Origin of the sequence: Oceanobacter sp. 4_MG-2023, from assembly GCF_030689165.1 — a bacterium.
Classification (GTDB): Bacteria; Pseudomonadota; Gammaproteobacteria; order Pseudomonadales; family Oceanobacteraceae; genus Oceanobacter.
This window is the reverse complement of the sequence record NZ_JAUYVV010000014.1, coordinates 1-94,113: the sequence shown is the minus strand read 5'-3', so window position 1 is coordinate 94,113 and position 94,113 is coordinate 1. Positions and strand designations below refer to the sequence as shown.

Genomic DNA, 94,113 nt, shown 5'->3' with positions numbered 1-94,113 from the left:
TTCTGGTCATCAGACACCTCGTTTATGGTGGCGATATTACCACCTACGTTGGTGTCCGGAATCATTGAACCACTACAGTGTCACTCCCTGTAGAGGGTAAACTATAGGGGTGACACAGAATTTTGAACACTACCTTGAACCCCAATGCCCTTGCTGATCCGGGTTGCTGCTCACGGGATTCCTTCCTTCTTGCATAGAACCCGGAAGGTGTCTCCAATTTCAAAAAGGGAAGAACACATGAGCGGAATCATTGAACCACTACATAAGTAATGTCAGCGCCACGCATGGGGAGTCCGACAATTCATTAAAAAAGAGTATTTTACCAAAGCCAGTAGGCATCAGAGATAAAACCAACAGCCTGCTAGAGCACCCTCAATCTCATCTATTCCTTTATTTGTTAGTAGTTTTATACTCGGGAATATAACGCCGCATTCACCGGCTTGTCCGATGCAATGCTTTGTTAGCTGTGGTTTGCGGTACAAATACTACCTCATACTTATCGCATTCAATATCATTTGGCTCTTCCCACATGTCACTAGCTATTTCAAATATTGCATCCGGCACTTCCATTGAAAAAGTATCGCCCTTCTCAATATTTCTGAGTCGCACTCTTTCCCTCCTTTCTTCTCTAGGAGCGTCCAAAACATAAACGAGAATATTATGGCCAGACTCCTCTATGCGTTCATACATGGCATGTCTACTCTTGCACTGAACCAAGCCTAGCTCAAGTATGACATCACATTCTGCTTCCATAATTCGTAGGGCAACATCCCATATTTGTTCAATACAGCGTTCTTTTCGTTCAACATACCACTCGATGGTTCCAGTAGCAGGGCGATCCGGCCTGAATAGTCGAGCCATCCAAGAGTCTAAGTTAATATGTGGGGCTTTGATTTTCTGACTTAAATTTTCAGAAAATGTTGATTTTCCCGCACCAACCGGCCCTTCTATTAAATAAATTCTTGCCAAATACCCTCTCCAAAAATAGAACTCTTTCGATTTACTTTACAGCTAACGCCCGCATTTGCGGCTGGTTTGGAGCGCAGCGAAAACCAGTCCGACAACATGCGCTTGTTAGCTCCCTATCATTGTCTCCAAGCTCGTGATGAGAGCATCAATTGCTCCCCGCTTGTGAGGGCTCAATGCATTTTCAGGATTTCTTTTTACACAGTTTGCAACAGAATACTTCACTCTCGCTTCAATGCCACTGTTCCATTGTTTTCCTTGACTTAGAAAAGCTTGGCGAACCCTGTTACTCCACTTTCGATTACCCCTGAAATCGGGACAATCTAAATTCACCCCATATTCTTCATCAATTTTATCTTTATAAACGGAAAGCTCTAAACAGTCCTCGAACTCTGTATTTGGAGATCCATTGCAGTTAATAAATGTGTTAGATTTTATGTCAATAAGAGCATCGGCTTCCGCACTTTCGTAAGCTGTTCTACCAGCTTCGTCGTTATCAAGTAATGTGTGAAAAACACAAAGTGAGTTTTTTAATAACGTTAATTTGTAAGGAAGATTACCCGCGCCGCCAATAGGCTCAATTATGAGCATATGACCATTGATCATCTGCTTTAGCTTTGGACTTAATACTTTCAATAACGCTGTAAGAGAAATAACGTCATCCTCACCCTCCACAACAAGCACAAAATTTGCGTTAGTGAGGTTATCTGAGGCTTTTATACCCAACAAATCACGAATTTGCTTTATATTTTTTGCCGGAGATGCAGAGCCATTATTAATGATAATATTGGTTTTTATGTCATGTCTGTCAACAAAAAGTGGGTTATGCGTAGATAAAATGACTTGATTTTCCTCTCCTAACGACCTAATAACACTTAGGAGCTGATGAATAGCAGCTGGATGTAAATGCGACTCTGGCTCTTCAATCGCTATTATTGAAGCCCCATCAGTTCTTGCTCGGTCTTTTAGTAAACCTAGTGCAGCAAGGCTTTTTACCCCATCTCCTTTATATGCGAGACTCGTTGGCGTTCCGTCGTCAACTATAATTTCGAAATCACGGCGTAAGGAGCTGCGCCGCGTATCATCAGGAATTTCGATGCTAACTCCATTAATATTAGGTAAGAACTGTTCTAATGGTTCTTTAATCCGAGCACTTAAAGAGTCGAGAATTGGCTGTTGCAAATCCTTAATTGTCCTAAGTGCTTCAAGATAATTTTCATCCTCTTCGAGAACCCTTAGCCTTTGAGATAACATCCTCCCCACAACATCAATAGCTTCTTGATCAGTTCGAACTGCTGGAATGTAGTTAAAAATAATTTTTTTAGCTATAAAATTAGCTATCTGACCTGACTTAGAGTTCAGAGTCTTAGAGCCTTTACCTTTTTTAGAAACCTCTATACTTGGAACGCTGTCTTTTCCGATCTTTATTATAATTGGCAGAGTACCATTTAGGTTTGATTTAATACTTTCCCTGAACTCTCCGATCTCGTCACTATTCAATAAAAATTCGAGTCTAATGATTGTTTGCGTTCCTGATTTTCGCTCTTGTAAGTTAATAGGAAAATCGCGCTCCCAAAAAAATGTTTTTTCATCTCTACGAGAGAAATTCCTAGCCCCAATTCTTCCGTGCCTGTGTTCCAACGCATGACGATGCAATGAGGTCATAGCAACGTCAAGCGCCCTTAGTAAATTTGATTTACCTTCATTGTTACGCCCGATCAAAACGGTCGTATCTGAAACTGATACTTTATGAGCCTTGGTAATACTCCTAAAGTTTGTTACTGAAAAATTGACCAGTTCCATAAAGTAATTTCCCCATTCGATTTCAAGAGCTAACGCCTCTCTAAGAGGCAAAAAATAGTTGGTTAAAATAAGCGACGCAGGAGCAAAAACCAACTGTTTTTTGTCCTTTTGAGCGACTTGTTATAGCGCAGGTTAAATATAAGGCTGGTTGTGACTAAAATAGAGTTTATCAATATTAAACTCTTTTATAAAAAAGTCTGTGCATCCTTGAATTTTATACAGGTGAACAATTTTACAAATTACTCTGGCTGTTAATTTTATAAGATCATCATTATGAATACTATTTGCAGACCTTTCATAAATATAACGACTTTCAATAAATAGCTTTCTATTCTTTTTTAGTATATCTAGCTCAAAGCTTTCAAATAAATATTTTTTAATGTCTGATGGAATACTTTCATAAAGTACGCCTAAATCATGAACATTAGCCTTATCAGGAAGTATTTCTTGCTTAATTAGAGCTGATTTATCAAATTTATATGTCTCATCCAATCGTCCGTTATTTCCAGAGATTGAAGCGTTAAAACTTTTTAATAGAATTTCAAGTGATAAAGCGCACATGACGTTTTGCAACCCCATTCTAGGGTGATTAGAATTGACAGCCATAGAGTAATAATCAAAAGCGCATTCTATCATATATGGTTTAAAATCAATTTTAGAGATATTTGCTGTATTTGGCTCAAAACTCATTAATTGTACCTTACGATGAATGCGCTATAACAGTTTATTAGTGCGCATGCGCGGTTTCTGGGCAAGCCGGTTCCTGGGAAATCACCGTAACTACTTGAATGATAGGAAGTAAAATCCATTTCCAGATCAGTCCATTCTATGAAAGCGAGCATGCGCATTAACTCCTGTGTGCCTTGTGCATTAATCTGTCAACCTGCGCAACAACTTTCCGTGTATCAATGCCTTGACGATAACAACGTCCGGGAAAGCGCGCAAGGCTTCTGAAAAAGCGCGCATTAATTTGGGTAATCTTTCAATTATACTGGATATGCATACATATCAGATCAAGGAGTGATGAATCTGCTCGACCAGCTGCCGTTCGCTGCGAATACTGAAGAGGATTTGCAGCAGCAGGGCTCTCAATAAAGGCTCCGGTGGAATGGATTCCTGCCCATGCTCGGAATAGATCAGGCTGAGTTTCCAGTCGATGTGGGTGAGTGCCTGATCGAACAGGGTTTTGATGGATCGTAAAGGGTGATCGTGTGGAACCCGTTCATCCAGTTTGATGGTGGTTTACCGAAGCCAGTAGGCATCAGGGATAAAATCAACAGCCTGCCAGAGCCCCTTTCCCCCCCTTTCCCCCTTTTTTTACTCCTTCACTCCCTCATCCACCACTTGCCAGCTTCCCTCTGTCTTTAACTGCTCTATTTCCCTGCGCCAGCCACCAGCCATTGGCTTAAATCATCTCTGTGCACAAAACGGATAAACCTTATCCGGCTCTGGATAGTTCGTTTTTCGTCAGGCTTTTAACCTGATCATAAATACGGAGGGTCCATTGATGAACGAGCAACTGATAACAAAAATCCAGGGCATGATGGAAGAAGACAAGGAGCAAGGTCTGTTCCGCTGTCGCCGTGACATGTTTACCGATCCGGAGCTGTTTGAGCTGGAGATGAAGCATATCTTCGAAGGCAACTGGATCTATCTGGCCCACGAGAGCCAGATTGCTGAAAATAACGATTTTTTCACCACTTATATGGGCCGCCAGCCGGTATTTATTGCCCGAAACAAGGAAGGTGAGCTGAACTGTTTTATCAATGCCTGCTCTCACCGGGGCGCGGTGTTGTGCCGTACCAAAAAGGGCAACAAGTCGGTATTGACCTGTCCTTTCCATGGCTGGAGCTTTAATAACTCCGGCAAGCTGCTGAAAGTAAAAGATCCGAAAGAAGCCGGTTACCCGGATTCTTTCAACTGCGATGGTTCCCACGATCTGGCCAAGGTCGCCCGCTTCGAATCCTATCGTGGCTTTCTGTTTGGCTCGCTGCGAGACGACGTCAAACCACTGACCGAACACCTGGGCGAAGCAGCCAAGATTATCGATATGATCGTCGATCAGTCACCGCAAGGTCTGGAAGTGGTCAAGGGTGCCTCCAGCTATATCTATGATGGCAACTGGAAGGTTCAGGCTGAAAACGGTGCCGATGGTTACCATGTCTCGTCCGTGCACTGGAACTATGTAGCCACCACCGCCCGCCGCAAAAACGGCATGTCGGATGATGACGTCAAAGCCATGGATGCGTCGACCTGGAACAAGCAGAAAGGCGGCTTCTACGCCTTTGAACAAGGCCATATCCTGCTGTGGATGCAATGGCCGAATCCGCAAGACCGCCCACTGTATGAACGCCGCGACGAGCTGGTTTCTCAATATGGTGAAGCCAAGGCCGACTGGATGATCGGCAACCTGCGTAACCTGTGTTTGTACCCGAACGTGTTCCTGATGGATCAGTTCAGTTCGCAGATTCGTCATTTCCGGCCGATCTCGGTCGACAAGACCGAAGTCACCATCTATTGCATCGCCCCCAAAGGCGAGAGCGCCGACGCCCGTACCCACCGCATTCGCCAGTATGAAGATTTCTTCAACGCATCAGGCATGGCAACGCCGGATGACCTGGAAGAATTCCGCGCCTGTCAGGAAGGCTTCAAGGCCGGTGGCCTGCCCTGGAACGATATGTGCCGGGGTGCCACTCACTGGATTGACGGCCCGGACGACGCCGCCAAGGCCATCGACCTCAAACCAGTGATGAGTGGTGCCAAATCGGAAGATGAAGGCCTGTATACCATTCAGCACCGTTACTGGGTGGATTACCTGTCTGCCTGTGTCGATAAAACCGGTTCTGATAAAGCCAACGGCTAAGGAGCAAGACCATGAGCTTTGATTACCAACAGATTCTGAATTTTCTCTACTCCGAAGCCCGGGCGCTGGATGACAAACAGTGGGACCAGTGGCTGGAACACTACGACCCGGAAGCCGAGTTCTGGATTCCCAGCTGGGATGACGATGGCGAGCTGGTGACCGATCCCCAGGCCCACGTCTCGCTGATGTATTACCGCCGTCGCGATGGCCTCGAAGACCGGGTGTTCCGTATCAAGACCGAACGCTCCAGCGCCTCCAGTTTGCCGGAGCCGCGCACCAGCCATAACACCAGCAATGTTGAAATTGTTGCCGACCATGGTGACCGCTGCGAGATCCGCTACAACTGGTGCACCCACAGCATGCGTTACCACACCGTGGATTCTTATTTCGGCAACGCCTTTGTCACGCTGATCAAGACCGAAGCTGGCCTGAAGATCCTGCAGAAAACCGTTGTGATCAAGAATGACTACATTCATCACGTCGTCGACATCTATCACGTGTAAGACGCTGGCCGGTGCGCTGCCACATAACAACAAAAGCCCTCAACAAAGGCTGGAGATACCGCTATGCCCAAAGTAGCCCTCAATTTTGAAGACGGAGTTACCCGTTTTATCGACGCCATGGCGGGCGAAACCGTGGCCGATGCCGCCTACCGCTCGCAAATCAATATTCCGATGGATTGCCGAGACGGTGCCTGCGGTACCTGCAAATGCCAATGGGAATCCGGCCAGTTCGAGATGGACGATTACATAGACGACGCCCTGTCCGAGCAGGAAGCAGAAGCAGGCAAGGTGCTTACCTGTTGCATGGTGGCAGAAACGGATTGCGTGATTAACGTCCCGGCGCTGTCATCCCTGTGTGTACAGACCCAGATGGCGGATATTCATGCCGAGGTGGTCGAACTTGACCGGCTGTCACCTTCTACCCTCAGCTTTACCCTGGCCAGTGATCAGGTTCGTGCCCTGCATTTTTTGCCGGGGCAATACGTCAATCTGCAAGTACCTGGCACCGATCAGAGCCGGGCCTATTCGTTCAGCTCGCTGGTGCAGGCAGACAGCGGCGCAGTGTCGTTTCTGGTGCGGGTGGTACCGGACGGCTTGATGAGCCACTGGCTGACCCACGACGCCAAGCCGGGCGATAGCATGACCTTGCGCGGCCCGTTCGGCAGCTTCTACCTGCGGGATGTCAAACGTCCGCTGTTGATGCTGGCGGGCGGTACCGGTCTGGCGCCGTTTCTGGCGATGCTGGAAAAACTCGAACGCGATGGCTGCCCGCAACCCGTACATCTGATTTACGGCGTTACCAACGACAGCGATCTGGTTGAACTGGACACTCTGGAAGGCTTGGCAGCCCGCATCGACAACTTCAGTTTTACCGCCTGTGCCGCCAACCCGGAGGCAGAGTACCCGGTAAAAGGGTTTGTAACCCATCATATGAACGACGCCGTATTACACCACGGCGACCTCGATATTTACCTCTGCGGGCCACCACCCATGGTCGACGCCGTCAACGGTTTTATCACCGACAAAGGCATCCAGCCGGTGAATTTCTATTACGAGAAATTTGCTTCCAGTTGATCCGCGCCCGTTTGTGGCGGTGTGTCTGGCACATCGCCCCGCTTCAGGAGAACACCTTTTATGCGTCCCTCTCGTTTTGAAAATAAAGTTGTTATTGTCACCGGTGCCGCTCAGGGTATTGGCCGGACGGTGGCGGAATCCCTGGCGGCGGAAGGCGCAATACTGGCGCTGATCGATCTGTCGCCTATCGTCGAAGAAGTGGTTGCAGCCTGTCTTGCCGCAGGCTCACCCAACACCATTCACCGGCTCGCCAATCTGGAGCAGTTCAAAAGTGCCAACGACGCCATTCGTTCGGTCATTGCGGAGCTGGGCCGGGTCGATGTGCTGGTGAATAACGTTGGTGGCACCATCTGGGCCAAACCCTATGAAGCCTACAAGCCGACCCAGATTGAAAAAGAAATCCGCCGCTCGTTATTCCCGACCTTGTGGGGCTGTCATGCGGTGCTCGATACCATGCAGGCGCAACGCAGCGGCACTATTGTGAATGTGTCGTCCATTGCCACCCGAAGCCGTAATCGCGTGCCGTATGCGGCTGCCAAGGGCGGCGTCAATGCCATCACGGCCTGCCTGGCATTCGAGAACGCCGAATACGGCATCCGCGTCAACGCCACCGCACCGGGCGGTACTGATGCAGCCCCACGCCGAATTCCCCGCAACACCAACAAGCAAAGCAAACAGGAAGCCATCTGGTATCAGCAGATTGTCGACCAGACCGTCGACTCAACCCTGATGAAACGTTATTCCACCTTGCAGGAGCAAGCCGATGCGATTCTGTTTCTGGCGTCGGATGAGTCGTCTTACCTGACCGGTTCGGTGATTCCGGTTGGTGGTGGTGATTTGGGCTAGGCCGGTGGCCAGCTTGTGCCCGCCAGGGCCGTGACGGTGCGGTGGATACACGCGGAGAGGTTGTCCTGTTTTAATGCGTCTCGTACTGAACCTGATGCCAGTTATCTGTCTATACTGGAGCAGTACACCATCACGTATTCAACAGGGGGAGCACATGATCAATCGTCGCATAATGCTGCGCCTCTGTGTCTGTATTGCTCTGCTCGGTACGTTAGGGGCACTCAATCTGCTGGATACCCGGGGCGAGCACAACGTCCTCTGGAGTAACCAGCTCACCTTCAGCGATCTGCCAGCCCTGCTGGATCATGATAACGATCGCCACTATTTCAGCGTCGCTTCCCCTTTTCAACTGCTCACTCTGGTCCTGACCGCCGTCTTGTTCTTTGCCCCGCTCTCGGGTTATCGGACACGTCAGCGCGATAGCCTCCGGGCGCGTGGCCCTCCTTCATTCTGATTCCCAGGCTCCCGTACGGAGTGGCCTGGACAACGCCTGACGTTTTTGTACCCAACAATCAGAATTTGGCCTGACTGGGACGCCGCTGTGCGCCACAGGCCGTGGAGTATTTCTTATGAGCAAATTGACCCTGCATTCCGTCCAGAGTATTGATGATCTGGCCTTCCCGGAAAAACCGGTGTGTATCTCCATGAATAGCCCTGCCAAGACGGTTTTTACCGATTTTATCGACCATGAGCCCATGGTGGTTGATGCCTCGATGACTGCCCTTGAAGCCCGCAACATGATGATCAAAACCCATGTACGCCTGAAGCTGGTGGTGGATGAACACAATCAGTTTCTGGGCGTTATTGGAGCAGAGCATCTATCCGATCAGTACGTTCTGTTGCAAGCGGCCAATACCGGCTTGCGCAGCCTGAAAGAAGTGCTGGTGGCGGAGCTGATGGTACGCAAAAAAGATCTGGTGGCGCTGGATTATGCCGAGCTGGATAAGTCGACGATTGGGAATGTGGTGAATTTCCTGCAAGACAATCACCAGCAACATTGTTTGGTGATTGATCAAGACAATCACACTATTCGTGGGTTGTTTTCCGCCAGTGATATCTCTCGCAAGCTGCGGCTGCCGATTGATATTCATGAGCAGTCCAGCTTTGCCCGGGTATTTTCAGCGGTATCGTGATATTACGCCCCAGGGATGGGGCTGATCGGATCGCCAGCGTTCTCTCTGTTACTGAATCCCCTTCTCTTCTCCTATACTCCGGCTTCTATACTCCGGCTTCTATACTCCGGCTGCTTGCACTGGCTACTTGCACTGGCGCACCGGCTGATTACTATGCCAGCCATATCGAGACCCCATATCGAGACCACTAGCCACCAGCCACTAGCCACCAGCCATCAGGGCCATTAACGCCAATTCTCCCTGGCTAAACAGGCTTGTTGAACAGAATGGTTATTGTTGTCGATTACGGATCAATTCATACCGGGAACATCTATTGATAGCATTAAGCTTCATACTGTATGGTCGCGTCTCTGTTTCTCCAGCCGGTTGATAACAACCATCGGTGGGAACAGCGTGTTTTCGCCAGCTACTTGATCCGGCACCCTTCTTCCTGAATCCAGCCTGCGTTTTTTATGCTGCACGAGCGGTCGGTGACGAGGTCGCCCTATAACACCGGCCATCGTCCGGATGTCGAGCAGCTCTCGGCGTTCTATCTGAATTTATTGCCAACGCTCGTGGTTATCCAACCGGCGTGGTACGTTTTTTGTCTTTCCGGAGAATTATGTCTGCTATGACGGCTCGCCTGACCCCTGGCTTCTTGTTAATGCTTTCAGCGTTAACAGCGCTGGCGCCTTTGGGCACTGATATCTATTTATCCGCAGTACCGGTGATCGCCAGTGAGTTCAGTAAATCACTGCACGAGGTTGAACTGTCGGTCAGTGTTTTTCTGATGGGTTTCAGCCTTGGGCAACTGCTGGGTGGGCCGTTGTCGGATCGTTATGGTCGTCGCACCATGGTGATTACCGGGCTGGCCATTTTTGCTGTCGGTGCCGGCGGTATCCTGCTGTCGCAATCGCTGGATGAAATGTTGGTCTTCCGGGCCGTGCAGGCCCTCGGCGGTGGACTCGCCGTCGTCAACAGCACCGCGATTATTCGCGACCTTGCCAGTGGCCGTGAAGGTGCTTCGGCCATGATCCGGGTTATTCAGGTCATGATGGTTGCGCCGCTGATTGCGCCGCTGCTGGGGATGTTTATTCTGAAACTGCTGGGCTGGCATGCCATTTTCGGCTTTTTGCTGGTGTATGCCCTGTTGTTGATTGCGCTGTTTTATTACCGCTTGCCGGAAACCCGCAAAGTCCGTACCGGAGGTAATCCGCTGCGTAACTACTGGCAGGTGCTGGGTGATCCGCGGGTCTGGGGGTTTATCGCCTCAACCTGTGGCGCATACGCTGGCATGCTGTCGTTTGTCACCTCATCCCCGGGTATTTTTATGGGCTATTTTGGTTTGACTGAAACCGTTTATCCCCTCGTATTTGGCTGTGTGGTGTTCACCATGCTGTCGATGAGCAAGGTCAATCTGCACTTGTTGAAACGGCTTGATCCACCGGTGCTGATTGGTATCGGACAGAAAATCCAGATCACCATGGCGCTGCTGATGATCGGCTATGTGTTCCTGTTCGACCAACTGTCGGTCTGGCTGTTAACCTTGATGCTGATGCTGTATGTCGGCAGTCATGGCTTTGTGGTCGCCAATGCAACCTCGTCCATCACCGAATTTTTCCCTCACCTGGCCGGTACCGCCACAGCGCTGGTGGGTGCCATGGGTTTTGCCAGTGGAGGGATTGCCGGGTCGGTGGTCAGCAGCTTCTCGGACGGCTCACCCAAGGCGATGATTTGCATGATGCTGGCGGCGGCGTTGTTCGGCTTTACCGTGCGTACCCTGGCGTCACCCAAAACATCGGTTGCCGGATAATCACCGCATCTAGCCCCAGACGAGACCCTGAAGCGGACTACGCACCAGGGTCGCAGCCGTTATCTGTCTTGCCGGCTTATTCCGTTGGCTTATCGGCAAGAGGCGGAGTTACAAACGGGTATTGCCCATCCCAGTCGCGATAGTTGAACACCTGGCCCGCCTTGCGCACATGGGCCAGTTCAGCCAGATCCAGGTCGGCATAACACCAGCCCGGCTGGTTGGTGGGTAAGCGGGTGATGATGCCGTCATCCGGAAAACCATAATCCACCGGTGAGTAAATACCGGCAGCACCGTAGTTCACATCAATTGCCGGAGACCAGGCCGCCTCACCCACCGTGGGGGACTGCAACACAAAGCACTGGTTTTCCAACGCCCGTGCCCGACAGCTCAACTGTACCCGGTGGTACCCTGCCAGTGTATCGGTGCAGGAAGGCACCAGAATCAGATCGGCCCCCTGGGCCACTTGCTGATGGGCAAACAGCGGGAATTCACTGTCGTAACAGATATTGATCGCCAGTCGGCCAAAGGGTGTATCAAAAACACGCAACTCATCCCCTGCCGAGATGCCCCATTGCTCGCGTTCAAAACGGGTCATTTGCAGCTTGTCCTGCCAGTGCACTTCACCCGAGGGGTAACACAGATAACAGCGGTTAACGTATTGTTCCCAGCCCGCCACCGTTGCCAACCCGACCGGGAAGGTGCCAGCAGCGATCACCACTTGGTGTTGCTTTGCCAGCCGCACAAATTCGGCCACAAATGGTACTCGTAGCCCTTGCAGCTCGATCAGTTGCTGCTTCAGTGACTGGTACACCGCCGGAGGAAACAGCGAGGTCAGTTCCAGCGATACATATTCTGGCAGCAGCAGTACTTTCGCACCGTCCTCGGCGGCTTCTGCCACCAAAGCCGATATTTTTTTTTGCCAGTCGGCAAAACTGGCCAGAAAGCCAACCTCGTAGGCGGCGGTTGCAACGCGCAAGGTAGTCGCAGTGTTTGTAGTCACAGTGATTTCATCCAGAACATCATGGGGTGGGCACTGGCGGCATCCTGATCAATATCCTGCCAGTCGTAATGCGTTATCAGATCCGGGCATGGCCGGTAGCCAAAGTGCTGCCAGACCTTATCCAGCGGCCGATAGTCGGCCGGTTTCAGCGGGTGCTGCGGTGGTCGTACCACGGCGCAAAAACACAGGGCATCAAAGCAGCCCTGACTCCGTGCGTGCTTTTCCCGTCCGGCAAAAAATCCGCGATAGATTCCTTGTCCACGGTAAGCGGGTAACAACACCGATTCAGCACAATAAAACAGCCGGGAGGTATTCATTCCGGCCCGTTCAAACGGCTGTCGGAAGGCAGCGTCTTCATAACCCATGGGGATGCCGGTTGAAGCACCAATAACCTGTTGACCCGGCGGCAAACAATCATCAATGGCCAGGATCGCCATTGCCGCACCAGAACCGGTATAGGTCTGCAGATACTGCCGCTCGTATGCAGCAGAACCTTGGTACAGATAGGGATATTCCCGAAATACTTGTATGCGTAATCGTGCCAGATCGTCAATCCAGGCTTGCAGCTCAACGCCGCTGACGTACAACAGGGAAACGGACATGCCACCCTCTTCGTCTGTTTTGTGAGTCTGTTCAGTATCGATAACGAGAGCGCTACCCGGCTTTACAGCCATCGCCCTTCGCGGTGATGTCCAGACTGACAAAGCCGTTGGTGCATATCAATTAAAAGGTCTTTTTCATCCGCGTGCCATGACGCAAGTCCGTTCCTTTCCGCAACGATGGGATGAACATCAGGTATTGTCGTGAGAGTCCGGCTGACACAGACGGGCGAGCATATCGATCAGCAGGTCTTTTTCACCGGCTTCCAGTCGCGCTTCCAGCGCACGTTCCTGTTCTTTCACCCGGTTTTCAATGGTCTGATAAAAACGTTCGCCGTGTTCGGTCAGATAAAGTGCATAGGAACGGCGATCATTCAGGGATGGACGGCGCTCGACCAGATCCATTTTTTCCAGTTTGTCGACCGCTGCTACCATGGCCGAACGATCATTACCCAATGCCTGGGCAATGGCAGTCTGGGTGCGGCCAGGATTACGCGTTACCAGCACCAGTACCCCAAACAGGCCGGGGCTGATACCCAGATCGGTGCAGGCTTCCGCAAAGCGGTTAAAAAAAACCAGCTGGGTGCGACGCAGGCGATAGCCAATCAGATCGTGCAAAATACCAAAATCGAGAGAATCAGAAGATGAGCCAGAAGTTGCCATAAGATGCCTGGTGTCGGAACAGCCCAAAGGCTGCGGAGTAAAAAATAATCACAGCCGTCAGTATAGCAAACAACAATTGTTCTCCGGGCAATTGTTGTTTGTTAAACCGTTCTCAAACCACACATCATTTACCCGAAACTGACGGCTGCCCCTATCCCTACCCTAAAGAGTGTGGATAGCCGAGCCGCCGGTCACAGTACCGGCAAACACTCAGGAACCGGTTTGCTGCAGGTACTTGGTAATCAGCGCGTTGGCTTTGTTGTACAGGGCCTGGCCATTCAGGCCGTCGTCCGTCATATCGTTAATCCAGGCATCCGTCACCGGTTGCATCTGTTTTTTCCAGTGGGCGGCTTCCGATGCCGGCAAGGTATAGAAATGATTTCCCCCTGCAGCCGTAATGTCATACCCGGCCTGTTCGGACTGGTCAAACAAGCTGCCGATATGGCGAGACAGCTCTATTCCTGCGTTATTATCGATGACTTTTTTCAGCTCGGCAGGCAGTTTGGCATAGGTTTTTTTGTTCATACTGAACACAAAAAACTGGGTATACAGGCCACGATCACCACTGACCAGCGTATGGTTATTGGTCAATTGGTTGATTTTCATCGGGACAACCACTTCGAACGGCAAGGCGGCCACATCAAGAATACCTTTCGACAGGGCACTCGACATTTGTGTCACTGGCATAAAGACCGGTGCCGCGCCCATGATATCGAACGCTTCCGCCATGGCTTTGTTCGGCGCACGTAGTTTCAAGCCTTTGACGTCCGCCGAGGTTTTCAGCAGCTCGCCCCGGGAATGCAAGGAGCCGGGGGCATGGGTGTGCAGCGCCAGTACGTGTACATCACTCAGCTCGTCCTGCATTTCTTCTTCGCCATATTCTTGCAACGCCATACTGGTGGCTTCGGCACTGGCTGCCATAAAGGGCAATTCAAACACACTGGCTTTCGGGAAACGGCCCGGTGTATAGCCTCCCACCGTCCAGGAAATATCCACCACCCCTTTACGGACCTGATCGAGTAGCTGCGGCGGTTTACCACCCAGTTGCATCGCCGGGAAGACGTCGATCTTGATACGTCCTCCAGATTCTTTCATCACCTTGTCGGCCCATGGTTGCAGAATTTTTTTATGAGCCATCGCCATGGGTGGCAGAAAATGATGCAGCTTGAAGGTGTATTCCGGTTCTGCCGCCTGGGCATGGAAAGCTGTCGTCAGACTGCCCAGCGTCACACCCAGTGCAACCAGCAGGTTTTTGATTTTCATGATTCATACCTTTTTATTTTTATTGGTTCGTTCAAGGCTGGCCGACACAGGCCTGTCACCTTGCGTCAATGAGTTTGTCCCGACAAATTGTTTATGTCAACAACAGTTGATTTCATACCCATTAATGACCAAGCGTGTTTTTCGCCTCTCTGACATCACCTGTTGATATGACGAAGTTATGGGTTGCAAACTGTTGTACGTATAAACTATATTTAAAAACAACAAATATCCGAATGACTGGTTTCAGCGGATAACTAACAACAATAACGCCGGAGAGGCCCGCTCATGAGTAACTATCAACACCTGACGTTCCGTGTCGACAACCATATTGGCCATCTGACCCTGAACCGCCCAAACAAAAAGAACGCCATCAACGATGCCCTGTGCCTGGAGATCGAACAGGTCTTTATCAATATGCCCAAGGACGTCAGCGTCGTACTGTTCTCAGGCAACGGCCCGGAGTTCTGCTCCGGCCTCGACCTGTCGGAACATACCGCCCGAGAACCATTTGAAGTGGTTGTGCATTCGCGCATGTGGCACCGCGTCTTCAGCCATATCAGCAACAGCGGTATTCCGATTGTGGCGGCGCTGCATGGTGCCGTGATTGGTGGTGGTCTGGAGTTGGCGATTTGTGCCCACGTCCGGGTCTCCGACGAGACAACTTTCTACCGCTTGCCCGAAGGCCGCCACGGTATTTTTGTTGGTGGTGGCGCTTCTGTCCGGGTGGCTCAGACCATTGGCCATGGCCGCATGACCGAGATGATGCTGACGGGTCGCACACTCTCAGCCAGCGACGGGGAACGTCTGGGGCTGGCTCATTATGTTGTGCCGCAGGGCAGCGCCCTGGCAAAAGCCCAGGAATTGGCCGCCACCATCGCCAGTAATTCCCGTCTTTCCAACTGGGCAATGGCTTCCGGTCTGGCTCGTATCAACAATATGGCCAGCGACGACGGCCTGTTTACCGAATCGTTGCTGACCGGCATGACCCAGACCAGTGGCGAGGTCAAAGAACGGATCGACGCCTTTCTTAATCGCAAAAAATCATCCTGACACCCGTTCGATTGTTTATGAACCCGAGTCGTTGCATCCAATTTTGTGAAGAAGGAGTGATCCATGAATCTTGCCAATAAACATTGTCTGGTCACCGGTGCCGGTTCTGGCCTCGGAGAAGCCGTTGCCCGCCGTCTGCTGAGCCAGGGCGCTCGCGTGACATTGGTCGACATCAATGCCGAAACCGGTAATCGACTGGCCACCCGGCTGGCGGCGGACTTCCCGGGCAGCAGCCTGTTTTGTCACTGCGATATTACTGCAGAAGACGCCGTAGCCAGCGCCATTCATCAAGGTATTGAACGCTTCGGCAGCCTCTTCGGACTGGTTAACTGCGCTGGTATTCCGGGGGCTGAGCGTGTTATCGGCCGCGAAGGGCCTCACCGGCTGTCCTCTTTCCAGAGAGCATTGAATATTAACCTGCTCGGCACCTTCAATATGATTCGCCTGTGTGCCGACCAGATGCAACACAACGAACAGGAAGCCACCGGTGAACGTGGCGTCATTATCAATACCGCGTCTGTCGCCGCTTTTGATGGCCAGATTGGCCAGGCCGGTTATGCCGCATCCAAGGCCGGAGTGGTCGCCATGACGCTACCGATTGCCCGGGAACTGGCCCGCTTCGGTATTCGGGTAATGACCATTGCCCCGGGATTGTTCAAAACCCCCATGATGGCGGTACTACCCGACGAAGTGCAGCAATCCCTCGGCGCTGCAGTCCCTTTTCCAGCACGACTGGGGGAGCCGGACGAGTTTGCCCAACTGGTGCAGCAGATTTTTGAAAACTGCATGCTGAATGGCGAAACCATCCGTCTGGATGGCGCGATCCGCATGGCGGCAAAATAGGGAGAGTGGCAATGAGTGAATATCTGGCACCCTTAAAAGACATGCAGTTTACCCTCGAACTGGTACGCCAGCACACAGGTCTGGACCAGATCGAGGTACTGGCTGAGATGACCCCTGATTTCGCCAATACAATTCTGGCCGAAGCCGCCAAATTTGCCACTGGGGTACTGTCACCCCTCAATCAGGTGGGCGACCAGCAAGGCTGCCGCTTCGACAATGGCACCGTCATCACCCCACCGGGCTGGCAACAAGCTTACCAACAGTTCTGCGATAACGGCTGGATGGGGCTGGCCATGACAGAAGCCGCGGGAGGGCAGGCACTGCCCCGGTTTATCGCCCAGCCAGTAAACGAGATGTGGCTATCGGCCAATCTGGCTTTTGTGATGTTCCACGCCCTCAACCAGGGTGGCAGCGATATCCTGCGGCACTTTGGCAGCGCCACACAACAACAGCGTTATCTCGAACCCCTCGCCAGTGGCCAGTGGACCATCGCCATGGCGCTGACCGAACCGGGTGCTGGTTCCGACCTGGCTGCGACCACCACCAAAGCCACACCGCTGGCGAATGGCGACTATCGCATCAAGGGGCAGAAGATTTTTATCACCTATGGTGAGCACGACATGGCTGCCAATATCATCCATCTGGTGCTGGCCCGTACCCCGGATGCACCGGCAGGCAGTCGCGGTATTTCCCTGTTTGCGGTACCGAAATACCGCATCGAAGCTGATGGCTCACTGGGTGCACACAATGATGTGGTCTGTAGCGGCATTGAACACAAGATGGGTCTGCACGGCAGCCCCACCTGTTCGATAAGTTATGGCGACCACGACGACTGTATTGGCGAGCTGATCGGCGCTGAAAACCAAGGCCTGATGGCCATGTTTGTACTGATGAACGAAGCCCGTCTCAGCACCGGCATGCAAGGGGTCGGGTTTGGTGAACTCAGTTACCAGCACGCCCTGCGTTACGCCCAGGAGCGCAGTCAGGGCAGTCACTACCAGAACGGCACCCGGGTCACCATCAACCAGCACCCGGATGTGCAGCGTATGCTGCTGACAATGCGCAGCCAGACCATGGGTCTGCGAGCACTGGGGTATCTGCTGGCAGCCTGGATTGATCTGGCTGAACACAGCAGCGATGAGCAGCAACGCCAGCAACTGCGGGGGCAAATTGCCCTGCTGACGCCGGTCTTCAAAGCCTTTGGCACCGAACAGGGCAACCAGATGAGCTACACCTGTTTGCAGGTATTTGGTGGCATGGGTTTTGTTGAAGAAACCGGTATTGCCCAGTTTATGCGCGACGCCCGCATCATCACCATTTACGAAGGCACCACCGGCATTCAGGCACGCGACCTGCTATTCCGCAAAATACTGGCCGATAAGGGAACCGCCTTGCGGTGCCTGCTACGGCATATCCACCAGGATGCCGATCGACTGGCGACGCCATTGGCTGAATTACAGAGCAACCTGATTCATTCCGTCGCGGCGATGCAGAACCAGCTAGAAGCCCTGCTCGACAGCGCCAACAAGACAAGTGAGCAGACTCGCTTACATGCCGGGTCTGTGCCTTTGCTCGACGCACTGGGAATACTCTGCGTTGGCTGGCAGCTGGCTTTACTGGCCGATCAGGCCTGTATACGCGGCGACAGTGATGCCGACTATCATCGCAACCTGATCGCCCAGGCCCGCTTCTATTTTGCCCATGAGATGCCCCGTATCCAGGCGCTCTTAGCCACAGTAGCTGATGCCGATAACGGCCTGAAAGATTTCGACTTTAACGCCGCCGGATAAACCCGGCAGCCAGCATGACCAACCAATAACAACTCACACTCGATGCAAATAATCATAAAAAGTGCATCATGGAGCCTCAACATGCTTGCCGATTTTCATCCTGTCCATGTCGTGACCCATCGGGTCGATGTTGAACACCGCGAAGATGGCAGTCGCATTATCCGTTCGGTCGGAGAGCTGTGCGACTATCCGGAACGAATTACCGACCGCCTGGACTACTGGGCAACACAGACCCCGGAGCGGCCGTTTGTCAGCCAGCGCCCCCAGGCCGGTACCGACCACCAGCACTGGCAAACCCTTAACTATGCCGACACCCGCCGCCGCGTACGGGCCATCGCCCAATGGTTACTGGATCTGCGCATCGACGGCGAACCCCTGAGTCAGGAGCGGCCGATTGTGATTCTGTCGGGCAACAGCAGCGAACACCTGCTGCTGGCACTGGCTGCCATGTACGTCGGTATTCCCTATGCTCCTGTTTCTACGGCCTACTCCACCATTTCTACCGATTTTGGCAAGCTGCGCCATATCGTCGAAACCCTGACCCCGGGACTGGTATTTGCCGACAACCTCGGACCATACCGTGATGCCATTGATGCCGTATTACCCGGTTTGCCCGTAGTCGCGGTTGTATCTGCCCACGGCAACGACGGTCTGGAAGGAGTACTGACCCCATTTGATACCCTGATCAACACCACAGTGACCGATGCCGTCGATCAGGCCAACCGGGCCGTCAGTGCCAGCAGTATCGCCAAATTTCTTTTTACCTCCGGCTCCACTGGTATGCCCAAAGGGGTGATCAACACCCATAAAATGCTCTGCGCCAACCAGGCCATGCTCGCCAGTGTACTGGCCTTTGTACAACAGCAACCGCCGGTGGTGGTCGACTGGCTGCCCTGGAACCACACCTTTGGCGGCAACCACAACGTCGGCCTGGTGCTGTTCAACGGTGGTTCACTGTATATCGACCAGGGCAAACCTGTCCCCAAAGCCATGCCAGTCACGCTCGACAATCTGCGCGATATTTCGCCGACGGTGTATTTTAACGTGCCCAAAGGCTTTGAATTACTGGCCCAGGGGCTGAAAGACAACCCCGATGTCGCCGCCAACTTTTACCGCCACCTGAACGTCATGTACTTCGCCGGTGCCGGTCTGGCCCAGCATGTATGGGATGCACTGGATGAACTGGCGATTCAGCATACGGGTAGAAAAGTCCCGATGCTGACGGGCCTTGGCTCCACCGAGACAGGCCCAGCGGCGCTGTTCGCTTCAATAGAAGAGTGCGCTTCCGGTGTGGTTGGAGTACCCGCGCCGGGTACCGACATCAAACTGGTGCCCAATGGCGGCAAGCTTGAAGCACGTATTCGTGGCCTCAGTATTACTCCGGGCTACTGGCGCGATGCGGAGAAAACCGCCACCGCTTACGATGAAGAAGGCTTTTACTGTCTCGGTGATGCCCTCAAGTTTATTGATGAACAACAGCCCGATCGGGGATTTTACTTCGATGGTCGAGTGTCGGAAGACTTCAAACTGGATACCGGCACCTGGGTCAGCGTCGGCAGTCTGCGACCGTTTGTAATCCACCATTGCGCGCCCTACGTGCAAGACCTGGTGATTGCGGGCCGCGACCGGGGCTATATTTCGATACTGGTCTTCCCCGACCTGTCGCAACTGCATCAGCTAACGGAACTGCCCGCCGACGCCAGCGCCAGCGAGCTGGTATCACACCCCCGCACCCGCGAGGTCTTCGGACGCCTGCTCACTGAAATGGCTGCCTCGTCAACCGGCAGCTCCAACCGGGTTCAGCGCTTGGTCATTGAAGCCCGGCCACCACAGCTGGATGCCCATGAAATTACCGACAAAGGCTCCATCAATCAAAATGCGGTATTAACCAATCGTGCCGATACCGTTGCCGAGCTGTACGCGGCAGAGCCTGCCGCCCATATCATCTGTCTGTCCTGACTCGGTTAGCTCCCATAACCCGTGCCGCCAGCAAATTACACCTGCGGCACGGCCATTGCGGCTGCGCCCAAAATTTGCCTGGCTGCTGAGCCAGGAGCCAGGCTGATACAGAGATACAGAGATACAGAGATATATGGAGAATGGAGAATAAATAGAGAGGGAGAAGCAAGAGAAGCGGATGAGAAGCAAGAGAAGCAAGAGAAGCGGAAGAAAAAAGGTAGCCTGCTATCAGATATTCACCTGACAGCAAGGCTACCCGATCAGGGGTTACGGCCCGTAGATATAAGCAGGGAACCAGTTAACCAGTCCAGGGAAAGCAATCAGCAGCGCCAGGGCTGTCAGTTGCAGCAAGATAAACGGAATAACACCTTTATAGATGGTTGTCAGGCTGACTTCGGGCGGGCACACACCCTTTAAATAAAACAGCGAGAAACCCACCGGCGGTGTCAGGAATGATGTCTGCAAGGTCAATGCAACCAGCATGACAAACCACACCAGTGTCGGGTCATCCATCACGCCATAGCCATTAATCGCGATATCCAGCGCACTGATCACCGGCGCAACCAGCGGCAGAATAATCAGCGTGATTTCGATCCAGTCGAGAATAAAGCCCAGCAAGAAAACAATACCGAGAATAAACAGGATGATGCCGTATGGGCCAAATGGCAGAGAGGTCAGCAGCGACTCGATGTATTCATCACCGCCCAGCTCCCGCAGCACCAGCGCAAACATGGTGGCACCGATAAATATCGCAAAAATATAACCACTGACGTTCAGCGTATCGTGCAGACATTCCCGAATCACCTTAATGCTCAGGCGTTTGTTTTGCCAGGCCAGTCCCATGGCAGCAGCAGCACCCACGGCAGAAGCTTCGGTGGGCGTCGCGATGCCCGCAAAAATACTGCCGAGTACCGCCAGAATCATGGCCAGCGTTGGGGCCACGGCCTTGCATCGATCCAGACCTTGGCAGTCACTGGCTGGATATTGTCATCCAGCGGCATCGATTCCGGTTTGAACAGGCCCCAGCCCAGAATATAGACAATGTACAGCACGCCCAGCAGCAGACCGGGCATGACGGCCCCCATAAACAGGTCGCCAACCGATAACGCCAGCTGGTCGGCCATAATCACCAGCATGATGCTGGGCGGAATCAGGATACCCAGCGTTCCAGCACTGGCGATGGTGCCCACGGTGACGGTTTTCTCATAACCCTGACCCAGCATGGCCGGTAAGGACATAACTCCGAGCAGCACCACGGAAGCACCAACAATACCAGTGGAAGCGGCCAGAATAATCCCGATCAGCACCACGGTAATGGCCAGTCCGCCCCGCACCCGACCAAACAGCGCCTGGAAGGATTTCATCAGGTTTTCGGCCACGCCGGATTTGTCGAGCAGGTTGCCCATCAGAATAAACATCGGCAACGCGACCAGAATCCAGTTATCCATGATTTTGTAGGTGCGGTCGACCACCAGCCCGACCGAGGTAAAGTCGATGCCGATAATGGTATCGAGGTACATATCCGACAGATAAGCCAGCAACGCAAACACGGTGCCGACACCCGCCAGCACCCAGGCCACCGGAAAGCCGGTAAACAGCAGCAGGATAAAACTGGCGAACATGGCGATGATCAGGATTTCATTAATTTCCATGGCACTGACCTCCACTCCGCTGGCGCTGCAACAGCACCACTTCGCGACCGATACGATTGAGCGTCGCGATAATCATTAATCCCATGGTGACGGGAATCAGGGTTTTGATCAGCCAGCGCCAGGGCAATCCGGCAGGGGCAATCGAGCGTTCATTAATACGCCAGGACTGATAGACAAAATCCAGCCCGTGATAAAACACCAGCATCAGGAACGGTAATAACAGCAACGTCAGCCCGAGAATTTCGACCACATGTTTGGTGGTCGGGCTGAAATGACTGTGCAGTACGTCGACCCGGACGTGACTGTTGTTGGCCTGGGCATACAGCACACCGGCAAAGACACCAATGGCGTATAGATGCCATTGCAGCTCTTCCAGCGCAATCATGCCTGCGCTGAAGCCACGCCGTAACATCACCTGGGTGAGAATCACCACCATCAGGAGGGCGAAAATCCAGGCAATGGCCTGACTGAGCCGGATCAGTAGCCGGTCGATCCTATCGGCAAAAGGCACCGGAGGCGGAGTATCTGGGTGCTGGTTCATGGGAGTTCCTGAGGAGTGTTCGGATGGATAAAACCTTGCGGCCAAAAGCAAAACAGAGTGTCTGACAGACACCCTGCCGCTCGCAGCGGCAAGGTGCCTGTAACCAAATCAGACCAGATCAGTCACGCGGCAAAAAGGCGCGGCTGGACCACAGTTGATAGTTGGTACGGAAGGTTTGCAGGTCGTCGTAAACCGCTGCGAAGGTTGGGTCCTTGCGCTGCTCGGCGGCCACTTCATCCCAGGCACCCTTGAAAGCATCCAGCATTTCTTTGGGCCATTCGTGTACCGTGACGCCCCGTTCTTCCATATTGGCGCGAATCGCTTCGAACTGGATAAATTCAGACTCAGCAACCGAGTTGGTAACGGAAGCCTTACAAGTGGTAGAGACAACGGCGCGTTGCTGGTCGGACATGCTTTTCCAGGTGTCGCCATTGATCAGCAGCTCAAAGAAAGTGGCTTGCTGGTGCCAGCCAGGAAAATAGTTGTGCTTGGCAACCTTGTAGAAACCGAGTTTCTGATCAATCGCCGGTTGTGAAAATTCAGTCGCGTCGATAGCGCCTTTTTCCAGCGCACCAAAGATCTCACCGCCAGGAATCAACGAGGTCGACACGCCCAGCTTGGCCAGCACTTCACCACCCAGACCATAGAAACGCATGTTCAGACCCTTGAGGTCTTCGAGCGAGTTAACAGGCTTCTTGAACCAGCCGGACGTTTCCGGGCTGATCAGCGAGCAAGGCTCGACATGGACGTTATAACCGGCATCGTCGTACATTTTCTGATACAGCTTGAGGCCGTTGCCGTAATACATCCAGGCCGCAAATTCCGGCGCTTCCGGGCCAAAGGGAATGGTTGAGAAAATGGCCGCCGCAGGCATCTTGCCGGCCCAATAACCGGCAATGGAGTAACCGGAATTGACCTTGCCCGCAGACACAGCGTCGAGGATCTGCAGCGGTGCAACCAGTTTGCCCGGCTCATACAGTTTCATTTTGACTTCGCCACCGGAGACCAGTGGTAACTGGTCGGCAACCCAGGCAATCGGGGTGCCCAGTGCTGGCAGGTTCGAACCAAAGGCAATCGGGGTTTTCAGCAAGATGGGTTTGGCTTGTACGGCGGTGCAGCAGAGCGCCAGCGCGGAGGTAGCCACCAGAGTCGAAAGAGTGCGTTTCATAGCCTGATCCTGATTATTATTTTTCAGTGACTGGAGCTGCCATCGGTTGGAGTAATGGCTCGCCAGAGTGTCTGAAAAACTATAGGGAGGCGACCTGGGGCATCCTACCCTTCTTTGGTAGGGGAATTAGCCATCACCTACCAAAGTAGGTTGAGCGCGGCCAGCAACCTGTATACAAGGTGATAAGCGTCAGAAAGAGTGACTCGGATTCACGTTTTCAGGAAAACAATAACAATGACCTCTGTACCGGCAAAACGCCTGTGGCAACCAGCGTGTGGACGTGTGTTTGAATCTGTCTGTGGCCTGTGCCTGTGTGTGAGCGTGAGCGTTCGTTATGGATAGCCTGATCCACCAGGTCTGGTTTGTGGGTGGGCTGTCGCTGATGTACGTCGGCTTTTTGTTTGTGATCGCGATATGGGGATCACACTGGATGCGGCCTTCCTGGCAGCCGTATGTCTACAGCCTGACACTGGCGATTTTCTGCACCAGCTGGGCATTTTACGGCACCGTACAGCAAGCGCTGACCCATGGCTGGATTCTGGCTCCGACCTACACCGGCGCCATTATTCTGATTACCATCGGCTGGAAGGTCATGGACCGCATCATCCAGATTGCCCGCCAGGAAAACAGCACCACCATTTCGGATTTTATTTCCGCCCGCTTTGGCCACAGTCGCGGCGTTGGCATTCTGGTGGCCTTGTTATGTTTGCTTGGCGTAGTGCCCTATATCGCGCTGCAGCTCAAAGCGGTGTCGGCCAGCTTCCAGCTGGTTACCCTGACCAGCTCGGTGGAGCTGCGCTGGTTCAGCGACCCGACGCTGATTATTGCGGGGATCATGGCGGTTTTCAGTATCTTGTTTGGTACCCGAACGGTCGACTCCAGCGAAAGCCATCAAGGCATGATGCTGGCCATTGCCTTTGAATCCCTGGTCAAACTGGTGGCCTTGATGGCAGTGGGATTGTTTGCCGTCTATGGCCTGTACGACGGTTTTGCGGATCTGGTCAGTACTGCGATGGCTGACCCATTGATTGCGCAGACCCTGACCGATTATGCCGATCCCAGTGTTTATCTGACCCATGCCTTGCTGGGAGCCATTGCCATTATTGCCTTGCCACGTCATTTTCACGTGGCGGTTGTCGAGTACCGTTCACAACGGGATATCCGGGCGGCACGCTGGATGTTTCCGCTGTATTTGCTGGCAATCAACCTGTTTTTGTTACCGCTGGGGCTGGCGGCAACGCTGAACCAGGACATGCTGGAATCCTTCACCTATATCACGCTGGAATTACCGCTGGCTTTTCAGCAGGAATGGCTGGCGCTGCTGGCTTACATTGGCGGTTTGTCCGCCGGTACCTCGATGGTGATTATTTCTTCCATCACGCTGGCGACCATGGTGTGTAATGAAATTGTCTTGCCGATTCTGATCCGGCTGGGCTGGCAGGGTAACGGGACAGGCATCAAATCCCGGGTGTTGCTGATTCGTCGGGTGGCGATTGTGGGCGTGCTGGCGCTGGCGTTTGTGTATTACCGGCTGTTGTCGCAATTTCATAATCTGTCGGAAATCGGCTTGCTGGCGTTTGTGGCCATCGCCCAGTTTGCCCCCGCCATCCTGATCGGCATGATCTGGCACGGTGCCAACCGGATGGGAGCCTACTGGGGTATTGGTACCGGTTTTGCCGTCTGGTCGTACACCCTGTTTCTGCCGGTTGCATCGAGTATGGGCTGGGGCGATCCGTCCCTGCTGGATGGCCCGTGGGGACTGGCATTCTTACAACCCCATGGCCTGTTGGGGCTGGGGGAATTAAACCCGATTGTGCATGGCACCTTCTGGAGCCTGATGCTGAATACCCTGATGCTGGTGATTGCCTCGCTCTATCACAAGCCCAGCTTTGCCGATACCGAACAGGCTCAGCGCTTTGTCTACAGTACCGCCTCGTCCGCACCGATCAATACCCGGCGTTATGCCATCCATGCCCAGGATTTGCGCGCCTTGTTGCAGCGTTTTATTAACCCGGCCAAGGTCAGTGCGTTTTTTGAGGATTTCAGCAATCCGCTGACAGGACGGATTCTGCACCGCGGCGAAGTGGATGAAGCCATGCTCAAAGAAGCCGACCGCTTGCTCAGTTCGGTGGTTGGACGCAAAGGCTCGGCGCTGCTGCTACGTAATCTGGTCGAAGATGGCACCGGCCAGTACACCACATTGAACAACCTGGTTGAGGAAGTTTCCGAGGTGGTGCTGTTTAACCGGGATCTGCTCAACTCCATTCTGCACAGCCTCAATCAGGGCATCACCGTGGTCGACGAGCATTTAACGCTGGTGGCCTGGAACCAGAGTTTTGCCAGCCTGTACGGTTTCCCTCAAGGGCACTTGTACGTTGGCCAGTCGGCGGAGGCACTGCTGGGGCATATTGCCCGTTCCGGCGGCTATGGCGACCAGGACGTTGATGCCATCGTCGCGCAACGCTTCAAGGAATTACGCCAGCGCGAGAAGCTGCACTATGTGCGCAAAACCCGGGACGGCCGTTCGATTGAACTGAGTGGCACCCCGATTGGCGACAGCCTCTACATCACGGTGTACAGCGACATTACCGAGTATCGTCATATTGAAGAGCAGCTGCGCAGCGCCAACGAAGTACTGGAACAACGGGTCGATGAGCGCACCCACAAGCTCACCGAGCTGAACCATGACCTGCAAAAAGCCAGCCGCAACAAAACCCGCTTTCTGGCGGCAGCCGGGCATGATCTGGTGCAACCGCTCAACTCCGCATCGCTGTTTTCAGCATCGATCCTGAACAAACTGGAACGCCGGCAACTGAGCAGCCCGGGGCTGGTGGAAGAAATCATGCCGGTGGCGCAGCATCTCGACCAGTCGCTGCATTCGGCCGAATCGCTGCTGAATGAATTATTGGAAATTTCCAAGCTCGATGCCGATATCGTCCGCCCGCGCCGTCAGGAGTTTGAATTGGATCAGATGCTGGACTCACTGGTGGAAGAATTTCGCCCGCTGGCAGCCCAGAAAGGCATTGAACTGCACTATGTCCGCAGCCGCATCGGCGTGGACTCAGACCCGGTGTTACTGCGTCGCATCATCCAGAACCTGCTGAGTAACGCCCTGCGGTATACGCGGACAGGCCGGATTCTGGTCGGCAGTCGTCGCCGGCAACAGCAGGTATTAATACAGGTGTTAGATACCGGCATTGGTATCCCGGCCCATGAACTGGATATGATTTTTGAGGAATTTCACCGGTTGGCAGCCGAACGCACTGGTGCAGACACCGACATGCACACCCCCGCCAACACCAAAGGGCTAGGGCTGGGGCTATCGATTGTACGGCGTTTGTGTTTACTGCTGGATCATCCGATACAGGTTATCTCAGAACCGGGCCGAGGCAGCTGTTTCAGCGTATCCATTCCGACAACCATCGCCCCATTGGCATCCATCACACCAGAAGAAAACACCCAGAATACCCGTGGCTCCGGATTGATACTGTGTGTCGATAACGAGCAGCAAATCATCGACGGCATGGCGATGCTACTGGGAGACTGGGGCTATCAGGTGGTTACAGCCAGTAGCTTTAACAGAGCACGCAAAGCGTTAGCCGGGGAAATCCCGGATCTGGTGATTATCGATTACCACCTGGACCAGGGAGTGACCGGGCTGGACGTGATGGCCGGTTTCAGCCAGGTATGGCAGCAACCAGTACCCTGTCTGGTTATTACTGCCGACTATACCGATGAGGTAAAACAGGGCATTGAGGAACTGGGCTTTATGCTATTGCGAAAACCGGTAAAACCAATGGCATTACGGGCCTTGTTACATAAAATGTTGTAGCAGACCGTGACTTTATGGTTATGGCTTATTGCCAGAACCCGTTTGCTGTCGATCTCGATCAGTCTGGTATTTCCAGCTGCTGTACAATAAGTGCTGCCTGGGTGCGATTATTGATATTAAGCTTTCGAAATATATCGCTGATATGAGATTTGACAGTTGTTTCCTTGATATTAAGAGTGTAGCCAATTTGTTTGTTTAATGCCCCCTCAGCAATCAGTTGTAATACGCGCAGCTGCTGTGGTGTCATTTGGCTCAGGCGGGCCGTTGTATCATCTTGCGGTTGACCGGTAAATTCCGGAAAACTCAGTTTACCTTCCATAACCTGTGCCAGCGCCTGGCTGATACCGGCGATGGTTGACGACTTCTGGATATAACCCAGTGCCCCCAGCTGGCGTACCTGCTCGATCACCATCCGGTCCTCGCTGGCACTGACAATCACAATCGCCAGTTGTGGAAACTCCGCCCGCAGCCGCATCAAGCCCATCAGACCGGTATTTCCCGGCATTCGCAGATCCAGCAACAGAAGATCAATGGCTTGCTGCCCTGCGGTCTGCAGCACCTGGTAAAAGTCCTCGCATTCACTGCTGCTACAGGCAATGCCGGTTTCATCCAGAGCATCGCTCAGCGCTCGACGGAAGAGCGGGTGATCATCGGCAATCAGAACCTGATACATGGGTTTATCCCTGTTTTTATCGTTATGCGCTCGAATCTACTCCCGGCTTTCCAGATCAAGCAAGTGTTTACCGCCTCAAAGTGCCCCATCACCTACTAAAGTAGGGCGACTATAGCAGGACGACCATTGCAGGATAAACTCAGAAACTATTCATATTAACAAATCAACCACCGGGCTATTAATAAACAAAACCAAACAATATACCAGCAATCAGTACTTTGGCAGGAGATTTGATTATCCAGCAACTGCCATCGCAGCCACTATCGCAACCACCAATACAAACAGATCATATTCCTGGTTTTATTCCTACTATTTTACGGGATACCCATTGCAAGCCCTTGGATATAGTTTTTTAACCCTTGTAGCGCTGGCATGGCCAGAACGACCAATATCTGCAACGGCAATAAAAAATATAAAATAACCAACAGCAGGACATATCATGCACAAACACAACAAGAGTGGATGGCTCCCGGTAACCGTCTTGGCCACAGCCTCCATGGCAGTATCACCCCTGACTCAGGCTGATATCGACAGTAGCAACAGTTTCAGCGGCTATGTCAAAACCGATATTTTGTTTGATGCCGAAAACGATGCGTCTGCCAGCCACACCCGTAACCAATCACTGATTACCCTGAACGAAAACGAGGCAGAAAACGAAGAAGGCGACCTGAATATGTCATCGCTGGAATCCCGCCTCAAATTTGCCCACACCAGCACAGGTACTCCCGTTGGGAATCTTAAAGCCGTCATCGAGGGCGATTTTTTCTCTGGGTCCTCCAGTGTTTTTAACCTGCGCCACGCTTATCTGCAGCAGGATAATCTGACCATTGGCCGCACCTGGAGCACCTTTATGGATCTTGGTGCCCTGGCCGAAACCGCCGACTTTGGTGGCCCGGCCGCGCGGATCTTCTCGCGTAAATCACTGGTTCGATACACCATCCCCATGGGCAACAACACGCTGGAACTGGCCGCTGAACAGCCAATAAACTCCGAAGACCCGGATGTTCCGGACCTGGTCGCAAAATACACCACCAAAACCGGGTTTGGGCACCTGAGTGCTGGCATTCTGATGCAAAAAATCAATGTTGGTGACGAAGTCAAGGACGACAGCGCCATGGCGTTTGCTGGCCGATTCTCTGGCCGCATCAATATCGCCGACGATAACCTCAAGTTTTCCCTGATTTCAGGTAGCGGCCTTGGTGGCTATATGAACTTTGGCGACGTGGCCGCCTACGATTTCAGTGGCGACAGCCTGGAGTTATCCAAACAGACCGGCGTCAAACTGGCCTATCAGCATGTATTCTCTCCTTCTCTGCGCTCAACACTGCGGCTAGCCAAAACCACAGCAAGCCTCGATGGCAACGACATGGGCGACTTCTCATCCATGCACCTGAATCTGGTTTACAACGCCTACCAGCCGCTGAAGTACGGTGTTGAACTCATCAAGGCGACCAAAAAACAGGCTGAAGGGAATACCTTTACTGAAGACCTGAAACTGAATCGCTTGCATATGTTTGCCAAACTGGCGTTCTGAAGCCTGCAGGAAATAACCGCGATATAGCCCCCACGCCCGTGGGGGTGTTGCCAATATACCAACCCTCTTGCCGTCACCACACGGCTTGTCGCAGAGTAGCCAAACCATCCATCACGACCGATGACTCAGCATGATGTGGCGGGCCACGGAAAACTCTTCCAGTGCGCTGGCGGAGAGGTCTTTGCCATAACCGGAGCTTTTCAGGCCGCCGTGGGGCATTTCGCTGGGGAGTATAAAGTGGTTATTGATCCAGGTGGTGCCGTATTCGAGCTGACTGGCGGTGGCCATGGCGCGGCCGATATGCCCGGACCAGACCGATGAGGCCAGGGCGTATTCGGAATCGTTGGCCCAGTCGATGGCTTGTTGTGTGGTTGGGCAAGAGGTGACGGAGACCACTGGGCCGAAGACTTCCCGGCGGACTATTTCATCGTCGTGGCGAGCACCGGCCAGCAAGGTCGGCTGGTAATAAAAGCCGGGGCCTTCCGGTATCTGTCCACCTGCCAGCAGCTGGATATGGGGTTGTTCGAGCGCCCGTTCGACAAAGCTGGCGACGCTGTTGCGCTGGCGCTGGCTGATCAGCGGGCCAAGATCATTGCAACGGTCGTCGGCCTGGTTAAAGGTCAGCGAGGCGACTTTCTCTGCCAGTGCTTCAATCAGCGGCTGATAAATACGGGCGTCAGCGTAAATATGGCAAGCGGCGGTGCAGTCTTGCCCGGCGTTGTAGTAGCCATAGCGCCCCACCCCTTCAACCACCGCATCGAGGTTGGCGTCTGCCAGCACAATCACCGGGGCTTTGCCGCCCAGTTCCAGATGCGTGCGTTTGATTGAGCGCCGCGCCGCCTGCAAGACTTTTTGTCCGGTAGAGATATCACCGGTCAGAGATACCATGCGGACATGTCGGTGGTTGATCAGCTGGCTGCCGACGCTGTCGCCGCGCCCCAACACTATATTGACGACACCGGGCGGCAGTACCGCATCCAGAATATCGGCCAGGACCAGCGCCGTCAGTGGCGTTTGTTCCGACGGTTTGAATACCATGGTGTTGCCTGCGGCGATCACCGGGGCAATTTTCCAGGCGGCCATCATCAGCGGGTAGTTCCAGGGGGCGATGGCCGCCACCACACCAATCGGGTCACGGCGAATCATGCTGGTGTGGCCGGGCAGGTATTCACCGGCAGCCGGGGCGGACTGGCAACGTACTGCCGCGGCAAAAAAGCGGAACACATCGGCAGTGGCCAGTACGTCGTCTTCGGCCACCTGATGCAAGGGTTTGCCACAATTCAGTGCTTCCAGTTGCACCAGTTCCATGGCGCGGGCATCGATACCGGCGGCGATGGCCAGCAACATGGCCGCCCGTTCGCCGGGGCTGGTCTGGCGCCATATCCTGGCAGCCTGACGGGCAGCGGCTACAGCAGCATCAACCTGCTCGGCAGATGCCTGTGGCAAGTTGATCAATAACTCACCGCTACGCGGGTTGATGACGGCTTCAGCCTCTCCATCTCCGGCCATACGCTGACCCTGTATCAGGATATTGGTCGGCAGCTTGTTGGCATTCATGGCTTCTCTCCCGGCTGGTCGTCAGCTGTTGGCGTGGTTATGGCGTACCGGCAGGGATTCCCGGGCCACTGGCAGGAACAGGTCAATCAGTGGATTACGGGCACCTCCACGCCGCCAGGCCAGTCCGATATCGAGGGTTTCTGATACTTCGGTGATACGACGGGCCTCGACGGTATCACCTTCGACTGACCACGGCCGGTAGGTCATATCAGGCATCAGCGCCACTCCCATACCCGCAGATACCAGACTGCGCACCGCTTCTACCGAGGCGCTGCGCAGGCTGACGGTGGGCTTGCTGTCGGCCTGCGCCCAGAGGTTACGAATACGTTGTTCCATCTCATCGACGTTAAGCAGAATCAGCGGCTCATGCAGTAAATCCTTGAAGCCAATACTGTCGAGCTGCAGCAGTTCGTGATCGGGCGGTAACCAGAGACGGTAATGGGAAAAGGTCAGTACTTCGGTATTCAGGGCGCTGAGGTATTTGAGATTCGACAGGATCAACACCCCGACATCGATCTCACCACTGACTAACAGATGCTCGATATAGTCCCGGTCATCTTCAACCACCCGTAATTTGACGCGGTGATAAATGCGCTGGAAGCGCGCCAGCAGATCAGCCAGATAATATCCGGCGACCAGACTGGTCACGCCGATGGTCAATTCACCGGTTACGGTTTCGGTACTTTGTTGCAGGCTGCGCCGGGCGTTGTCTACCGATGCCAGCACCAGATGTGCCTGACGCAAAAACTGGTGGCCCTGGTGCGTCAGCTCCATGCCCTTGGCGTGCCGACTGAACAGGGTGACGCCGAGGTCATCTTCCAGCTGTTTGATGGCGGTGGTGAGGGTCGACTGGGAAATCGGCACCGCCTGGGCCGCCGCCGATACCGACCCGGTTTCGGCAATGGCTATAAAGTATCGGATCTGGCGCAGGCTCATCATGGTAAAACAGGTGCTCCGCGAGGTGTTGTCCAAGGGCGGTCATGGTTGCGTTGGGCATATTTTCTGTACATGTCTTCCGGGCATATATTCATTGTTAGCAATGTCACTCACACCCGCGGTAGCTGCCGGGTCCTGATGGCGGTGACTAACGTCCGTCCGTCATCTGCGCCAGACAAGGGTTTTCCTGTAAATACCGGGGCTTACGCCAGTATTAACAATCTGTTTTGGATATACCACTGCTAAGTTTTTCGTAGCTATCGTTTTTTCAGAAGGCTTCTTTCTTAATTAACAATTGGAGCCAGATAAACCCCTCGCTTTAGCCTGAGGCTCTCGTTGCATCCCGTTCCACAGCTTCCGCCATCCGTAGCGGCGCTCGGGACACGACGCTAAACCGGCGCAAGCCTTCCATACGTTCAGGCAGAGGAAAACCCCATGGCAACACGTCATCTGATACTCAGCACCTTGTTGGCTGGCAGCGCACTGACTGCGCTGGCTGGCTCCCAGGGAGAAGGCCGCGTCGATATTATCGCCTGGCCCGGCTACATTGAACGCGGCGATACCGACCCCGCCTATGACTGGGTCAGCGGCTTTGAGCAGTCCACCGGTTGTTCCGTCAATGTCAAAACCGCAGCGACCTCGGACGAAATGGTCAGCCTGATGGCCAAGGGCGGTTACGATCTGGTAACGGCATCCGGTGATGCTTCGTTACGACTGATTTACGGCAAGCGGGTACAACCAATCGACACCAGCAAGATCAAGGCCTGGAGCAGTATCGACCCACGGCTGCAAAACGCGCCCTGGTTTACCCTTGATGGCAAACACTACGGCGTGCCCTTCCAGTGGGGTCCCAACCTGATGATGTACAACACCGATGTATTCAAACAGGCACCGGACAGCTGGAGTGTGGTGTTTGAAGCCACGACCCTGCCCGATGGCCAGTCCAACAAGGGTCGGGTGCAGGCCTATGACGGTGCCATCTATCTGGCCGATGCCGCGCTGTACCTGAAGTCTGCCCGCCCGGAACTGGGTATCAAGGACCCGTACGAACTGAACAAAACCCAGTACAGCGCGGTACTGGCGCTATTACGCACGCAACACAGCCTGATCCATCGTTACTGGCACGACTACAACGTGCAGATGAGCGATTTCAAGAACGAAGGCGTTGTGGCCTCCAGCAGCTGGCCTTTTATGGCCAATATCCTGATCGCAGAAGGTGCCCCGGTAGCCACGGCGTTTCCGCAGGAAGGGGTAACTGGCTGGGCTGACACCACCATGTTGGCTACGGATGCGGCCCATCCGAACTGTGCTTACGAGTGGCTCAACTGGTCGATCACCCCCAAATTGCAAGGTGACCTGGCGTCCTGGTTTGGTTCCGTTCCGGCAGTGCCCGCCGCCTGTGATAACAATGCACTGCTGGGTGCCGAAGGTTGCACAACCAATGGGATGGATAACTTCGACCAGGTGTTTTTCTGGAAAACGCCAACCTCCAACTGTAGCAGTCAGGGCAGCTGTGTTTCCTACAGCCGCTGGACCCGGGATTACATCGCCATTATGGGCGGCCGCTGAGCCTGCGCAGTACAAGCGCCGTATGAATACAGGTTGACTGCCGGGCCTGCTGGCCCGGCAATGCGTTCACAGGACACGATATATTTTATGAATACCGCTGTTGAGTTTTGCCAAACCAGCCGCTGCTTCGGCGATGTCCGGGCAGTTGATCAGGTCTCGCTGAAAATTGCAGAAGGCGAGTTTTTTTCCATGCTGGGGCCTTCGGGTTCCGGCAAAACCACCTGCCTGCGGCTGATTGCCGGATTCGAGCAACCGGACGATGGCCATGTCATCATTCATGGCCGCGACGCTACCGGGCTTCCGCCGTACCAGCGTAACGTCAATACGGTGTTTCAGGACTACGCCCTGTTTCCCCATATGAACGTGCTCGACAACATTGCCTATGGGCTGATGGTCAAGGGCGTCAATAAAAAAGAGCGCCAGCATCGCGCCGCCGAAGCGCTGGATATGGTGGCGCTGGGGCAGTATGGCCAACGCAAGCCGGCGCAACTGTCTGGTGGTCAGCGTCAGCGGATTGCATTGGCCCGGGCATTGGTCAATCGCCCCAGGGTGCTGCTGCTGGACGAGCCGCTGGGGGCACTGGATCTGAAATTACGCGAGCAAATGCAAGGGGAACTGAAACGGCTGCAGCGCCAGCTCGGTATCACTTTTGTGTTTGTTACCCACGACCAGACCGAGGCGCTGTCGATGTCGGATCGCGTGGCGGTGTTTAACCAGGGCCGGATTGAGCAACTGGATTCACCCCGTAATCTGTACAACCAGCCGCAAACGGCGTTTGTGGCCGGTTTTGTCGGTTCTTCCAACGTCTTGCACGGTGCACTGGCGCAGCAATTGTCGGGAAAATCCGCCGCTCTGGCGATTCGACCGGAATATATTTCGATCAGACACTCCGGCTCCGCTGCTCCATCAGACACGGCATCCACCGAGCTCATCAACCTGCCCGGGGTGATTAAAGACGTGCAATATCAGGGCTCAAACACCCGTATTGAAGTGGAGCTGGAACCCGGTGTCAGCATCGCCGCCTCCGAGGCCAACAGCCTGTTGTCGAACCACACCGCACGGTTGCCGGGGCAATCGGTTCAGGTCAGCTGGAGCCGTCAGGCCATGGTGTCTTTGCGGGATAACGCGAGTGTCTGATATGACTTCAAAATCGTCACTGCCAGCGGCTGACAACAGCCCTGTTTTCACGCCGCCATCCGGGCTGCTGTATCGGGCGGCGGATCGGCTTTATCGTCGCCCCAATCTGCTGCTGGCCTTGCTGCTGCTACCGCCGCTGCTGTGGTTTGGCTCGGTGTATATTGCCTCGCTGCTGGCGCTGTTATGGCAAGGGCTGTACACCTTCGACGACTTCACCATGCTGGTGAACCATACCCTGACGCTGGAAAACTATGCCCGGCTGTTTGATCCCGCCAACTTCGACATCATCCTGCGTACCCTGCTGATGGCGCTGGCGGTCTCGGCGTTCAGTGCGATATTGGCTTTCCCGGTGGCGTATTATATGGCGCGTTACGCCAGTGGTCGTATCAAGGCCTTTTTCTATCTTGCCGTGATGCTGCCGATGTGGACCAGTTACATCGTCAAGGCTTATGCCTGGACGCTGCTGCTGGCGCAGGAAGGGGTGTCGCAGTGGTTTGTTCATCTGCTCGGTCTGACACCGTTGCTGGATGCGCTACTGGCGCTTCCCGCTGTGGGAGGCAATACGCTATCGACTTCCAGTCTCGGGCGTTTTCTGGTGTTCACCTACATCTGGTTGCCTTTTATGATTCTGCCGATTCAGGCATCGCTGGAACGCCTGCCACCGTCGCTGTTGCAGGCCTCTTCCGACCTCGGCGCTACTCCGTTCAAAACCTTCCGCCACGTTATTCTGCCGTTGTCGGTCCCGGGGATTGCCGCCGGTTCCATCTTTACCTTTTCTCTGACTCTGGGGGATTACATTGTACCGCAGCTGGTGGGACCGCCGGGCCTGTTCCTTGGCAGTATGGTGTACGTACAACAAGGGTCGATTGGCAACATGCCAATGGCCGCCGCATTTACGCTGGTGCCGATTGTGCTGATTGCGATTTATCTGTCGATTGTGAAACGTATGGGAGCTTTTGATGCACTCTGATCAACACGCCAGTGTGTGGCTGAAATGCGCCGCCTGGGGCGGTCTGGTGTTCCTGCACTTCCCCATTGTGATTATTGCGATGTATGCCTTTAACACCGAGGAGTCGGCTTTCAGCTTTCCGCCCAAGGGATTTACCCTGCACTGGTTCAGCGTCGCCTTCGGACGGGCTGATGTGCTGGAGTCGATTGGCCTGTCGCTGAAAATTGCCAGCCTTGCCACTGCGATTGCCATGGTGCTGGGCACGCTGGCAGCGGCGGCCATGTATCGCCGTTCGTTTTTCGGTAAAGACAGCATCACCCTGATGTTGATTCTGCCAATTGCCCTGCCCGGTATTATCACCGGCCTGGCACTGTTGCAGGCATTCCAGGCCATGGATATCCAGCCCGGTATCCTTACCATTGTTGTCGGCCATGCCACCTTTTGTGTGGTGATTGTTTACAACAATGTGGTGGCGCGTTTTCGGCGCACTTCCGGCAGCCTGATCGAAGCCTCGATGGATCTTGGCGCGGATGGCTGGCAGACCTTTCGCTATATCCTGTTGCCAAATCTGGGCACCGCCATGCTGGCCGGTGGCATGCTGGCATTTGCGCTGTCGTTTGATGAACTGATTGTTACCACCTTTACTGCCGGTCACGAAAAACCTCTGCCGATCTGGCTGCTGAACCAGCTGACCCGACCACGGGATGTGCCAGTCACCAACGTGGTTGCCCTGATGGTAATGCTCGCCACCATGGTGCCGGTTTTTCTGGCGTACCTCCTTACCAAGGGTGGCGATGACGTTGCCGGTAGCGGCAAATAACGAGGCAATCTTTCATGAGCACTGACCTATCCACTTTATCTGACACCTGTCCGACCTATCGTCTGAACCAAGAGGCCCAATACCATGCCCACTACCATGCTTAATAAAATGCTGATCAACGGCGAACTGATTGCTGGCGAAGGCAAGCAACTGGAAGTATTTAATCCGGCCACTGGCGAGGTACTGTGCCTGATTGCCGAAGCCACCGACGCCCAGGTCAACACCGCCGTCAGTGCCGCTGATGACGCTTTCGACAGCTGGAGCCAGCAAGCGCCCAAAGACCGCGCTTACCTGCTGCTGCAATTGGCCGATCGTATTGAAGCCATGGGCGAAGAGCTTGCCCGCCTCGAATGTAACGACACCGGCAAACCCTTTGCCGCCATGCAGGACGACGAAATCCCGGCTGTTGCGGATGTCTTCCGCTTTTTTGCCGGTGCCTCCCGTTGTCTCAGTGGTTCCGCAGCGGCCGAATACCTGCCCGGTTTTACTTCCATGATTCGCCGTGATCCGCTCGGTGTTGTGGCTTCCATCGCGCCCTGGAATTACCCCTTGATGATGGCTTCCTGGAAGCTGGCACCCGCGCTCGCCGCCGGTAACTGTGTGGTACTCAAGCCATCGGAGCTAACCCCGCTGACCACTCTCAAGCTGGGTGAAATCATGCAGGAGATTTTCCCGGCGGGCGTCGTCAACACGGTGTTTGGCGGCGGTGCCAGCGTCGGAGCCACGCTGACCACTCACCCGGGAGTGCGTATGGTGTCGCTGACCGGCTCGATCGCCACCGGCCAGAAAATCGTGCAATCCAGCACGGAAGATATGAAACGCACCCATATGGAACTGGGTGGCAAGGCACCGGTACTGATTTTTGATGATGCGGATATCGACGACGCCGTCGAAGGTTTGCGGGCCTTTGGCTACTACAACGCCGGGCAGGACTGCACCGCCGCCTGCCGCATCTACGCCCAGAAAGGTGTGTACCAGCAGCTGGTCGATAAACTGACCGCGGCCGTCTCCACCATCAAAATCGGCAGCCAGTACGAAGACGGCACGGAAATGGGGCCGCTGGTTTCCCAGGCTCACCTCGAACGGGTGGCCGGATTTGTGGATCGCGCCCGCGAACAACCGCATATCACCATCGCCACCGGTGGCAAGATTGCCGATCGCGCAGGCTATTTCTACGAGCCGACCCTGATTGTCGGTGCCCGGCAGGAAGATGAAATCGTCCGCCGTGAAGTCTTTGGCCCGGTGGTCTCGATCACCGAATTCGACACCGAAGCCCAGGCTCTGGCCTGGGCCAACGACTCCGATTACGGCCTCGCCTCATCCCTCTGGACCGCTGACACCGGTCGTGCAGCCCGCCTCAGCGCCCGCTTGCAATACGGCTGCACCTGGGTCAATACCCATTTTATGCTGACCAGCGAAATGCCCCATGGCGGCATGAAAATGTCGGGTTATGGCAAGGATATGTCGATGTACGGCCTGGAAGATTACACCACCGTCCGTCATGTAATGATCAAGCACTGAGTTGACCAACATCCGCAGGGTTGTCTGGTGTGATGCCCTGCGAGCATTCCGATACGATCACTCCTGCCTGGCAGCGGAGGATTGATGCGAGGTTCGGCCGCGGTCACGGCATCACCTTCCCTGCCGCCATTATGCCACCACCAGAACCCGCAGGCGGTCTGCCAACACGCCTGCCACACCCTGCCTTGCCACACCCCGCCTTGCCGCATCACCAGCGCGGATCAGCCCCCAGAGATGGCCGGTTAGTACGCCCTTGCTGTCAAAGCGGATGCCAACCCTGATCCGTTTCATGTCATGGTAGCCATCGCCGCCGTGGTAAACATGGCTGCAATGCCGAATACCAGTAATCAGTGACATAGAAAGAGGTCAGCGAACCATGTTGAAAAAAGTTGAATGGGCCATTAACCCCCGGCGCACAGCGCTGATTATTGTTGATATGCAAAAGATTTTTTGCGAGCAGGACGGTGCCTTGTTTGTGCCGTCAAGCCGGGCCATTATTGCGCCCATCAAACGCCTGTCCGAATACATGCGTGCCGCGGCCATGCCAGTAATTTATTTACGCCATGTAGTGCGGGGAGATGGCTCTGACACCGGGCGTTTCCGCGACTTGTATCCAGATGCCGATGCCCAGTTTGCGCGTTCCAACCCGGCCATTGAAGTGATCGATGAGCTGCAGCCACAAGACGGTGACATTGTCGTCGACAAGTTGTTTTACAGTGGTTTTCATAACACCGATCTCGACATGATCCTGCGGATGAAAGACATCGATACCCTGATTGTCTGCGGCACGGTGACCAATGTCTGCTGTGAAACGACCATGCGGGATGGTGTACACCGCGAATACCGGATGATTGCGCTAAGCGATGCCAATGCAGCCATGCCCTATCCGGATATGGGGTTTGGTGAGGTGTCGGCAGACGAGGTACAACGCATTGCCCTGACGGCGATGGCCTACGAATTTGGTGAAGTCACCAATACTGCCGATCTGATGCAGCGTATCCATAACGCGCTGCAAAACGAATGATTAACGTCTGATACGCCCTCTGCCGACAGCGGGCATGGGAGTTTTATGTTGTTTACAGGCGTTCTGCTGTCCATTGCGGCCTCCGTGTTGTTTGGCCTGCTGTCGTATTACAGTGTGTTGTTATCGCCTCTGGATGGGCCGTCGGTCTTCGGCTGGCGGATCATTTTTTCACTGCTGATCTTTGCTTTGCTAGTGCTGTTTAGCCGCAGCAGCCAGCGTGTTTGGACCGATATCCGACGTTTGTTTGGCCGCCCCGGCAATGGCTTCTCGACCTTGCTCTGTAGCGGCCTGATTGCAATGCAACTCGCGCTGTTTGGCTGGGCACCGATGAACGGTGAAGGTCAGGCGCTGGCGATGGGGTATTTTCTGCTGCCTCTGCTTATGGTGGTGATCGGGCGCTTTCTGTATCACGAAACCATCCGTCCGTTACAAGCACTGGCGGTGACTCTGGCGCTGGCCGGGGTGCTGGCCGGATTGATATTGCATGGCCACTTTTCACCGGTATCCCTGATTGTAATGCTGGGTTTTCCACCCTATTTCATGCTCAGGAAACGGCTGGCCCTGAAAGGGTTGAGTGGTATCTTTATTGAGCATCTGGTGATGCTGCCCCCGGCCCTGATCATATTGTTTATGTGGGACTTTAATGCCGATTTTTTTGTGGCGCGGGAGGCGTCATCCTGGCCGGTACTGATCGGGCTTGGTCTACTCAGCAGTACGGCGCTGTTTTGTTATCTGGGAGCCGGGCAACGCCTGCCTTTTGCTCTGTTTGGTATGTTGGGTTATGTCGAACCGCTGTTGCTGTTTGTGGTGGCCTTGCTGTTGGGTGAGCCCTTTGTTGCAGCGGATCTGTGGATGTATGTCCCTATCTGGCTGGCGGTGCTGTTGCTGGTGCTTCATGGCGTCCGGCAGCTGGGCCGACAGCCACGGCCTGCACTACCTCGTTTCTGAAAAGCTGGATCTTTACAAAGCCGCGCGGACTGAGGGCGTGAACTGCCAAGACGAAGTTATGCACAACATTCTGTACATGTATTTATCTTCAAGCTAGACTTGTGCTATATCCTGTACAAGTGAGATACAAAATGAGAATTGTCTCTTTTACTGAAGCCCGAAATGGTCTAAAAGCCGTCTTGGACAATGTTATTAACGATGCGGATACGACTGTAATCACTCGTCGTGACTCCGAAGATGCTGTTGTAATGTCATTGGATTACTACAACAGCCTTATGGAAACTGTACATTTACTTCGCTCACCAGCGAACGCCGAACACTTAAATCGTTCAATTACGCAGTTTAAAACGGGTAAAACGACTCAGCGAGATCTTATTGATGAGTGACAGGTTATTATCATGGACTGATGAAGCCTGGAATAGTTACGTTTATTGGCAGACTCAAGACAAGAAAACCTTGAAACGCATCAATACCTTGATTACCGATGTTCAGCGTTCTCCGTTTGATGGAATTGGAAAACCGGAAGCCCTTAAAGAAAACCTTTCAGGCTTCTGGTCTCGCAGAGTAGATGATACCAATCGTTTGGTATACGCCGTGGATGATACGGCAATTATTGTTATCTCGTGTCGCTACCATTACTAATAGGTGGCAGCTAACAATCAAATGTTGGGGACACAAACACGTGGGCTGCTTCGCAGGATACCCCACGCAGCCACAAAAAAGCCCCCGCAAGCGGAGGCAAATGCTTCTGCCAGATGCCGGAGCATTGGCAATCAGGCAAGGGAATCGATGAACGATTCAGCCCTGTTTTTGTACAAACGCCAGCGTGTCGTCCAGAGCCCGGCCCATTTTATCGATGATTTCGTCGATCTGGGCTTCGGTCGTGATCAGTGGCGGACACAGCGCCAGTGATGACCCTGCCACCGGGCGACTGATCAACCCATGCTCCTGACAGGCGTTAGCTCCAAAGTAACCAACCTTGCCATCCGGGAAAGCAGCCTTGGTTTCCTTGTCCGCCACCATTTCAATGGCAGCGATCATGCCGGTACCACGCACTTCGCCCACTAACGGGTGGTCGTTGAATTCACGCAGCCGGGTTTGCAGGTAGTCACCGGTGGCTGCGGCTTTGGCAAAGAGGTTGTCGCGCTGATAGATTTCCAGGGTTTTTAATGCCACGGCACAGGCTAGCGGGTGGGCGGAATAGGTGTAGCCATGGCCAAATACGCCCAGCTTGTTGCAAGGGTCGATCATGGCTTCGTACATATCACCCCGGATCACGGAAGCTGAAATCGGCACATAAGCGGATGACAGCTGTTTGGCAAAACTCATCATATCGGGCTTGATGCCCATGGTGGTGGAGCCAAAGTCGTTGCCGGTACGGCCAAAGCCGGTGATCACTTCGTCGGCCCAGAACAGGATGTCGTATTTGTTCAGGGTGGCCTGTACTTTTTCATAATAACCGGCAGGCGGTACGATCACGCCGGAGGCGCCGGTAATCGGTTCAGCAATAAAGGCAGCGATGGTTTCCGGGCCTTCACGCACAATCATGGCTTCCAGATTGGCGACAATACGGTCAACAAACTGGCTTTCGCTTTCGCCGTCCAGCTTGCCGCGCAGGTAATGCGGTGCATCGGTGCGCAGAATCCCCATGGCCTCGACCGGCAGGTCAAAGTTGGCCTGGTTGATGGGCAACCCGGTCAGACAGGCGGCCGCAACGGTGACACCATGGTAAGAACGTTCACGGGCGATGATCTTGCGTTTTTCCGGCTTGCCGATGGCAGCAAAGTAGTAACGCAGCAGCTTGATCTGGGTGTCGTTGGCATCAGAACCGGAGCTGCCAAAAAAGACGCGGGCATTGTCGACCGGCACCATGGCGGTCAGTGTGTCTGCCAGCTGCATGCCGACATCGTGGGTTTTGCCGCTGAACATATGGGCAAACGACAGGGTTTCCATCTGTTTGGCAGCGGCTTCGATCAGTTCGGCATTATTGTAACCCAGTGAAGCGCACCACAATCCCGACATACCTTCGAGGTATTGCTTGCCCTGGTCGTCGTACACGTAGATACCGTCACCCCGAGCGATGTTCATCGTTTCGGTAGCGGCGAAGTTGGTGGTGGGGTAAATCATGTGAGACATAGCAACCTCGATATTCGTCACCCGGCTTGGCGGGATGGATGGGTAATAAGGGCGAGTTCTGCGGCAGGGCTCGTCCGCTGGTATATTGTTGTGCCTGGTTTATTGCGCCTGGTTGGATAACCGGGTCAGTGTTGGTGCTGATCCAGCGCCGGTGTGGCGACGGCTGGATAACCGTCGCCAATCGGGTCTTCAGTCCGCTGTTACAGCCCGCCGAGGCAGATCAGTTTGGTTTCGAGATAATCATCCAGCCCATACTTCGAGCCTTCGCGGCCCTGGCCGGATTCTTTCACGCCGCCAAAAGGAATGGCTTCTGAGCTGATGGCGGTTTCGTTGACACCGACCATGCCAAAATCAATGGCTTCTGAAACCCGCCAGATACGGCTCAGGTTCTGGGTAAACACATACGCTGCCAGGCCATATTCGGTGCTGTTGGCCAATGCAATCGCTTCGTCATCGGTTTCAAAGCGGAAGACGGGGGCAACCGGGCCAAAGATTTCTTCGCGGAAAACACGCATATCCGGCGTGGCATCGGCCAGAATGGTCGGTTGATAGAAGCGGCTTCCCTGCTCCGCAGGCGCACCACCAATCACTACCCGTGCCCCTTGGGCAACGGCATCTTTGACTTTTTCATCCACCCCCTGGGCGGCCTTGTCGGTAATCAACGGGCCATGGGTGGTATTGCTATCCTGACCGGCACCCAGACGGAATTCACTTACGGCCTCTGACAGACGTTCGATAAAACGGTCGTAAATACCGGACTGTACCAACAGGCGATTGGAACAGATGCAGGTCTGACCGGAATTGCGGAATTTGGAAATCAACGCGCCGTTAATGGCCTGATCCAGATCGGCATCATCAAAGATGATAATAGGGGCATTACCCCCCAGCTCCATGGAAGTGCGCTTGACGGTATCGGCGCATTGTTTCATCAGCAGCTTGCCCACCGGGGTTGAGCCGGTAAAGGTTACCTTGCGCACCAGAGGGCTACTGGTCAGTTCGTTCCCAATGGCGGGGGCATCGGAGCCGACAACCATATTGATCACCCCGGCCGGGACGCCGGCCTGTTGCGCCAGCACGCCCAGCGCCAATGCCGACAACGGGGTTTCCGCTGCCGGTTTGCAGACGATGGTACAACCCGCGGCCAAGGCCGGAGCCATTTTGCGGGCCAGCATGGCGCTGGGGAAATTCCACGGTGTAATGGCAGCCACAACACCCACCGGTTGCTTGATCACGATATTGCGGCGATCGGCTTGTGCCGCCGGAATCACATCACCATAAATACGTCGTGCTTCTTCTGCGAACCACTTGATATAGGAAGCACCATAAAGCACCTCGCCCTTGGCTTCTGCCAGCGGTTTGCCTTGTTCTGCAGTCAGGATCGACGCCAGTTCATCCACATGCTGAACCACCAGGTCGTACCAGGCTTCCAGAATCCGGCTGCGTTTGGTGGCACTGGTGGCCGACCAGCCGGGTAAAGCGGTATGAGCTGCATCAATGGCGCGGCGGGTTTCTGCCGCGCCCATATCCGCTACCGAGACCAGCGCGTCACCGGTTGCCGGATTATCGACCACCAGCGTGGTGTGCTGGTCGGCATCGACCCATGCGCCATTAATCAGTCCCTGTGTTTTTACCAGCAGGCTGTTTTGGAGTAACACATTCATAGTTTCTCGACCTGTTATTCGACTTTACGTTGTTATAGCGTGCAGAAATCTGCCAATAAATACAGCCAGATCATCGCTTATGTTGATAAAACCTTACGTATTATCGTCGCTGGGGAGTCCGGCCAGAAGCTGAGCCGCAAACCAGACCGCTCTGAAAGCTCCGGCCCATGCCTGTGGTGCTATCAAATCACTCTGGCTAACAGCAGGATATATCCCCCGGTGGGTATGGCGACCAGACAGCCGTCGCCCTATCTTGGGAGCATCGGGCCAGCCCCTCAATCCGCCCCAGAGAGACCTACGATGACAGCCACCTATCCTTCTTCATATTATGCTGCCTCGGCCAATCCACAGCCGCAACGTCCAGCCCTGCATGACCATATCACCGCCGATGTCTGCGTCATTGGTGCGGGTTACACCGGCCTGTCGACAGCGTTACATCTGGCTGAGCGCGGCTTTTCTGTTGTGGTTCTGGAAGCCAGCCGTATCGGCTTTGGGGCCTCCGGTCGTAACGGCGGCCAGATTGTTCACAGCTATAGCCGCGACATGGATTTTATTGCCCAGCATTACGGCCAGAAAACGGCCAATGCCATGGGCAAGATGGCGTTTGAGGGTGGGCAGATTATTCGCCGTCTGGTCAAGCAGTACGATATTCAGTGTGATCTCAAGGACGGCGGTATTTTTGCGGCCTGCAACCCGAAACAACTGCGCGAACTGGAAGCCAAAAAAGCCCTCTGGGAGCAGCACGGTCATCAACAGATGGAGATGCTCGATGCCCACCAGGTGCAGGAATATGTTGGTACCGAGCGCTACACCGGGGCCTTGCTGGATCATAGTGGTGGCCATATTCATCCGCTGAATCTGGCGCTGGGTGAGGCGGCGGCGATTGAATCAATGGGGGGCCGGCTCTTTGAAGACTCGCCAGTGATTGATGTCCAGCAAGGCAACCCGGCGGTGGTCAAAACCGCACAAGGGCAGGTAACGGCCAATTTTGTGATGGTGGCAGGCAATGCCTATCTCAATGGCCTGCTGCCGAAGCTGCAACAAAAAGCCATGCCCTGTGGCACCCAGGTGATTACCACAGCACCACTCAGTCCGGCGTTGCAGCGTCAGCTGTTGCCGGGGGATCACTGTGTTGAAGACTGCAATTATCTGCTGGATTATTTCCGCCTCAGTGGTGATGGCCGACTGATTTATGGCGGTGGTGTCACCTATGGCGCGCGGGAGCCTGACAAGGTGGAAGCGTTGATTCGCCCCAAAATGCTGAAAACCTTTCCGATGCTGAAAGACGTCAAGATTGACTATGCCTGGACCGGTAACTTCCTGTTGACGCTGATGCGGCTGCCGCAATTTGGTCGAATTGGCGACAATGTCTACTACGCTCAAGGCTACAGCGGCCATGGCGTTACCTCGACACACCTTGCCGGAGAATTGATCGCCAGTGCGATTCAGGGCCAGGCAGAACGTTTTGATGTGATGGCCAGCTTGCCGCAATACCCGTTCCCGGGCGGCCGTCTGATGCGTATTCCTTACACCGCCATGGGTGCCTTTTATTACGACATGCGAGACAAACTGGGGATCTAGCGACTCCAAACCACTGCCGCCCATTAAGCGGCAGTGGGCGGGTAATGCTTAATAACTTGAATTAGGCGCAGAGTCCGGATTGATTTCCCCATCCACTTCGTCTGGATCCACTCCGTTTTCCAGCAATATCTCCCTGACAGCCGCGATTTGATCCAGCACTATCTGGTAGCGATCGCCGTATTCATACTTTGTAACCTCTATGGCTTTTGGCATATAGGTAAAGGCTATCTTGAACGCATACAGTGCCGGTTCACTCATTTTATCGCTCATACAACATACCTCTTCAAATCCATTGTCATGTCTGCGGCTACCCGTATTGCCGCTGCAGACGTTACCTGGCACGGTCAGTCTGCTACCCTGAACGCCTGTTAATAACAATACGCTCAAAATACTAAGGCAATATCATCAGCAACTACAACAGCAAAACGGCGACTTTTGCCCGTCACTTACCCCAACCTAACCCTGACCTAACCCCTTTTGCGTACCCTCACGGGGGAATACCCCTGATGCATCAATCGTCATAAATTTTTCCCCACAATAATTTTTCTGTAGCAGGAGAAAAGACATGACTCAACGCGTTGCGATTATTGGCGCTGGCCCAAGCGGCCTGGCCCAACTCCGAGCCTTTCAGTCCGCCCAGTCCAAAGGTGCCGACATCCCTGAACTGGTTTGTTTCGAAAAACAATCCGACTGGGGCGGCCAGTGGAACTACACCTGGCGCACCGGTCTGGATGAGAACGGCGAACCCGTGCCCAGCTCCATGTACCGCTATCTGTGGTCCAATGGCCCGAAAGAAGCACTGGAATTTGCCGACTACAGCTTTGATGAACACTTTGGCAAACCCATTGCCTCCTACCCACCACGTGAAGTGCTGTGGGACTACATCAAGGGTCGAGTGGAAAAAGCCGATGTCCGCAAGTACATCCGTTTCAACTCCCCGGTTCGTCATATTGAATACAACAAAGCCGACGACAACTTCACCATCTCGGTTCACGACCACAATAACGACACCGTATACGAAGAAGTTTTTGACTTTGTGGTAGTGGCCAGCGGTCACTTCTCAACCCCATTTGTACCGGAATACCCAGGCTTCGAAAGTTTTGGCGGCCGTATTCTGCACGCTCATGACTTCCGCGATGCACTGGAATTCAAAGACAAGGACATCCTTGTTGTTGGCTCCAGCTACTCTGCTGAAGACATCGGTTCCCAGTGTTACAAATACGGCGCTCGCTCTATTACTTCCTGCTACCGCAGTGCGCCGATGGGTTACAAATGGCCAGCCAACTGGGAAGAAAAACCGGCCATGACCCACGTTGAAGGCAACACCGTGTTCTTTTCTGATGGCAGCAGCAAACAGGTCGATGCCATTATTCTGTGTACCGGTTACCTGCACTCGTTCCCGTTCCTGCCAGAAGAGCTGCGCCTGAAAACCAACAACCGCCTGTGGCCTCTGGGTCTCTACAAAGGCGTCGTCTGGGAAGAAAACACCAAGTTGTTCTACCTCGGCATGCAAGACCAGTGGTACAGCTTCAATATGTTTGATGCCCAGGCCTGGTACACCCGTGACGTCATCATGGGCCGTATTCCTTTACCATCGAAAGCAGAGATGGAAGCACACAGTGCCCAGTGGCGTGAAAACGAGCTCAAGCTGGAAACCGACAAGGAAAACTACGAGTTCCAGGGTGCCTATATTCAGGATCTGATCGACGATACCGATTACCCGAGCTTTGATATTCCGGCGGTGAACGAGACGTTCCTGATCTGGAAGAAACACAAGAAGCAAGACATCATGACCTTCCGTGATTATTCCTTCCCGTCAGTAATGACCGGCACGCCGTCTCCGGCTCACCACACGCCGTGGTTGTATGCCCTGGACGACTCCCTTGAGGCTTACCTCAACGACGAACCCAAGCCCGAAGAAATCAAGCGCGCTGCTGGGGAATAATTCCTCAGCTTGCCCTCTCTGGCACCACGGTGGCAGAGAGGATTTGCCCAAGCCGTTTGTTCTATCCCTGCGCGCCATGCGCATCTTTGTCAGATTCCATCGAGGCCCATACCATGACTGTTACCAAGATTCCTGCACCTTCCGTTGAGGTAATCACCGACGACCTGGCCGGTTGGTCCAAGGTCGAAGGCAATCCCACCATGAAAACCTGGATTGAATACACCTCCCCGGATGAATCCATGATCGCCGGTTGGTGGGAAGCCACCCCGGGCACCTATTACGCTGAATACGCTGGCTGGGAATTTATCCACGTCATTGAAGGCAAGGCCATCATCACCCCGGATGGCGGTGAAGCGGTTGAAATCGGCGCTGGTGATGCCGTGACTCTGGAGGCCAACTTCAAAGGCCATTGGAAAATCATTGAGCCAATCAAGAAGCACTTCACCATCAAACTGAAGTAACGCCACACCGTACGTATCCCCGCCAATCCGGCCCTCTGGCCCGATATGGATTAGCGGGGATCGCCAGCCCATCCCGCTTTCCTGTCTCTTGCCTGCCTCTTGCCTGATTATTCCCTGCCTCTTCCCACCCTCGGATCGTCTCTGCTACATTTGAGTGCCTGATCAATAACCCCATGCACCACTGCCAAGCATGCTCGACCGAACCCGGTTCCACCCTGGCGCTTTTGCATCCCGAACGACCTGATATTCCACACTCAAACGCCCATAATACCGGGGAATAAAATAAAACCGGGTTATCTCTCTCAGTTGGTCAGAATTTTGCTTATCTAAAATACTGTCCAAACGGTCAATTTTTTTAAACCGGCAATGTCACTTGCCACTACAGGAGAAGGACGGATGAAACGACGTCAATTTCACAAGCTGATCAGCGGTCTGGCCGCCGGAACCCTGATGGCTGCTCTTTCTATTCCCGCCGCGATGGCAGCTGATCCGTTTAAGGTTGGTTTTGTGTATGTCGGCCCAATCGGCGACCACGGCTGGTCTTATCAGCACGATCAGGGCCGCCTGTCGGTTGAAGAGTATTATGGTGACAAGGTTGAAACCACTTACGTTGAAAACGTAGCCGAAGGTGCGGACGCCGAGCGTGTGATTCGCAACCTCGCCAAAACCGGCCATGACCTGATCTTCACCACCTCGTTCGGCTTTATGAACCCGACCCTCAAAGTCGCCAAACAATTTCCCAAAGTAAAGTTTGAACACGCTACCGGTTACAAAACGTCCAAAAACATGGGCACTTACGTTTCCACCACTTACGAAGGCCGTTACATTGCTGGCTACGTGGCATCCCAGGTCACCAAGTCCAACAAGGTCGGCTACATTGCCTCGTTCCCGATTCCGGAAGTCATCCGTGATATCAACACCGTGCAACTCGCACTGAGCAAATACAACCCGGAAGCCGAGTTGAAAATCATCTGGGTCAACAGCTGGTTCGATCCGGGTAAAGAAGCGGATGCTGCCAACGCCATGATGGACCAGGGTGTGGATGTCATTCTGCAGCACACCGATTCACCTGCCGCCATGCAGGCTGCTGAACGTCGCGGCAAATACGCCGTTGGCCAGGCATCCGATATGTCCTCGTTTGGACCTAAGGCTCACCTGATGTCGGTCGTTGACGAATGGGGCCCGCACTACATCAATACCGTTAAAGCCGTTATGGATGGCACCTGGACAGCTTCTGCCCACGTCGAAGGCATGAAAGAAGGCGCGATTGTGGTACCTGGCTTCAACAAAAGCATTCCTGCCGATGTCGTCACTCATGCTGAAGAACTGATCGCAGGCATCAAGGATGGCAGTGTTTATCCTTTCACTGGCCCTCTGAAAGACAACAAGGGCGAATTGAAAGTACCGGCTGGTACCAAAATGACCTTCGCCGATCTGGAAAAAATGAACTGGTATGTTGAAGGCATCAAAGCCGACATTCCGAAGTAATACACCGGGTAACGGCCATCATGACACCTTCACCATGATGGCCGGTCAGGCCCAACCGCAAAGAATACCGCTCGGTTAGCTGGTATTACCTGTCCTCTCTTATCACCAGACAAGAGGCGGACAGGTTTTTTTATTGGATCTCCGCTTATGAATATTCCCCTGATTGATATCTCCCCTCTGTACCAGCAAGACCATGACGGCAAGGTACAGGTTGCCAACGCCATCGACCATACCTGCCAGCACAGCGGTTTTTTCTATATCACCGGCCACCCCATCAGCCGTGAACGTATGGCTGACATGCGCCAACTGGCGGAAGAATTCTTCGCTCTCCCCGCCGCAGAAAAACTCAAGATCAATATTCGCTTGTCCGCCAACCACCGTGGTTATGGCGAAACCGCCGCCGAACAGCTTGATCCAAGCCATCCCGGCGACTGGAAAGAATCCTTTGATATGGGCCTCAACCTGCCCGCCGATCACCCCCTGATAGGCCCGGAACGCCCCTTGTATGGCCCCAACCAATACCCGGATGCCATTGAAGGTTTTCAGGCCAAAATGGAAGCTCATTACTGGGATATGCTGGCGCTGGGCAAAAATATTCTCAGTGCCCTCGCCATCGCACTGGAGCTGGATGAAACGTTTTTCGACGACAAGTTCGACCACCCGCTCAGCGTGCTGCGTTTTTTACACTACCCTGAACGGCCAGACACAACAGCACAAGCAGCCATGGGCGCAGGTGCCCACAGCGACTACGGCTGTATTACCATTCTTTGGCAAGATGAGATTGGTGGCTTACAGGTACAGGATGTCAACGGCCACTGGGTTGATGCCCCACCGATTGCAGATACCTTTGTGATCAACATCGGCAATATGATGGCGCGCTGGAGTAACGACCGTTACAAATCGACGCCACACCGGGTATACAGTCCATCCGGAGCCGAGCGTTATTCCATGCCGTTTTTTGTTGAACCGGATTTTGATACCGACGTCAGCTGCCTGCCAAACTGCTGCAGCGAAGGCGAAACGCCCAAATACGAGCCGATTTCTGCCGGAGACTGGATGATTTATTGCTTCAACAGCACCTACGCCTATCGAGCGGAAGAAAGCTGAGTCCATCCGCCCGTATCCGCCCGGAGCAGTTATCCGGGTGGATACGTCTTGCGGGCGGGATTGACGACGTTATTACTGACTGATTTTACCGAATGCCCGCACGCGGCTGATGCCACCATCCGGGAAGATATTGATCCGGATATGTGTCACGGCTCCCAGCCCCTGCAACTGTTCCTTGAACGTATGTTCCTGGTTCATCTGCAATTTCTGCGATGGCAACAGCTCCTGCCAGTACAGACTTTGTGCTTCGATCTGGTCATCAGAACCACCGGTGACACAGGCAGCCTGAATCGAGCAGCTATCCGGGTAGTTACCCTTGAAGTGCAGGGTATCGATGATCAATTCCTCGATTGTGCCCTTGTGGCCCAGGGCCAGAATCACCCAGTCAAAACCCGGAGTACGGCGACGAGCCGTTTCCCAGCCATCCCCCATATTGATACCACGGCCCGGTGCAATCAGATTGCTCATATGGCCAAAGTGCTGGTCATTACACGCCAGCGCCCGCCCTCCGTTAAGAGCCGCAGCAAGATCGATCAATTCATCCGCAGACTGGGTCGACCAGTCCCGGTACGGCACACCGTAAACCTTCAAACGCGCCACACCACCATCAGGAAAGATATTCAGGCGCAAATGCGTCCAGGGTTGGTCGGACGCAATCGGGTGCACATGCTGGCTGTTGCCCTGCAATGACACCGACGGCAACACCTCTTGCCAGGCCGTATCGTTATTCGGGTCCCCTTCGGGACAAAAACAACCCTCCAAAGACGCCGACGGCGGATAGTTGCCGGTAAAGTAACGGGTATCGATATCCACCGCCTTGATCACGCCCGCCACCCCCAGGCGCACAACCGCATGGTCATAACCCGGCCCGCGTTTCCGGCGTGACTCCCAGCCGTCCATCCATTTGCCGTTGTCGTCATAGACACCTTCCTGCCAGACCGGCTCTTCCGGGTTCAGCATCCGATCGGCGGCGGCAAACCAATCGTCGGTCACGGCGATTACTTTGGCACCCAGACGGGCGCTGGCGAGGTTAACGTATTGACGCAGTTGTTCTGTATTCATGCTGTTGGGGCCTACTTGGAATGGGGAGGGAAGTGTTCATGCCAATGCCGGGCAATATCGACCCGACGGCAGAACCAGACGTCTTCGTGGCTGCTGGCGTATTCAATAAAACGCTGCAGCGATGCCAATCGGCCAGGTCGGCCAATCAGGCGGCAGTGCAATCCGATCGACAGCATTTTGGGGGCACTTTCGCCTTCGGCGTACAGCACATCAAAGCTGTCTTTCAGGTACTGATAAAACTGCTCTCCGCAGTTAAATCCTTGTGGAGTGGCAAACCGCATATCGTTACTGTCGAGGGTGTAAGGAATCACCAGATGCGGTTTTTCCGGGCCATCGACCCAATACGGCAGGTCGTCGTCGTACGCGTCGGAGTCGTACAGAAAGCCACCTTCTTCCATCACGACGTCGCGGCTGTTGGGGCCGGTACGCCCGGTGTACCAGCCTAACGGCCGTTCGCCGGTAATATTGGTCAGAATCTCGATGGCTTTTTGCAGGTGCTCGGCCTCTTCGGTCTTGTCCATATACTGATAATCGATCCAGCGGTAACCATGGCTACAAATCTCATGACCGGCTGCCACCATCGCCTTGATGACTTCAGGGTGACGCTCAGCGGCCATCGCCACGGCAAAAATCGTCAGCGGAATATTATTCCGTTCAAACAGTTTCAATACCCGCCAGACACCGGCCCGGCTGCCGTATTCATAGATCGATTCCATGCTCATGTGTCGTACCCCGGCTAACGCCTGGGCACCGGGCATTTCCGACAGAAAGGCTTCGGACTCTTTATCGCCATGCAAGACACAGCGCTCGCCACCTTCTTCGTAGTTGAGCACAAACGACAACGCCAGGCGGGCCTTGTTGGGCCACTGTGGATGGGGTGGCTGGTCGCCATAACCGATCAGGTCGCGGGGATAATCCGAATTCATGATGCCTCCTGAGTGCCGCCGCCGGTGGCTGCGACAGGTGTAAACTGAACACATTAATCAAAAATATTGTATACAATATTTTCATCAAGACTAGCTTAATTAGCCGTAAATAAACACTATAGAATCAAAAAACTGCTCTAAAAAAGCCAAAAACTGGTTTATAACCCATCATCTTTGTATACAATTTATTGAAATGTTAGTATCCAGTCTCAGCGATTTGCCAGCAGTGGAATTCAAAACACCTCATGATCACCGAACAACAGCCTCAGACCAGTCACCGCGGGGTACAGGATGCCCGGATTTACCAATCCATCTTTGAAGCCATCCTCGAACAACGTTTGCTGCCTGGCACCAAGCTGAACGAAGCAGCACTGGCCGAGGTATTCAGCGTCAGCCGCACGATTATCCGCCGCGCCCTGGCCCGACTGGCACAAGACGGCGTGATTGAGCTGATTCCGAACAAAGGGGCGACCGTTGCCAGCCCGACCCCCGAACAGGCTAACGACACCCTGGTGGCCCGCCAACTGGTCGAAGAAGCGGTCTTGAAACTGGTGTTGGCTATCCCGCCATCCCCGGCCAAAAGCAAAGGGATTAAACAGCTGCGCAAGCTGATAGCACGGGAACAACGTGCCTTTGAAACCGGCGACAAAGGCAACGGCCTGCGGTTGTCTGGGGAGTTTCACCTGTTGTTGGCCGAGATGGCCAACAATCAGGCACTGGCCGGATTCCTGTCACGCCTGGTATCACAAACCTCTCTGATCATTGCCACCTACGAATCACCACACCAGCACCGCCATTGCTCATACGAAGAACATATGTCATTAGTAGATGCCATTGAGTCCGGTCAGACTGCCGAGGCTATCCAGCTGATGAATCATCATATGGAACATATTCAGCTCAAGTTGCAGTTAAGCCGCGATCTGAGCACCCCAGACCTGCACCGGATATTTGCCAGCCAGACCAGCTGACGTATTCACCTGCCCCTAGCCAGAGGAATTGCCATGCCCGTCACACTTGAGCCGATCCCCCTCACCCGAGCAGCCTTCCAGGCCTTTGGTGATGTGATTGAAACCACCGATCGCGACCATTTTGCTATTAACGATGGGTATGCCGACCGTTTTCATAACCTCGCAGATCTCGATCTGACCGAGCAACAGGGCAAACCGTTGGTGAGTATCTTCCGGGCGCGGCCCCGACCACGACCGATTGCAGTGGATATGATGGAACGCCACCCACTCTCCAGCCAGGCTTTTATTCCGCTGTGTCAAACGCCGTTTCTGGTCCTGGTGGCACCTGCGGGAGAGCCACCCCATCCCGACAACCTGACGCTGTTTAGAACCAATGGGGCTCAGGGGGTGAATTTTCATCGCGGGGTCTGGCACTTTCCATTACTGGTGGAAAAAGAAAATCAGCAATTTCTGATTATTGACCGTGGCGGCGAGGAGAAAAACTGCGACCTGCATTATTTTGCCGACGATATCCGCGGTGAAATTGCATAACCGCTGTGTGTTTCCGGGTAAAACAAACAGCTGGAGCAGCACCAGATGTCTTCCAACACTGGAACACGGTGCTGATCCAACCTGCCCAATCACCCTTGTTTATCCACACGGGGCTTGCCCTGATGCACCACTTGCCGTAATCCTTCGCCCTCCAGTCGATAGGCCTTGGCAAAGCCAGTGATATAACTTCCATGCTGCGGCATCAGCCGGAACAGATGAAAGTCTCCCAGTCCGCGTAACACCTGCAAGGTCGGGCCGAGATGTTGCGCCATGGCATCCAGAATGATGTTCCGCTCACTGGAGGCAAGGTCGGCATCCCCACGATCAGCCTGTTCCACCACCTCGGCACAGGCATATACCGTGGCCCTGGTACGGGCAAAGATATTACGGGCGCGCTCTTCCGGCTCGATCCAGAACAGACTGACGTTCGGGTTGGCTTGCAGATTCCGGGTGTGGCTGGCCAACTCGGACAGAAAGACGTAAAAACAGCCGTCCTGCTGGATAAACGGCGCATAACTGCTTTCCGGCTCGCCGCTGGCGTTAACCGTCGCCATGGTCAGGCTGTTAAAACCGGCGATAAAGGCGTGGAAATCATCGCTGATTGACACCAGCGTTTCTTCCCCAGAGTCTTCCGGGTTAGCCGCGGTGGGATTATTGTTGTTCATTGTGCTTTTCCTGACGTCAAAGTGGTCATCTTCAGGTTTATCCTGTATCCATTGTCAGCTGGCTCCCAGGCATGCAACGCACCGTCATCGCAGGCCCGCCCGTATTCTGCTATTCGGCAAACCGGTCCGTGGCCTGAATCAGCTGATCCAGAATACCGGGTTCCGTCATGGCATGTCCGGCAGCTTCCACAATGTGTAATTCCGCCTCCGGCCAGGCCTTCGCCAGCTGCCAGGCATATTTCAATGGGCATGGCATATCAAAGCGGCCATGGACAATAACGCCGGGAATGCCGTGGAGTTTGTCGGCATCACGCAGCAGCTGGCCGTCGTCCAGCCAGCCTTTGTTGCTAAAGAAGTGATTTTCAATGCGGGCAAAAGCCAGTGCAAACTGGTCACCGCCGAAGTCATCGACCAAATCTGCGTCGGGCCGCAGGGTAACGGTGCCGCCTTCCCATTGGCTCCAGGCTTTGGCGCAGGCAATTTTTTCGGCGGCGTTGTCGCCGGTCAGGCGCTGGTGATACGCCAGCATCATATTGCTGCGTTCCGCTTCCGGAATGGGGGCCTGGAATTTCTCGAATTTTTCCGGGTGCATTTCCGACACGCCATACTGGTAGTACCAATCCAGCTCGGCTTGAGTCAGCGTATAAATGCCGCGTAATACCAGTTCAGACACCCGCTCAGGATGGGTTTCAGCATAGGCCAGTGCCAGGGTCGATCCCCAGCTGCCACCAAACACCTGCCACGTTTTAATGCCGAATGTTGCTCGCAGCCGCTCGATATCAGCAACCAGATGCCAGGTAGTATTGGCTTCCAGACACGCATGAGGGGTGGAGCGTCCGCAACCACGCTGGTCGAACAGCAGCACGTCGTATTTGGCCGGATCAAACACCCGACGATGGTGATCACTGCAGCCTCCACCCGGCCCACCATGCAGAAACACCGCCGGTTTTGCCCCTGGTGTCCCCACCCGCTCCCAATAAATCTGATGGCCATCACCGACGTCGAGCATGCCGCTGTCATAGGGTGCAATGGCGGGATAATAGCCGCGCAAGCTGTTGTTTGCCGCAGAGGTTGTCATAGTCGTCCTTCCGTTGGGGTCAGCAGGCTAAACCTGACATGGCCGGAGGTTACAAAAAAAGGCCCGGCAAGATGTCTGGCATCGATGCTGCAAGCCCTGGTACTTACAAGATTACCGCAGCCAGCGGCCCCAGCCAAAGCGGCGAGGTCATATGAAACCACGGCCCAAAGCCCATTTCTGTGCGCTTTTGGGGACAGTGTCTTCTCTCAGGGCATAGTGCGGAAGATCAGCCTGTATGTCTGCGGATACGCGGTTCTTGTCGGGTTCGGCAATATTTTGCTAACTGATTGTTTTTAATGAAATAAATGATTTTTACCCACAATTCTGACCGATTGGCCAGTTTTTTGCTTTTTTATTCATCAACTTGACCGTTTGGTCAGCAAAATATTCCGACAGTATGCATCTTTACCAACATCTGCTCCTTCAGCCCGGTTCTGCCAATGGCTGACGGCAATCATCCTCAGGGAGATAACCATGTCCGACCATCAATCCAATGATCTACTGTATCCACTGGATGCCAGGCCTGGCGCTCTGGAATCCAGCTTCGCCGCCATCCAGCATGTACTGGCCAGTTTTGTCGGTATTATCACGCCAACGCTGATTGTCGGTGGTGTTTTGGGGCTGGGTGAACATATTCCGTACCTGATCAGTATGGCGCTGATGGTGTCCGGCGTTGCCACGGTGATCCAGGCACGTCGCCCATTCGGTATTGGTGCGGGCATGATCTGTGTACAGGGAACCAGTTTTGCATTTTTAAGCTCGGTACTGGCGGCCGGTTTTATTGCCAAGGGCAAGGGCGGCGGCCCGGAAGAGATTCTGTCGCTGATTTTTGGCGTGTGTTTCCTTGGTGCCTTTGTTGAAATTTTCCTGAGCCAGTTCCTGCACAAGCTGAAGTCGGTAATTACGCCGCTGGTGACGGGGATTGTTATTACCATCATTGGTGTCAGCCTGATCAAGGTTGGCATGACGGATTTGGCCGGTGGCTTCAAATCACCGGATTTCGGTAGCCCGGCGAACCTGGCATTGGGTGGATTGGTACTGCTGAGTATTATTGTGCTGAACCGCTCTTCCAACAGCTGGATTCGCTTGTCGTCTATTGTAATCGGCCTGGTCATCGGGTTTGTCGCCGCCGCATTTATGGGCAAAATCAGCTTCGACAACCTGGCCAGTCTGCCGGCTTTCAGTATTCCGGTACCGTTCAAATATGGCTTCTCATTCGACTGGACGGCGTTTGCTCCTATCGCACTGATTTATCTGATCACCGCCATTGAATCCACCGGCGACCTGACCGCCAACTGCATTGTGTCGCATCAGCCTATCAAGGGTGAGAGCTACATCCAGCGAGTCAAGGGCGGCGTCCTGGCCGATGGTATTAACTCCTTGCTGGCAGCTCTGTTTAACAGCATGCCCAACACCACTTTCAGCCAGAACAATGGCGTGATCCAGCTGACCGGCGTTGCCAGTCGCTACATTGGTTATTACATCGGTGCGGTACTGTTTATTCTGGGTATGTTCCCGATTATTGGGGGCGTACTGCAGAATATTCCCAAGCCGGTACTGGGTGGCGCTACGCTGGTGATGTTTGGCACCGTGGCTGCAGCAGGGGTCAAGATTCTCGCCACCGAACACCTGGATCGCCGCAAAATGCTGATCATGGCAGTTTCGTTTGGCATGGGTCTGGGCGTGATCATGACACCTAACCTGCTGGCTGAAATGCCCAAACTGGTGCAGAGCATCTTTGGTTCTGCCATCACCACAGGTGGTCTGGCCGCAATTATCATGAGCGCCCTGCTGCCGGAAGAGAAAACCACCGCTGCAGCGCAAGCCACCATGACAACCGCAACAGAGAAAACCGCTGGCACTGTGTCCTGATTCGAAGATATCGACGACATGGACTGTTAAGATAAGGCCGCCTCTGGGCGGCTTTTTCAGCTCTGCCGCATTTCAGGCTACAATGCCGACACTTTCGATAGAATCAGATAATCTCATGTCTTTAAATATTACGTCCCACGGCCATGAAAAAACCGCCGGTGACATCCGCCAGCGTAACGAGAAAATGATCCTCGCCGCCGCCGAGCAAGAATTTGCTGCTTTCGGTTTCAAAGGCGCCAGCATGCGCGAAATAGCCAATCGTGCCGAGCTACCCAAGGCCAATATTCACTATTATTTCAAAAACAAACTGGGCCTGTATCTGGCGGTCCTGAGTGACATCATCGATCTTTGGGATGGCACCTTCAGCAAAACCATGAATGCCGACGATAACCCGGCCGAAGCGTTGCCAAACTATATCCGCAAGAAAATCGAGTTTTCCTACCAGTATCCACTGGCGTCCAGAATCTTCGCCACCGAGATCATCAGCGGCGGCCCCAATCTCGAAGATTATTTCAGCAACGGCTATGCCGAATGGTTTGAATCCAGGGTGGAAGTGTTTCGGGAATGGCAACGACGCGGCAAAATAAGCGCCAATATCGACCCGGCGCATCTGATCTTTTTACTCTGGTCCAGCACCCAACACTACGCTGATTTCCATATCCAGATCGCCTCGGCCCTGGGTAAAAGCGAACTCACCCCGGCCGACTTTGATGCCGCAACCGATACCCTGACGCATATTATTCTGACAGGTTGCGGGGTCAGCGAGCCGGGAACAGCCACACTGGGCAAGGTCAGTCTTCCTGCTGGGCCAGCCGTTCCTGATGCCGTGCCAACACTCGGGATGCCTTGATTCTCAGCCTTGGCGGCTTGATTGGCTTGTGCAGAAAATCCAGCTGTTGCCAGATAATCTCCTGGGCCACTTCCTCACTGGTATCGCCAGTGATGATCAGTGCGGCAACCCCGGGCAAGGTTTGCCAAACCCGCTGTACCAGCTCACAACCGCTGTATGACCCAGGCATCCGGTAATCAACCAGCATTAACGCAGGCTGATAACCCTGCTCGATGGCTGCCAGGGCATCCTCTGTCGTCACAAAACCGGAACAGTCACTGCCCCAGGATTGCAGCAAATCGGTCATGGCATTAACAATGGCGGCCTCGTTATCCACCACCATAACCGCCAGCCCCTTGAACACATCCTGATTCAGAGCACTGGATTCGCGGTTCTGATCCAGCACTGCGTCTTCCGGTAACGACTCCGCCAGCGGCAGCGTTACCACAAACTCCGTCCCGGCACCCAGTACCGAGTGCACCTTTACTGGCAGTTCCAGCAACAACAGAATCCGCCGGACAATCGCCAGCCCCAGCCCCAGGCCTTGATGCCGGTCGCGCTCCTGATTGTGTACCTGAAAAAACTCATCAAAAATACGGCGGCAATTCTCGGCGGTAATACCGATGCCGGTATCCCGGACATGTAACTGCAAGTGATCTTCTGGCCCAAGGGTACAATAGATATCGACCTTGCCCTGTTCGGTATAACGGAACGCATTCACCAGCAAGTTGGTTAATACTCGCTCCAGTAAAACCGGATCGGTCCTGACGGCACAATGGCGACAACCAATCTGGAACGCCAGGCCCCGGATCTGCGCTTCAAGCTGGAACTGGGGTTCCATCCTTGCCAATAATTCATCGAGATAAAATACCACCGGATTGACTGCCACCACCCCGGCATCAAAACGGGAAACGTCAAACAAGGCATCCAGCAACTCATGCAAGGAAGCCACCCCCTTCTGGATATTGGCCAGCCCTTGCTGCTGCTGCGGGGTAGTAACCAGAGCAGCCAGCGATTCACTGTACAGACTGACCGCCTGCAGGGGCTGGCGCAAATCGTGACTGGCAGCGGCAAAAAAATGGGACTTCTCGCGGTTGGCGGTATTGGCGCGCTCGGTTTCCTGCTGCAGGTCTTCGATCAGATCAAGGTTTTCGTATTTCAGCTGGATCGACTGATCAATCACCCGGTGAACAGTGCTGCTGAAGCTGAACGTTGCCAGCAGGTAAACGACCCCGCCAAATCCCATCCAGCCGTAAAACCATTCGTCCTCCAGAAACATGCGCCCCAATAACGGCAGCATCAGAGGGGAGGCGAACAAGCGGTAAGACACTGGCCGCGATGACAGCGACACCAGACTGCCTGCAATCATGCTGACAAACGTCAGAATCAGAAATGCGACATTCTTGATCTCCGTGCCATCAAAAAAATGCCAGCCCCCGGCACCCCAGATACAGCCTGTCAGAAAGATCAGCAGCATTTGCTGACGGTCGTAATTCCTCAGTCTCTGGCTATTGCTATTGACCTTGTCCGGCTTGTACAAGCCAAAATGCAGCAGCCGAATCGCCAGGATCGCAACCAGGGCGCTTTCCCACAGCAGTAGTGAATTACTCTGGCGGTCGGCCCAGAAAATAAGTAGCAAGGGCATGCTGCCGAACAGGTTGCCGATCAGAATCATCGGCGTGTTACGCCGGACGATCAGAATTTTTTCGGCTTCAACCTTGATGTTGGGCGCGTTGTCGTTGTTTTCGGCATCATCGACAAAGGGATGGGTGTGGAAAAACATGTCTAGTCCAGGCCCAGTTGTTGAGCCTTCTTGATGGATTCGGAACGGCTTTTGGCACCCAGCGCCATAAAAATAGCGCTGATATGGCTTTTGATGGTGGCCACACTCAGACTCAATTGAGCAGCGATTTCGATATTGGAAAGCCCCTTGCACACCAGTCGCAAGACCTCGAGTTGACGTGGTGTCAGGTTGTGCAGCGAGGCCCATTGTTGATCCGACAGCGAGGCCAGATCCTGTTCGGCATCGATCTCGGTGCAGTACACCAGCTTGCCATCGAGCACATCCTGGATGGTTTCGATGATTTTTTTGCCCGAAGAGGATTTTGAAATAAAGCTCATTGCTCCCAGCTGTTTGGCCCGCTGGATATCTGCCGGGTCTCGGGAAGCGGAAACAATAATAACGGGGGTCAGGTTGCTCTGGTCCCGCAGGGCTTGCAGCAGATCAAAGCCATCAATAATGGGTAAGCGCAGATCAATCAGGGCAATATCGTAATCCCCCTTGCGCAAGTATTTAAGGGCATCCTGACCATTGTGCACTGACTCAACATCGGCCTGCAGATCCGAACCCATCAAGACACTCTTGAGTCCATCCACAAACATTTGATGATCATCAACCAGAAGGATTTTTATACTCATATATTATAATTTTTACCCATGAGTACAACATTATGGGGTATTTGCTCGCTGAAGAACGGTATTAGCGGTCACTTTAAACATAACAAGCGGGAAAATGAACAGAGTGCCCAATGTTGCAAGCCATTGCAGAGACGACAAACAAAGGCACAACAAGGCAACAACGACACCCATGCCGAAGCACAGGTGCCGGTTTGTGCCAGTTTGTACCAGACGAATCAAGCCCGTTATTGCTGCTCCAGCCAGCGCCCCAGTACTTCCCGTTCGGCATCGGTCATCCCGCTTTTGTTCATAAACGGCATATCGTGGGTATGCACCGCCCGCGCCAGGATCCGGTCTTTCATGGCCTTGATCTGGTCGAGGTTATCGAACATCACTCCTCCCGGTGATACCTTGAAAATATCATCGCTCGGGTTGGCAGCATGACACGCGGTACAGTGCTGTCCGACAATGCCTAACGCCTGTACGTCGGTGACCGCTGGCCCTCCGGTTCCGGCACTGACACTCTGTTCAGAAGGCTTGCTTACCCAGGCAATGACCATACAGCCAGCCAGGGCCGACACCAGAATCATCGGTTTCACCACACCGTGATGGCGCAGGTTGAAAAAGTGTCTGGCCCAGGCACCCATCAGAGCCAGCCCTCCCAGGATCAACCAGCCGTATTCGTGGCCATAGGTCATCGGGAAGTGGTTGCTGAGCATGATAAACAGCACCGGAATAGTGGCGTAGTTGTTATGGGTAGAGCGCAATTTGGCCTTGTAGCCATATATCGGATCCGGCGACTGCCCTTTCTCTGCCGCCGCTACCATGGCCCGTTGTGAGGGCATGATAGTGGTAAAAACGTTGGCCGCCATACAGGTACCGATCAATGCCCCGACATGGATATAAGCCGCACGATCCCCCAGTACCTGGCTCAAGGCCCAGGCCATTGCCGTCAACAAGACCAGCATCACCAGACCAAAGATCAGCCCGTTTTTGATCAGCGGAGTACGGCAGGCGACTTCGTAAATGGCAAAACCGATCAGCAGTGAACTGACGCCAATACCAATGGCCTGCCAGCTGCTCAGGTCGGCTTTGTTGCTGTCGATCAGATAACTTTGTGCACCCACGTAGAACACCACAATCAGCAGCAGCATGCCGGTGATCCAGGTGGAATAAGCTTCCCATTTGAACCAGTGCAGGGTCTTGGGCAGGGTTTCCGGAGCGTTGCGATACTTGGCGACTTCGTAAAAACCACCGCCATGAATCGCCCACAGGTCACCCTTGATGCCTTTGTCGAGTTTCCACTGCGGCGGATTTTCCAGCGAGTTATCCAGCCAGACAAAATAGAACGATGCGCCAATCCAGGCGATGGCGGTCAGCACGTGCAGAAAACGTATCAGCAGATGTAACCAGTCGATGATGTAAGCATCCATATCAGTTTTCCCCTTGAGGCACGTGATCCGAATCTCGTTGATGAGCCAGTTGGCCCAGAATATAAGTAGCGGCAATCACCCGATCGTCGCCCAGGGTGTTAAGCACAAACAGCTGCTCTTTCAAGTTGCGACAGTGCTGGCTGCGAAAAGACAGAAAGTCGGTCGCGTGTGGGTCCATCACGATAAAATCGGCCTCCATACCAGGCTGGAAGCTGCCGATCCTGTCATCCAGCGACAGCGCTCTGGCACCGCCCAGCGTGGCCAGATACAAGGCCCGGAACGGGTCAAGGTTGTGCTGGTTCAGTTGCTGGATCTTGTAGGCATCGGCGAGGGAATCAAACGCAGAGAAACTGCTCCCACCCCCGACATCCGAGCCAATGCCGACCCGGATACCACAGGCGTCCATTTTTTTCAGATCAAACAGGCCGGAACCCAGGAACAGGTTGGACGATGGGCAATGGGCGATTACCGAATCGCTGTTGGCCATCCGCTGGCATTCGTCGTCACAGAGGTGAATACCGTGGGCAAAGACACTGCGTTTGCCCAACAACCCGGCTTGATCGTACACATCGAGATAATGCTCAGAATCCGGAAACAGGCTCTGGACCCAGGCCAGTTCATCGCGGTTTTCCGACAAATGCGTATGCAGATACACACCGGGAAACTCCTGCAGCAAACGTCCCGCCTGTTGTAGCTGCTCTGGGGTACTGGTGGGGGCAAAACGAGGCGTCACAGCGTAGCTGAGACGGTCAACGCCGTGCCATTTTTCAATCAGGGTTTTGGACTCCTGATAGCTACTGGATGCGGTATCGAGCACCGCATCCGGCGCGTTCCGGTCCATCATCACCTTACCGGCAATCATGCGTAGCTGGCGTTGCTGCGCCACGGTAAAAAAGGCATCTACCGATTGTGGGTGCACAGTGCCAAACACCAGAGCGGTGGTGGTGCCATTACGCAGCAATTCGGTGACAAAACGCTCGGCAATCCTGACGCCGTAGTCGTAATCCACAAACTGGCTTTCCACCGGAAAGGTATGGGTCTCCAGCCAGTCCAGCAGTTGTGTACCGTAGGCGGCGATCATCTCGGTTTGAGGGTAATGAATATGGCAATCAACAAAGCCCGGCATCAGAATCTTGCCACGGTAGTCGACGACGTTTGCGCCATCATCCCAAAGCCCGGGCAACTCGGAATACGCCCCGGCCTGAGTGATCAGCCCGGCATCGTCCACGGCCAGTAGCCCGTCGTCGATATATTGCCAGGCGTCCTCTCCGGCAAACTGCGGGTCGGCGGTAAAAAACAGCAGCGAGCCACGAAATACTGTGCTCATATCAGGAACCCCGGTACGTCGAGTAACTGAACGGACTCAGCAGCAGCGGAATATGAAAATGCTGCGCCGGGTCTTCAACGCGGAAAACAATTTCCGCAAAAGGGTAAAACGCGCTCTGCGACTGGCGGGCAAAGTAGTCGTCAAGCTCAAAACGTATACGGTAAACGCCCGCGACCAGAGCCGGTTTGTCGTCCAGCCAGCCGGGAATACGGCCGTCGTCGTTGGTCTGCCCTGCACTAACGGGTGTCCAGCTATCTTGCTCCTGACGACTCAGTGTGACCGGAATGGCGATACCCGGCTTGCCCAGCGCGGTATCCAGTACATGGGTGGTAATCATGATGTTGAATCCTGTTCGGTGTCTTGGTTAGTCGGTCAGGCCGAGTAATTTGTTAATTCGTAGCCGGGTAATCTTGGCTTGTTCATCCGCGGCATTCTGAATCTCGGTCCCGCGGTCGTTGTGCAAGCGGGCCTGTAACAAGGCCAGCATCTCGGCCGCACTTTTGCCGCTGGCACAGACGATAAAAATAAATCCATAACGGTCTTCATAAGCCTGGTTGCCACTGGCCAATGCGTTGATCACGCTGTCGTCGGCCTCGTCAACCCGGGATTGCTCCCCGGCGGCCAGGGTTTTGGTGCTGGCGTATTTCTGTTTCAGTGAGCTGACGTCACCGATTTTTGGGTGGCCTTCGAAGGCTTGCAGATAGTCGGCTTCTTCCAGCCCTTGCCAGTGATCGGCAGCAACCTGATGCAGCCGCTCGACAGAGGCAAAGGGACGGCTGGCGACCATGGCATCCATCCAGCGGGCGGCCACACAGCACTGGGCAAAGGCCAGCCGGGCGTCAGCGGCAGGTAACCTGTTCAGTTCGGTCAGGGTCAGTGTCTTACTCATTTGCTCGGTGCCTCATTGGGTGCCAGGGGCGTCAGAACGGTCACATCCTGCGTCTGTTTGTCCTTGCGCATCAGTTGCTTGAGGGTCGACAGTGGCACACCGGTGGTCCGTGTGTTCGGACGTTGCCCTGTCTGCAGGTCTGTCTGGTACTGCTGAATCAGCTGCCCCGCAATCGACACCGCCACTTCCATGGGTAACTTGCCAGCCACTTCCGCCAGCCCGACCGGGCATTGCATGATTTCCAGCTGTTGTTCCGTCATGCCGCTGTGTGTCAGGCGATAACGGAAGCGGTTGGCCTTGGTTGCCGAGCCAATCACCCCGATGGAAGCGCAATGGCCAAGCCGCAGGGCCGTCTCGGCCAGCCGGTAGTCCAGCGCGTGATCATGGGTCAGAATCAGTATCCGGCTGCCAGCGGGGGCATCGACCAGCAAGGCTTCCGGGGTGTCTGCGACCACGCATTCAATATGGGGGGCCAGACTGTCAGCCGCCGGAAACAGCTCCGGGCGGTTATCGATCCAGCGGGTTGGCAACGGCAGCTGCTGCACTATCTGCATCAGTGCCTTGGCCACATGGCCAGCACCAAACACCCAGAGTTCGGCTGCGCGGGCGGGATAACTTTCAAACAGCAAGGTGGCGTAACCACCACAGCACTGGCCGGCATCGGCTCCCAGCAAAACCTGCCGGATAACCTGCTGTTGCTCTGTTTCCTGCAACAGCGCCCGGGCCTGTTGCAGCGCCTGATACTCCAGCTGGCCACCACCAATGGTGTCGATACTGCTATCCGCCAGCACCAGCATTTTGCTGCCGGCGGCTCGGGGAGTAGAGCCGCCGGTGCTGATTACCGTGACCAGCACATGGGGCTGGCCGCTGCGCTGGCATTCCGCCAGCGATTCCGACCAGTGTTTCATGGCTGATCCCCTGTGCCGGCTTGTAATGCCATAACCGCATCCAGTACCCGTTCCGGTGTCGCCGGGGTGTCGAGGTCAGGGCTGAGCTGGTAATCACTGAGGCTGCTGATGGCGTCGCGCAGTGCTGACCAGACCGAGATTGCCAGCATAAACGGAGGCTCTCCCACCGCTTTGGAGTTGTACACCGTGGCTTCGTTGTTGGCCTGTTCAAACAGACGGACGTTAAACACCGGCGGGGTGTCACCAATAGCGGGAATCTTGTAGGTCGCAGGAGAGTTACTGAGCAAACGGCCGTCGTCGTGCCAGACCAGTTCTTCGGTGGTAAGCCAGCCCATACCCTGGATAAAACCGCCTTCAATCTGGCCGCGATCAATGGCCGGGTTAATGCTCTGGCCGACGTCATGCAGGATATCCACCTGACAAACCTTGTATTCCCCGGTCAGGGTATCGATCACCACTTCTGATACTGCCGCCCCGTTGGCGAAGTAAAAAAACGGCCGACCGGAGGCGGTATGGCGGTCGTAGTGAATTTTTGGGGTGCGGTAATAACCGGTGGTCGAGAGTGACACCCGGCTGACATAGGCAGCCTCAGCCAGCTCGGCAAAACTCATCGACATGCCCTCAGCCCAGAACACCTGGCCATTGGCAAACACAATCGCCTCAGCCGGTACGCCCTTGTCGGCGGCAAGAAAGTCCACCAGCCGCTGCTTGAGAATCAGAGCGGCATTTTGCGCCGCCTTGCCGTTCAGGTCGGTGCCACTGGAAGCCGCCGTCGGTGAGGTATTCGGTACCTTGTCGGTGCGCGTGGCGGTCACCTGAATGCTGTCGAGGCTGACACCCAGCGTCTGGGCAACAATCTGGCCGACCTTGGTGTGCAAGCCCTGGCCCATCTCGGTGCCACCGTGGTTTACCTGTATCGAACCGTCGGTGTAGATATGTATCAGTGCACCGGCCTGGTTGAGATGCTGCAAGGTAAAGGAAATACCGAACTTCACCGGCGTCAGCGCCAGACCACGTTTCAGCACCGGACTGGTCTTGTTCCATGCGGTTATGGCACTGCGGCGCTGCCAGTAATCGCTGCTCTGTTCCAGCTGCTCAATAATGTCTGGCAGGCTGTTGTGCTCAACCGTCTGGTGATATGGCGTCACGGTGCAGTCGGGCTTGTGCTCCGGGGTGCCATACAGGTTACGTTTACGAATGGTCAGCGGGTCCTGGCCAACCTTGCGGGCAATATCGTCCATCGCCCGTTCGATAATCATCATGCCTTGTGGGCCACCAAAACCGCGATACGCGGTGTGGGATACCTGATTGCTGAAGGCCCGGTGGCCGTCGATCTGGGCGGCGGGTAGATAATAGGCGTTATCGGCGTGGAACATGGCACGGTCGACAATGGCATCCGACAAATCGGCCGAGTTGCCGCAGTTACCGATCACTTCCAGCTCTGCCGCCAGCAGTTGGCCATCCGGGTCGATGCCGATGCGATAGCGGTTGGCAAACGGATGACGCTTGCCGGTCATGACCATATCGTCCTGGCGCGGCAAGCGCATTTTAACGGCACGACCGGTACGGGTTGCCAGCAATGCGGCCAGACACGCCCATTGACCGGCCTGGCTTTCCTTGCCACCAAAACCACCCCCCATCCGGCGCATATCGACCGTGATGCGGTTCAGCGGCACGTCCAGCACTTCAGCCACCAGCTTCTGGACTTCGCTAGGGTGTTGGCTGGAGGTGTACACCAGCATGCCGCCGTCTTCCGCTGGCATTGCCAGGGAAACCTGGCCTTCGAGGTAAAAGTGCTCCTGGCCGCCCACGGCTTGCTCGGCTTCCAGAATATGGCTTGCGGTAGCCATGGCGGCCGCCAGGTCTCCGCGTTTCATGCTGTGGCTCGGGCGTACCAGTCGTGACTGCGCCAGCGCCTCACGCGGATCAAGCAGCGGGGTTTGCTGCTGGTATTCCACCACCGCCAGCTGTGCCGCCCGGCGGGCGGCCAGTTCGGTGGTTGCCGCCACCACGGCGATACATTGACCCATAAACTTGACCTCGGTCGAGGTCATCAGTGGGTCGCCCGGGAACACCGGGCCAATGTCGGTGTGGCCGATCACATCTTCGACGGTCATCACCGCCACCACTCCCGGGCTGTTGCGCACGGCGGCAAGATCCAGCCGGGTAATCTGTCCGGCGGCAATGGTGCTGCGGATCACCGCGGCATGCAGGCAGTTGCCCGGTTCGATCATGTCATCCACATAACGGGCGCTGCCGCTGACGTGGGCCACGGCACTTTCATGGCGGGACGGTTTGCCAACACCACCGGTAACGATATCCAGCCCGGCCTGACCGTTCTGGGTCGGTGCTTGTGCTGTCGCGGTATTGTGTTCGGGAAGTGTCACATTACGCATAGTCGACGACCTCCAGCGTGGTTTCAGGTTGGTTGTATTCCAGCACTGCCCGCGCCAACAGGTTCTGGACCAGTTGCAGGCGGTAGCGGGCACTGGCACGGACATCGGTCAGCGGCGTCAGGCTTTGTTGCAATACCGCCTGCGCGGCCCGGATCCCCTCCAGAGTCGGCGGCTGGCCAATCAGGGCCTGCTCGGCAGCGGGTACGCGTAACGGCGTCGCGGCGACCCCGCCAAAGGCCAGCCGGGCCGCACAAATCTGGCCGTTCTCAACCTTGAACATCAGCGCTGCCAGTACCGCGGAAATATCGTCTTCCTGACGCTTCGAAACCTTGAATACCCGGCGGTGCCAGTCCTGTTTATCAAGTGGAATCTCGATCCCGCTGATCACGCCCCCGGTTGGCAAGCAGGTCTGGCGATAACCAGTGAAGAAGTCGTTAATGGCAATCTGTTCGGCTCCGGCGGGGCTGTCGATATGCAGAATGGCATCCAGCGCCAGCAAGACCGGCGGTGTATCTCCGATCGGTGAGGCGTTGGCAACATTGCCGGCCATCGTGCCCTGATTACGTACTTGCAACGCACCAAGGCGGGTCATCATGGTGGCGAATTCTGGCAAGTGCTGCGCGATGGTGCTCATGGCGTCGCTGTAATTCACCCCGCCACCGATTATCAGGGCGCTGTCTGAAACCTCGATATGCTTGAGTTCAGCGACCTGGCCGGTATAGATCAGCACGTCCAGCGGCTTGAGCTGCTGGGTGTATTCCAGTGCCAGGTCGGTGCCTCCGGCCACCAGGCGTGACTCGGGGTACTGGCGGCGTAAATCAACCAGTTGTTGCACGCCGGTAGGAACAAAGAAGTGACGATCGCCCTGTGTCAGTCCGTCGATGGTGGTGCTGGCCCGGGATTGTTCTGCCAGCGTTATCAGCCGCTGCCAGGTCTCGGCTTCAGCCGCGCTGAAGGCGTCCTGGCGCTCCCCTGCCAGCACCTGTCCGGCTGCCTCAATAATCGGCCGATACCCGGTACAGCGGCAGAGATTGCCGCCCAGAGCCAGATCGATCTCGTGGCGGGTATGGGCATCCGGGTTGGCCGGATCAAATTCGTTGACGGTCTGCACCGGGGCATTTTTGCCCAGCGCAAACAATGACATTACAAATCCAGGGGTGCAGAAACCGCATTGGGAACCATGGCAATCCACCATCGCTTGCTGGGCAATATGCAGCGCGGGTGCCGGGCTGCCCGCTGCGTCTGCAGGTGCCGTGTGCGACTCAGGGACGGGCGCTACGGGCTTCAGTGCTTCAACGGTGATCAGCTGTTTACCCTGCAAACTGCCCACAAAGGTAATGCAGCTATTCACGCTTTTATAGCGTAATCTGCCTTGAGTCGTGTCCGGTTCTGCCACCACCACCGTGCAGGCACCGCAGTCGCCGGAGGCGCAACCTTCCTTGGTTCCGCGTTGCACTTCGACGGTGCGTAAATACTCCAAGATGGTCAGGTCTGGAGCAAGATCATCTACTTCGCGCAGTTGATCATTGAATAAAAAGCGAATCAATGTTCCTTCCTCCGGTGAGCTATCCTTGTCGGCAGATAACTTTATAACTTTATGATTTTTAAAGGAATTTACGATTAAATCAGCACATTCCCCGAATTTGTTGGCAGAATTTCCCGAGTAGGCTTCAAGGCCCCGAAAAACCTGACCGATCGGTCATATTAAGCATTTACTATACCAGCCACTCTGACGACATAACAAAAAAATTCTGACCAGTTGGCCAGCTTTTTGCTGGCTCGTTAAAGATTCGTAACCATACCTGCAACCGGAAGGGAGTCCCTGGCCAATATTTGTCAATCGCTCAAGCCTGTGAATACTCTGCCAATATGTCCCCAAACAACCCCCTGGCGATGTCCGCCGTTCGTTGTTTGAAGCCATATTCAGACCAATACCGCAGCGCCTGACGTTTTCCAGTGTTTGCCAGGCTCCATAGAGGAACAGCCCGTGCCCAAGCAACCCGTACCCCCCAGGCTCAGCCTGCGCGGCATTACCAAGCAGTACCCAGGCTGCATTGCTAATGACGACGTACACCTGAGCATCGCGCCCGCCGAAATTCATGCCCTGTTGGGAGAAAATGGCGCCGGTAAAAGCACCCTGATGAAAGTGATCTACGGTCTGGTCAAGCCCGATCGTGGTGAACTGCTCTGGGATGGCTTGCCATTGGAAGTCAAGGACCCTGCCCACGCCCGTAAAATGGGGATTGGCATGGTGTTCCAGCATTTTTCCCTGTTCGATACCCTGACCGTCACGGAAAACATCGCCCTCGCACTGGGAGACGATGCCGGAGAATTGGGGCCACTGGCCGAAAAAATCCGCACCGTTTCGGAAAAATACGGCATGGCCATCAACCCCGAGCGTGAAATCCACACACTGTCGGTGGGTGAGCGTCAGCGGGTCGAGATTGTCCGCTGCCTGGTACAGGACATCCGATTGCTGATTCTCGATGAGCCAACCTCGGTGCTGACACCGCAAGAAGTTGAGGTACTGTTTGTCACCCTGCGCCAGCTCGCCAGTGAAGGCTGTTCGATCCTGTTTATCAGCCACAAGCTGAACGAGGTCAAAGCCCTCTGCCACAAGGCCACCGTATTACGTGGCGGACGTGTATCCGGTGCCTGTATTCCGTCGGAACAAGACACCACCAGCATGGCCAAGATGATGGTGGGGGACGATACTCCGGTCAGCACCACCTACCCGAAGGTACTGGGCGACAAGCCCGTGCTGGAAATCACCCAGCTGGATCAGCCCAGTCATGATCCCTTTGGTGTCCATCTGAAAAACCTTGACCTGACCGTCAATGCCGGGGAAATCGTTGGCATCGCCGGTGTCGCCGGTAATGGTCAGGAAGAACTGCTGGCCAGCCTCAGCGGCGAAGCGTTGAGCAAAACAGGGACGGTATTTTTTAACACCAGCAGCGCCGGTAAAACCGATGTGGCGCTGTTGCCGCCAGACCAGCGCCGCGCGCTGGGGTTGGGTTTTGTCCCGGAAGAACGCCTCGGCCGCGGCGCTGTGCCGGAAATGAGCCTGACCGAAAACGCCTTGCTCACCGGCTTTCTGACCGGACTGGTCAAACAGGGAATGGTCGGCTGGCAAAAAACCGAAGCCTTTGCAGATAAGATCATCAAGGACTACAAGGTCAAAACCGCAGGCCGTCACGCCCAGGCGGACAGCCTCTCTGGTGGTAATTTGCAAAAATTCATTATTGGCCGGGAAATCCTGCAAGATCCCAAAATCCTGATTGCTGCCCACCCCACCTGGGGCGTGGATATCGGTGCCGCCACGGCGATCCACAAAGCCCTGATTACGCTACGGGATCAGGGTGCTGCCATTCTGGTGGTGTCGGAAGACATTGATGAGCTGTTCCTGATTTCCGACCGCATCGGCGCGATTTGTGACGGCGAGCTGTCACCGATCAAGCCCACCCCCCAATCCTCCATTGAAGAACTGGGCCGCATGATGGCAGGCGACTTCAGTCCCCAAGTACAGCCCGCAACCGAGGGAACTCACGCATGATCAAACTGGAACCTCGGGGCGAGCGCTCCAAACGGATGGCCTATTTGTCGCCGGTACTGGCGGCGGTTCTGACCATGCTGACCGGCGTTATCCTGTTCACCTTGCTGGGGGTTGATCCCTGGGAAGCGCTGGTAACGATATTGTACGTGCCGATTTCGGATACGTATGGCATTGCCGAACTGTGCGTTAAAGCCACGCCGATCCTCTTGTGTGCCATTGGTCTGTCGGTGGTGTTCAAGGCCCAGATCTGGAACATCGGCGCAGAAGGCCAGCTGTTGATCGGCGGTCTGTTTGGCAGCTATATGGCGCTGCAACTGATTGACGTTGAGTCCGCCTGGGTATTGCCGACGGTACTGGTCTTTGGTGCTCTGGGTGGCCTGGTATGGGCCGGTATTGCCGCACTGCTGAAAGTGCAGTTCAACACCAATGAAATCCTGACCACCATCATGATGAACTACATTGCCCTCAATATTCTGCTGTGGGCGGTGCACGGGCCATTAAAAGACCCCGATGGCTACAACTTCCCGGAATCCGCCATGTTTTCCGATTCGTCGCTGTTGCCACTGCTGATTGAAGATACCCGGATTCACTTTGGTCTGGCGCTGGCGTTGCTGGCGGTCGTGGCCATCTGGGTACTGATGAGCCGCAGTTTTTACGGCTTCCAGATCAAGGTAATGGGGCTGGACGCCAGTGCCGCACGACTGTCCGGTTTCAAGGAAAAACGGCTGGCCTATTTTGCGCTGATGCTCAGTGGTGCTCTGGCAGGGCTGGCTGGCGTCAGTGAAGTGACTGGCCCGATCGGACAATTGATTCCCAATATCTCACCCGGTTATGGCTACGCTGCCATTATTGTGGCCTTTTTGGGCCGCCTGCATCCTGTCGGCATTCTGTTGGCCTCACTGTTGATGGCACTGTTGTATATGGGTGGTGAAATGGCGCAAATCAGCCTCGGCTTGCCACTGGCACTAACCGGCCTGTTCCAGGGCATGTTGCTGTTTTACCTGCTCGCCTGTGACGTATTGATCAGCTTCCGTGTGCGCTGGATCAGTCGCCAACCCACCACCGCTCCTATCCAACCCACCACCAATACACAGGGATAACACCATGGATATCGATCTGATCAGTAATATTCTTTATGCCATGGTCCGTACCGGCACCCCACTGTTGATTGTGGCGCTGGGCGAACTGATTTGTGAAAAAAGCGGTGTGCTGAACCTCGGCCAGGAAGGCATGATGTTGATGGGTGCGGTGGTCGGTTTTGTCGTCGCCTTGCTGTCCGGCAGCCTGTTGCTGGGCTTTATGCTGGCCATTGTCGCCGGTATGTTGATGTCGATAATCTTTGCCGTTATCACCATGGAGCTCAGCGCCAACCAGGTCGCTACCGGGCTGGCACTAACCATTTTTGGTACCGGACTATCTGCCTTTGTCGGTGCCGATTTTGTTGGTAAACCGATTGATGGCCTGGACCCGATTTTTATCCCGGTGTTGACCGACTTGCCCATTATTGGCCGTATGTTGTTTGGCCAGGACTTGATTGTTTACCTGTCGTTCGTGCTGTTTGGCGGCGTTTACTGGTTTATCAAATACTCCCGTCCCGGCCTGATTCTGAAGGCGGTTGGGGAAAACCCGCACTCCGCCAATGCCATTGGCCTGCCGGTTTTAAAAACCCGCTATCTGGCCATTATCTTTGGTGGTGCCATGGCCGGATTGGCAGGCAGTTATCTGTCTCTGGCCTATACGCCACTGTGGGCAGAAAACATGTCCGCCGGACGTGGCTGGATTGCACTGGCGCTGGTGGTTTTCGCCAGCTGGAAAGCAGAGCGGGTATTACTGGGTGCCTGGTTGTTTGGCCTGGCCAGCATTCTGCATCTGGTTTTCCAGGGGCTTGGCTTCTCGGTATCGCCGAACCTGCTGGCCATCCTGCCATACCTCGCCACGGTAGTTGTACTGGTGATATTGTCCAGCAACCAAAGCCGTAGCCGCCTTGTCGCGCCGATGTCTCTCGGCAAACCTTTCTACGCCAAAAGTTAATCTGACCATGAACAGCACCACGACACCTGCACGACTCTGGATCGCCAACCCGTTGGCGATCCAGACCAACAGCCCGGAAGACGCCCGTGGCGGACTGGTTATCCAGTCCGGCACGATCGTCGAAGTGGTCGCCGCCGGGCAACAGCCCGAGCGGTACGACCAGCTCTTCGACGCCAGCCGTCATGTGCTGATTCCGGGCCTGATCAATACCCATCACCACTTTTACCAGACCCTTACCCGTGCCTTGCCTGCGGCCCTGAACAAAGAGCTGTTCCCCTGGCTGCAGACTCTTTATCCCGTCTGGGCCGGTTTGCAGCCGGACATGCTGCATCAGGCCACCCGCCTGGCCCTGACCGAGCTGTTGTTGTCTGGCTGCACCACGGCGGCCGATCATCACTACCTGTTTCCACAAACCCTGACCGATGCCATTGATGTACAGGCCGACGCCGCCGCTGATGTCGGCTTGCGCGTCACCCTGACCCGAGGCTCCATGAGTCTGGGACAGGACGACGGCGGCTTGCCGCCACAATCGGTGGTGCAAAGCGAAGCAACGATTCTGGCCGACAGCGAACGGCTGATCCGTCGTTATCACGACGCTGCCCCAGGCTCGATGATGCAAGTCGCACTGGCCCCCTGCTCTCCCTTTTCGGTTACTCGCGACATCATGATCGCCAGTGCCGAGCTGGCTGCCCGGCATCAGGTGCGTTTGCACACGCATCTGGCCGAAACGCTCGACGAAGAAGCCTTCTGCCAGAAAATGTTCGGCTTGCGTACGGTCGACTATCTGGAAAGTGTCAACTGGCTACATAACCGCACCTGGCTGGCTCATGGCATTCATTTTGATGCCAATGAAATCCAGCGACTGGGAACGGCGGGGGTCGGTATCTGTCACTGCCCAACCTCCAACATGATGCTGGCGTCCGGCATCTGTCCGGTACAGGATCTCGAAGCGGCCGGTAGCCCGGTGGGCATTGGTGTGGATGGTTCAGCCTCGAACGACTGTTCGAACATGATTCAGGAAACGCGCCAGGCCATGTATCTGCAACGACTGAAATACGGCTCTTCCAAAGTAACGCATCAGGATGCGCTGCGTTGGGCCACCCAGGGTTCCGCCAACGTATTGGGCCGTGATGACATCGGCACCCTCGCGGTGGGCAAACAGGCCGACCTGGCTTTGTTTGGCCTCGACGAACTGCGTTTCTCCGGCAGTCATGATCCGTTAGCCGCACTGCTGCTGTGTGGCGCCCATCAGGCGGACTATGTGATGGTGGCGGGACAATGGAAGGTCGAAAAAGGAGAAGTGGCAGGGGTCGATATTGGCGAGCTGCGTCATAGCCACCAGCAGGCCGCCAACGCCCTGGCAGCACTGGCATAACCACAGCTCCGTTGATAACGATGGAGTGATCGCCTCAGGCGCATGTCCCCAGGCTGGCCAGACAAGCGCCAGATACAATCAGAGAGTCAATCAGTGCGTTTTGACTGTCGTTACCGATATCGGGCTTTATTCTGCCACTGACGCCATGCCGATGATCGGCGTGGTGGCCGGTTTTGCCATCCTGGCTGCTATCATGGCGACTATTCCAATCGCTATCACAGCAGCCATCCCTATCAATATTACAGCGATTATCACGACCACTATCTGAACGGTCGCCAGCAGGATGATGGTTATATCCATGGCGATGGTTCTTGATACGGCAATCCACCATTGCTCTCCTCTTTTTCAGCTCAAACAATGCGGACAACGTCAGGCGTAGCAACGCAGGGTGTCTGGTCGCTATTTCAAATATGTCTGGATGCGTCGGCCAGAACGACCAAGACATCGGGCTTCTAAATCAATACAACATCGCTGCTCTCTACGCTAAAGGATTCTGCCAGGCCGTCTTGCTACAGCAGCGCCATCTTATGACGTTATCGCGCCCTTTAGGGCAATTGTGACATCTATAAACCGGGCACTGAAAAGCATTGTCGGCATCGATGTATCAATAGCGGACAAACAAGCCAAATGGCATTGAACCCTTATCATGTAAGTTGGTATACCATAATACACAACATCGCCAAGCGTATATTCATGAGCCTGGAAGAAATAACCGACAGGGCCTCATGAATGATTCTGTCACTCTTCACATATCAAGGGAGCATGAAATAATGCAACCCAAGAAAATGTTAGTCAGCAAGGGCCTGTTCGCCGGGATACATCCAGGAATGGGTATTGCCTCAAAAGCGATGATTCTGGCCTTCGTTCTGTTCACGGTTCTGAATGTCGATCTGGCCAACGGTGTATACACCGATGTCAAAAGCTGGATTCAGACCACTCTGAACTGGTACTACGTTATGGTCGTCAGCGTGGTGCTGTTTTTCTGCGTATGGATGGCTTTCAGCCGCCATGGATCGATCCGGCTGGGTGCTGATGATGAACGCCCCGCGTTCAGTTTCTTTGTCTGGTTTTCCATGCTGTTCAGCTGCGCCATTGGTGTTGGCATTCTGTTCTGGAGTATTGCCGAGCCGATATTCCACCTGCAGGGCAACCCCTTTATCGAGATGGCCGGTATTGAACCCGGCAGTGCCGAGGCGGCCCAGGTTGCCTTGCGGATTACCCTGTTCCACTGGGGCTTGCATGGCTGGGCGGTGTATATCGCGACCGGAATGATGATTGCGTATTTCGCCTGTCGTCGAGGTTTGCCGATGACCATTCGCTCAACACTGTATCCGCTGCTGGGGGATCGTATTTATGGGCCTCTGGGTCATGCTGTCGACTTGCTGGCCATTTTCAGCACCCTGTTTGGTACTGCAACCGCCCTCGGCCTTGGGGTATCCCAGATCAATGCGGGACTGAACTATCTGTTTGGGGTCGAAATATCCACCACCGTCCAGGTCGTGTTGATTGCAGTGATTTCCATTATTGCCACCCTCTCGACCATGTCCGGTCTGGAACGGGGGATTCGCTGGTTAAGCGTCTGGAATATCCGTATCAGCCTGATACTGATCGGCTTCTTTGTGATCGCCGGGCCAACCGTGTATTTATTGGGTATGTTCACCACCAGCGTGGGGGATTACGTCTGGCATATGATTCCCATGGGCTTCTGGACCGATCCGAACCCTGAAGGTCAATGGCAGGGCTGGTGGACGCTGTTCTACTGGGGCTGGTGGTTATCCTGGGGTCCTTTGGTGGGGCTGTTTATTGCCCGTATTTCCCGTGGCCGTACCATCCGTGAATTCCTGCTCAGCGCTCTGATCATCCCTCCCCTGGGTGGCTTTATCTGGATTATTGCCATGGGTGGTACCGCCCTGCATATCGAACTGTACGGGGCTGGCGGTATTGTTGAAGCCGTCAATGCTGACATGACCATGGCGCTGTATCACACCATTGAAGCCATCGGGGTCGACTCCCTCACCTGGCCAATGTCCTTGTTGGCGACCATCATGATTATTACCTGGTTTGTCACTTCGGCAGACTCCGGCACCCTGGTGATTTCCACCATCCTGTCGATGGGCAGTGAGCCTTCGTTAGCCATTCGTGGCATCTGGGGCACCATTCTGGGTGCCGTCGCGGCGGTACTGCTGCTGGCCGGGGGACTGACGGCATTACAATCCGCCACCATCGCAGCAGCCCTGCCATTCTCCGTGGTGCTACTGCTGATGTGTGTGGCCCTGATAAAAGGGTTACGGGACGAACGGGACGGTATTTCTTACGGTCCGGGCGACCTGGCCCAGACCGGCAAGTCTGCCAGTTCCGACAAGCTGGCCCGCTCCACTTCCTGATAGCGCCCAAGCCTCCCGGCACTCGCCGGGGGTTTTCAAGCTGTTCTGTTCTGCCAAAGCCGCTCAGTGCCGAGCGGCTTTTGTATTTCAAGCGGTCATGCAGGCAAGGGCCTGTAAAGCCGTGCGACCGGTCAAGGCGGATAGATACACCACGCTTTGACCTTTATTGCCCCTTGAGTATCACGATATGGGCGCTGGCCACTTCCAGCCGATGCTGGCGAGCCTGCTGATAGGCATCAGAGTGATAACAGGCCAACGCCTGTTCATAACTGTCAAATTCAAACACCACCGCCCGGTCCGGGGTTTTATCAAAGCCTTCCAGTGCTGTCATTTCACTGCCCCGCGCCAGGATTCTGGCACCATATTGTTGCAGCGCTGTCGGTGACTGCTCCATATATCGGGCATATTGCCGGGGGTCATCAATATCAACAAAGGCAATCCAATAAGCTTTCATACAATTCTCCAAATTATTTGTGGTATACCATAATACAATATCGTATTTTAGAATGATTAAAAGATATTGAATAGCATGGGAGATGGGCGATGAACATCGATAGCACGGCGGATATTATCGAGGATATCCGTAACGGCAAAATGGTCATTCTGATGGATGATGAAGACCGTGAAAATGAAGGCGACCTGATCATCGCTGCGACAGCCGTAACACCGGAAGCGATTAATTTTATGGCGTCCAAAGCGCGTGGACTGATTTGCCTGACACTGGACGAACAGCGCTGTGAGCAACTGGGCTTACACGCCATGGTCGCCGATAATGGCTGCACTTACGGCACCGCATTTACCGTTTCGATTGATGCGGCCCAGGGCATCTCAACCGGTATTTCTGCCGCCGACCGTGCCCACACCATCCAGCTAGCGGTAGCCGCCGATGCCCAACCTGCCGATCTGGTACAACCGGGTCATATCTTCCCGTTACGGGCGCGCAAGGGAGGGGTGTTAACCCGGGCAGGACATACCGAAGCCGGTTGCGACCTGGCACGACTGGCGGGCTTTGAAGCCGCGGCGGTCATTGTCGAGATCATGAATGAAGACGGCACCATGGCACGTCGTGACGACCTGCTGGCATTTGCTGCCCAGCACGATTTGCGTATTGGCACCATCGCCGACCTGATCCAGCATCGTATGAATACCGAAACCACCGTTACCCGGATCGGCGAGCAACCCCTGCCCACCGTCCACGGCACCTTCCGGATGGTGACTTACGAAGACCGCCTGTCCAATGCCGTTCATATTGCTCTGGTGGCCGGTGATATCAATCCGGAACAGCCGGTTCTGGCGCGGGTTCATGGCATTGATCCTCTGCGCGACCTGATTGGTGCCAATTACCACGGCCCGACACACTGGAGCCTGTGGTCAGCACTGGAAGCCGTAGCCCGCGAGGGCACAGGGGTGGTGGTACTGGTGGATAACGAAACCTCTGCCAGCGCACTGCTGAATCGCGCACCACAGCTGATGGTGCCAAACACCAATAACCAGCGGGTGTTCAGCGACGTTGGCACCGGCGCGCAGATTTTGCGGGATCTGGGTGTGCGGAAATTCCGGCATCTGGGAGCGTCCTGGCGCTTTGTCGGGCTAGAAGGCTATAACTTGCAGCTGATCGACAGCATTCCGTTCAACCCTTGCCAGGACTAAAAAAAAACCGCCAGAGACACGGGCATGTCTTTGGCGGTTGATGCCACCAGCAGATGGCCAATAACCGGTTCAGTTCGGGGCAATATATATGGCTTGCAAGGTTGCCGGGTCGACATCGTTCTGCTTGGCCATCACCGCCAAGGCCACGGTAGCGGCCTTGTGGATATGATCGATACTGGCTTTGCGCGCCCGTACCGGATCACGGGACTGGATCGCTTCAAAGATGGCCGCCATTTCCTCACTACTGTCGAGGTAACGATCATTCTGGCTGACTGTCGTCGCACGCAAAAAGCTGATCCGCGCCTGCAACTGGCGCAACAGGCTACACGCGGTATGGTTACCACAACCCTGAAACAGCACGTTGTAAAAATCACTGACAGCTTCCAGTATCAGCACCACATCACCGCTTTTGAGCCGGGATTGCAGTTTCCGTAACGAGTATTCAAGGTCCAGCAACTGGTCTTCGCTGGCACGCACGGTAAACAGCTCCACCACCAGGCTTTCAAGCGAACAGCGCAGTTCGTAGATTTCCAGCGCCTGCTCCAGGGTGATGACCGAGACTCTCGGGCCTTTGCCATCGAGGTATTCAACCAGCCCTTCGGATTCCAGATGTCGCAGTGCTTCCCGGACAGAAGTCCGGCTTACCCCCAACAGGTCGCACAAGTCCCGTTCTACCAGGCGGTCTCCAGGCAGGAACTTGAAGCTGAGAATGGCACTGCGCAAGGCGTCCAGTACCTTTTCCCGCAATGTTACGGAGGTTCGTTCTATCTTCCCCAGATCTTCTCGGGAGTGTTTCTTCAGCATACCCTTTATCCAACTGGTCAATCATGAACCGAGGCAAGCCCCGGTGGGGCGCCGCACAGTGTAACGACGATGGTTGTCAGGCAACCGGCGTTTGATCTTGCTGGTCGGCGTCGAGCTCGGCCAGCACTTCACGCGCAATTCTAAAGCTATCGATCGCTGCAGGCACACCACAATAGATCGCGGATTGTAAAAAAACCTCACGAATCTCTGCAATGGATACCCCGTTATTCAGCGCACCACGGACATGCACCCGGATCTCGTGGGGACGATTCAGGGCCGTTAACATGCCCAGATTGATCAGTGAGCGCTCCCGGCGGCTGAGTTCTTCCCGCGTCCAGATTTCGCCCCAGCAATATTCTGTCACCAGCTCCTGCATTGGCCAGGCGAATTCGTCCCGGTTGTTGTTCAGGCTCTGGTCGACGTAGGCGTCACCCAACACTTCACGGCGGACTTTCAATCCGGCATCAAAGCGGTTTTTTTCAGCAGAATCAGTCATAACATTCTCTCTATGCGTGGCTTGTGCGTTGGCTTGTACTTTGACCTGTACTTTGACCGGTATCTTGACCGGGCCAGTGTCTTAACGGCCCAGTCCGCCCATCATCATGTATTTGATTTCCAGGTAATCATCCATGCCGAAGTGTGAGCCTTCACGCCCCAGCCCGGAGGTCTTGATCCCACCGAAGGGAGCTACCGCGGTAGAAATCAGCCCTTCGTTGATACCCACCATGCCATACTCCAGCGCTTCGCCTACGCGCCAGCAACGCGCCATATCCCGAGTATAGAGATACGCCGCCAGGCCAGAGTCGGTGTCATTGGCCAGGGCAACCGCCTCGTCTTCGTCATCAAAGGCAAACACCGCAGCCAAGGGGCCAAAGGTTTCTTCCTGGGCCACGGCCATGGTGCTGGTCATACCCGACAGCAGGGTGGGAGCAAAAAAGTTCTCACCGGCGGCGTGTGGTTCGCCACCACAATGCAAGGTCGCGCCCTTGTCCAGCGCGTCACGCACATGGCGCTGTACTGTGGTTAACGCTGCCTGGTTAATCAACGGCCCTTGATCGACACCGGCCAGCAAGCCATGACCAACCTGTAGTGCCTCAATCTGCTCTTGCAAGCGTCGCACAAAGACATCATGGATGCCACGCTGTACCAGAAAACGGTTGGTGCAGACACAGGTTTGCCCTGCGTTACGGAATTTGGAAATCATCGCCCCCTGAATCGCGGCGTCGATATCGGCATCATCAAACACGATAAAAGGTGCGTTGCCTCCCAGCTCCAGCGAGACTTTTTTGACGGTATCTGCACACTGGCTTAATAGCAGTTTGCCGATCCGGGTCGAGCCGGTAAAACTCAGCTTGGCGACTTTCTGGCTGCTGGTCAGAACATTGCCGATGGCAATGGCATCACCAGTCACAACGTTAAAGACACCATCGGGAATACCGGCCTGTTGCGCCAGTGCTGCCAGCGCCAGCGCCGAAAACGGTGTATCCGGTGCCGGTTTGACGATAAAGCTGCAACCCGCTGCCAATGCCGGGCCACACTTGCGCGTAATCATGGCGCAGGGGAAATTCCACGGGGTAATCGCTGCCACAACACCGATCGGCTGTTTCACCACAACGATACGGGCATCCGGGTTGGGACTTGGAATCACCTCGCCGTACACCCGCTTGCCTTCTTCGGCAAACCATTCGATAAAACTGGCGCCATAAAGAATTTCACCGTGAGCTTCGGCCAATGGCTTGCCCTGCTCCATGGTCAGAATACGGGCCAGTTCATCGGCATGAGCCACAATCAGCTCATACCAGCGATAGAGAATACGGCTGCGCTGTTGTGCCGTCATGGCAGCCCAGCCCTTGCGGGCCAACTCGGCGGCCAGAATAGCGGCATGGGTTTCGGCTTCCGCCATCAGCGGCACCGTACCAATCACATGGCCATTGGCCGGGTCATAAATGGTCTGGGTTTGCCCGTCATCGGCATCGCACCAGCGACCATTGATAAAAGCCTGTTGTCGGAACAATTGCGCCGTCATCAGCAAGCCTCCTCAATTACCGGCATTGGCCAGCTGCCCATATCCCCTCGGCAATACACCATTGGACTGCGACCGCTGTCATTGGCCATATGCTGCACTTCTCCCACCAGGATGGCGTGATCGCCGCCTTCGTATTGACGCCAGTGGCAGCATTCCATCACCGCCACGGTCGAGGCCAGTACCGGCACCCCGGTGACGCCTTGCTGGATATCCAGCTGCGCCAGCGCGGCCACCTTGTCGGCCCCTTTTTTGGCAAAAGCCCAGGCTTCCGCACCCTGATCCGCAGCCAGAATATTGACTGAAAAATGCGTGGCTTCACTGAGCACCTGATAGGATTCGGAGCGGTACTGCGGACACACCAGAATCAGCGGCGGATCCATCGACAGGGCACTGAATGCGCTGGCGGTCAGTCCGGTTACCCGGCCATCGCGATCGTAGGCCATCACCACGGTGACCCCGGACGGAAACGAACCCAGAGTGGCTTTATACAAATCTTGGTTAATCATGTTGCTGCTCCTCAACGCATCACAAAGGGGTCGCTCATTGGCTCGCTGGAGAGGTTGACCCAGACGGTTTTTTTCTCGGTATAGGAAAGCACGGCTTCGATACCGCCCTCGCGCCCATAACCGCTGTCACCAAAACCACCAATCGGTGCCATGGCGGACACCACCCGATAGGTATTCACCCAGATAATGCCGCTGCGGACGGCCTTGGAGAGTCGATGGGCGCGGGCGATATCCCGCGTCCAGATACCCGCCGCCAGGCCGTAACGGGTGTCGTTGGCCAGCGCCAGTGCTTCAGCTTCTGTATGAAAACGAATTGCTGCCGTGACCGGACCAAACACTTCTTCCTGCATCAGGCTGTTCGACGATGAGTCACATTCCAGCAAGGTCGGTTGGAAATACCAGCCGCCATTACATTCAACCCGCTGGCCGCCGTAGCGCAAGACGGCGCCTTCGCTGATCGCCTGCTGCACCATATTGTCGGCGATATCCAGCTGGGCCAGAGTCGTCATGGGCCCCATTTCGGTCTCTTCTGCCAGTGGATCACCAATACAGATACGGCTGGCGCGTTCGCAAACCCTGGCGACCACTTCGTCGTAAATACTGTCGTGAATCAACAGCCGGGAACCGGCCACACAACTTTGCCCTGACGCGGCAAACACACCGGCAACAATGCCGTTAACAGCGCTGTCGATGTCGGCATCCGGGAAAACGATTTGCGGCGACTTGCCCCCCAGTTCCAGCGACAGATGAGCGAAGTTTTCAGCACTGGAGCGCACGACATGGCGCGCGGTGGCGGCACCACCGGTAAAGGCAACATGGCGCACCAGCGGATGACGGGTCAGCGCCGCACCGGCGGAAGGGCCATAACCGGTAATAATATTCACAACACCGGCCGGGAACCCGGCTTGTTCAACCAGTTTACCCAGCGCCACAATGCTGGCCGAGGCGTGTTCTGACGGCTTGATCACCAAGGTATTACCCGCCGCCAGCGCCGGTGCCATCTTGATGGCTGTCAAATACAGCGGACTGTTCCAGGGCACAATCGCGGCGACGACGCCCATTGGCTCGTGCAGGGTGTACGCCATCATGTCGGATTTATCGACCGGCAGGGTTTGCCCTTCGATCTTGTCAGCCAGCCCCGCCATATAATAGAAAAACTCTGGCAAATACCCCATCTGGCCACGGGTTTCGCGGATCAGTTTGCCGTTTTCCCGGCTTTCCAGTTCCGCCAGCAGCTCACGATGATCAGCAATCAGGTCGCCCAGCGTCCGTAACAGCTTGCCTCGTGCTGTGGCGGTCAGCCCCGCCCAGGCCGGACTGACAAAAGCCTGATGTGCCGCCGTGACAGCGATATCGGCATCCACCTCGGTGGCATCCGGAAAACTGGCCCATGGCTGTGCCGTGGACGGCGTCAGGCTGTCAAAGCGATTGCCGCTCTGGGCTTCACAATAACGGCCATTAATGTACATCTGGTAAGGAGTCAAATTCACAGACAGGTCTCCGATGAGGTAGCAGGACAAGTACTGTTACAGCTGCCAAGAAACAGCTGCAAGGCGTGATTAATCAGTTGCGGGGATTCCATTGCCATCATGTGCCGTTGCCCGGCCATAATCTGGCAGCGGGCAGAAGGTATCTGGCAAGCCAGTTTCTGGGCCATTTCCGGGGTTGAGCCGGGGTCCAGCTCACCGGCCATCACCAGTGTCGGTACCCGGATATCAATCAGCCGGTCAGCCAGGTAATTGTCACTACCGGCGAACAGGCGATAGGCACGCAAATAACCTTCCGGGTTGTTGGCACAGACCAGATCCCGGATTCCCTGTATCCCGGCAGTGTTGGCAGCCCGGTATTCCGGGCTGAACCAGCGCTCCAGCGCAGCATCGATATTGGCTTCAGGCCCATGCCTGGCCACATCCAGTGTACGAGCCAGAATTGCCTGCCGGGCGTCTTCTGTACGGTCAAACACACTCCCCATGATCACCAGCGAGCGTAATAGCTGCGGCTGCTGAATCGCAAATACCCGCGCTACCAGCCCGCCCATGGAAAAGCCGATCAGATGCACCGGCCCGCAGTCCAGGTGTTGCAGCAACCGCTGCAATTGCCCGGCGTAGTCATCCAACGAGGCCACTTTGGGCGGCAACGGACTGTGCCCATGCCCCAACATATCGTAGGTAATGACCTGGTAGTGCTGCGCCAACCCTTGCACCTGAGCGTTCCAGATTGACTGGTCCAGCCCGACGCCATGAATCAGCACAACCGCGTCACCGTTACCGCAAACCTGATAGGCCGTGCCGTCCGGAGTTTTGCCTGTCAGCTTGGTTGTCATGAGTCGTGTCCTTGCTTACTGGTTAGCGAGAGTGGCTTCTTGCTCCAGATCTTTCAGATCCTGGTAGCGGTTACCAATACGAGGGTGCAGACGCCCAGCGGTAGAACCACCCAGACAGATCACCAGCTCGTTGGCTGCCGGCGCATCTTCAATCGACATTTCCATGGTGATGTAATGCGAGCGGAAGCCAGCATCATCCTTGTGCATCATTGGAATCTGGATAGAAGTACCCGGGCCACCGCGCTTGTTGGTGAAGGCCAGATAGCTCTGTGCATTCACGGCGTTACGGTAGTGATTGCCAAACCGCAACGTATGCACCACGGCCGAGGCGTGTTCGATTTCACCATCCATGCCGACAACGGCAGCCTTGCCATACGCTTCAATTTTATCCGCGCCACCGATGGCACGGCTGACGTATTCCACGATCAACGCACCCAGGTCAGAACAGTGCGCCTTGATTTCCGGGCTCAGGTCTTCAACAAAACCACGGCCAGCCCACGGGTTACGAATAATTGCCGCGACACCGACCATGGTGACCGGCTGCTCTGCCGCTTTGCCACCTTCAATAAACGTTTCTTCAATCGTAGTAATCATCTTGCGTATTTCAAAGCTCATCGAGTGACTCCTCGCTACAGAACGTATTTTCAAAAACTGTATATTTAATGGATTGTTTTCGTTTCACTGAAACATGGTATACCATAATACACATGCTTTTAAATGACACAAGAAAATAACAGCCGACACATGCTTCAGGTGATATCCATGCCAATAGAAACCACCAGACAACCGTGTTTGAACAACCTTACTGTTTTGTTACGCCCGGGATTCAGGCTAGCCGACCTGGGGCGTATTAATGAATGGCTTACTGCCTGCCAGGGAGTGACGCCCCATCATATAAGCTGGTCGATTTGTTCGTTATCCGGCGACCTGGTTCGCTCGGACGCCGGACTGATGATTACGGCATTACCCAGCCTGAATCATCAACAGCGTCAGCAAGGCAACCTGCTGGTACTCAGTGGCCACTCCAGCCCGGAGCATGATCAGGAAATCGCCCGTCTGCCCATGCCGTTAAATGACACACTGGTCTGGATTGGCGCCGACTACTACCACGCCAGTGCCTATCTGTTTCATCGCCACGCCAGCCGAGAGGCACTGGATGAATTGATGATCACCCTGTGTATGTCAGACCTGTCAGCCGATCAGGGAGATCAGGTGATACAACAGCTACAGCAAGGCAATATCCCGGCCCACAGCCAGGATAGCCGCTTGCAGCGGGCCTTGGCCGAGATGCGCAAGCATATCGACCAGCCATTAGACCGCCATCAACTATCCCGGGCGGCCTGTCTGTCGGTACGCCAGCTGGAGCGATTATTCCAGACGCATTTCAACCAGACGCCAGGCAAGTACTATACTTGCCTGCGCCTTGAAACCGCCCGCGAACACCTGCAACAGAATCACTCATCTGTCACCGACGTCGCCTATTCCTGCGGTTTCAACTCCGTCTCGCATTTCTGCAAATTGTACAAATCCCATTTCGGCGTCAGCCCTGCCCGCACGCCCATCGTGATTTGAGCGCCAGCAAATCGAGTGATGAGCAGGCAGAACAACCGCTGCAACATCACTCAGCTGATCGTCATAACGACAAAGCAACCAACTAAAAAACACATCAAAAAGAAAAGAAGCGGGAGACCGGCAAGAACTGGGGCAGGCGCACTGAACCGCTGGCAATATTTTATTTACCAGTGATCCAGCACCATCGAAAAACAGGATTACCCTATTTTTTCGATAACACAAAAATATCCAATAAAATCACAACATTTCAGACAAAAATAAAACCAAATAAATCATGGTATACCATGATTTATTTGGTTTCAGATAACCCTGACAATCAGAACGAAGGCATTACCTGATTAATAAACAGTTGCAGGGATTCCTTTTTCTGCTCATGACTCAGGCTGTTATCACTCCAGAAACTGTATTCCGTCAAACCACTGGCTTCGTAATATTTCAGCCGTTCAACCACCTCTGCTGGTGTACCAATCACCAGATTGTTGCGCAACTGCTCTGGCGCCAAAGCCTCGAACGCCTCCAGCTCGTCTGCCGAAATCGGATGACAGAAGCCACTCACCGGTTGCTGGTCATTACGTGCCCAGCCCTGGAAGTAGGAGTACCAGCGACGAATGCCTTCTACCCCAACACGCCAGTCTTCCGGATCTTCATGCACATAGGTATGACGCAGACACATAATCTTGGGCCGTGCTTTTTCCGGGTGTTTGGCACAAGCAGTTTCAAACTTGTCCATCAGGGAACCCACTTCAGCATCGGACTTGAACAGCGGCGTCACCATAACGTTGCAGTTGTTTGCAATGGCAAAATCATGTGACGCCTGCTCCCGTGCAGCCACCCACATCGGCGGCCCACCGGACTGCAGCGGTTTCGGTACTGATGTTGAGGTCGGGAACTGCCAGCACTCACCATCATGGGCATAATCTCCCTGCCACAGCTTGGGCAAGATCGGCAGCATTTCACGCAAATAACGCGCACCATCAGCGGCTGGTATACCACCAGCCATTCGATCAAATTCACACTGGTAGGCACCACGGGCAATACCGAACTCCAGCCGTCCGCAGGACATTTGATCCACCAGCGCCGCTTCGCCTGCCAGTTTTATCGGATGCCAGAAAGGCGCAATAACGGTTCCCAGACCCAGCCGGATCGTGGAAGTCTGAGGCGCCAGATACGCCAGAAAACTCAATGGGTTAGGGCCAATGGTAAATTCCATTGAGTGATGCTCACCGACCCAGACCGTTTCCATACCACCTTGTTCAGCGATCTGAACCAGCTCAACCAGCTCATTCAGCAGCTCCTGATGCGTTTTGTCAGGGCTATAACGCTCCATTTGCAGGAACAGGGAAAATTTCATACTACGTAACCTTTTTGGGAGTTCAGGTTTTGTTTTGTTCACGAAATCCACTCTTCTGTGGATTGATCTGTATTACGGTATACCATAATACATAAACATAAAAGATCATCGAATACCAAGCAGTGGCAGTACAACCAATTGACCGGTTTGGGTACATTTATCCGGCTTGCGCCAAACCGATCATAGTTTCAATACATATCCATCATGACTCCCCCAAATAAAGCCAAAGCGTCACAAGATGACGCTGAGACACCATCATCCACCTTCTGCCCTTTTGATAATGACCGCACCGAATGACGTCATCTGTCCATCCCTTGTCCGGGTCGGACACTGACCATTGTCGCTCTCTTTCTTTGGGTGCCCATCAAGATGAAACACTTTTCGACTGCTTTATTATTGCTACTGTTCCTGGCACATCCCGCCATGGCAGAACCAGCAAGCTGCAAAAACCCCACGCTGGGAGAAGTGGACTGGACCGATTTGCGGGTCGCCACTGCCACCGCCAGCATTCTGCTGAACAAGCTCGGATACGATGCCAGCATTACCCGAATGCCTTCCCTGCAGGATGTTTACAAAGGCATGGACAAGGATCAGGTTGATGTTTTTATGGGCTACTGGATACCGGCACAACGTCACGTGGCCGCACCGTATCTGCAGCGTGGATCGATAAAAACCCTGACAACCAACCTCGACGAAGGCCGTTATACCCTGGCGGTGCCGGACTATGTTTACGACCAGGGAATACGCAGTTTTGCCGACCTGGCCCAACACGGTGACAAGTTCGACTGGCGGATTTATGGCAGCGGCAAGGGCAGCAGTGGCAATATCTCGGTACAAAACATGATTGATTCCAACGCTTACCAGCTGCAATCGTTCAAACTGATTGAAACTTCAGAGCTGCTGATGCTGGCACAGGTCAAAGGCCGTATTCGCAAGGGTGAATGGATCGCCTTTCTGGCCTGGACACCCCACCCCATGAACCAGAATTTTTCCATTCGTTACCTGTCTGGCGGTGAAGAATACTTTGGCAAGGATTATGGTCACGCCACTATTAATACCAATGTTCGCGATGGCCTGACTGCCCGCTGCCCCAATCTCGGCCGCTTCTTCCGCAACCTGACCTTCGAGGCCAGCGAGCAGGAACAGATCATGGATCAGGTCAGCAACTACTTCGTACCGCTGGACCGGGCCATTTATATGTGGCTGAACCAGCACCCGGAAGTCATTACCCGCTGGCTACAGGGAGTCACTCGTTTTGACGGCCTGCAAGCCGACGCCACGGCCATTGCAGAGCAGCTTGCTATTGGCTGGGGACGGATCAGGGATTAGTGGCGTGTTTTGGGGCGACGCATCACAGCGCCATAAAAGAGCAGAACGGCCCCGGATCTTTATTGTGTAATGGCTCTTGATCCCCACTGGCCAAGCCGACATTCTCTGTATTGCCAGGAAAACCGGGGCTTGATCCTGCTCGCACCTCCGAATAAAGTGACCGCCCGGTCAGTTTTTCATTTTATTCACAGGTTCCTGCTCATGTCCGATCACACGTACTCCATGGATTACCCCGTCAGCTGGGAAGAGCTGCATCGCAATGCGCGCACGCTTTCCTTGCGGCTGTTAGACAAAGGCCCCTGGAAAGGGTTGATTGTTATTACCCGTGGCGGTCTGGTTCCGGCAGCGATTCTGGCACGAGAGATGGACATTCGTCTGATCGATACCGTGTGTGTCACCAGTTATAAAAGTACCGGGGATTCCTCGGTGCAGTCGGTACAGGGCGAGTTGCAAATCCTCAAGGGTGTCGAGGGAGATGGCGACGGCATGCTGTTGATCGACGATTTGGTCGATACCGGCAAAACTGCTCGTTGTGTACGGGAAATGCTGCCGAAAGCACATTTTGCCACGCTGTACGCCAAACCCGCCGGTGTCCCTCTGGTAGATACTTTTATTACCGAGGTGAGCCAGGATACCTGGATTCGTTTCCCCTGGGATATGGAGTACACCTTCTCGACGCCTCTGGCTGATCGCACATAACGTACCCAACCCCGTATCTAGGCCTAACTAAACCCATACCCAAGCCAGCCATCATTACTGGTCGCCCCATGTGACAAACAGGTGGCGACCAGATCTTCTCGGTTCGGCCAGCACACTCTTCCCGACAAGACCAGGTTGGCCTGATTCAACCTTATTCTGCCTGCAACATTTAGGTGCCTACTGGTCCATTCAGCGCACTATCGCCAAGCATTAGCGCAACCGCTGAATCGGATATCGCGCCCTTAACACCTCATATTTCCTCCCTTAGTGCCGATAAAACGGTCATTTGAAATTAAAACGGTTATTTCTGGCCAGTTGGTCAGGATTTTGCTTTTCATCAATTGCTGTCCGAACGGTCAAGTTATAGGCCGGCGACATAATGCTGCATCAGGAGGCTCACAGGCCTTTGAAGTCAGCCAGACGATTTCCTGAATTATTAATCTGAAAGAGAGAGTGTGATGAAAAAACAACTTCTAGCCCTGGCCGTTGTCGCCGTAGCAACCATTCCTGCAGCACATGCCGAGCGTTATTTTGCTGATAACAGCATCTCTGTACTGGTTGGTGGTGATTTCAAAATTGATTCCAACGACTGGCCACAAACCGACAAGGACTACGCTCTGAACACCTACACCGTTGAGCACGTGTCGGGTTACAGCTGGGGCGGCCTGTTCTTCTTCCTCGACCGTGACCAGGGTGACAATAACTTCCGCGCCAGCTACAGCGAGTTCTCACCCAAGTTCTTCGTCACCAAGTTTGACGATGGCATCGTTAAAAACATCAACCTGGCCTTTACGCTGGAATCCGGTTCAACCTCATCCGGCTACAGTCAGGATAACTACCTGTACGGTATTGGTGCCGACCTGGCGATTCCAGGCATGAACTTCGCCAGCGTCACGTATTTTTACAGCATGAACGACAATGGTCTGGACGACGATCACCAGATCACTCTGACCTATGGTGCATCCTGGGGCCAGGTTGAACTGGGTGGCTACATCGACTATTCAACCGGTAGTGATGATCACAAAGCCAGCTTCAACTTCAACCCGCAGCTGACCTATAACGTTGGTCCGATGCTGGGTTACGACAACAAGATCAAGCTGGGTCTTGAGTACAGCGCATGGCACAACAAATACAGCAGCGAATTTGACGAAAATACCGTCAGCGCTCTGATCAAGGTACATATGTAAACAGCAGCAAGAAGCGCAGTGCGGGCAAGGAAGCTCGCACTGCGCTACTCCATCACATAAAAACCGCTTAGCCCAGCAACAGATCACCATCGATTGGAAAATACTCGCTGGCCGCATGGATCAGTGACGATGCCGTCAGTTTTGCCACCCCGTACACCTCCACTCGTTTACCCCTGCCCACTCTCAGCTTATTGGCCAGCAAATCAAAATCGCCGTCCCCGGAAACCAGCACCACCACATCGGCCTGCTCGCCATATTCCAACGCATCAATGGTGATGCCTACATCCCAATCGCCTTTGGCCGAACCATCGGCCCGTTGAATAAAGGGCTTCAGTCTTACCTCAAAACCGATCGCCCGCAGGATATTCTGGAATTCCCGCTGCTTCTGGTCGCCACGATCAGTGGCATAAGCAAAGGCTTTCACCACATCCCGCCCTGCCGTCGCGCGCGCCCAGAAGCGGTTGTAATCGAAATGACGCCGAAACGTACCACGGGTGGTGTAGTACACGTTTTGCACATCCACAAATATCGCTACTTTTTGCACAGGCGCTTCCTTACGATGGATTAGTGTCAGACAACAGCGGCCATGCAGTTGCCCGCCTTGTCATGACTGGGAAGCATACCAGTCGGTCCACCAATAAGCAGACACTGCCGCGTTATTGTCGTGTCCCGATACAACCGGCCGACGCTAATCGATACTTTCCAGCACCAGACTGGAGCGCAGCTTGGCCTTGTCCCGGCCTGGAGGCGCACCAAAGACCTTGTGATAGTCGCGGCTGAATTGCGACGGACTTTCGTATCCGACCCGATACCCGACACTGGCCACTTCATGATCGGTCAGTAACAGCCGCCGGGCAGCTTGCAGCCGTATCTGCTTCTGGAACTGGACCGGTGTGAATTGGGTAATCGCCTTGAAATGACGATGGAACGACGCCGGGCTCATGCTGGCCATGGCAGCCAGATCGGCGACTTTGAACCCTTGCTGATAATGGCTGCGCATCCAGGCCGTTACCCGGCCAATCCGCGCGGTATCGCTATCTTCCATACCAATTTGTTGCAATGCCGCCCCCATTGGGGAGCGTAACAAACGCCAGCAGATTTCCCGCCGCAACAGGGGCTCCAGCACCGCCAGGTCTTGCGGCTGATCCAATAACTGCAGTAAACGCAGCAAGGGATCGATAAGGTCGGTGGGTAATACCGCCGTCGACAAGGCCGACGGCCGTTCAGCCAGTGGCAGGCACGGAGCTTGTCGTGGCGCAGTCGCTAATGCCGACGCCGGGGCGTGCAGTAATAACTCCGCCACCATTTCCGGGTCAAGCGCGACACTGAAAGCCACATACGGACAGTCGGGACTGGCCTCCATGATCCGGGAATTGACCGGTACATTCACCGATGCCAACAGGCATTGTCCCTGCCGGTAATGGAATCGGGTGTCTGCCAGCTCACTGAGCTTGCTTCCCTGCAGCACCACACAAAAGGACGTCGGATAAATGGCGCGCATCGTCCCGCTGGGCTCGGTGGCTCGGGTCAGTCGCAAGCCATCGATGGCGTTCTCCTGTCCATGGCGATGCCATTGCCGTTCGGCCAACGCGGTCAACGCATCAAGCGATGCAGAGGGCATCGCTTGCTGATGAGCCATCTGACCGGCCTGAGCAGGAACCCTCTGGTCTGCCTGCGCTGACGCCTGGCATAACGGGTTTGCGGATGGTGTTTTCATATCGATCTTCCTTCGCTTCTGTCAGCGTAACGGCCGCCGCCAGGCAACCGGTGTATACCGGGCGCAGCAGATTGGCCACGTGAATCACTGTACCCCGACAGCCATTAAAAAGTAGCTCCCGCTTGTCATTTGAGAGGATCAGGCAAGAGTCTGCGAGTTTCTGCCAGCGGTTTTTCCGCCCGCTGGCCATAGCATGGCCTTCTGTCCTGGCTAGCGAATTCAGACAACGACATCGCCAGCCAATCGTCAATGATGCACTCCCGAGGTACGCTGTTATGTCGAGCTCTTCTCCTGTTACCCCCAACACAAGCCCCAACGCCTCTGCTGGCACACCCCCGAACATCACCCACTCAGCCACGGCTCCGGGCACTATGCGGATGCGCCAGCTGGGTCACTCCGGCTTGTTTGTTTCGGAGTTGTGCCTCGGCACCATGACCTTTGGTGGCAGCGATGGCATCTGGGGCATGATCGGCCAGCTGCAACAGCAACAGGTGGATGAACTGGTGGCCGCGGCGCTGGCTGCGGGCATTAACTTTATCGATACTGCCAACATGTATGGCGGAGGTGCCAGTGAACGCCTGTTAGGTCAGGCGCTCAAAAACCTGGACGTAAAACGCGATGAAGTGGTTATCGCCACCAAGGTACTCGGCCCCATGGCTGCCAGCCCGAATACCCGTGGCGCCTCCCGTGGCCATATTATGAGTCAATGCCAGGCCAGCCTGCAGCGCCTGCAACTGGACCATATCGATCTTTACCAGATTCATGGGTTTGATAAGGCCACCCCGATCCGGGAAACCCTCGAAGCCCTGAACACTCTGGTACAACAGGGGCTGGTGAATTACATCGGCTTGTCGAACTGGGCCGCCTGGCAGGTGGTCAAGGCGGTCGGGATTGCCGAAGCGCGCCAGCTGTGCCCAATTATCTCACTGCAAGCCCATTACACGCTGGTCAGCCGGGATCTCGAACGCGAGGTCATACCGATGCTGCAGTCGGAACAGATTGGTTTGATGGTCTGGAGTCCGCTGGCCGGTGGCTATCTGTCGGGCAAATACGAAGGCCCGGAGGCATCGGCAGACAGTCGCCGCACCAAACTTGACTTCCCTCCGGTAAACCGTGAACGGGGCAGTGAGGTGATTGCCGTTATGGCTGGTATCGCGGCGGAGCAACAAACCAGCATCGCCCGGATTGCCCTGGCCTGGTTGCTCCATCAATCAGCCGTAACCAGTGTTATTGTGGGTGCCAAACGCATCGATCAGCTGACCGATAATATCGCGGCCACCCAGGTGCATCTAACGACCGATCAGTTGGCCTTGCTGGACGCCGTCAGCCGCTTGCCGGAAGAATACCCGGGCTGGATGCTGGAACGGCAGCAAGAATACCGCGCTCATATGGCTTCGAACTAAGAGCCGCCGCTGCGGATACCGGCGGGATTAACCAGCTGGCATCATGGTTTCATTTCATGGAATGGCATGTGAGCTGCCAGCCCCTGCCATTCTGGAGCGTATAACCCCTGACTGGCCGCCGTTATTCGACGGCCAGTCATCCCAGGAAACACGCAACCAGTCGCCGCTTGCGTGAATGACAGGTGAAGTTCCATAAAACCAGCCTATATTTTCAAATCCTTACCGAACACCCACCATTACTTTGCATTGCGATCGCTACACTGACTGCCTACTTTATGACCCGGATCACTGCACTATGGAAACCAACCGTATAACACCGTTATTAAGCGCATTACTGTTGGCTTTTGCGGCTGCCAACCTGACCGCCTGTGGCGGCAGTGCTTCTGGCGATAGCACTTCGGATGACAGTTCAAGCAGTGATGTATCGGACTCGGACTCGGACTCGTACTAGGAATCGTACACCTACTCCTACAAGCACAACGACTACAACACCGACAACTACTAATACTAATAATAGTACATAAGGCGGAGATAA

General features: G+C 54.6%; 86 protein-coding genes and 1 pseudogene. 43 read left to right on the top strand and 44 right to left on the bottom strand.

Going from position 1 to position 94,113, the window contains the following annotated elements; translation table 11 throughout:
- Positions 1–432: 432 nt before the first annotated feature.
- The 4 genes and pseudogenes from Q8W24_RS11385 to Q8W24_RS16940 all read right to left on the bottom strand — a co-directional run.
- Positions 433–969, bottom strand: coding sequence for an AAA family ATPase (locus Q8W24_RS11385; RefSeq protein WP_305475343.1), 537 nt, complete (start codon positions 967–969; stop codon positions 433–435).
- 105 nt (positions 970–1,074) lie between these two features.
- Positions 1,075–2,862, bottom strand: a complete 1,788-nt coding sequence (locus Q8W24_RS11380) for an ATP-dependent endonuclease (RefSeq protein WP_305475342.1) — start codon at positions 2,860–2,862, stop codon at positions 1,075–1,077.
- 39 nt (positions 2,863–2,901) lie between these two features.
- On the bottom strand, positions 2,902–3,459 hold the full coding sequence (locus tag Q8W24_RS11375) for a hypothetical protein (protein WP_305475341.1): 558 nt from the start codon (positions 3,457–3,459) through the stop codon (positions 2,902–2,904).
- A gap of 321 nt (positions 3,460–3,780) precedes the next feature.
- Positions 3,781–3,885, bottom strand: a pseudogene (locus Q8W24_RS16940) (transposase); the annotation flags it as partial.
- Between the two features lie 391 nt (positions 3,886–4,276).
- Between Q8W24_RS16940 and benA the strand changes: the two are divergent.
- The 7 genes from benA (at position 4,277) to Q8W24_RS11340 (ending at position 10,980) form a co-directional block, all read left to right on the top strand.
- On the top strand, positions 4,277–5,632 hold the full coding sequence (gene benA / locus Q8W24_RS11370) for a benzoate 1,2-dioxygenase large subunit (protein ID WP_303433559.1): 1,356 nt from the start codon (positions 4,277–4,279) through the stop codon (positions 5,630–5,632).
- An 11-nt stretch (positions 5,633–5,643) separates the two neighbouring features.
- On the top strand, positions 5,644–6,135 hold the full coding sequence (benB, locus tag Q8W24_RS11365; RefSeq protein ID WP_303433558.1) for a benzoate 1,2-dioxygenase small subunit: 492 nt from the start codon (positions 5,644–5,646) through the stop codon (positions 6,133–6,135).
- A gap of 63 nt (positions 6,136–6,198) precedes the next feature.
- A complete protein-coding gene (gene benC / locus Q8W24_RS11360; protein WP_303433557.1) occupies positions 6,199–7,209 on the top strand; it encodes a benzoate 1,2-dioxygenase electron transfer component BenC in 1,011 nt (336 codons plus the stop codon).
- Between the two features lie 60 nt (positions 7,210–7,269).
- Positions 7,270–8,055 carry a 1,6-dihydroxycyclohexa-2,4-diene-1-carboxylate dehydrogenase gene (locus Q8W24_RS11355; protein WP_303433555.1) on the top strand — a complete coding sequence of 262 codons (786 nt, stop codon included), beginning with the start codon at positions 7,270–7,272 and terminating at the stop codon, positions 8,053–8,055.
- A 154-nt stretch (positions 8,056–8,209) separates the two neighbouring features.
- Positions 8,210–8,509: a hypothetical protein gene (locus Q8W24_RS11350; protein ID WP_303433553.1), complete on the top strand. Its 300-nt coding sequence runs from the start codon at positions 8,210–8,212 to the stop codon at positions 8,507–8,509.
- 115 nt (positions 8,510–8,624) lie between these two features.
- Positions 8,625–9,188 (top strand): CBS domain-containing protein, encoded by a 564-nt coding sequence (locus Q8W24_RS11345; protein WP_305414601.1) that lies wholly within the window; start codon positions 8,625–8,627, stop codon positions 9,186–9,188.
- Between the two features lie 601 nt (positions 9,189–9,789).
- Positions 9,790–10,980, top strand: coding sequence for a multidrug effflux MFS transporter (locus Q8W24_RS11340; protein ID WP_303433550.1), 1,191 nt, complete (start codon positions 9,790–9,792; stop codon positions 10,978–10,980).
- A 76-nt stretch (positions 10,981–11,056) separates the two neighbouring features.
- Here Q8W24_RS11340 and Q8W24_RS11335 read toward each other — a convergent pair whose 3' ends face one another.
- From Q8W24_RS11335 to Q8W24_RS11320, 4 genes are all read right to left on the bottom strand, one after another.
- The gene (locus Q8W24_RS11335) at positions 11,057–11,980 is read right to left on the bottom strand and encodes a carbon-nitrogen hydrolase family protein (protein ID WP_305414603.1); all 924 of its coding nucleotides are present in this window, start codon (positions 11,978–11,980) and stop codon (positions 11,057–11,059) included.
- Complete coding sequence (locus tag Q8W24_RS11330; protein ID WP_305475340.1) at positions 11,977–12,582, bottom strand: GNAT family N-acetyltransferase; 606 nt, start codon at positions 12,580–12,582, stop codon at positions 11,977–11,979. Before Q8W24_RS11330 ends, Q8W24_RS11335 begins: the two co-directional genes overlap by 4 nt.
- Before the next feature lie 189 nt (positions 12,583–12,771).
- Positions 12,772–13,242, bottom strand: coding sequence for a MarR family winged helix-turn-helix transcriptional regulator (locus Q8W24_RS11325; RefSeq protein WP_303433545.1), 471 nt, complete (start codon positions 13,240–13,242; stop codon positions 12,772–12,774).
- Between the two features lie 210 nt (positions 13,243–13,452).
- Complete coding sequence (locus tag Q8W24_RS11320) at positions 13,453–14,505, bottom strand: TRAP transporter substrate-binding protein (protein WP_305475339.1); 1,053 nt, start codon at positions 14,503–14,505, stop codon at positions 13,453–13,455.
- Positions 14,506–14,790: 285 nt separating this feature from the next.
- Between Q8W24_RS11320 and Q8W24_RS11315 the strand changes: the two genes are divergently transcribed.
- From Q8W24_RS11315 to Q8W24_RS11300, 4 genes are all read left to right on the top strand, one after another.
- The gene (locus tag Q8W24_RS11315) at positions 14,791–15,555 is read left to right on the top strand and encodes a crotonase/enoyl-CoA hydratase family protein (RefSeq protein WP_303433542.1); all 765 of its coding nucleotides are present in this window, start codon (positions 14,791–14,793) and stop codon (positions 15,553–15,555) included.
- Positions 15,556–15,618: 63 nt separating this feature from the next.
- Positions 15,619–16,398, top strand: a complete 780-nt coding sequence (locus tag Q8W24_RS11310; protein WP_303433540.1) for a 3-hydroxyacyl-CoA dehydrogenase — start codon at positions 15,619–15,621, stop codon at positions 16,396–16,398.
- Positions 16,399–16,409: 11 nt separating this feature from the next.
- Positions 16,410–18,188: an acyl-CoA dehydrogenase gene (locus tag Q8W24_RS11305; RefSeq protein WP_305475338.1), complete on the top strand. Its 1,779-nt coding sequence runs from the start codon at positions 16,410–16,412 to the stop codon at positions 18,186–18,188.
- 81 nt (positions 18,189–18,269) lie between these two features.
- On the top strand, positions 18,270–20,147 hold the full coding sequence (locus Q8W24_RS11300) for a feruloyl-CoA synthase (protein ID WP_305475337.1): 1,878 nt from the start codon (positions 18,270–18,272) through the stop codon (positions 20,145–20,147).
- A 267-nt stretch (positions 20,148–20,414) separates the two neighbouring features.
- Here Q8W24_RS11300 and Q8W24_RS16935 read toward each other — a convergent pair whose 3' ends face one another.
- From Q8W24_RS16935 to Q8W24_RS11285, 4 genes are all read right to left on the bottom strand, one after another.
- A complete protein-coding gene (locus Q8W24_RS16935; protein ID WP_370693326.1) occupies positions 20,415–21,089 on the bottom strand; it encodes a TRAP transporter large permease subunit in 675 nt (224 codons plus the stop codon).
- Positions 21,068–21,799 carry a TRAP transporter large permease subunit gene (locus Q8W24_RS16930; protein WP_370693325.1) on the bottom strand — a complete coding sequence of 244 codons (732 nt, stop codon included), beginning with the start codon at positions 21,797–21,799 and terminating at the stop codon, positions 21,068–21,070. The genes Q8W24_RS16935 and Q8W24_RS16930 overlap by 22 nt, the downstream gene beginning before the upstream one ends.
- Positions 21,789–22,340: a TRAP transporter small permease subunit gene (locus Q8W24_RS11290; RefSeq protein WP_303433533.1), complete on the bottom strand. Its 552-nt coding sequence runs from the start codon at positions 22,338–22,340 to the stop codon at positions 21,789–21,791. Before Q8W24_RS11290 ends, Q8W24_RS16930 begins: the two co-directional genes overlap by 11 nt.
- A gap of 118 nt (positions 22,341–22,458) precedes the next feature.
- A complete protein-coding gene (locus tag Q8W24_RS11285) occupies positions 22,459–23,508 on the bottom strand; it encodes a TRAP transporter substrate-binding protein (RefSeq protein ID WP_303433530.1) in 1,050 nt (349 codons plus the stop codon).
- 334 nt (positions 23,509–23,842) lie between these two features.
- On the opposite strand from Q8W24_RS11285, the gene Q8W24_RS11280 reads away from it, so the two are divergent.
- Positions 23,843–27,340 carry a PAS domain-containing hybrid sensor histidine kinase/response regulator gene (locus tag Q8W24_RS11280; protein WP_305475336.1) on the top strand — a complete coding sequence of 1,166 codons (3,498 nt, stop codon included), beginning with the start codon at positions 23,843–23,845 and terminating at the stop codon, positions 27,338–27,340.
- A gap of 58 nt (positions 27,341–27,398) precedes the next feature.
- Here Q8W24_RS11280 and Q8W24_RS11275 read toward each other — a convergent pair whose 3' ends face one another.
- Positions 27,399–28,013: a response regulator transcription factor gene (locus tag Q8W24_RS11275; RefSeq protein ID WP_305414611.1), complete on the bottom strand. Its 615-nt coding sequence runs from the start codon at positions 28,011–28,013 to the stop codon at positions 27,399–27,401.
- A gap of 496 nt (positions 28,014–28,509) precedes the next feature.
- Here Q8W24_RS11275 and Q8W24_RS11270 point away from each other — a divergent pair, with 496 nt between their 5' ends.
- The gene (locus Q8W24_RS11270; RefSeq protein WP_305475335.1) at positions 28,510–29,547 is read left to right on the top strand and encodes a DcaP family trimeric outer membrane transporter; all 1,038 of its coding nucleotides are present in this window, start codon (positions 28,510–28,512) and stop codon (positions 29,545–29,547) included.
- A 111-nt stretch (positions 29,548–29,658) separates the two neighbouring features.
- Here the strand turns inward: Q8W24_RS11270 and Q8W24_RS11265 are convergent, their stop codons facing one another.
- Together Q8W24_RS11265 and Q8W24_RS11260 are read right to left on the bottom strand one after the other, a co-directional pair.
- Positions 29,659–31,104 (bottom strand): gamma-aminobutyraldehyde dehydrogenase, encoded by a 1,446-nt coding sequence (locus tag Q8W24_RS11265; protein WP_305475334.1) that lies wholly within the window; start codon positions 31,102–31,104, stop codon positions 29,659–29,661.
- A gap of 21 nt (positions 31,105–31,125) precedes the next feature.
- Positions 31,126–32,043, bottom strand: coding sequence for a LysR family transcriptional regulator (locus Q8W24_RS11260; RefSeq protein WP_303434122.1), 918 nt, complete (start codon positions 32,041–32,043; stop codon positions 31,126–31,128).
- Positions 32,044–32,475: 432 nt separating this feature from the next.
- On the opposite strand from Q8W24_RS11260, the gene Q8W24_RS11255 reads away from it, so the two are divergent.
- From Q8W24_RS11255 to Q8W24_RS11235, 5 genes are all read left to right on the top strand, one after another.
- Positions 32,476–33,609, top strand: coding sequence for an ABC transporter substrate-binding protein (locus Q8W24_RS11255; protein ID WP_305475333.1), 1,134 nt, complete (start codon positions 32,476–32,478; stop codon positions 33,607–33,609).
- Positions 33,610–33,696: 87 nt separating this feature from the next.
- Positions 33,697–34,746 carry an ABC transporter ATP-binding protein gene (locus Q8W24_RS11250; RefSeq protein ID WP_305475331.1) on the top strand — a complete coding sequence of 350 codons (1,050 nt, stop codon included), beginning with the start codon at positions 33,697–33,699 and terminating at the stop codon, positions 34,744–34,746.
- Position 34,747: 1 nt separating this feature from the next.
- A complete protein-coding gene (locus Q8W24_RS11245) occupies positions 34,748–35,716 on the top strand; it encodes an ABC transporter permease (protein ID WP_305475344.1) in 969 nt (322 codons plus the stop codon).
- Positions 35,706–36,515: an ABC transporter permease gene (locus tag Q8W24_RS11240; RefSeq protein WP_303434125.1), complete on the top strand. Its 810-nt coding sequence runs from the start codon at positions 35,706–35,708 to the stop codon at positions 36,513–36,515. The genes Q8W24_RS11245 and Q8W24_RS11240 overlap by 11 nt, the downstream gene beginning before the upstream one ends.
- 84 nt (positions 36,516–36,599) lie before the next feature.
- Positions 36,600–38,036, top strand: a complete 1,437-nt coding sequence (locus Q8W24_RS11235) for a gamma-aminobutyraldehyde dehydrogenase (protein WP_305475329.1) — start codon at positions 36,600–36,602, stop codon at positions 38,034–38,036.
- 129 nt (positions 38,037–38,165) lie between these two features.
- On the opposite strand, the gene Q8W24_RS11230 is transcribed toward Q8W24_RS11235, so the two are convergent.
- A complete protein-coding gene (locus tag Q8W24_RS11230; protein ID WP_305475327.1) occupies positions 38,166–38,393 on the bottom strand; it encodes a hypothetical protein in 228 nt (75 codons plus the stop codon).
- Between the two features lie 19 nt (positions 38,394–38,412).
- Between Q8W24_RS11230 and Q8W24_RS11225 the strand changes: the two genes are divergently transcribed.
- The 4 genes from Q8W24_RS11225 to Q8W24_RS11210 all read left to right on the top strand — a co-directional run bounded on the left by Q8W24_RS11225 (position 38,413) and on the right by Q8W24_RS11210 (position 40,650).
- On the top strand, positions 38,413–39,060 hold the full coding sequence (locus Q8W24_RS11225) for a cysteine hydrolase family protein (RefSeq protein WP_303434128.1): 648 nt from the start codon (positions 38,413–38,415) through the stop codon (positions 39,058–39,060).
- Between the two features lie 45 nt (positions 39,061–39,105).
- Positions 39,106–40,008 carry an EamA family transporter RarD gene (gene rarD, locus Q8W24_RS11220; protein WP_303434129.1) on the top strand — a complete coding sequence of 301 codons (903 nt, stop codon included), beginning with the start codon at positions 39,106–39,108 and terminating at the stop codon, positions 40,006–40,008.
- A 131-nt stretch (positions 40,009–40,139) separates the two neighbouring features.
- The gene (locus Q8W24_RS11215) at positions 40,140–40,394 is read left to right on the top strand and encodes a type II toxin-antitoxin system Phd/YefM family antitoxin (RefSeq protein WP_303434130.1); all 255 of its coding nucleotides are present in this window, start codon (positions 40,140–40,142) and stop codon (positions 40,392–40,394) included.
- Complete coding sequence (locus Q8W24_RS11210) at positions 40,387–40,650, top strand: Txe/YoeB family addiction module toxin (protein ID WP_305475325.1); 264 nt, start codon at positions 40,387–40,389, stop codon at positions 40,648–40,650. The genes Q8W24_RS11215 and Q8W24_RS11210 overlap by 8 nt, the downstream gene beginning before the upstream one ends.
- Positions 40,651–40,806: 156 nt before the next feature.
- Here Q8W24_RS11210 and Q8W24_RS11205 read toward each other — a convergent pair whose 3' ends face one another.
- Positions 40,807–42,144 (bottom strand): aminotransferase, encoded by a 1,338-nt coding sequence (locus tag Q8W24_RS11205; RefSeq protein ID WP_305451749.1) that lies wholly within the window; start codon positions 42,142–42,144, stop codon positions 40,807–40,809.
- Positions 42,145–42,344: 200 nt separating this feature from the next.
- Entirely contained in the window at positions 42,345–43,805 is a 1,461-nt protein-coding gene (locus Q8W24_RS11200) for an NAD-dependent succinate-semialdehyde dehydrogenase (protein WP_303434133.1), read from the bottom strand.
- Between the two features lie 300 nt (positions 43,806–44,105).
- On the opposite strand from Q8W24_RS11200, the gene Q8W24_RS11195 reads away from it, so the two are divergent.
- Complete coding sequence (locus Q8W24_RS11195; protein ID WP_305451751.1) at positions 44,106–45,386, top strand: FAD-binding oxidoreductase; 1,281 nt, start codon at positions 44,106–44,108, stop codon at positions 45,384–45,386.
- A 48-nt stretch (positions 45,387–45,434) separates the two neighbouring features.
- Here the strand turns inward: Q8W24_RS11195 and Q8W24_RS11190 are convergent, their stop codons facing one another.
- Complete coding sequence (locus tag Q8W24_RS11190; RefSeq protein ID WP_303434135.1) at positions 45,435–45,656, bottom strand: hypothetical protein; 222 nt, start codon at positions 45,654–45,656, stop codon at positions 45,435–45,437.
- 295 nt (positions 45,657–45,951) lie between these two features.
- Here Q8W24_RS11190 and Q8W24_RS11185 point away from each other — a divergent pair, with 295 nt between their 5' ends.
- From Q8W24_RS11185 to Q8W24_RS11170, 4 genes are all read left to right on the top strand, one after another.
- Positions 45,952–47,331, top strand: a complete 1,380-nt coding sequence (locus Q8W24_RS11185) for an NAD(P)-binding domain-containing protein (RefSeq protein ID WP_305475323.1) — start codon at positions 45,952–45,954, stop codon at positions 47,329–47,331.
- Positions 47,332–47,444: 113 nt separating this feature from the next.
- Positions 47,445–47,792: a cupin domain-containing protein gene (locus Q8W24_RS11180; RefSeq protein WP_303434137.1), complete on the top strand. Its 348-nt coding sequence runs from the start codon at positions 47,445–47,447 to the stop codon at positions 47,790–47,792.
- Between the two features lie 396 nt (positions 47,793–48,188).
- Positions 48,189–49,280 carry a BMP family ABC transporter substrate-binding protein gene (locus tag Q8W24_RS11175; protein WP_370693324.1) on the top strand — a complete coding sequence of 364 codons (1,092 nt, stop codon included), beginning with the start codon at positions 48,189–48,191 and terminating at the stop codon, positions 49,278–49,280.
- 147 nt (positions 49,281–49,427) lie between these two features.
- On the top strand, positions 49,428–50,387 hold the full coding sequence (locus Q8W24_RS11170; RefSeq protein WP_305475321.1) for an isopenicillin N synthase family oxygenase: 960 nt from the start codon (positions 49,428–49,430) through the stop codon (positions 50,385–50,387).
- A 72-nt stretch (positions 50,388–50,459) separates the two neighbouring features.
- Here Q8W24_RS11170 and alc read toward each other — a convergent pair whose 3' ends face one another.
- Both alc and puuE read right to left on the bottom strand, forming a co-directional pair.
- Positions 50,460–51,449, bottom strand: a complete 990-nt coding sequence (gene alc / locus Q8W24_RS11165) for an allantoicase (protein ID WP_305475319.1) — start codon at positions 51,447–51,449, stop codon at positions 50,460–50,462.
- 11 nt (positions 51,450–51,460) lie between these two features.
- Positions 51,461–52,375: an allantoinase PuuE gene (gene puuE / locus Q8W24_RS11160; protein ID WP_303434140.1), complete on the bottom strand. Its 915-nt coding sequence runs from the start codon at positions 52,373–52,375 to the stop codon at positions 51,461–51,463.
- Between the two features lie 245 nt (positions 52,376–52,620).
- Here puuE and Q8W24_RS11155 point away from each other — a divergent pair, with 245 nt between their 5' ends.
- The gene (locus Q8W24_RS11155; protein WP_303434141.1) at positions 52,621–53,343 is read left to right on the top strand and encodes a GntR family transcriptional regulator; all 723 of its coding nucleotides are present in this window, start codon (positions 52,621–52,623) and stop codon (positions 53,341–53,343) included.
- A gap of 33 nt (positions 53,344–53,376) precedes the next feature.
- Complete coding sequence (locus Q8W24_RS11150) at positions 53,377–53,874, top strand: ureidoglycolate lyase (protein WP_305475317.1); 498 nt, start codon at positions 53,377–53,379, stop codon at positions 53,872–53,874.
- 89 nt (positions 53,875–53,963) lie between these two features.
- On the opposite strand, the gene Q8W24_RS11145 is transcribed toward Q8W24_RS11150, so the two are convergent.
- Both Q8W24_RS11145 and pip read right to left on the bottom strand, forming a co-directional pair.
- Positions 53,964–54,539 carry a HugZ family protein gene (locus Q8W24_RS11145; RefSeq protein WP_305475315.1) on the bottom strand — a complete coding sequence of 192 codons (576 nt, stop codon included), beginning with the start codon at positions 54,537–54,539 and terminating at the stop codon, positions 53,964–53,966.
- Between the two features lie 109 nt (positions 54,540–54,648).
- Positions 54,649–55,617, bottom strand: coding sequence for a prolyl aminopeptidase (pip, locus tag Q8W24_RS11140; RefSeq protein ID WP_303434146.1), 969 nt, complete (start codon positions 55,615–55,617; stop codon positions 54,649–54,651).
- Positions 55,618–56,091: 474 nt separating this feature from the next.
- On the opposite strand from pip, the gene Q8W24_RS11135 reads away from it, so the two are divergent.
- Positions 56,092–57,489 (top strand): uracil-xanthine permease family protein, encoded by a 1,398-nt coding sequence (locus tag Q8W24_RS11135; RefSeq protein WP_303434147.1) that lies wholly within the window; start codon positions 56,092–56,094, stop codon positions 57,487–57,489.
- Positions 57,490–57,604: 115 nt separating this feature from the next.
- Positions 57,605–58,339, top strand: a complete 735-nt coding sequence (locus Q8W24_RS11130) for a TetR/AcrR family transcriptional regulator (RefSeq protein ID WP_305475313.1) — start codon at positions 57,605–57,607, stop codon at positions 58,337–58,339.
- Here the strand turns inward: Q8W24_RS11130 and Q8W24_RS11125 are convergent.
- The 9 genes from Q8W24_RS11125 to xdhA form a co-directional block, all read right to left on the bottom strand.
- Positions 58,281–60,101, bottom strand: a complete 1,821-nt coding sequence (locus tag Q8W24_RS11125; protein ID WP_305451756.1) for a hybrid sensor histidine kinase/response regulator — start codon at positions 60,099–60,101, stop codon at positions 58,281–58,283. The two genes, Q8W24_RS11130 and Q8W24_RS11125, sit on opposite strands and share 59 nt — an antisense overlap.
- Before the next feature lie 2 nt (positions 60,102–60,103).
- Positions 60,104–60,736, bottom strand: a complete 633-nt coding sequence (locus tag Q8W24_RS11120) for a response regulator transcription factor (RefSeq protein ID WP_303434150.1) — start codon at positions 60,734–60,736, stop codon at positions 60,104–60,106.
- Positions 60,737–60,960: 224 nt separating this feature from the next.
- On the bottom strand, positions 60,961–62,148 hold the full coding sequence (locus Q8W24_RS11115; protein ID WP_303434151.1) for a urate hydroxylase PuuD: 1,188 nt from the start codon (positions 62,146–62,148) through the stop codon (positions 60,961–60,963).
- A 1-nt stretch (position 62,149) separates the two neighbouring features.
- Positions 62,150–63,475: a guanine deaminase gene (gene guaD, locus Q8W24_RS11110; RefSeq protein ID WP_303434152.1), complete on the bottom strand. Its 1,326-nt coding sequence runs from the start codon at positions 63,473–63,475 to the stop codon at positions 62,150–62,152.
- 1 nt (position 63,476) lies between these two features.
- A complete protein-coding gene (uraH, locus tag Q8W24_RS11105) occupies positions 63,477–63,812 on the bottom strand; it encodes a hydroxyisourate hydrolase (RefSeq protein ID WP_305414646.1) in 336 nt (111 codons plus the stop codon).
- Positions 63,813–63,839: 27 nt separating this feature from the next.
- Positions 63,840–64,364 (bottom strand): 2-oxo-4-hydroxy-4-carboxy-5-ureidoimidazoline decarboxylase, encoded by a 525-nt coding sequence (uraD, locus tag Q8W24_RS11100; RefSeq protein WP_305475311.1) that lies wholly within the window; start codon positions 64,362–64,364, stop codon positions 63,840–63,842.
- Positions 64,361–65,272 carry a xanthine dehydrogenase accessory protein XdhC gene (gene xdhC, locus Q8W24_RS11095; protein WP_305475309.1) on the bottom strand — a complete coding sequence of 304 codons (912 nt, stop codon included), beginning with the start codon at positions 65,270–65,272 and terminating at the stop codon, positions 64,361–64,363. Before xdhC ends, uraD begins: the two co-directional genes overlap by 4 nt.
- Entirely contained in the window at positions 65,269–67,668 is a 2,400-nt protein-coding gene (xdhB, locus tag Q8W24_RS11090) for a xanthine dehydrogenase molybdopterin binding subunit (RefSeq protein WP_305414650.1), read from the bottom strand. Before xdhB ends, xdhC begins: the two co-directional genes overlap by 4 nt.
- Positions 67,661–69,214, bottom strand: coding sequence for a xanthine dehydrogenase small subunit (xdhA, locus tag Q8W24_RS11085; protein ID WP_305475307.1), 1,554 nt, complete (start codon positions 69,212–69,214; stop codon positions 67,661–67,663). The genes xdhB and xdhA overlap by 8 nt, the downstream gene beginning before the upstream one ends.
- A 441-nt stretch (positions 69,215–69,655) precedes the next feature.
- Between xdhA and Q8W24_RS11080 the strand changes: the two genes are divergently transcribed.
- The 4 genes from Q8W24_RS11080 to Q8W24_RS11065 are packed head-to-tail and all read left to right on the top strand — an operon-like array spanning position 69,656 to position 74,627.
- A complete protein-coding gene (locus tag Q8W24_RS11080; protein ID WP_305475306.1) occupies positions 69,656–71,221 on the top strand; it encodes an ABC transporter ATP-binding protein in 1,566 nt (521 codons plus the stop codon).
- Positions 71,218–72,321, top strand: a complete 1,104-nt coding sequence (locus Q8W24_RS11075; protein WP_303434159.1) for an ABC transporter permease — start codon at positions 71,218–71,220, stop codon at positions 72,319–72,321. Before Q8W24_RS11080 ends, Q8W24_RS11075 begins: the two co-directional genes overlap by 4 nt.
- Before the next feature lie 4 nt (positions 72,322–72,325).
- Positions 72,326–73,252 carry an ABC transporter permease gene (locus Q8W24_RS11070; protein ID WP_305414652.1) on the top strand — a complete coding sequence of 309 codons (927 nt, stop codon included), beginning with the start codon at positions 72,326–72,328 and terminating at the stop codon, positions 73,250–73,252.
- Between the two features lie 7 nt (positions 73,253–73,259).
- On the top strand, positions 73,260–74,627 hold the full coding sequence (locus Q8W24_RS11065; protein WP_303434161.1) for an 8-oxoguanine deaminase: 1,368 nt from the start codon (positions 73,260–73,262) through the stop codon (positions 74,625–74,627).
- Between the two features lie 126 nt (positions 74,628–74,753).
- Here the strand turns inward: Q8W24_RS11065 and Q8W24_RS11060 are convergent, their stop codons facing one another.
- Positions 74,754–74,927: a hypothetical protein gene (locus tag Q8W24_RS11060; RefSeq protein WP_305451760.1), complete on the bottom strand. Its 174-nt coding sequence runs from the start codon at positions 74,925–74,927 to the stop codon at positions 74,754–74,756.
- A gap of 470 nt (positions 74,928–75,397) precedes the next feature.
- On the opposite strand from Q8W24_RS11060, the gene Q8W24_RS11055 reads away from it, so the two are divergent.
- Positions 75,398–77,011 carry a BCCT family transporter gene (locus Q8W24_RS11055; RefSeq protein ID WP_305475304.1) on the top strand — a complete coding sequence of 538 codons (1,614 nt, stop codon included), beginning with the start codon at positions 75,398–75,400 and terminating at the stop codon, positions 77,009–77,011.
- A 163-nt stretch (positions 77,012–77,174) separates the two neighbouring features.
- Here the strand turns inward: Q8W24_RS11055 and Q8W24_RS11050 are convergent, their stop codons facing one another.
- Entirely contained in the window at positions 77,175–77,465 is a 291-nt protein-coding gene (locus tag Q8W24_RS11050) for a DUF1330 domain-containing protein (protein WP_303434165.1), read from the bottom strand.
- 89 nt (positions 77,466–77,554) lie between these two features.
- Here Q8W24_RS11050 and ribBA point away from each other — a divergent pair, with 89 nt between their 5' ends.
- Positions 77,555–78,661, top strand: coding sequence for a bifunctional 3,4-dihydroxy-2-butanone-4-phosphate synthase/GTP cyclohydrolase II (gene ribBA / locus Q8W24_RS11045; RefSeq protein ID WP_303434166.1), 1,107 nt, complete (start codon positions 77,555–77,557; stop codon positions 78,659–78,661).
- Between the two features lie 69 nt (positions 78,662–78,730).
- Here ribBA and Q8W24_RS11040 read toward each other — a convergent pair whose 3' ends face one another.
- From Q8W24_RS11040 to Q8W24_RS11010, 7 genes are all read right to left on the bottom strand, one after another.
- Positions 78,731–79,465 carry a GntR family transcriptional regulator gene (locus tag Q8W24_RS11040; protein ID WP_303434167.1) on the bottom strand — a complete coding sequence of 245 codons (735 nt, stop codon included), beginning with the start codon at positions 79,463–79,465 and terminating at the stop codon, positions 78,731–78,733.
- A gap of 76 nt (positions 79,466–79,541) precedes the next feature.
- Positions 79,542–79,961 carry a 4-carboxymuconolactone decarboxylase gene (gene pcaC / locus Q8W24_RS11035; RefSeq protein ID WP_303434168.1) on the bottom strand — a complete coding sequence of 140 codons (420 nt, stop codon included), beginning with the start codon at positions 79,959–79,961 and terminating at the stop codon, positions 79,542–79,544.
- 81 nt (positions 79,962–80,042) lie between these two features.
- Positions 80,043–81,491 carry an NAD-dependent succinate-semialdehyde dehydrogenase gene (locus Q8W24_RS11030; RefSeq protein WP_305451762.1) on the bottom strand — a complete coding sequence of 483 codons (1,449 nt, stop codon included), beginning with the start codon at positions 81,489–81,491 and terminating at the stop codon, positions 80,043–80,045.
- Positions 81,491–81,997 carry a flavin reductase family protein gene (locus Q8W24_RS11025; RefSeq protein ID WP_303434170.1) on the bottom strand — a complete coding sequence of 169 codons (507 nt, stop codon included), beginning with the start codon at positions 81,995–81,997 and terminating at the stop codon, positions 81,491–81,493. Before Q8W24_RS11025 ends, Q8W24_RS11030 begins: the two co-directional genes overlap by 1 nt.
- Positions 81,998–82,008: 11 nt before the next feature.
- Positions 82,009–83,487 (bottom strand): aldehyde dehydrogenase, encoded by a 1,479-nt coding sequence (locus Q8W24_RS11020; protein ID WP_305451763.1) that lies wholly within the window; start codon positions 83,485–83,487, stop codon positions 82,009–82,011.
- A complete protein-coding gene (locus Q8W24_RS11015) occupies positions 83,484–84,320 on the bottom strand; it encodes an alpha/beta fold hydrolase (RefSeq protein WP_305475301.1) in 837 nt (278 codons plus the stop codon). The genes Q8W24_RS11020 and Q8W24_RS11015 overlap by 4 nt, the downstream gene beginning before the upstream one ends.
- A 15-nt stretch (positions 84,321–84,335) precedes the next feature.
- On the bottom strand, positions 84,336–84,935 hold the full coding sequence (locus Q8W24_RS11010) for an amino acid synthesis family protein (protein WP_303434173.1): 600 nt from the start codon (positions 84,933–84,935) through the stop codon (positions 84,336–84,338).
- Between the two features lie 147 nt (positions 84,936–85,082).
- On the opposite strand from Q8W24_RS11010, the gene Q8W24_RS11005 reads away from it, so the two are divergent.
- Positions 85,083–85,892: a helix-turn-helix domain-containing protein gene (locus Q8W24_RS11005; protein WP_305414665.1), complete on the top strand. Its 810-nt coding sequence runs from the start codon at positions 85,083–85,085 to the stop codon at positions 85,890–85,892.
- 316 nt (positions 85,893–86,208) lie between these two features.
- On the opposite strand, the gene Q8W24_RS11000 is transcribed toward Q8W24_RS11005, so the two are convergent.
- Positions 86,209–87,243, bottom strand: coding sequence for an LLM class flavin-dependent oxidoreductase (locus tag Q8W24_RS11000; protein WP_305414667.1), 1,035 nt, complete (start codon positions 87,241–87,243; stop codon positions 86,209–86,211).
- A gap of 369 nt (positions 87,244–87,612) precedes the next feature.
- Between Q8W24_RS11000 and Q8W24_RS10995 the strand changes: the two genes are divergently transcribed.
- The 3 genes from Q8W24_RS10995 to Q8W24_RS10985 all read left to right on the top strand — a co-directional run bounded on the left by Q8W24_RS10995 (position 87,613) and on the right by Q8W24_RS10985 (position 90,458).
- Positions 87,613–88,572, top strand: coding sequence for a glycine betaine ABC transporter substrate-binding protein (locus tag Q8W24_RS10995; RefSeq protein ID WP_303434176.1), 960 nt, complete (start codon positions 87,613–87,615; stop codon positions 88,570–88,572).
- 201 nt (positions 88,573–88,773) lie between these two features.
- Positions 88,774–89,271 carry a xanthine phosphoribosyltransferase gene (gene gpt, locus Q8W24_RS10990; protein WP_303434177.1) on the top strand — a complete coding sequence of 166 codons (498 nt, stop codon included), beginning with the start codon at positions 88,774–88,776 and terminating at the stop codon, positions 89,269–89,271.
- A gap of 458 nt (positions 89,272–89,729) precedes the next feature.
- Entirely contained in the window at positions 89,730–90,458 is a 729-nt protein-coding gene (locus Q8W24_RS10985) for a hypothetical protein (RefSeq protein WP_305475299.1), read from the top strand.
- A 67-nt stretch (positions 90,459–90,525) separates the two neighbouring features.
- On the opposite strand, the gene Q8W24_RS10980 is transcribed toward Q8W24_RS10985, so the two are convergent.
- Both Q8W24_RS10980 and Q8W24_RS10975 read right to left on the bottom strand, forming a co-directional pair.
- Entirely contained in the window at positions 90,526–91,002 is a 477-nt protein-coding gene (locus Q8W24_RS10980) for an NYN domain-containing protein (protein ID WP_303434179.1), read from the bottom strand.
- A gap of 144 nt (positions 91,003–91,146) precedes the next feature.
- Complete coding sequence (locus tag Q8W24_RS10975) at positions 91,147–92,175, bottom strand: AraC family transcriptional regulator (protein ID WP_305475296.1); 1,029 nt, start codon at positions 92,173–92,175, stop codon at positions 91,147–91,149.
- A 275-nt stretch (positions 92,176–92,450) separates the two neighbouring features.
- Here Q8W24_RS10975 and Q8W24_RS10970 point away from each other — a divergent pair, with 275 nt between their 5' ends.
- The gene (locus tag Q8W24_RS10970) at positions 92,451–93,578 is read left to right on the top strand and encodes an aldo/keto reductase (RefSeq protein ID WP_305475294.1); all 1,128 of its coding nucleotides are present in this window, start codon (positions 92,451–92,453) and stop codon (positions 93,576–93,578) included.
- A 295-nt stretch (positions 93,579–93,873) separates the two neighbouring features.
- Positions 93,874–94,029 (top strand): hypothetical protein, encoded by a 156-nt coding sequence (locus Q8W24_RS10965; protein WP_305475292.1) that lies wholly within the window; start codon positions 93,874–93,876, stop codon positions 94,027–94,029.
- The last annotated feature ends 84 nt before the right edge of the window (positions 94,030–94,113 follow it).

Coding starts and splice junctions, on each gene's coding strand:
- Q8W24_RS10985 (WP_305475299.1), top strand. CDS start 89,730: ATGAAAAAACAACTTCTAGCCCTGGCCGTTGTCGCCGTAGCAACCATT.
- Q8W24_RS11305 (WP_305475338.1), top strand. CDS start 16,410: ATGAGTGAATATCTGGCACCCTTAAAAGACATGCAGTTTACCCTCGAA.
- Q8W24_RS11315 (WP_303433542.1), top strand. CDS start 14,791: ATGAGTAACTATCAACACCTGACGTTCCGTGTCGACAACCATATTGGC.
- Q8W24_RS11180 (WP_303434137.1), top strand. CDS start 47,445: ATGACTGTTACCAAGATTCCTGCACCTTCCGTTGAGGTAATCACCGAC.
- Q8W24_RS11065 (WP_303434161.1), top strand. CDS start 73,260: ATGAACAGCACCACGACACCTGCACGACTCTGGATCGCCAACCCGTTG.
- Q8W24_RS11270 (WP_305475335.1), top strand. CDS start 28,510: ATGGCAGTATCACCCCTGACTCAGGCTGATATCGACAGTAGCAACAGT.
- xdhC (WP_305475309.1), bottom strand. CDS start 65,272: ATGAAACACTGGTCGGAATCGCTGGCGGAATGCCAGCGCAGCGGCCAG.
- Q8W24_RS10995 (WP_303434176.1), top strand. CDS start 87,613: ATGAAACACTTTTCGACTGCTTTATTATTGCTACTGTTCCTGGCACAT.
- Q8W24_RS11255 (WP_305475333.1), top strand. CDS start 32,476: ATGGCAACACGTCATCTGATACTCAGCACCTTGTTGGCTGGCAGCGCA.
- Q8W24_RS11350 (WP_303433553.1), top strand. CDS start 8,210: ATGATCAATCGTCGCATAATGCTGCGCCTCTGTGTCTGTATTGCTCTG.
- guaD (WP_303434152.1), bottom strand. CDS start 63,475: ATGAGCACAGTATTTCGTGGCTCGCTGCTGTTTTTTACCGCCGACCCG.
- Q8W24_RS11280 (WP_305475336.1), top strand. CDS start 23,843: ATGGATAGCCTGATCCACCAGGTCTGGTTTGTGGGTGGGCTGTCGCTG.
- Q8W24_RS11230 (WP_305475327.1), bottom strand. CDS start 38,393: ATGTCACTGATTACTGGTATTCGGCATTGCAGCCATGTTTACCACGGC.
- Q8W24_RS11135 (WP_303434147.1), top strand. CDS start 56,092: ATGTCCGACCATCAATCCAATGATCTACTGTATCCACTGGATGCCAGG.
- Q8W24_RS11225 (WP_303434128.1), top strand. CDS start 38,413: ATGTTGAAAAAAGTTGAATGGGCCATTAACCCCCGGCGCACAGCGCTG.
- Q8W24_RS11320 (WP_305475339.1), bottom strand. CDS start 14,505: ATGAAAATCAAAAACCTGCTGGTTGCACTGGGTGTGACGCTGGGCAGT.
- Q8W24_RS16930 (WP_370693325.1), bottom strand. CDS start 21,799: ATGGAAATTAATGAAATCCTGATCATCGCCATGTTCGCCAGTTTTATC.
- ribBA (WP_303434166.1), top strand. CDS start 77,555: ATGAACATCGATAGCACGGCGGATATTATCGAGGATATCCGTAACGGC.
- Q8W24_RS11355 (WP_303433555.1), top strand. CDS start 7,270: ATGCGTCCCTCTCGTTTTGAAAATAAAGTTGTTATTGTCACCGGTGCC.
- Q8W24_RS11290 (WP_303433533.1), bottom strand. CDS start 22,340: ATGAACCAGCACCCAGATACTCCGCCTCCGGTGCCTTTTGCCGATAGG.
- benC (WP_303433557.1), top strand. CDS start 6,199: ATGCCCAAAGTAGCCCTCAATTTTGAAGACGGAGTTACCCGTTTTATC.
- Q8W24_RS11015 (WP_305475301.1), bottom strand. CDS start 84,320: ATGACAACCAAGCTGACAGGCAAAACTCCGGACGGCACGGCCTATCAG.
- Q8W24_RS11030 (WP_305451762.1), bottom strand. CDS start 81,491: ATGACGGCGCAATTGTTCCGACAACAGGCTTTTATCAATGGTCGCTGG.
- Q8W24_RS11170 (WP_305475321.1), top strand. CDS start 49,428: ATGAATATTCCCCTGATTGATATCTCCCCTCTGTACCAGCAAGACCAT.
- Q8W24_RS11325 (WP_303433545.1), bottom strand. CDS start 13,242: ATGGCAACTTCTGGCTCATCTTCTGATTCTCTCGATTTTGGTATTTTG.
- Q8W24_RS11120 (WP_303434150.1), bottom strand. CDS start 60,736: ATGAGTATAAAAATCCTTCTGGTTGATGATCATCAAATGTTTGTGGAT.
- Q8W24_RS11115 (WP_303434151.1), bottom strand. CDS start 62,148: ATGGATGCTTACATCATCGACTGGTTACATCTGCTGATACGTTTTCTG.
- Q8W24_RS11340 (WP_303433550.1), top strand. CDS start 9,790: ATGTCTGCTATGACGGCTCGCCTGACCCCTGGCTTCTTGTTAATGCTT.
- Q8W24_RS10965 (WP_305475292.1), top strand. CDS start 93,874: ATGGAAACCAACCGTATAACACCGTTATTAAGCGCATTACTGTTGGCT.
- Q8W24_RS11175 (WP_370693324.1), top strand. CDS start 48,189: ATGAAACGACGTCAATTTCACAAGCTGATCAGCGGTCTGGCCGCCGGA.
- Q8W24_RS11330 (WP_305475340.1), bottom strand. CDS start 12,582: ATGTCCGTTTCCCTGTTGTACGTCAGCGGCGTTGAGCTGCAAGCCTGG.
- Q8W24_RS11265 (WP_305475334.1), bottom strand. CDS start 31,104: ATGAATGCCAACAAGCTGCCGACCAATATCCTGATACAGGGTCAGCGT.
- Q8W24_RS11200 (WP_303434133.1), bottom strand. CDS start 43,805: ATGAATGTGTTACTCCAAAACAGCCTGCTGGTAAAAACACAGGGACTG.
- benA (WP_303433559.1), top strand. CDS start 4,277: ATGAACGAGCAACTGATAACAAAAATCCAGGGCATGATGGAAGAAGAC.
- puuE (WP_303434140.1), bottom strand. CDS start 52,375: ATGAATTCGGATTATCCCCGCGACCTGATCGGTTATGGCGACCAGCCA.
- Q8W24_RS11050 (WP_303434165.1), bottom strand. CDS start 77,465: ATGAAAGCTTATTGGATTGCCTTTGTTGATATTGATGACCCCCGGCAA.
- Q8W24_RS11070 (WP_305414652.1), top strand. CDS start 72,326: ATGGATATCGATCTGATCAGTAATATTCTTTATGCCATGGTCCGTACC.
- Q8W24_RS11150 (WP_305475317.1), top strand. CDS start 53,377: ATGCCCGTCACACTTGAGCCGATCCCCCTCACCCGAGCAGCCTTCCAG.
- Q8W24_RS11000 (WP_305414667.1), bottom strand. CDS start 87,243: ATGAAATTTTCCCTGTTCCTGCAAATGGAGCGTTATAGCCCTGACAAA.
- Q8W24_RS11215 (WP_303434130.1), top strand. CDS start 40,140: ATGAGAATTGTCTCTTTTACTGAAGCCCGAAATGGTCTAAAAGCCGTC.
- pip (WP_303434146.1), bottom strand. CDS start 55,617: ATGACAACCTCTGCGGCAAACAACAGCTTGCGCGGCTATTATCCCGCC.
- Q8W24_RS10975 (WP_305475296.1), bottom strand. CDS start 92,175: ATGAAAACACCATCCGCAAACCCGTTATGCCAGGCGTCAGCGCAGGCA.
- xdhB (WP_305414650.1), bottom strand. CDS start 67,668: ATGCGTAATGTGACACTTCCCGAACACAATACCGCGACAGCACAAGCA.
- Q8W24_RS11235 (WP_305475329.1), top strand. CDS start 36,600: ATGCCCACTACCATGCTTAATAAAATGCTGATCAACGGCGAACTGATT.
- Q8W24_RS11275 (WP_305414611.1), bottom strand. CDS start 28,013: ATGTATCAGGTTCTGATTGCCGATGATCACCCGCTCTTCCGTCGAGCG.
- Q8W24_RS11075 (WP_303434159.1), top strand. CDS start 71,218: ATGATCAAACTGGAACCTCGGGGCGAGCGCTCCAAACGGATGGCCTAT.
- Q8W24_RS11060 (WP_305451760.1), bottom strand. CDS start 74,927: ATGGATATAACCATCATCCTGCTGGCGACCGTTCAGATAGTGGTCGTG.
- rarD (WP_303434129.1), top strand. CDS start 39,106: ATGTTGTTTACAGGCGTTCTGCTGTCCATTGCGGCCTCCGTGTTGTTT.
- Q8W24_RS10970 (WP_305475294.1), top strand. CDS start 92,451: ATGTCGAGCTCTTCTCCTGTTACCCCCAACACAAGCCCCAACGCCTCT.
- Q8W24_RS11310 (WP_303433540.1), top strand. CDS start 15,619: ATGAATCTTGCCAATAAACATTGTCTGGTCACCGGTGCCGGTTCTGGC.
- Q8W24_RS11155 (WP_303434141.1), top strand. CDS start 52,621: ATGATCACCGAACAACAGCCTCAGACCAGTCACCGCGGGGTACAGGAT.
- Q8W24_RS11145 (WP_305475315.1), bottom strand. CDS start 54,539: ATGAACAACAATAATCCCACCGCGGCTAACCCGGAAGACTCTGGGGAA.
- alc (WP_305475319.1), bottom strand. CDS start 51,449: ATGAATACAGAACAACTGCGTCAATACGTTAACCTCGCCAGCGCCCGT.
- Q8W24_RS11195 (WP_305451751.1), top strand. CDS start 44,106: ATGACAGCCACCTATCCTTCTTCATATTATGCTGCCTCGGCCAATCCA.
- uraH (WP_305414646.1), bottom strand. CDS start 63,812: ATGATTACCACCCATGTACTGGATACCGCGCTGGGCAAGCCGGGTATC.
- Q8W24_RS11040 (WP_303434167.1), bottom strand. CDS start 79,465: ATGCTGAAGAAACACTCCCGAGAAGATCTGGGGAAGATAGAACGAACC.
- Q8W24_RS11375 (WP_305475341.1), bottom strand. CDS start 3,459: ATGAGTTTTGAGCCAAATACAGCAAATATCTCTAAAATTGATTTTAAA.
- Q8W24_RS11125 (WP_305451756.1), bottom strand. CDS start 60,101: ATGTTTTTCCACACCCATCCCTTTGTCGATGATGCCGAAAACAACGAC.
- Q8W24_RS11285 (WP_303433530.1), bottom strand. CDS start 23,508: ATGAAACGCACTCTTTCGACTCTGGTGGCTACCTCCGCGCTGGCGCTC.
- Q8W24_RS11345 (WP_305414601.1), top strand. CDS start 8,625: ATGAGCAAATTGACCCTGCATTCCGTCCAGAGTATTGATGATCTGGCC.
- Q8W24_RS11260 (WP_303434122.1), bottom strand. CDS start 32,043: ATGATGAGCCTGCGCCAGATCCGATACTTTATAGCCATTGCCGAAACC.
- pcaC (WP_303434168.1), bottom strand. CDS start 79,961: ATGACTGATTCTGCTGAAAAAAACCGCTTTGATGCCGGATTGAAAGTC.
- Q8W24_RS11250 (WP_305475331.1), top strand. CDS start 33,697: ATGAATACCGCTGTTGAGTTTTGCCAAACCAGCCGCTGCTTCGGCGAT.
- benB (WP_303433558.1), top strand. CDS start 5,644: ATGAGCTTTGATTACCAACAGATTCTGAATTTTCTCTACTCCGAAGCC.
- uraD (WP_305475311.1), bottom strand. CDS start 64,364: ATGAGTAAGACACTGACCCTGACCGAACTGAACAGGTTACCTGCCGCT.
- Q8W24_RS11245 (WP_305475344.1), top strand. CDS start 34,748: ATGACTTCAAAATCGTCACTGCCAGCGGCTGACAACAGCCCTGTTTTC.
- Q8W24_RS11025 (WP_303434170.1), bottom strand. CDS start 81,997: ATGATTAACCAAGATTTGTATAAAGCCACTCTGGGTTCGTTTCCGTCC.
- Q8W24_RS11240 (WP_303434125.1), top strand. CDS start 35,706: ATGCACTCTGATCAACACGCCAGTGTGTGGCTGAAATGCGCCGCCTGG.
- gpt (WP_303434177.1), top strand. CDS start 88,774: ATGTCCGATCACACGTACTCCATGGATTACCCCGTCAGCTGGGAAGAG.
- Q8W24_RS11205 (WP_305451749.1), bottom strand. CDS start 42,144: ATGTCTCACATGATTTACCCCACCACCAACTTCGCCGCTACCGAAACG.
- Q8W24_RS11190 (WP_303434135.1), bottom strand. CDS start 45,656: ATGAGCGATAAAATGAGTGAACCGGCACTGTATGCGTTCAAGATAGCC.
- Q8W24_RS11130 (WP_305475313.1), top strand. CDS start 57,605: ATGTCTTTAAATATTACGTCCCACGGCCATGAAAAAACCGCCGGTGAC.
- Q8W24_RS11300 (WP_305475337.1), top strand. CDS start 18,270: ATGCTTGCCGATTTTCATCCTGTCCATGTCGTGACCCATCGGGTCGAT.
- Q8W24_RS11210 (WP_305475325.1), top strand. CDS start 40,387: ATGAGTGACAGGTTATTATCATGGACTGATGAAGCCTGGAATAGTTAC.
- Q8W24_RS11005 (WP_305414665.1), top strand. CDS start 85,083: ATGCCAATAGAAACCACCAGACAACCGTGTTTGAACAACCTTACTGTT.
- Q8W24_RS11010 (WP_303434173.1), bottom strand. CDS start 84,935: ATGAGCTTTGAAATACGCAAGATGATTACTACGATTGAAGAAACGTTT.
- Q8W24_RS11055 (WP_305475304.1), top strand. CDS start 75,398: ATGCAACCCAAGAAAATGTTAGTCAGCAAGGGCCTGTTCGCCGGGATA.
- Q8W24_RS11185 (WP_305475323.1), top strand. CDS start 45,952: ATGACTCAACGCGTTGCGATTATTGGCGCTGGCCCAAGCGGCCTGGCC.